Here is a 115,343-nt window from a genome sequence, read left to right on the forward strand (position 1 = left end):
TGAATGTTACCGCCGATCCGCTCGCGCATCTGGTCGCTGAAGAGGACATTCCGGTGCTGTGGCAAGGCGACAAGGGCGGCACGGCGCGTTTGCTGGCGGGAACCCAAGGGCCGGATATGATCGAGCTGTGGCGTTGGACGATGTTTCCCGGCGAACAGTTTGCCTCGCCGGGCCATCCGCAGCGCACTTACGAACTGATGCATGTCGAGCAGGGCGAACTCACGCTGAAGGTTGATGAACAGCAGTTGCAGGTGCCGCGCGGCAGTTCAGCGGTGGCGAAAACCGCTGCGCCGCACAGTTATGCGAACCTCGGCGAACTGCCGCTGATTTTCACCATGGCAGTCGCCGAAATTCACAGTTAACCCACCTCGTTCGCCAGCGCCACCGCATCTTCACCGGCGGGAATGCGCATCGGAGCATGCGGATCGGTCGCCGCGCGCCACACCGCTTCGGCCACATCCAGCGCTTTGGTGGTTGGTTGCGGCTGCTGCATCGCGCTGAACACGCCATCTAACAGCGGCTGATACGGCTCAAGCTGCGTATTCTCCATGCGCGGCATGGCATTCTTGCCAAAATCGGTGGTGGGCGCCAAACCTGGCAGCACCAGACGCACGTTGATGTTGAACGGTTGCAACTCCAAAGCCAGCGATTCGGTAAAGGCGTTCACCGCCGCTTTGCTTCCGGTGTAAACCGCCAGCAGCGGCAGAGATTTCAGCGTCACCGTTGAGGTGACGTTGATCACCGTGCCGCTTTGTTTCGCGCGGAACTGTGGCAGCACAGCCTGCGTCAGTGCGATGGTACCGAGCGTGTTAGTCTCAAACACGTCGCGCACCGTCGACATCGGCGTGCCTTCCAGAGATGACAGCACGCCAATCCCGGCGTTATTCACCAGCACATCGATATCGCCCGCCGCAGCGACGGCACTTTCGATGCTGGCGGCATCGCTAACGTCCAATGGCAGCAGACGCAGATTTTCCGACGCCGGGAATATGTCGGCACGGGGATTGCGCATGGTGGCGATCACTTTCCAGCCACGTTCCAGAAAATAGAGCGCGGTGGCGTGACCAAAGCCGGAAGAACAGCCGGTGATTAGAATCGTTTTCATCTTTCACTCCTGCATTGCATTGGGGTAGACGATCACTATAGAGTCAACCAACTGGACTCACTACAACGCAACGTCCACCTTTCATTCGCAGGAGTCCAAATGATCGATCCCTTAGCGGAAATGGTGTCGCTGCTGCAGCCGCAAGCGGCGTTTTCCAAACGCGCGCGTGCTAATGGCCGCTGGCGCGTGCAGCGCAGTGAAACCGGTCAGCCGTTCTATTGTCTGGTGCTGGAAGGTCGCAGCCAGTTGAAGATGAAAGGGCATGCGCCGATCACGCTGGAGCAGGGCGATTTTGTGTTGATCCCGGCGGCGTGGGAATTTTGCATGACCAGTGCCGAACCGCCCGCCGACGATGCACCCGAAACCACGCCACAGATGCTCGCGCCCGGCGAATTCTGGATTGGCAATCAACATCAGCCCGCCGACGTCCAAACACTGATTGGCTATTGCCAGTTCGGCGCGCCCGATGCCGGGTTGATTGTCTCGCTGCTGCCGCAGTTTATTCACGTGCGCGGCGAATCGCGCCTGACCACGCTGGTGGAATTAGTGATGGATGAATGCCGCGCGCAGCGTCCTGCGCGCCATGTGGTGCTGGAACGCTTGCTGGAGCTGCTTTTAATAGAAGCGCTGCGATCGATGCCGATCTGCAACGCGTGTCCGGGCGTGATGAGCGGCTTAGCCGACGAACGATTGGCGGCAGCAATCCGCGCTATCCATGCCAATCCTGCGCACAGCTGGACGGTGGCCGAACTGGCGAAAGCCGCCGCGCTGTCACGTTCATCATTCTTTGTGCGTTTCCGCGAAGCCGTTGGTGTGGCGCCGATGGTCTATCTGCTGACGTGGCGCATGGCGCTGGCGAAAAATCTGCTTCGCGGCAAAAGCATGGCGGTGGCAGAAGTGGCCGAGCGCGTCGGCTATCGCTCCGCCAGTGCTTTCAGCGTGGCATTCAGTCGCTACGTAGGCCAGCCGCCTGCGTGGTTCGCCGCCGAAGAGGATGTTTAGCGATAAAGCTTCAAATTGCCGGTTAAGCGGGTAATTTTTTTCTTTGGGCCGATCAAACCGATTGCCACCAACTCAATCTGATCGCTGTGCGCGTCAGTAATACGCTCGCTATATTCCTCGTAAGTTTTGCAGGATTGCGCCAGCGCGCTGAACGGCATTGCAAAGATCTCATTATCAGCGCTGCTAATATGCTGCAACTCGCGCAGGTAATTGCCGTCAGCCAATAACATCGGCAGCGGCGCGTAGATGACGCCGGGATAATTCACGCCATCCTGGCTTTGCTGATCCGGCCCCACCAAATTTCCTATCAATTTTCCAAAACTAATGCCGATAACGCTTGAAGCGTTCATCGCCAATCCGGCGGGCAGTTGCTGATCAATCACGATGGTGCAGCGATGGGTGTTTGCGTCGAAATCCATGATTCAGGCTTCACTTTAAGTGGGTTTAAGGTGCGCACGCCGTAGGGTCGCCATTCATGGCGACCTGGCCACATCCGCGCAATGACTCTGTCGGTAATCACCAGACAAAAAGTATGCCGCAACCCCAAAGGAAAGTGCTTTCTGAATACGTTGCAAAAGGAACTGATTAAGGATAAAAAATCCCTTAATCGCCAATCTATGGAAAGGATTATCCACTTATGAGCATAAGCAAGACAGATATCAAAATCCTTCAGCAGTTGCAGCAGGACGCACGCATCACCAACCAACATCTCGCCGACGAAATTGGCCTCTCCGCATCCCCAACCTGGCGCAAAGTGCGCAAGCTGGAAGAGGACGAAGTGATTCAGGGCTATCGCGCGGTACTTAATCGAAAAAAGATTGGCCTTAATGTGATGGTGTTTGTACGCGTCACCATTGATAGCCACAGCGAAGCCGAAGCGCGCAAATTCGAACAAGAAGTGATGGCGCTGGATAATGTGGTCTCCTGCTACAGCATTGGTGGCGATGCGGATTTCTTATTGCAGGTGGTTGCGGCGGATATGGATGCTTACGCGGAATTCGCCATGTCGGTTATTCGAAGATTGCCGGGGATAAAGGAGATGCAGAGTATGTTTGTGTTGAAGGAGATTAAGGGATTGGCGGCGTGGCCTTTGGAGAAATAAAAGCATCGAATAAATCATAACAAATAGATGAAGGTTTGATTAAATTCCACGCATTCTACTTTATGCATCAATATTATCCTCTGCAAGCAATATTAGATCCGAACAATAATAAATACATTCTGGTTTAATTCCTAAATCATCTCTCCCACCTCACAATTCCTTAACTCAAATTGGACGTTTTCCTGCGTTAGCGTAGATACTCATTTCATCCGATTTCAAATATTAAAAACCTGAAACAAAATAATTCAATCACTTAAATACCTCTGAAGCGTATTGGCATTCTGCCGTACGCGTTTTGTCTTTTCTCTGCATGAGGAAAACAACGTGTTTAAATTAAATCCGGTGTTACTAAGCCTTGTGGCTGCGCAAGGCGTGATGTTCCCTGTGTTGCCGACAACGGCTGCGATATTAAGACCTTACACGCCTGAAGTGAATGACAATAAAGTTGGCGCTTATTGTCTTTGCAATGGCAGCACGCAAACGCTGAACGGATTGCCGCAGTTCGCGCCCGGTGAAAGTGGCGTGGGCAGCGTTACGATTGGCGAGTTGCGATCGATTGGCCGTATTATCAATGACAATGTGATTGGTGCGGAACGATTACAAATTGGGCCGCAAAATCACACCATTGGCATTCTCGATCCTAATTATCATACCTATGTCAATTATCAGGTGTTTAATAGCGCGGAACTGGTTGATTTACCCTCGGTTAATCTCGAAACCGTCGTACCAGATTATTTTGATGTGAATGACAAACAATATATCGATGCGCGTGTTGCGTCAGTCAGCAACGGAACCTTGAACGTCGATATTGGTAAACACGATGCCGCAATCAATTCCTCCAGTAATAGCTGGTCGATGGCAGCGAAGCAAAGCCAGTTATTTACCGCCAGTAAGAAAGGGAATTTGAACTGGAATTCTAACAACCGCATCACCTTTACCGCGGGCACCACGCCGTCTGGTGGCGATCGTTTAGCTTACGATGTCGACAATGTGGTGGAATATGCCGGTGAATTTAGCGTCGGCACGTACGATGGTGGCACCACACAATTCAACGTCACTAATCTCTACGAATTGCGTAAATACAATGACTGGCTGATTGGTCAACTCTCCAACGGCAACATCATTACCGATAACTACAACACCGAATTTAATAAAGCTTTTAAACTGCGCGATGGCCGCGTGGTGTATCGCATGAGCACCAACAATTACGATGATGAAGTGGCGTTGCCGATATTCGATCAAGTGGTACTCAGCGCTGATGGGCCAAAAGCGACAGTCAAAATCAATCGTGGCAAAACGCTTGAAGTGGTCAACAGCGATAGCGCGGTGATGCATGCCAGCAACGGCGCGAAAGCGATTATCAACGGCAAGCTTTCCAGCACTGGTTCGGGTTTGGAATTACTAAAGGGCGCGCGTGGATTCAATAACGGCGTGATCAATAGCGGCTTCCTTAATAACGCTGATGGCAAAGGCGTGGATCTCAACACTATCGGCAACGGCGGAATCGCAGTGAGCGCCGAGTATGGCAGCAAATTTATCAATCGTGGCGTGATCAATCTGCAACCTGGTGCGGGATACAGTGCGGGCATCACAACCTACAACAGCAAGGTAGTCAATCACGGTAATATCAATGTCGGCGTCAGCGACGTTTCCAACGGTGGCTCAGCGTCTGGCGTGATGCCGAGTAGTGATGGGCAAGGTAGCTTTGTGAACGCCAAAGACGGCACGATTTACATCGGACGTTCACCGCAAAATCGCAAAAATGATGCCACGCAAGATGTCGCGGTCAACATGAGCGGCGGCGTTAACGGCATCTCGCAACTGCTTGATTCCAGCGCCATCAATAACGGCCATATTGTTATCGGATCCAAAGTGCAAAATGCCACAGGCATGCGCGTGGAACTGGCTCCGCACGCGACCACCATCAACAACGGCGTGATTGATATCAACGGCCAGGCGCAGCCCAATCCGGCAGAAAATGTTGGCATGTTGGTGCTTGATTCCGGCAGCCTTAGCAACAAAGTGATTAATGCTGGAGCCATCAATGTGAATGGCTTCAACAGCACCGGTCTTAAAGTCATCGCGCGTGATGGCAAAGATTCGGAGGCGTATTCCAGCGGTGCGATTAACGTTCTCGGCGATGGCGATCGCTACGGAACATCCTATAACACGGCGGTTTGGGTGAAGGGCGATCCCGGCGGCACCGCGTACGCCAATCTTACCGGGCCGATTCGCCTCGGCGGCACCAACGGCATTGGTATTCGCGCGGAAGGCAGTGCCGCCATTGATGTCAGCGCCAATTCAATTCCCGTTTCCGTTCCCAGCTCAAGTCTGTTCACCGGACGACAAATCAGTTTCTACGCCGTTGGTCCCAACGCCAGAATCAATTTACCCGCCAACGGCAGTTATCTCTCATCGGTTTACGGCGGCACGATTTTCCGCGTTGAGGATGGCGCAGACTTCGACGGCACAGGCCGCACGCTGTCGATGACCAACAGCTTCGCTACCGGCGTGTACGGCAGCGGTCAGTACACTGATGTGAATACTAATGGCGGCACGTTCAATATTTCTGGCATGTATGCGCGCGGTATTGAAATTACCGATGGTGCGCAAGCTACCATTGATGCCAACGCGCGCATCAAATTGCTTGGCATCGGCGCGACGGCCGCCATCGCCGACGGCAACAAATACACCTTACAAGGCGAAGCCATCAATCCGGCAACCCAGTTCAATCCCGATACGTTGTTGATCAACCATGCGCCACTGAGCGGTGAAGCTAACGATCAGGAAGCGCTGATCGTCAAAAATCAGGCGCAACTGATCAATACCGGCGACATCACTTTAGGCGGGAGAAACACCACCGGGATTCGGGCGGAATCTGGCGCGTTCGCCTTTAACCGTGGCGTAATTACCGTGACAGGCAACAGTACCGGCCTGTATGCCAATGGCGATCCGCAATACGGTGATGGGCAAACCTTGACGCAGATTTTCAACAACGGTTTGTTGAACGTGTATAGCGTTGATGGCATGAACTTGTTCACCAGCAAAGGCGTGGTGGCCTTTAATGAGCTGGCGCGGATCTACCAAAGCGGCACTATCAACCTTTACGGCACTAACGCGATGGCAGGATCGGTATTTGCTGGCGGCTTGTTGGAGTTGGGCGACGGCAATAGCGTGGAGTTTCACGATCCCAACCAATTCGGTTTTCGTGCCGCCGATCCCGGAACGCGCTTGATCACCCACGGCGGCGTTACTCAAGTCGGAGCCGACAATGCGCTGTTGTATGAGATCGTTAATGGTGCGAGGCTGGATGCCGCAACGCCGGGCAGCGTCTCGTTATATGGAAACAGCATCACCGGCATCGATGTCAGCGGGCCGGGCGCTTTGGTGTCCAGCACCGATAGTTACTTCACCACGGGCAAAAATGTCACCGTGCTGCGTGCCAGCGACACTGCAAAAGCGTTCATCACCAGTAACATTGCGATGCACGGTGAATTCAGCACGGCGGCAATCGCCAGTGGCGGCGGCACGCAAGTATCCGTCGCCGCACCCATCACCGGCAGCGCCGACAATGTTACCGCGTTTGACGTCAGTTCAGGCGCGCACCTCGTCAATCAGCAGCAAGGCTCGGTGAATTTCACCGGTTACAATAGCACCGGCGCGCGCATCTACAACGGCGGCCATTTGACCAATCGTGGCAGCATCTTCATTGCTTCCGGCATCGGTGTCGATGTCGGCAGCGGCTATAACCAATACGTGCCGATAAAAGGCCGTTTGCAGGTTGATGATGGCATCGCAGCGGTACGTGTCGGTAACGCTGGCTGGCTAAATATTGTTGGCGATGGGCAGGTCGCAAGCACCATTCAGGCGCGAGGCGGTGCGGATGGCGTGCGGCTGGAGCCGGGTGCACGCGGCTTTGAAGCCAGCGACATCACTATTCTCAGCTACAGCAGCGGCAGCGCGATCAACAATATTGCCGAAAGCACTAATATCTCCCTGAAAAACGTGGTGTTGGATGTTTACGGCGGCAACGGTGTGCGTTCAGTGACGTCGTTGGATCCCAACGGTAAAGTGCGCATCAATGTGGCTGGCAACGGCACAGGCTACCTTTTCGAAAATGTCGATGGTGTCAGCACCACCAACAGTCTGGTGCTGGGTAAAGATTACTCGATTGTGGTTTCGGGTGAAGGTACTGGCATTCGCGCTAACACCGACGGAAGAGTGATTTCTCGCGGTGTGATCGACATTCTCGATGCGGATGGCGGCTCGGCGATTGTCACCCGTAATGCCAGCCAGGTGATCAATCAGGGAACCATCAGTTCACAAAGTCGCGTGTCGCCGCTGATTGATCTGCGCGGCGGGCAAACGCTGTTCATCAATCAGGGAACCATCAACGCACCATTCCCGGATCAAGTGGTGGTGGCGGGCGGCGCTGGAAGTAATGTTATCGCATTGCTGGATGGTTCGGTGATCGGTGATGTAAATACCGGCGACGGCAGCGATGAACTGATCGTTACCGGCGGCACACTGAACGGAAGCCTGACAATGGGCAACGGCGAAGCCAATCAGGCTTCAGTGCAGAAAGTGAGTTTGGCGAATACCGCGCACATCACCACCGAAAACGGCGCAGGCAGCACGCTCAATCTGAGTGAACTGACGGCGCGCGGCGGCTCGTTTGTCAGCGATGATGCCAGCAAAGGCACCAATCTCGGGGCGGGCTGGAGCACGCTCAACTTCTACAACACCAAATGGACGCTAACCGACAATATTAAGCTGGCACACAGCACCATCAATATCGATGCCGGCAGTACGCTGTTCGCTGGCGATAACGTCAATCCGCTGCTGCAAGGCGCGACCAATGATTCGCTAGTGGTGAATAACGCCGGTACGCTGGATCTCACTAATGGCGGCAACGCGGCGGCGAATGTTTTAACCATTGATGGCGAACTGGCATCGGCGGGCGGCAGCCTGAAGCTCAACTCAACCGCCACGCAAAGTGACACCTTGCGCGTGAACGGCAATGTCTCTGGCACAACCTTAATTGAGGATACGCTGGTCGGCGGTCCGCTGCTGGATAGCAATAACGACGGCGTAATTGCCGCCAGTGAAGGTGTGTCGCTGGCGCAGGTCACCGGTAGCGCCAATGCCACCAGCTTTGCGCTGAAGGGCGGCTATGTGGTGTCCGGTCCGTGGCAATACGGCTTAGCCAGCTTCGCGCCGGGTAATTCCACAGCGGGCACATGGGATTATCGACTCGCTAACACCTTTGTCTGTGAAGACGGTTCGCTGTGCCAGCCGCAAGCGGGTAGCAATCAGCGTGCCGCACGGCTGGCGGTGACGCCGCAGGTGCCGTCTTACATCTCCGCGCCGGTTGGTTTGGCCTATTACTCGCTGGCGGTGACCGACGATCTGCATAAACGCCTCGGCGAACTGCGTCAGCAGCAAACCGCGCCCGATGATGTGGGCGGCGAGATGTTTATCCGTTATCTCGGTTCCAATCTGAAATATCAAAGCAATCGCGGTTTGGCCGATTACGGCTACGACTTCGATTTGGATTACAGCGCGGTTCAACTGGGCGGCAACGTGCTGCGCGCCGACGGCCCGCAAGACAGCCTGCGCGGCGGCGTGGCTTATACGCGCGGTAACACGCGCATTCGCCCTCACGCAGCCGACGGTTACAGCTCCACCAGCTTCGACAGCGACAGCATTTCGCTGTACGGCACCTGGCTGCGCGACAGCGGATTCTACCTCGATGGCTCGTTGAGTTGGGGTTGGTATCGCGGAGAAACCGACATTGCACGGCAGAAAGAGGTGGCATCACCGAAAGGCAATGGCTGGACGGCGTCTGTGGAATCGGGCTATCCGTTCACCTTCGCCAACGGCGTGCGCCTTGAACCGCAGGCGCAAATCACCTGGCTGCAGATGAAAATGGACAGCTTCACCGATCGCGATCGCACGCGCGTGTCGTACAACGATTACGATCAAACCATCGGCCGGATCGGCGCACGCCTCGATCGCACCTGGCTGGACGCCAGCCAGAATGCCTACACGCCGTACCTTCGTGCCAACTTCTACAAAGGCTGGGGCGGCACCGCGAAGACCAAAATTGGTTCGGCGGATGCGGAAGGCAGCCAAACCTTTGAGAGCGGGAAGTTTGGTCAAATGTGGGATGTTGGCTTAGGCGGCAGCGCCACGCTGAATAAGGACGTCGCGCTGTATGCCGAAGCGGATTACCGCAAAGAGATCGATGGCAACGGCGCCAGAGGCTGGCGCTATAATGCGGGCATGAGGTGGTCGTTTTAAAAGTTAGCGCATCCAGATGTTCTCTTCATATTGCCCATGCTGAACTCTTCAGCATGGGCAATATGCCATATACAGCCTCTATTATTGATTGTTTCATTCTGAAATAAACATTTATCGCTAACTTAATGCGGATTATGAATTTCATCCTTTTGACCTGATCTTGTATGGTGCGTTAAAGGGTATCAACTCCTTGCATTATAAGAATTAATTATTTCCATTTTATTTTTCACCTGGGGTAAATCATGCTTAATATTAAATCTCTCATAACGGGAGCGGTTCTATCGTCTGCATTATTAACGGCATCCGTTTATGCGCAGGAAGAGGCGGGCGTTGCGGCTAAATTTAATTTTCAGGTGAAACCTGATGCAAAATTACAGTCCTTATTACCGCCTGAGATCGTTCAGAAAGGTTATGTGATTGCCGGCACCAACCCTAATACGCCGCCCACCACGTTTTTCCTTGAAGATAATAAAACCTTATCTGGTCGCGACGTCGATATTATGAATGCGATTGGTCAGCGTCTGGGTTTAAAAGTTATCTGGAAAGATACCGGCGGCTTCGACAATATTATTCCAGGCTTAAAAACCGGCCGCTTTGATGCGGTACTGTCAAATATTCGACCCAGCCAAAAGCGTTTCGCGCAAATCGACTTCGTGAGTTATTTCGACAGTTCACGCCAGGCGGTGATTTCACGGAAAGATAAAAATGTGCCACCGTTTACCCGCTTAACCGCGCTCTGTGGTGAAACCGTTGGCGCAGGCGTGGGCACGGCGCAGATTGAGTTTCTCAACGAAGCCAGCAAAACCTGCCTCAGTGAAAATAAGCCGGCGATTCAGGTTGCGGTCTTCCCGAGCCGTCCTGATGGCGTGGTCGCGGTATTGAGCGGCAGAACATCGTTTTATTACGGCCCGTGGGAAGGGTTGGCGTATCAGGCCGCGCAGCTGAAAAATCTGGCGATTACCGGTGAAATTAGCGTGCAGGAACCACCGATGTCGATTGGATTACCGAAGGGATCGCCAATTGAGAAGGCGGTGCAGGCCGCGTTGAATTCATTAATTCAGGATGGCACTTACCAAAAAATCCTCGATCACTGGTTCATTGGTTACGGTGCGGTAAAAGAAGCCAAACTTAATGAAGACGTGTTCGCTAAACAGTCATAGGAAAAGGTATGAGCGGTTTCCGCATCGTTAAAAGAACACGTAAAGCCAGTGCGCAGCAGATTGCGGCCTATCAGTATTTACCGGTGGCGAATATCAGCGACGCCATGCAGCGCTTAACGGCGGGCGGGGCCAATCTGCGTCCTTATCACGCCGGTGGCTATATGGCAGGTGCCGCGCTCACTGTGAAGTGTCGGCCTGGCGATAATTTGCTGGTGCATTACGCACTAAATATTGCAGAACCCGGTGATGTGATTGTGGTGGACGCCGGTGGAGATGTGACCAACGCGATTGTCGGTGAGCTGATGCTGACCTATGCGGCGAAGAAGCGCATCGCTGGCGTGGTAATTAACGGCGCGGTGCGCGACAGCCACAGTATCCGTAACAACGCTTTGCCGGTCTATGCGGCGGGTGTTACCCATCGTGGTCCTTATAAAGACGGACCTGGCGAAGTGAATGTGCCGATTTCGATAAATGGCATGGTGATTGAAGCGGGGGACCTTATCGTGGGTGATGATGATGGCGTGCTGTGCGTGCCTTTTGATCACATCGATGAAATTCACGCGCTGGCCAGCGCGCGCCACAGCGGTGAAATCGCCAAACTGCAGGCTATCGCCGAAGGACGCAATAAGCGCGATTGGGTCGAAAAGAAATTGCGCGAGTTGGGGTGCGCGTTTCCATCGTAGGGCGATATTAATAGCAATCTGTATCTTTAAAGGGCAGCTTTCATTTCCATAAATAAGCCACGCACGGATGTATCCAGATAACTGAGATAACTTTCAACCGAAAGCGTTCTTTCTAGCGTGGAGGAGTCAATAAAACGGCTCATTTGCGCGTTAAATTCACGGCTCCTGATAATATCCGGAAGTTGCTTGATCGCATGCTCAACTAAGCCAAGATAATTCACCACACCATAATCTTTGATTTTTGCTGTAACGAGTTCAGGAACGAGCTTAGCACCACGTGTGATCAACCAAGCCAGATCCCAAATATCACGATGACGAATTTTTACCGAGTCTGTAGCTACAGCTCTTCCCTGGTTATCGAGTAGTGAAGTAGGAAAAGCCAATACTTTATCTGCCAGAATTTCATCAAGGGTTTCGGTGTTAACCAGTACTACTGGCATTCCGACTAAAAAATCATAGTTGATTCTAAGCGCGACTAATTCGCGGGTGTAGGCGGGAATGTTGGCGATTTCTAATTTTATTTTCTGGCGTGGCATGGCGGGATTTTCTGGGGCGGTTTCAATGGAGATCCACCATTTTTCCACGCGAACGTGATTTATGCCGTCTTCTCCTACTTTAGCGGGCTTATTGTTTACCACGACATTAAGCCCAAATCGCTCGCCGATTCGCTTCTCAACACAGGCCTTAATTTTTTGCATGCTATCTGCTGAGAAGTCGCTACCACCAGCAAAGTCGAGGTCCTCGCTAAAACGATCTGATCCTCGACATAGCCTTAGCGATGTTCCTCCCTGAAATACAATGTCTTTTAGCAACCCTTCAGCATCAAGCGCTTGAAAAATTTCATAATGAAGTAATTCCTTTTCAACGACCGGGCGCATCTTCGACAGTGAGGCATTAGCCATCGCTAAATCGACGAGTTGATTAAAATCGGTTTTATCAATGATCATGCAATTTCCCCTTCCTGGTATGCTTGCATTGCTTCTTCTTCCACCATATTGGTGTTTCGTCCAACGCGTAACAGATCACGAATTGCTGCAGTTTGGGTGGCGATGCGTAAAGGCCGGCCTTTAGCGACCAGGGTGTTTTTGACAATTTGCGCAACGTTACGTTTGGTATGGGTGAATTCAATTGTGCCAAAAGGCGTATCAATTAAACCACTGGCACCGGTTGTCATTAATGTCATACGATTAATAGGAATCTGAGAAATTACCCCATATTCCGATAACACAGATTCAAGGCTCACATAAGACATGCTTCCCGGACGAAGTGCTTTAGCAATTTCTTCCATCATCCAGCGGTTTCTGGATGAAGCGTTCGGATTCACATACAGGCCACGCGCGACTCGCTGCAGCAACTTATCATCGACCATCCGCTTTAACGATTGCTCCATCGATTTGTCGGATTCAAGTGGGAAGAGCTTCGCGAGATCCTTCTTTGGCAGCACATAAATACCTTTACGGTCCATCTCGGCAAGCTTACTCATCAGCTCGAGTCTTTTCATTAGTTAATCTCAACCCCTCATGTTTAATGGGTTAGCATTAACATAACAGTAGGATGTGAAATAGAGTGAGTCAAGATAAGTTGTTTTCAACCCCTCAAGAATGAGGGGTTAGAGGTGACTTAATTCATGGCGACCACTTCATCATCCATGCGCTTGCTGCGTGCGGCGATCCCTCACCGTGACATACAAAAACGCCAGCACGAACAGCGCCGCGTAGATCACTACAATAGTTGGACCCGGCGCGCTATCGAGGAAGAATGAGGCGTATACGCCGCTGAAACCTGTCACCATCGCAATGCCAATTGCCAGCAACATCACCTGCACGAAACGACGCGCCAGCAGCAAGGCGATAGCGCCGGGCGCGATCAGCATCGAAATCGAAAGAATCACGCCCACCGATTTTAGCGCGGCGACGATGGTTAGCGAGATCAAACACAGCAAGCCGTAATGCATTAATTTACCGTTAATGCCGCAAGCGCGTGCCTGATTGGGATCGAACGCGTGCAGCAATAAATCGCGCCACTTAATGCCAATCAGCAGGCTGACAATCACCGCGATGGCCGCGGTCTGGATGATATCCGCCAGGCTGATGCCCAACATATCGCCGAACAAAATGTGGTCGAGATGTACTTCAGGCTGCAGTTTCAAATACAGCACCAAACCGGCGCCAAACATACCGGAGAAGACGATGCCCATCACCGTGTCGGGTTTGATGCGGCTGTTTTCGCTAATGTAGCCAGTCGCGACGGCACACAGCATCCCGGCGACAAACGCGCCGATGGCGTACGGCAAGCCAATTAGCCAGGCGATGACCACGCCAGGAAACACCGCGTGGCTCATCGCATCACCGAGCAATGACCAACCTTTAAGCACCAGAAACGCCGACAGCATCGCGCACGGCAGCGACAGCACCAAAGTGGTGATCAGCGCCATGTTCATGAATTCGAACTGGAAAGGACTCAACAATAATTCAGCCATTTACGCCGTCCTCCAGAGTCTGACGCGCACGGCGGCGCGCCGCCAGCACGCCATGTTTTGGTGCGAAGACAAAGGCCACTAAAAATACCAGCGTTTGTGCCACCACAATCACGCCGCCGGTCGCGCCATCAAGGAAGTAGCTGCTCCAGGCACCGAGGAAGCTGGTGATGCTGCCAATGGCGACGGCGATCATTAACAGACGCGGGAAACGGTCGGTTAGCAGATAGGCGGTCGCGCCGGGCGTCACCACCAGACAAATCACCATAAACGCGCCGACGGTTTGCAGCGCGGCGACGGTGGACGCAGAGAGAAGGGTAAAGAACAGGATCTTCAGCCGCAGCGTATTCAAACCGAGGGAACGTGCGTGGCTCTCGTCGAAGAAGGTCACCATCAAATCTTTCCACTTCAATAGCAAAATGGTCAGGGTGATAAAGCCAATCGCGCCGAGCTGCCAGATATCGGCGGGCGCAACCGACAAAATATTGCCCAGCACGATGGTTTGAATATTCACAGACGTGGGATTGAGCGACACCAGAAACAGGCCGATGCCGAAAAACGACGAGAAGATCAGGCCGATGATGGCATCTTCTTTTAAGCGCGTGCGCTGATTGAGGAACAGCATGCTGCCCGCCGCCAGCCCGCCGGAAAGAAACGCGCCGAGCGAAAAGGGCAGTCCGAGCATATACGCGCCCGCCACGCCGGGCACAATCGAGTGCGACAGCGCATCGCCAATCAGTGACCAGCCTTTCAGCATCAGAAAGCAGGAGAGAAACGCGCAAATCGCGCCGACCAGCGCCGCGATCCACATCGCATTCAGCATGTATTGATAGCCAAACGGCTCAATAATCCACGACATGGTTCGCTCCCCGGTCCGGATTTTTGTCTTTCATCAGCTGCATCAGCACCGCGTTACGCTCATGCAGCGCGCCATCAAAAGTCTGCGCCAGATTATCGGCGGTGAAAGTGTCATGCAGCAGGCCGCTCGCCAGCACGGTGTTTTTCACCAGCACGCAGCGATCGCAGAAATCGGGGATGGCGTTGAGATCGTGAGTAGAAACCAGCATGGTGCGGCCTTCGTCGCGCAACTCTTTCAGCAGGGCGATAATCGCGGCTTCGGTTTTGACGTCAACGCCGGTAAACGGCTCGTCCAGCAGGATAATTTGCCCACTTTGCGCCAGCGCGCGTGCCAGAAACACGCGTTTCTTCTGCCCGCCTGACAATTCGCCAATCTGACGATGGCGATAGGCGCTCATTCCCACGCGTTCCAGCGCCTGATCAACGCTCAGTTTATCGGCGGCACGCGGAATACGCAGCATGCCCATATAGCCGTAGCGGCCCATCATCACCACATCTTCCACCAACACCGGGAAGCTCCAGTCCACTTCCTCCGCTTGCGGAACATAGGAAACGATGTTGTGTTTCAGCGCTTTATTGGCCGGCAAACCGGCCAGCGTTACCGCGCCTGAGGAGAGCGGCACAAATCCCATGATCGCTTTGAACAGCGTGGATTTGCCGGAACCGTTAACACCAATCAGCGCGGTGATGCTGCCCGCTGGCACGCTAAAAGAGGCTTTGCGCAGCGCCGTGTGGCCGTTGCGATAGGTGACACCGACATTCTCGACGAGTAAACCTGCGGCTGGGTTCATTTCTGGCTTCCTTCTGTGATGCCTTTCACCACGGTTTCAGTGGTGACGCGCAAGAGATCCAGATAGGTCGGCACCGGGCCATCGCTGTTGCTCAGCGAATCGACGTACAACACGCCGCCGTAATGAATGCCGGCTTCACGCGCCACTTGCTGCGCGGGTTTGGCAGAGATGGTGCTTTCACTAAAGATGGCAGGGATTTGATGATCGCGCACCGCATCGATCACTTTACGCACCTGCTGCGGCGTGCCTTGCTGATCGGCGTTTATCGGCCATAAATAGAGCTCTTTCAAACCAAAATCGCGCGCCAGATAAGAGAAGGCACCTTCACTGGTCACCAACCAGCGTTTATCGGCGGGCAGCTTGTCGATAGCGGCACGCATCGGCGCGATGGTTTGCTGAATCTGCGCTTTGTAACGCTCGGCGTTGGCCTGATAAATGGCGGCATTGGCGGGATCGTATTTTTGCAGCGCGTTACGGATGTTATCGACGTAGATCAGCGCGTTATCCGGGGACATCCACGCATGTGGGTTTGGTTTGCCGTTATACGGGCCTTCAGTAATACCCATCGGCTCAATGCCTTCTGTCACGGTAACCTGCGGCACATTTTTGAGACGCTGGTAAAAACGGCTGAACCACAATTCCAGGTTAAAGCCATTTACCAAAATCAGATTGGCACCCTGCGCGCGACGAATATCGCCTGGCGTGGGTTGGTATTCGTGGATTTCTGCGCCGGTTTTGGTAATCGACGTCACGTCCGCCGCATCGCCCGCGACGTTTTTCGCCATATCAGCGATCACCGTAAAAGTGGTCACCACTTTGAGTTTTTCAGCCGCTGACGCGGTAAACGCGCTGAGTGATAGCAGGACGGCGATCGCAGGCAAAAGGCGTTGAGTGAACATCATCATCTCCAGAGAAATATAGCCATTGCTATAATATATAGCTGATGCTATCTATATGAGTCATTTTTGTTCACAACGCCAGTATCTAGACGAAAATTTACGAAAGGGGAACGGTAAATAAAGGCAGGATTTTGTAGGGTGCGCATTCATGCGCACCTGGCAGCAATTCACTTTTAGATAGGCAGCGCATCAATCAGCTGGCGTCAAAAATCACATACAACTTGCGCATGGTGTTTTCAATTACCCAGGTGCCTTCGGTATTGGCTTCAAAGAACAACGAATCGCCGGGTTTGAAGTGCAGCGTCTCTTCACCATCCGGCGTGAAAGAGCCGTTGCCGTTGAGGAAGTGCATGATTTCGGCCTGTTTCACCGAGCGGCGATAGGAACCGACGCTACATTCGAAGATTCCCGTATCGATATCTTCTTTGCCGGGAATCACTTTCTGAATGCCGGATAACGCAATGCTGCCGGTGCCAGGCAAACCTTCTACGCTGCCCCAATCTTCCATCGATGCAATGGCGGCGGGTTGGGTGATTTTTTGGACTTTCATTATTTTCCTCTGAAGTAGGTGTTGTGCGGTTATTTATCCGTGGTCGCCATGAATGGCGACCCTACGGCAACAGTCGCAGGTGGTGGAGACCACGTTGCCCAGCACGCGGCGCAGAAAATCCTGGGTGCGGGGCTCCTGCGGTTTAAGCAGAATGTGGTCGGCGGGGCCTTGTTCGACAATCTGTCCGCTGTGCAGGAAACAGACACGATCGGCGACTTCGCGTGCGAACTGCATTTCATGCGTCACCACAATCATCGTCATCCCTTCACGCGCCAGATTGCGCATCACCTGCAGCACTTCGCCCACCAGTTCCGGATCGAGCGCCGATGTCGGTTCATCAAACAATATCGCTTTCGGTTGCAGCGCCAGCGTGCGGGCAATCGCTACTCGCTGCTGTTGACCGCCGGAAAGTTGCGTCGGCCACGCGTTGATCTTCTCCGCCAGACCAACCATCGCCAGCAGATCTTTAGCGCGCTTCTCCGCCACATGACGCGGTTCGCCATTGACGTGCATCGGGCCTTCCATCACGTTCTCTAACACGCTGCGATGCGGGAACAGGTTGAAGCGCTGGAACACCATGCCAATCTGCCGACGCAGATCGTTGATGCTTTTATGTTTGTTATTGACGCGCTGGCCCAGCACGTTGATGTCGCCGCCTTCATAAGTTTCCAGGCCATTGATGCAGCGCAAAATGGTTGATTTCCCGGAACCCGACGGGCCGATCAAACACACCACTTCGCCTTCTCTGACGTTGAAACTCACGCCTTTCAGCACTTCGACATGACCGAATTTTTTGTGCACATCACGAATCTCAATCATCTCAGGCTCCTTTAATCTGGCGTTTTTCCAGCTGCTTGGTCAGCGCCAGCAACGGCAGGCACAGCACCAGATAAAGCAGCGCCACCAGCGTATACACCGTGGTGTTGTCGAAGGTGGACGCGGCAATCAGCTGGCCCTGACGCGTCATCTCGGTGACGGCAATGGTGGAGGCCAGCGCGGAATCTTTCAGCATCATCACCAGCGTGTTGCTGTAAGGCGGCAGGGCGACATGAAACGCCTGCGGCAGCACCACGCGGCGCATCGCTTTCGGGAAACTCATGCCCATTGAGCGCGCGGCTTCGAGCTGGCCGCGATCCACCGATTCAATGCCGGCGCGGAAAATCTCAGCGATATAGGTCGAAAAGCAGAAGGCGATACCGATCACGCTGGCCTGAAATGACGACAGCGTTATGCCAATATCGGGGAAGACGAAATAGATATAAAACAGCACCACGATCATCGGCAGGCCGCGCGTAATATTTATTACGGTCGCAATCGGCCAGGAAATTATTTTCCACGGACACATCTTCGCCGCAGCAAAAATCAGTCCCAATGGCGTGCTGATTATCAGGGACAAAATGGTGATGTAAATCGTCATTTCAGCCCCTTGCAACAGGAAGGGCAGATAAACGTGAATACTACTCCAATCCATGATAATCCCCTGCAGATAAATTTCATTATAATGAATATCCCCGATGGCGAATCACTGTCAATCTTTACCCGCCGAACAGAGATAGCTTTTACTTATTGTCGTCATACGAATAGGCTATAGGTTAAATAACGCTTGTTATCAAAGGGGTTAATCCTGAATTGTGAATTAACGCAGGGTGATTAAATAAAACATTGACAGACACCTGACTAATTTCATTATAGTGAAAATGACGTTCGCCCTTTTCATTTGATTCAGGAGTGAGTTATGTCTGCTAATCGTTCCCGGTTATTATTCACGTGTCTGGCGGCTGCATTTAGCCTCAATGCTCAAGCGGCGGCGCTGACCGCCGGTTCACCGCCTTCCAGTGCGCCAACTACGTTTCTCGATACCCAAAGCGGCAAAATTGAAGGCTTTATGCCGGATGTGGCAGCCGAAGTGGCGAAGCGCCAGCACCTCGATATTAATTACACCGCCATCCCATTCTCCACGCTGATTCAATCGGTGATTGCCGGCAAAATCGACATGATTGTGGCCGGTATGACGCCCACCGAAGAGCGCGCGAAACGCATTACGTTTTCTCAGCCGGTGACCGCGTTTGGCGCGGGTTTGGTGGTGCGTGACGACAACAAAAAGACCTATAACTCGTGGCAGGATGTGAAAGGTGACATCGTCGGCACCATGGCGGGCACCGATTACACCCAAAGCCTGATGGCGAGCGGCATCGCCAAAGAGGTCAAGGTATATGACAGTCCGGCGGATATGACGCGCGATTTATCGCTCGGACGTATAGCGGCGGGCATGAATGATTATCCGATCCTGAAAGCGCAGGAAAAAGCCGGCGGCCTGAAAGGCATGCACGTTATCGACGGTTATAAACCCGAACATGTTTCGCCGATGGCGTTTGGCGTGAAAAAGGGCAATGACCAATTAATGGCGCAGATTAATAGCGCGCTGACCGCGATGAAAGAAGACGGCACTTTGCAAACCATTAAAACCAAATGGGGCATGCCATAACTTCGCTGCGGCATATTTTGCTGTCTCGCACCGGTAATTTCAGCGATAAACACAGTATCAGGGAAATAAACGCGGCGACTGCGCTGTGCGAAATTGGATAAAGTTATCCGCTGGAAGGGTAAAAACCGATGAAGAGAGTGAGTATCAGTGACGAAGCAACGGATGCGCAGGACGCGGATATTGGATCGCGCCTGAAACGGATTCGTAAGGCGCGCAATATGACCATCACTGATTTGGCGCAGCTGGCGAATGTGTCTGCTGGTGCCATCAGCCAGATCGAGCGCAACCTGACTAATCCCACCGTGCGCGTGTTAGAGCAGCTGAGATTAGTGTTGAAAGTGCCGCTTTCAGCGTTCCTGGAAGAGAATCAAACCAATCTGCGCGGCGCGGAACATTATGTGCGTCGCGCCATTGAGCGGCCGCATTTTAATGTCGGCAAGCGTGGGATCTCCAAGGAGATGCTGTCGCCGTCAGGCGATCACGATTTGCAGTTTATGTTCATCAATGTGCCGCCGGGCGTGCGTTCCGATGAGATGTTGATGGGCAAGGGCGAGAAGGCCGGTTTGGTGATGGAAGGTGAGCTGACGCTGGAGATCGATGGTGACAGTGCCATTTTAACCGCAGGCGACAGCTTCCAGTTCCAGAGCCATTTACCGCACAACATTTTTAACCATAGCGCGAGTGAAGCCAGAGTGTTGTGGATCATGCACATTCCCTCTGAACATCATTTGTGATTTCGTCACCGAAGTGGCGTGCAGGACTTGAGACGATGCGCATAAAAATCAATGCAGTAGCAGACAGTGAACGCTTTCCCGAATCCGTCGATGTGATTGTCATTGGCGGCGGCATTATTGGCACGTCGGTGAGTTACGAACTGGCAAAACAGGGCGTTTCCGTGGCGCTGTTTGAAAAGGGCGTGATCGGCGGCGAGCAATCCGGTCGTAACTGGGGCTGGGTGCGCCAGCAGAACCGCGACCTGTACGAGCTGCCGATGGCGATGCGCAGTTTGCAGCGCTGGGACGAGCTGAGCAGCGAAATCGGCCTCGATCTCGGCTTCTCGCGTCAGGGCATTACTTACGGCACGCAGAGCGAAAGCGACTTGGCGCGCTGGGAAGCGTGGGGCAAACAGGCGCAGCAAATTGGCTTCGTCAGCCATCTGATGACCGCGCAAGAGACGCGCGAACGCATCGGCAACAATTCGCCGTGGATTGGCGGCGTGTGGTCGCCCAGCGATGGTCGCGCGGAGCCGTCACTGGCGGCACCGGCAATTGCGACCGGCGCGAAAAACCTCGGCGCATCGATCCAGCAAAACTGCGCGGTACGCGGCCTCGATGTTTCCGGCGGACGCGTGACCGGTGTCTGGACCGAGCGCGGCCTGGTGAAAGCCAATCGCGTGATCTGCTGCGGCGGCGCGTGGAGTTCGCGCTTCTGCAAGCAGTACGGCATCGAACTGCCGAGCGCCAATATCCTGGGTACCGCGTTCAAAACCACGGCGGCACCTGAAGTGATCAAAGGTTGTCTCAGCACCGGCGGGTTGTGTATTCGTCGTCGTCAGGATGGCAGCTATACCGTGGCGCTCTCCGGGCGCGGGCAGATTGACCTCGCACCGCAAAACATCCGTTATGCCACCAAGTTCTATCCGATGTATCGCAGCAAGATCGCTAAGAAGCTGAAGATGCGCATTAATGGCTCGTTCTTCAATGGCCCGGAAGCCGCTGGTTCGTGGTCTAATCAAGGTGTGTCGCCGTTTGAGAAGATCCGCACCCTCGATCCGGCACCGGACAACGGCATTGTGCAGGAAGCGATGCAGGCGCTGGTGCAGCTTTATCCGGAGTTGAACGGCATTAAAGTGGATCACGCTTGGGGCGGCTGGATTGATACCACGCCGGATTTGGTGCCGGTGATTGATGAGATGACCAGCATGCCGGGCTTATTTATCGCCTCTGGCTTTAGCGGCCACGGTTTTGGTATCGGGCCGGGTGCAGGCTTGCTGTGCGCGCAGATGGTGAATAACAAACCGTTGTTCACCGATATGAAGCCGTACAGTCTGGCGCGTTTCGCCAAAGGTCAGGCGATCCGTGAACCGCAGATGATGTAATCACAACCCCGCGACCGTAGGGTCGTCATTTATGACGACCTTTCCGCTGACCGCACGATACTTTTTCCAGGTCGCCATAAATGGCGACCCTACAAAACCGTGTGATCATTCTGATGCGTATTCCGACCGTAGGGTCGTCATTCATGACGACCTTTCCGATAACCGCACGATACTTTCCAGGTCGCCATAAATGGCGACCCTACAAATCACACATCCAAACGATGAATCACGTTCACAAACTCATGTACGCCGCTGTTAATTTCCCGCAGGCTGCGTGACAGCACGCTAATTTTATCCTGCTCGGTCACCACAAACTGCTTCACCTCACTAAGCTGCTGCTCCATCTGCGCAATCAAACTGGCGTTGTGTTCCACCACTTGGGTGATCTGCTTGGTGGCGCTGGAGGTGGATGCCGCCAAACGTCTCACTTCGCCTGCCACCACGCTGAATCCGCGTCCCGCTTCACCCGCGCGTGCCGACTCAATCGCCGCATTCAGCGCCAGAATATTGGTTTGTGAGGCAATCAGGTTGATAGTCTCGACCACCTCGCTAATGCTTTTCGCCGAGGCGTTGAGCTCCGCACCAATTGCCGTCGCCGCATTCACCTGCACCGCCACCAATCCAGAGTTGCGGATGGTTTCATCCAGCACCTCATTGGCGTTGTCGGTGATTTGTGAGGTCTCTTCAGAGGTCGTCAGTGCGATGTCGGCCACGCGCTTGGCCGCTTCCACGCGCGCGGTGATATCCGAAGCGATTTTAATCACCTTATAGACCTTGCCATCCGCGTCATAAACCGGGTTGTAACTGGCTTCAAGCCAGATACGTTCGCCGCTGGCAGTTTTGCGTTCGAAGCGGCCAACAAAGTGTTCACCTTTGGCCATCTTGCGCCAGAAGTCCGGATTTTCGCGGTAGAAGTTATCGAAGCAGAAAATACGATGATGTTGCCCAACAACCGAATCCAACTCATATCCCATGTGCTTGAGGAAGTTATTGTTGGCCGTGAGGATTTGACCATCCGGCGTAAATTCGATTACCGCCATGGAAAGGTCCAGTGCGGTGATCACCGCTTCTTTGTGCTCCAGCTCCTGATGACGTTCTGTAATATCCGAAGCCACCTTGATCACTTTGTAAACATGGCCTTTGTCATCGCTCACCGGGAAATAGGTGGCGCTGAGATAGAAGCGCTGGCCTTGCTTATTGAAGCGCTCAAAAATGCCAGTTACCGATTCGCCCGACGCCAGCGTTTGCCAGAAGGCGAGGTAGTTGGAAGATTGGCTGTGTTGCGGGCTGCAGAAGATGCGGTGATGTTTTCCCTGAATCTCATTCAGCTGGTAGCCGGTGGTGGCAAGGAAGAGGTGATTGGCAGTAAGAATCTCGCCGTTGGGCGTAAATTCAATCCATGCCACATGCTGTTTGATCGCATTGATATCTTTAACCACATCGCCACTTTTATAAAAGGGCAAGGTAAGACTCGACTTTTTCACACCAAACATGGGAAGCCTCAGGCGATTATTGTGCTGTTGAACGTAAGGCGTGCAGCACCAATCTGCTCACGTTCAGGACGTGTCGCTTAGGCTGCCCGCAGATCCCCTTCGCCGTACACTTCAAAGTGTCTCTGTGCGCCGCAGCGCCGCATGGGGGTATTTAATTAACCGACCTGATGTTTTCAAAAGTACCGATCAGAGCGTAGTCGAACTCTGCATCGTTAGTTATCGGCGGCCTTATTTAAAGGTTTAATTTAAATACATGTAAAAGAGCTGTTCATAAACTTTGGTTAATTTGCCGCTGCAAACTGGCATAACGCCTCCTTCCTGACTAAACAGTTAAACGTCCTTGATATTTTCCTTACGCATTCCTGATGCGATGTTGCGGGTTCGCTTGATGCGCGGACCTAACCTTTTGCCGGTCAGACGACGTAACTCTGGCCCATCACGGAGTTGATGATGAACAACCACAAATCTGCGCTTTCCGCTGTCGCCATCGCCACACTTAGCGCGTTGCTGACGCCTGCTCCCGCGCTGGCATGGGATAGCCTGACCGTGTTTGGCGATAGCCTGAGTGATAGCGGCAACGTGGGCCGCTTTACCTTCGACGGTGCACAGCATCCTTTATATGACGAGATACTTGCCGCGCATTTAGGCGAGGACTTGCAGCGTTCTACACTGGGCGGCAGCAATTATGCGCAGGGCGGCGCGGTGTCGGTGCCGAAGCTCGATCCGGATTTAAACACTCAGGATCAACTCGCGGGTTATCTCGCCTCAACCGGCGGTCGCGCTGACAGCAACGGTCTGTATATTCATTGGGTCGGCGCCAACGATATTGCCGCTGCCGTCACCAATCCCTTAACCGCCAGCGAGACCATCAGCAACAGCGCCAATCAATCGGTTGCACAGATCAAAATGCTACTGGATGCCGGTGCGGGAGCGGTCATTGTGCCAACGGTTCCGCAACTCGGTTCAACGCCTTATATGATCCAAACGGTGTTGCGCGTATTAGGTACCGCAGCCACGCCAGCGATGGTGGCGGCATTTCAGTCGCTGGATAGCGTCACCACGCCAGATAAAGCCGCGCGGCAACAGGCGGTGCAGGATGCGTTTACGCAAGCCGCGGGCGAAGTCTCTTCTGTTCCGGCGGTGCGCGACGCGCTGGCGCAGCAGCTGTACACCGCCTGGCAGGAACTCAGCGAGCAAGTTACTGCGCTCTCCGACGGCTATAACCAGCAGGAAGAAGCGGGGCTGGCGACATTGAATGGCAATATCGTGCGCGTTGATATCGCTGGGCTGTTTGATGAAGTGATCGCCAATCCGACGCAATATGGCTTAACCAACACCATCGGCATCGCGTGTCCTATCGGGACGTCAGCGGATGAGTGTAAATCCAGCACGCCAGGTTTCTCCAGCGCGCAGGATTATCTGTTCGCCGATCGTCTTCATCCAAGCCCAGCGGTTCATGCGATGATCGCCGATTACATTCAGTCGATTCTGGATGCGCCAGCGCAAGTGGCGGCGCTGTCTCAATCGCCACTGATGATGGCGCGCGATACACAAAACACGTTGGATGGGCATTTGCAGCAACAGCGTCAGCAGCCTGCCAGCGCCGGACAGTTCACGGTGTTTGGCGGTTACGCTGGGCAACACGTCGATTATCAAGGCGACAGCTGGAGCAACGGCAGTGCCAACACGGCCAACTTAACGCTCGGTATCGGCTATCAGCTCACCGACAACTGGCAAACCGGTGTGCTGTTCTCCAACACCAATCAGCGCCAGGAGCCTTCTTCCAACTACGATTACAAACTGCGCGGCAATCTGGTGGCGCTTTACAGCCAACTGACGGTGTTCGATCAGGGCTGGATCAACGCCGATCTGCATTATGCCGACCTCGATTTCGACAGCATTGAGCGTGATATCCACATCGGCCCGGCCAAACGTACCGAGCAGGGCAGCACCAGCGGTAAACTGCTCGGCATGCGCGTGCAAACCGGCTGGACGCTGCCGCTAACCGAAAATCTCAGCACCGGACCGGTCGCCAGTTACGCGCTGGATTATGGACGCGTCGGTGGCTATAGCGAAAACAGCGACAGCAGCACCGCGATGCGCTACTCCGATCAAACCACCCATTCACAGATTGGCTTGGTGGGCTGGCGTATCGACAGCAAACAGTGGGTGGTCAATCCGTGGGCGCAGGTGAGTTACAACCATCAGTTTGGCGATACCGATTCCACGGTGCGCGCCGGGCTAAAATCGACCCGAACGTCGTTTGAACGCAGCATTGAGGCGCGTGATAAGAACTGGCTCGATCTGTCGGTAGGTGCCAACGTGCCGCTGGCTGAAACGGTGAATGCTTTTGCCGGTGTTTCAACGGTTGGCGGCAATAGCGATTACCATCAGGTGACGTGGAATGTCGGTGTGAACGCCACTTTCTAAGTATTAAGGCCAGTAACCCATCGTTACTGGCCAGTTAATTTATAATGACATCTGCATCATTTATTAAGTCGTGTTTAAGACATATTCCGCGCTTTTCGTACCGGCTATATCAATAAACTGTCTGCGATTAATCTGTAAATCATTTCCTTCCCGTTACGCTTTTTTTCATTAATCATCATGTTGCCTGGTATTTCCAAAAACGCATAATTAAATACCACCAGTATGACTGGCACGCATCAACACATTAATTTTCAATTACTTATACTCGATGGTGCAGTTACTTTCTCTTAATAATTAAGGGGTACACCATGGCGAATGCGTCCAGTAATACCAATCCACAAAATGCAGTAGCAGCGGCGGCTACCGTTTATCAATTTCGGGATGTTGCAGAATTAAAAGCAACAGAACCCACCGTCGGAGGCACGATCGGCACTGTGCTTGAGTACACTCGTGGCACAAAAAGTGGCGGAGGTGTTTTTGTTTACGATGCCACTGATACGACATCTATGGATGATGGCGGGCTGATTTTTGTAACTGCGGGGAAAAAGCGCTGGAAGCGCGTGGTGTTAGATTACAACTCAGTGACTGTTTTGGATTTTGGCGCAGTGCCAGATGGCAAGACTGACTGCATAGAAGCGGTGAAACGCATGTATACCTGGTCACAGCGCGTACTGCCATCGGCCGGGATTCGCTTTACGGCGGGCGTGTTTAGCATGTCGACATTCGACATCTCTGATAAAGAAATTAATCGTTTCAAAGTCGCAGGTGCGGCGGTCAACTTCGGCTATTTTCCAACCACAACATTGGTTTTCAATTGGGAAACTAAACCGCGTGGTCAACTCTTCTTTAAAGTGCAGGCGCGCTATGCGGAAATCTCAGGGATTGTTGTTAAAGGGATGAGTTCTGATAGCGGTGGTGATGGTGGTACCGCATTTAACACCGTCGGCTTTTACGCCAACACCATTATCGGTGGTCAGTTCTTGCGTGTGAGCAGTATGGAGTTCCGTTATCTCGGCGGCAGGGCGTTGGATCTCATCGATACGCTGGATTGTAAAATCGACCAGTTTTATTCCCGTGGCTGTCAGGACAGCATTGTCTACGCGCGCTGGTCCGATCGTGAGCAAGGCGCATGGGATCACTCCACGGCAATTGAACTCTCTAACTTCAACTTGCAAGGCAACACTAAAAAACCGGTGCTCGATTTGCCGCGCTGTACCCAATCCTTTATTCGTAACGGCTGGATTGAACATGCGGAGTTTGCTGGCGATCTCACCAATGGTCAATGGGTGATTGAAGGACTGGCGATTGAATCCACCGATAATCCGCTAAAACTGGGTTATTGCCGAGCCACCATTATTCAAAAAAGTATTCATAACCAAAGTGCAGGTTTTGATTACAGCACCGCAGGCATTGAACCCTGGACGCTAATTGGCGAGGGCGATCGTGGCGTGCTGGAATTTTCCGATTGGGGGATCATTGCGCAGGGCTCATTGAGTTACGATTATATTTCCTCGCAACACCACATGGATAATCGTACCGAAAATAATAAATGGTTTTATGTTGGCGAATTTAACTTCTCCGATGCGACCTCGCAGATTCACGTCCGTGTGGTGGGCAGTGCGCAATATAACTCCCAAAGCGAAACGCAAAAAACCCATAGCAATCGCACGCCAGAAGGCGCAACTAATATCTATTTGCAAGCGCGTGATGGTGCTAACACCATTGGCAGTTGGTACGGCGAAGGTTCCAGTCCGGTAGTGAAAGTTCATATTTCCGGCAATGGAGCGAGAACCAAACTCTATGTAAAAATCGCTGCCTATACTGGATTCTCCACCGCATTGGTCACCACCAACGGTAAAGATCGCTATCAAGCAGGATTATGTTTTATCTTCCGCAAAAGCTTTACCGCTTGCAGCGCTGAGGAGAGTGCAACGCTCGATGCGGCACCGACCGTGGCGTTTGAACAACATTGGATTGGCAATAAAGATGTGGGCTTTGGCTATAACAACAATAAAGAGTTGTTACTGCAGGGAACGTTAGTTTTAGGCCAACCAGAAGAGTATGAGCCTGGTAAGTGGCGCACACGCCGTTATTTAAAAGTACGCGTAAATGGCGAAGAGTGGAGTATTCCATTGAATTCAGCCACAGAACCTTATATCTAAATAATAGCCAGCAACTGCGGTTGCTGGCTTTATTAGCGATCAATTCACACCCGGAATATGCACCTCTGGCAATGTCTCCCGCACTTCCCAGCCGCGTAATTTGCCCGGATTTAATAAGTTATGCGGATCGCAGGCGCGTTTCATCGACACCACATCGGCACGCACCATGCCTTGTTTGCCGTCTTCAATATGAATTACATGCGGGTTATTTATTTTCACGCCGTTCGCGCGGTAAATATCCATAATCGCGTTAAGGCGCTCTTCGTCGTGATAACGTATCAGCGGCAAACCGCTACAGGTAATAGAGCCATTCATATCGCGCAGGAATTCAATGTGCGACATCACCTCATCAGATAATTGCGCTTCTAAGGCGACGGCCTGCTGCTGATAATTATCCGCCGCATAGGCGGTTTGCAGGTATGTCAGCGTCTTGTCGATTTTCAGCGCCTGCAGCGTGGTGTGGTTCCAGCAATATTCGATCAGCGAATGGCCGCTGTTTTCCCCGTCGGCAAAATGCAGCGTGTTGCGTCCCGCATGTTGGGTGAGAAGTGCAGGTAACAACCCATCGCTTTCGCTGCCAACCAGAGAAATCACGCCATGCTTACCCGCCACATCGGCATCGGCCAGATCGCTGAAGTAATCGAGCACTGGCGCAGCGAACACCGCGATTTGTCGTTTCACCATGCCTGGCGATCGCGCAATCCCATCGGCAAAGGCCATTGCCGCCGCGAAGTCGTTGAAAATATCAAGGCGTTCGATCCAGTCATGACGCGGTGCCAGCGCCAGTTCGATCTCCAGCACAATGCCGTTGCTGCCGTACGCGTGATGCAGTAACAGCGCATCTGGCGCCTGCAACGTGATAATGCGCGGCGTCTCTTCCATGGTCATCAGCCGCACCGACAACACGTTACCCGGCGCGGCCAGCGGACCGTAATTGATGGAGCCCACGCCGCCAAATCCGCCGCCAAATAGGCCGCCAAGCGTCGCCAATTTCCAGGTGGAGGGCATGCAGCGCAGCTCCCAGCCGAGTGGACGCGTATGCGCTTCCAGATCGCCGAGCCGGATGCCCGCCTGCGCGCGCACCGTGCCGTGGCCGACGGCGGTCACCGCGTTGAGGCGCGTCATATCGACCATCACGCCACCGTGCAGTGGAATCAGCTGACCGTAATTGCCGGTGCCGCCGCCACGCAGGTTGAGCGGCACGCGCTGTTTAGTGCAGGCCGCGACGATCAGCGCCAGTTCCTGCTCATCACGCGGACGTACCGCCAGTTCAGCAAACTTCTCTTCCAGCTGCGGTTTCAGCACCGGGCTGAACCAGTGGAAATCGCGCGACAGACGTTTGACCTTCGGCGCTTCTTTAATCCAGTCAAGTTCAGGCAACGCCGCGACCAGCGCCGCCAGTGCAGACTGGCGATCGGAATCAGACATGTTTATTTCCTGTGTTAAAAGAGGGTTCCGTAGGGTCGCCATTCATGGCGACCTTCTCACCAGGTCGCCATGAATGGCGACCCTACGATGTTAGTTAGGGCTCAATTCACTCTCATGCCATGCCGCCAGCACGCGGCGCGTCAGCCACGACATCAGCGCGAACAGCAGGAAGCCCGCCAGTGAAATCAGCAGCAGCGCGGCAAACATCAGCGGAATATTGAGCTGATAACCGGCCTGCAAAATCTGGTACGCCAGCCCGGTATCGGTGCCGCCGGTGCCGGCGACAAACTCGGCCACCACCGCGCCAATCAGTGACAAGCCACTTGAGATGCGCAGTGCCCCGAAGAAGTACGGCAGCGCCGAGGGAATTCGCAGGCGCAGCAGAATTTGCATGCGTGAGGCGTGATTGAGGCGGAAATAGCTCAGCAATCCCGGCGACACGCTGCGCAGTCCTTGTGTGGTATTGGAAATTATTGGAAACACCGCCATCAAGGTGGCACATACCACCAGCGACAGCGTGGTGTCTTTCACCCAGATGATGATCAGCGGCGCGATGGCGACAATCGGCGTTACCTGCAGGAACACGATGTAGGGAAAAAGGGCGGTTTCAATAAAGCGATTTTGCACCAGCAGAAACGCCACAATCGAGCCAATGACAATCGCCACGACGAATGAAATCACGGTAATTTTCAGAGTGTAGAGCAACGACATAAACAGCGTCGGGAAGTTTTGTACCAGGCTTTGCGCCACCACTAACGGCGAGGGCACCAGAAACACCGGCACCTTGAAGGTGGTGACCAGAAACTGCCACAACAGCAGCATGGCGACCGCGACGATGGCCGGGAACAGCCACTGCTGAAATTGCCGATGGCTCGCTAAAGGTTTCATTATTGACTCTCCTTGCTCGCCGCCAGCAGGCCGCGTTGCAGCTGTTGCGCATAGTGCGTGAAATCCTGGCTGACGCGGAACTCATCGTCGCGCGGCAACGTGGTTTCAATGCGAATGTCATCCACCACGCGTCCGGGACGCGCCGCCATCATGATCACCCGCTGCGACAGAAATACCGCTTCCTGAATCGAGTGGGTGACAAACACCACTGTCAGCTTCTGCTCCTGCCACAAATCCAGCAGATCGCTGTCCAGTTTGTTGCGGGTGATTTCATCCAGCGCGCCAAACGGCTCATCCATTAGCAGCACTTTCGGACGCGTGACCAGTCCGCGCGCAATGGATACGCGCATCTGCATACCGCCGGAAAGCTCGCGCGGCAACACGTGACCAAACTGGCCGAGGCCGACCAGTTCGAGGATCTCGCGCACGCGGGTGTCCGCTTCGGCACGCGGCACGCCCGCCAAATCAAGTGGCAGACGCACGTTTTTGTGCACGTTGCTCCACGGCATCAGCGTCGCTTCCTGAAACACAAACGACAGTGGCAGATCGCGTTGATTTTCCCGCCGATCGCGGCGAAACAGCATTAACTTGCCATCGGTAGGCTCAATCAGCCCGGCGATCATTTTCAGCAAGGTGCTTTTGCCGCAGCCGGACGGGCCGAGCAGCGAGACAAATTCGCCCTGACGAATAGTGAGATCGACCGGCAGCAGCGCGCGCGTGCCATTGGGATAGATTTTCTCCGCTGACAGCACCTCAATCGCCGGTGGTGCCGCAGAACGCGGCACCGCTTGCGCATCGGGATGCAGCAGCGTCAGATGGCTGGCTGTATTCATGGCAGAACCTTGACGTCTTGAATGAATTTAAGCGTGTAGCTGCCGTCAAACGGCACTTTCGTGGGATCGATCAGTTTGGTATCGACCAGCAGCTGCCAGGTTTGCTTGAGGCGCGCTTCGGTCATGATGCCGATGCCGCCGGTTTGTGCATCGCCGCCGGTCAGCATCTGGTATTTCTTCATCTGCGCGATGCCGAAAGCGATCTGTTCATCGCTCATCTGCGGGTTCTCTTTCTTGATCAGCACGTTGCCAGCGGCTGGATCCTGCAGATAGTTTTTCCAGCCCTGCATTGATGCCTTCACAAACGCCGCCACCGCCGCCGGACGTTTCTCAATGGTCGATTTCATGCAGACGATGCTGTTGCCGTACGGCGGATAGCCCCAATCGCTGATCGGATAGACATTGGCCTGCGCATTGGCTTTCTGCACCGCAAAAGGTTCGGAGGTGATATAGCCTTGCTGCACCAGATTTTTATCGGCGAGGAACGGCTGAATGCTGAAGGTGTAAGGCCGCACGCGCGCGTTTTTAAGGTTTAGCGCGCTCTGCGCCCACGGCCAATATGAGGTGTAGGCTTCCGCTGCCAGCAGGAAGGTTTTGCCCTGCAAATCGGCCTGATTTTTCACATCAGGATGAGTGAGAAAGGCAATCGCCGAGTGCTGGAAGGTGGTGGCAACCGGCATTGCTTCAACACCTTGCTGCCAGATTTCCAGCGCCTGCATGTTATCGCTGATGATGCAGTCGGCTTGGCCGGCCGCCATCAGCTGCATGGTATGCACCTGCGGACCGCCCATCTTGATTGTGACGTCGAGGCCAGCATCACGATAGAGATTCTGCGCCTGCGCCTGATAAAAGCCGCCGTGTTCGGCCTGCGCATACCAGTTGGTCATAAAGGTGAATTTCTCAGCCGCCATGCTCGGGGCCGAGAGTGCCAGCGCAAGCGCGGCAACAGTGCTCAATGTTTTTTTCATCGTTATTCCCTAGCGAGGTGTTAAAAAGGCGGCGGCGTCGTTGTGATCTAATACTTTGCCTTGCCACTGGCCGGTGCCCCACGCCGGTTCGGCGCGCATTACCCACGTCATTTGATGCACTTCGGTGATCACCTGCGCCCAGCTTTCTGCCAGCGAATCGAGGATCGCTGCGCCTTGCTCGGGCGTGGACGGCAAAGGATCGCCAATCACGCCGCTTGGGCCGAAATCGTAGGACGCCCACGCTGCCATCGGTTTGTTGGTCGAAAGCGTCGGGCAGGGGAATTCCGGCGGATAGTTGGCGACGGCTTTGTCCATTTGCACGGTATCGGGCGCCAGCGCCAGCATCAGCGCAGTTTCCGCGTGTCCGGCGTGCATCGCCATCTGGCGTTCTTTGTCATCCATAAAGCTTTCCGCGCAGTTCGGCACTTTGAAGGTGTCTTGCATGATGATGATCATGTCGCCGTGACGCAGACGTAGTTCGCGTGCCGCCATCTGCAACGGCTGCGGCTGGCCGCCGTGGCCGTTAACCATCAGGAATTTGCGGAAACCGGCGCGATAGAGTGATTCACCAATCTCCAGAATGGTGTGCAGCAAGGTTTCACCGGTCAGCGTCAGCGTGCCGGGAAAATGCAGGTGCTCATCCGATTTGCCGTAAGTGATCGGCGGGATGGCGTAAGCGGGGATCGCCGCTGGTAAGCGCGCCAGCGCATGGCCGACCACGCCAGAAGAGATCACGCTATCCACCGCGCACGGCAGATGCGGGCCGTGCTGCTCAATCGCGCCGGTCGGCAACACGATCACGGTGTTGGCTTTATTCTCCAGCGTGGCGATGTCAGTCCAGCTCAGGTACGGCAAAAAGCGGTTTGCCGGAATATAACCATGCAACATTTCAACTCCTCGTGTTATTGCGGCAACCACGCCGTGGCTTCAACTTCAATCAAGACGTCCGGACTCGGCAGCATTTCGCTCACCTGCACCACGGTCGAAACCGGCGGCGCATCGGGGAAAAATTGCTTACGCACCCGGCTGTAATGGGGGAAATGGTCCAGATTGCGGAAGTACTGCACCAGTTTGAAGACATCGCTCATCTGGCCGCCCGCGCTTTCGATGGTGGTGCGAATGCTCTCCAGCACGTACCAGCTCTGTGCCAGAATCGGCCCCTCTTTAATGTCGGTGGAGAACTCGCCGGTGCGGCCAAGCAGTTGTTGTGCAGCGGCGGGAATGTCGTCGTAGCCGCGCACAATGGTGGCGGTTTGCGGGTTCACCGGAATAATGCCGGAAAGGAAAATGAAGTCGCCCGCGCGTCGCCACGCGGCATATTTCGCCAGCGGTTGTCCCGCTCCTGCATCAAGCGCCATCTGTTGTTTCTCCATAACGCACACCCATTTTCAGCCGATAGCGCTGACGTTGCCGCAACGGCCAGCTCGCCACATCGGCATGCGGAAAGATCACTAAATCATTCGCCAGCAGCGCGCGGCGTTGGCAGATCAGCGCCGATGCCTCATCAAATGCCGCGCCCAGTTGCAGGCTTAGCAAAGCGCTAAACAGCGTATCGAGCGGGTCGTAACTGCCAAACGGGCAGAACGCGTCTTGCACGTTATCAGCGCCGAGCAGCAGCGCGACACCAAGTGCCTGCGCCTCTTTCACCAGCGTTAAACCGCGCAGCCGCGGCGTGCGGCCGGGCACCGCATCCTGCAGCAGCAGGTTGGTGAGCGGCAGCGCAATCAATGTCACATTGTGCTGCGCCAGCACGGCCAGAATTTGTTCTGCATCGTCCTGCTGCGACAGCGCGCAGCTGTGGCTGCAGGTAATCGCGCCGCTAAACGGATGCTGCTGCAAATAGTGCGCCAGCCAGCGTAATCCCTGCGCCTCGACGTTAAGTTCTTCATCAATATGCAGATCGATATCCAGCTGCCACAGTTCGGCGGCCTGCATCAGATGCTGAAACGCCTGCGCATCCCAGTTGCTGCTGTGAATAAAGCCGCCTAACAGCGCGCCGGGACCGCTGGTCGCGACCTGCGCGGCGATATGCTGCGCATCGCTGGCATCGGCGAAAAAGGTCAGTGGCGCGAGGGCGACACGTTCAATGCTGCACAGCGGATGGTGCAGATCGCCAATCACTTGCCACGCTAACGGTGCATCGACGGAGAACCAGTCGATGTGGGTACGCAGCAAACCAACACCGGCTTCCACCGCCCAGCGCAGCGCCTGGCTGGCGCGCTGCTGCAAATCTTCCGCGTTCCAGTGCGCGCGGTCCTGATGCATGGCGGCAATCGCTGCCAGCAAACCGGGCTGTTGCGCCGGGCTGCGCTGGATGGTGAAGGTTTTGTCCAGATGCGCGTGCGGCTCGATAAATGCGGGCAGCACCAGTGCGCCATTCAGCGGCAGATAATCAGCGGGTGCTGCTGCGCTGTCGGGTTCGAATTGCAGGCCAGCGGCGTGGAAATGTAAGGTCGCCAGCTGCGGTTGATTATTGGTTTCAGGCCAGTTCTCAGGCAGCAGCCAGCGGGGTAAACGTGCGCCGGTGGCACCCGGATAGCCGCTCATAGATCAAGCACCAGTAAAGGTGAGCGCGCACGCGAGCAGCACAGCACGATGCAATCATTGGCCGCACGTTCTTGCTTACTCAGTACCTCATCGCGGTGATCTGGTTCACCTGCCAATACGCCGGTGATACAGGCGCCGCACATGCCTTGTTCGCAGGAGAGTTCGATCTTAATCCCAGCCTCTTCAAGCACCTCGGCAATAGTTTGTTGCGCGCCCACGGCAAAGCGTGCGCCGGAGGAGGCGATCTCCACCTCGAACGCACCGCCTGCAATCACCGACTTTGTGGGTTGGAAGCGTTCGCTGTGCAGCTGTGTTTCGGTCCAGCCGTGTTGCAAAGCGAGCTGCTGCAGATGTTCCATAAAACCTGCAGGACCGCAGAACACCAATGCTGCGTTATCTGGCTTAGAGAGATCGTCGGGAACGCGCTGGCGCAGGCTGTCGCCTTCGCTGCTGTAGTGAATGACGACGCGAGCGCCGAGTTTGCTCAGGCGTTGGCTGAAAGCCAGCTCGTCGGCGCGCTTCAGGTAAAGGTGCAGGGTAAAATCCGCCTGACGCGCCGCCAGCGTTTCGGCCATCACCAACAGCGGCGTCAAACCGATACCGGCGGCAAACATCAGCGTGCGCGGCGCATGCGGCAGCGGGAAGTGGTTGCGTGGGGCGGAAATCTGTAGCTCATCGCCGACATTTAACTGCTGATGCAGCCAGCGCGATCCGCCGGTTGAACGCTCATCCAGACGCACGCAGATTTCATAATGGTCGGCTGCCGCAGAGCAGAGTGAATACTGGCGTTTACCGCATTCGGGAATGAGCAAATCGATATGCGCGCCGGGCGTGAAAGCCGGCAACGGCTGCCCGCTGCGACTCGCCAGCGTCAGTAATACATTGCCTGCACCGTTGAACTGCTTTGCGATGACGGTGACGGCGAGAGAATTGAATTTCATCATCTATCTGCCTGAGCAGGGATGTCGTCGGCTGGAAAGCCACGCAAACCCTTGTTTTTATCATGGCAGCGATTATTATTTTGCCGTTGTGTAAGCGTCCATCTGTTTAATTCGCATGATGCGTTGCAAAAAAGAGAGCACCCCTTATGTTCGCCTTCTCCCGATTTCTGCTCTATTTCACTGAGGTGGCCCGCCAGGGTTCGCTGCGCAAGGCTTCTGAGGTGCTGCATGTTTCTGCGTCGTCGATCGATCGGCAGATCCTACGCGTCGAGGAACAGCTGGATATGCCGCTGTTTGAGCGCCATCCATCAGGATTACGTATGACCGCAGCGGGTGAGATCCTGCTAAATGCGGCAAAAAACTGGCAGCGGGATTTTGGCCGCGTTTGTACGCAGCTGGATGATTTACGCGGATTGCGCCACGGCCATGTGCATATCGCCACCATTGATGCTATTAATCGCGGTTTCTTCTCTTCGATCCTGCAGCGTATTCGCAGCGACTATCCCGGCATCTCTTTCACGCTGACCACCATGAGCAATATCCATATCGCCAATGCGTTAACTTCGGGTGATGCGGATTTCGGCATCATGCTCAATCCGCAGAGTTCGCGCGAGCTGCTGGTGAAGTCGTTTGCTGATTTACGGCTAGGCATTGTGGTGAGCAGCCAGCATCCGCTGGCCCATCTGGAGTCGATCCGTTTCAGCCATTGCGAATCCTGGCCGTTTATCGTGCCCGCCGCGCCGCTGATGCTGGCCGACCCGCTAGAAGCGCTGATCAACAGTTCGGGCATTAAGATCAGCGAAGTGGCGCGCACCAATAACATTCACATGCTGCGTTCGCTGGTGCGCGATGACGTGGGCATTAGCCTGATGTGCTGGCTGGATATCGTCGATGAGTATCGGCGCGGCGAACTGAAGTTTATCCCGCTGATCGATACGGTGCTGAAGCCGTTTACCTTGTCGCTGTGTGTTGCGCCGCAGCGCCAGCTTTCGATTGCGGCTTCCATGATGCTGCGCGAGCTGGAGTCGTTTTTTGCGCTGATGCAGAGTGAGGAGCTGCTGGCGTAAACGGTCGCCATGAATGGCGACCCTACGATAATGTTAATCGCCCCAACGGCTGCGCAAATAATTCACCGCATCCTGGGTTTGTGGCTGATTCAGGTAATTCTCGCGGAACAATATCGTGCCGTTAATTTGCGGTACTGACTCGTTGAGATCGAGCTGCTTTTTCAGCTCTGGCACGCCGCCACTTACCGTCCAATCCGGTTCGCTTTTCGAGGCTTCGCCAATTTTATACAGCGCAACACCGATATAGAGCCGCGTATGCGTCGGTTTCACTACGTCCGCCCACCAGTTGGCTAACACGTCGTAGCGTGCGGCCTGGCGCGCAAACGGCCAGTAAAGCTGCGGCGCGATGTAATCCAATAATCCCATTTGCACCCAGCGACGCGTATCGGCATAGGCTTCGTCATAGGCTGCCGCGCCGCGCGTGTCGGAGCCTGCCGCATCATGCGACAGATTGCGCCATACGCCCGCCGGGCTGACGCCAAATTCTACGTTCGGGTTCAACTGCTTGATGGTGCGCGACACCTGCTCGATTAACAGCAGCGTATTGTTGCGGCGCCAGTCGGCTTTTGAGGCAAAACCCTGACCATATTGGCGGAACGTGGCGTTGTCGTTGAGGGTTGAGCCGGGCGTTTCGGTATAGAAATAGTCATCGAACTGCACGCCGTCGATTGGATAGTGCGACACCACTTCCGCAACGATGCTGGTGATCCAGTCACGCGCGGCGGGAATGCCGGGATCGAGCACAAAGCGATCGCTGGCGGTGCGAATCCAGTCGCGATGCAGCACAAACACGCTAGCCGGTTGCAGCGCAAGCGTATTATTCAGCGCGTTAACCGTGGACGGTTTGACGTTGGTCGAGACGCGATAAGGGTTGAACCATGCGTGCACCTTCATGCCGCGTTTGTGCGCCTCATCCAGCATGAACTTCAGCGGATCGTAGCCGGGATCTTCGCCAATTTTGCCGGTGAGCATATCTGACCAGGGCAAGATGCTGGAGCGCCACAGCGCGGTGCCATCAGGTTTCACCTGGAAAAACACGGTGTTGATGCCGAGGCTTTTCAGTTTATCCAGTTTGTCGGTCAGCGCTTGTTGCTGCTGGTGGATGCGGTTGGCCGGGTTGGCGTTGACTGAATTGATCGGCGGCCAGTCGAGGCGTGAAACGGTTGTCAGCCACACGCCGCGCACCGGCTCTTTACTCAGCGCAGGTTTGGTGGGCATCGGCGGTTTGGTCACCGTCGGCAACGGCGTGACCAACGATTTCGGCGGCGGCGAGGAGCAACTGGCAAGAGAGAGGGCGACGGCAACGGCAATCAGCGCAGCGGATTTTTTGTAGGTATTAACCCAGGGAAAACGATGTGAACAGGCTATGGTAAACTCCCTTTTTTGCAACTTTCTGTTCGAAGAGCCTCATTCTCTTATCATGCGAACTAAAGTCAATATAATCGCGTGGTCGCCATGAATGGCGACCCTACAAAAACATCCGCGTTCACGTAGGGTCGCCATTTATGGCGACCGCCACCAAACCCCATTGAGGAACCCAAAACCTATGCAATACGAAGACCTTTATCGCCGTATCGGCCAGATCATCTTTAGCTGTGGCCCCGAAGGTGCGCGGGAATTGATCGTTCAGGCTGAGCTGTTTGCGGACGATGATGGCGGGCAGTTTCAGTTCGATTACATCGATGAAAACGGTGAACCGGATTGGTTTGAACCCGATGCGCGCGCGATTGGCGATCTCTCGGAGGCGCTGAAGGATTTTCAGCAGTACTTCGTGGATAACAACATGACCAACGGTATGCCGGTGTGGCGCAAATGCGCGATTAACCTCAACGTGCTGGAAGAAGCCATCAGCATCGACGTGCAGTACGACTAAGTTCCGCGGCATCCTTGCCCGGAATCAATGCGTTACGAGCGTAACGCCACCATCTCCTCGTTTTTACGCGCCACGCGTTTGCGCTGCACAATACGGCTGGCGGCAACCACACCCAGCGTCAACAGGCCGGTGGCGATAATCTCTGGACGGTGTTGTTGGTTGAACAGCATGGCAATCAACACGCCGACAATGAACACCATCGTCGCCCACGTCAGGCCAGGGAACAGCCACATGCGATAGCTGAGGACTTCGCCGCGCGCTTCGCGCTTTTTGCGCAGCACCAGATGAGACGCGGCGATCACCAGATACACCAGCAACGCAATGGCACCGGAACTGGCGAGCAAGAACTCAAACACTGCGCTTGGCGCCAGATAGTTGGCGATCACCGCGAGGAAGGCCGCCGCCGTGGACAGCAGCACCGCTACCCACGGCGTTCCGCTGCGGGTGGTGCGCGATGCGATGGCAGGCGCATCTTCACGGCGTGATAGCGAATAGATCATGCGCGATGCGGTATACAGCGCAGAGTTGAGGCAGCTACACACCGCAATCAACACAACTACATCAACAATCTGCTTCGCGTACGGCACGTTCATCATCTGCATCGCCGTCTGGTAAGAACCCGCTTTCATCAGCGACGGCGTATTCCACGGCACCAGCGCCACCACAATGAAAATCGACAGCAGATAGAACAGCGCGATGCGCCAGATCACCGAATTGGTCGCCTGAGTGATTTGCTTCTTCGGCTCGCGCGATTCGGCGGCGGCAATGGTGACGATCTCGGTACCCATAAACGAGAACATGGTGGTGAGGATCGCCGCCAGCACTGCGCCGATGCCGTTCGGCATAAAGCCTTTGGTATCATAGAGATGTGAAATTCCTTGCGTGCTGCTGCCCGGCATCAAACCGAACACCGCCAAACTACCCGCGCAGAGGAATGCCACAATCGCCACCACTTTCAGCAGGGCGAACCAGAATTCAAACTCGCCATAATTCTTCACGCTGAACAGGTTGCTGATGGTCAGAAATGAAGTGATCGCCAGCGTGTATTCCCACACTGGAACCTGCGGAAACCACGAATGCAGGATGGTGCCAGCGGCGTTGGCTTCCAGCGGGATCACTAACACCCAGAACCACCAATACAGCCAGCCGATGGTGAATCCGGCCCAGCGACCGAGCGATTTGTCGGCGTAAGTCGAGAAAGAGCCGGAATCCGGTGACGCCACCGCCATTTCAGCCAGCATGCGCATAATCAGCACCACTAACGCGCCCGCAGCGATGTAGGCCAGCAATACCGCCGGACCGGCTTCGGCGATCGCATGACCTGAACCAACAAACAATCCGGCACCAATCACGCCACCAATCGATAACATCCGCACATGGCGCGGCTTCAGGCCTTGCGCCAGTACATCGGCATTCTGTGAACTCATCAATATTTCTCCAAAGCGTCTCTCAGGCCGCGCCATGCGCAACCGGGTTACAACAGGTGAGAAGCCCAGCCCGTCGCGCGAGCTGGGTAGCGTGTTACGAATCGGCGTGTTGACTCAGCACGCTGCTGAGAATGTCGAGCGCCTGACTGAACTGCGCATCAGGAATGGTGAGCGGATAGAGGAAGCGGATGACGTTGCCCTGCGGGCCGCAGGTGAGTAGCAACAACCCACGCGCCATCGCTTGTTGCTGGATAGTTTGCGCAGTTTGCGCGCTGGCAAACTCCACCGCGATCATCGAGCCAAGGCCACGAATATCGGTGATGGAGGAGCACTGGCTGCGCGCGCTGTGCAGGAAGTCGGTTAACTGCGCGCCGAGTTGTTGAGAGCGTTCACAGAGTTTCTCGTCGGCGATCACGTCCAGCACCGCATGCGCAGAGGCAATCGCCAGCGGATTACCGGCGTAAGTGCCGCCCAATCCGCCCGGACCAGGCGCATCCATGATCTCGGCGCGGCCGCTGACCGCCGATAACGGCATGCCGCCTGCGAGGCTTTTCGCCATGGTGATGAGATCCGGTTTCACCGCATAGTGATCCATCGCAAACAGCTTGCCGGTGCGCGCAAAGCCGGTTTGCACTTCATCGGCAATCAGCAGAATGCCGTGCTCATCGGCCAGCGCACGCAGACGGTTGAAGAATTCAGGCGGCGCGACGTGGAATCCGCCTTCGCCCTGAATCGGCTCCAGCACGATAGCGGCAACATCCTGTGGCGCGATGTCCTGAGTGAAGATGTCCTGCAAGCTGGATAGCGCATCATCAACGCTGATGCCGGTCACGCTGTTGGGATAGCGCGCATGCCAAACTGATGCGGGCATCGGGCCGAAGTCGCGTTTGTAAGGTGCCACTTTGCCGGTCATTGCCATGGTCATAAAAGTACGACCGTGGAAAGAGTTGCCGAAGGTGATAATGCCGTGACGACGCGTCGCCGCCCGCGCCACTTTCACCGCGTTTTCGACCGCTTCTGCGCCGGTGGAGAAGAAAGCGGTTTTGGCTTTACCGGCAATTGGCACCACGCGATTGAGGCGTTCAGCCAGCGCCACGTAGCTCTCATACGGCGTCACCTGGAATGCGGTATGGGTAAATTTTTCTAACTGATCGGCAATCGCTTGCACGATGCGCGGATGGCGGTGACCGGTGTTCAGCACCGCGATGCCGCCGGCGAAATCGATCCAGCTGTTGCCTTCACCATCGCGCAGCGTGGCGTTCTCCGCGTGCTCTACATACCACTGACAAAGATTGCCGGTGCCGCGTGGCAGGGCATCATCTTTACGTTGCTGCAACTTGCTGTTTTTACCTTCCATAACCTTTCCTTAGCGATAAGCGTCTTTACAAATCACGATAAACACGCTTATTTATGCCTGCGCTGAGCTATCTTGCCAGAGCCACTTTCAGTGAAAAGAGGGGAGCCAATTGCGAAGTTTGTACGCCGATCATGTATTAGAGCGCATGCAGTTTATGCCCGAGGGAACATTGCAGCAGCGTTTGCTGAGCTGCATGCAAGCCGCTATCGCAGAAGGTATTTTTCCGCGCGCCACGCGCTTGCCCGCCACGCGTGATTTGGCGCGCGAGCTGTCGGTGTCGCGCAATACGGTATTGAACGTGTATGAGAATTTGATGGCGCAAGGCTACGTCACGGCGCGCACCGGCAGCGGCACCTGGATTGCAGAAAACTTACCGGAAGGATCGCTGAACACGCCACGCAATGTGGCAACTGTCGAACCGTTAACTGCGAAACCGGCGGCGATTTCTAAACGCGGTGCGTCGCTGCTCGGCCATGCCAATGCGTCGCCGTATCAGTGGGGCGCTTTTGTGCCTGGCGCGCCGGATGTCACGCAGTTTCCTCACAAACTTTTCAGCCAGATTCAGGCGCGTTTAAACCGTGAACCGGATATCGAACGACTGATCTACAGCAGCAATGGCGGCTGTCCGCAGCTGCGCGCCGCGCTGGCGGAATACCTCAGCGTGGCGCGTTCGGTGCGCGCCGATGCCGACCAAATCATCATCACCGAAGGGATTCATCAGGCGGTGGATTTGGTTTCACGCGTGCTGTGCGATCCTGGCGATCAGGTGTGGATCGAAGAACCCGGTTATTGGGGGACGCGCAATCTGTTGCGCATTAATGGGCTGAAAATCAATGCGATTGCGGTGGATGAGCAGGGATTAATTCCCGATTTGCCGCCGCGCAGTCGCGCACCGAAGATGATATTCGTGACACCGTCATACCAATATCCGCTGGGCGTGCATCTGAGTCTGGAACGCCGCAAGCAATTGCTTGATCTGGCGCGCAAACATAAAACCTGGCTTGTGGAAGATGACTACGACAGCGAGTTTCGCTTCTCCGGTCAGCCGTTTCCGTCTCTACAAGGCTTTGAGCCGGATGCGCCGGTTATCTATATGGGCACTTTTAGTAAGACGCTCTATCCGGCGCTGCGCCTCGGTTATCTGGTGGTACCAAAAGCGCTGGCGCAGCCGCTGCGCGTGGCGGCGGCGGAACTGTATCGCGGCGGCCATTTGCTGGTGCAGCGTGCGCTGGCGGAGTTCATCCAGAAAGGGCATTACATGTCGCACATTCGCCGCATGCGTAAGCTCTACAGCCAGCGGCGGCGCTTTATGGTTAGCTTGATTGAGCGTTATCTGGGCGCTGCTTTTTTGCCGTTGGTGAATCACGAGGCGGGATTACATCTGGTGATGAATCTGCCAACCGGCTGCGATGATGTGGCGGTCGCCGCACTGGCGCTGCGACGCGGCGTGAAGGTGCGGCCGTTGTCGCAATATTATATGCATCCGCAGGAACGGCGCGGCTTGCTGCTGGGTTTTGCCTGCGTCGATGAGCGGCAGTGTCAGGATGCGTTTGGTACCTTGAAAGGGTGTTTGGCGGAGATGGGGATTATTTGAAGCGGAGGTCGCCATAAATGGCGACCCTACAACGGCCGCATCGTCTTCGTAGGGTCGCCATTTATGGCGACCTGGTCAACTTATGGCTGCGCAATGCTATCCAAACGCTGCACAATTTCAGGCGTAAGTTTCACCTCAGCACTCGCCAGGTTCTGCTTCAGGTGCTCCGGTGACGACGTCCCCGGAATCAGCAGAATATTAGGCGAACGCTGCAGCAGCCAGGCCAGCGCAACCTGCAATGGTGTAGCGCCCAGTTCATTTGCCACCTCGCTCAACTGATCCGATTGCAGCGGTGAAAAGCCGCCGAGCGGGAAGAACGGTACGTAAGGAATGCCTTGTGCTGCCAGCTGGTCGAGCAGCGCCTCATCCTGGCGATTGGCCAGATTGTAGAGGTTCTGCACGCAGGCGATCGGCGTCATCGCCTGGGCATCGGCCACCTGTTTGGCGGTAACGTTGCTCAGACCAATATGACGAATTAGCCCGCGCTCTTTCAGCTTAATCATCGCTTCAACCTGCGGCTCCAGCGAACCTTCCTTTGGTCCATGCACGTCCAACATCGAACGCAGATTCACCACTTCCATCACATCAAGCCCAAGATTGCGCAGATTATCCTCCACCGCTTGCGTCAGCGCTTCCGGCGTAAACGCCGGTAACCAACCGCCTTTCTCGTCGCGGCGCGCGCCCAGTTTGGTGACGATCACCAGATCGTCGGCGTAAGGGTGTAACGCTTTCTTGATCAGCTGATTGGTGATGTGAGGACCATAGAAGTCGCTGGTATCAATGTGATTTACGCCTGCGGCGACGGCATCCCGCAGCACCTGCAAGGCACGCGCTTCATCTTTCGGCGGACCAAACACGCCGGGACCGGCTAACTGCATGGCACCGTAACCGAGTCGTGCAACCTGGCGATCGCCAAGGGTGTAAGTCAATGCTGGATGAGACATGGAAAGCTCCTTCGTCAGTGTGTGGTTAGATTGTAATCGCCAATGTGCTGTGCAACTATCCGTACAAATCGGGACACACTGTACGAGATGGCGAACAATGGCATTGGATATCGCATTGCTACATGCGGTGGTGGCGGTGGCAAAAGCGGGTGGTTTTCGTGAGGCGGCGCGCATCACCGGCAGCAATCCGTCGCGTTTAAGTGATGCGGTGCGGCGCGCCGAAGAGCAACTTGGCGTGCGGCTGTTCAATCGCACCACGCGCACCGTAGCGTTAACCGAAGCTGGCAGGGCGCTGATGTCGCGCTTGATTCCGGCGATGAATGAAGTGGATGCCGCGCTGGATGCGCTGAATACGTTCCGCGATACGCCGGGCGGCACCTTGCGCTTAAACGTGCCGGTGAGTGCCGCGCGCATCGTGTTACCGGCGATTGTGCCGGGATTTCTGCAGCGCTATCCCGATATCCAGCTCGAAGTGGTGGCGGAAAGTAATGTGCAGGATGTGTTCCGCGATAGCTGTGATGCCGGCATTCGTTACGACGATCATCTGGAGCAAGATATGGTGGCGCTGCCGATTGGTCCGCGCACCCAGCGCTTTGCGTTAGCCGCGTCTCCCGCGTATCTGGCGCAGTTCGGTACGCCGCCGCATCCGCGCGACCTGGTACAGCATCGCTGTTTACACGGACGCTATGCGACGGGCGTGATTGCCGAATGGGAATTCACCTGCGGCGATGAAACCGTGCGTTTGCAGCCGAAAGGTCCGCTGATTTGCAGTATCGGCGCGGCGATGGATCTCACGGTGGAAGCCGCGATTGCTGGCTGCGGCGTGGTTTATCTTTTCGAGGATTGGATCAAAACGCCGCTGAGTGATGGCAGTCTGCAACCGATTCTGCCGGATTGGTGGCAAAGCTTCTCCGGCCTGTGGCTCTATTACAACGATCGCCGGTTGATTCCGGCACCGCTGCAGGCGTTTCTGGATTATGTGCGTGAGCTGAATGCGCACGCTGTCATGTAGGGTCGCCATTTATGGTGACCGGATTCAATTTGACGCTGGCGGGATAGCTGCAACGGCTTTCAACAGATTCAGCCACGGCTGGCTATCGCTCAACAGCTCACAGCTGAGATTTTCAATCGTCATATGCTGCGCCATCGCGGCGCGGCGCAACAGGTTGTAGGCATCATCTTCCTCCAACTGCAATTCGCGCATCACGCGTAGCTGAGCGGAAAACAGAAACTTGCGCGCGCGCAGGCGCTCTTCCTGACGCTTCAATTGGGCTTCCAACTGATTGATACGCCCCGCGCTGTCGAGCGCGAGGGTAAAAGCGGTCATTACGCCATCAAAGCGCACCGGTTTGCGCATATAGCTGTCTATCTTTTGCTCGGTGATCCACTGCAGACGCGACGGCGTTTCCATCGCGGTGAGCACCACCTTCGGCAGCGCGGGCCACGGCAATTTATGCGTCGGATGAAACAGCGCCGGATTGTCGCCATCAAACACCAGTAACTGCTGCTGCGCAAAGATGCTTTCGTTGGGAAACTCAGCGCAAAATTCACCCTGAATGCCCATGCGCGTAAACTGCTGCGCCAGATGTTGATTATCGCGCTCTGAGCAGCCAATCACGCACACCTTCAGTCCGCGCATCTGCACGTTTCTTCGACTCATGCGTTTGCTCCACCTTTGCCGAGATGGTCGAGGTCTGTCCATGCCAGCCAGGGATCGGGCTTTACCGGCGCGTCGGCCTGCCAGAAACTTTCCAGCTTACCTGCATGGCAGCGCGCCAGATGCGGCGTCAGCCAGCAGTGATTGTTGTCGGCATCGATGCGAATTGGCCCGGCGGGCGAATCCATCTCATCCTGTAACACCGCCTGGCGTACACCGTCGACTTCGGCGTTGCCATGCCGCGCAATCGCTCGCGCCAGCAAATGGCCCGCCAGCCACGCGCTTTGGCTATCGACGGACGGCGAAACCTGATCGCCAAAACGCTGACGATAGCAGCGCAAAAAATCGCGGTTGGCGGCGTTGTCGATCGACTGGAACCAGCTGGCTGAAACCAGATAACCTTCCAGCGCCGCAGCGCCAATTAACTGCACTTCGGGTTCGCACAGTGTCATGCTCATTTTCAGTGGCTGATTGAGCCACGGCTGATGTTGGCTGGCCTGATGCCAGGCGCGATAAAAGCTGTAGGCGCTTTTGCCGACCATGGTATTGAGGATCACTTTTGGTCGTCGCGTGATGATATCGGCGATCAGCTCACTGACATCTTCCTCACCGAGCGGCAGCAGTTTGCTTTCCACCACGCTGCCGCCGGCTGCCGTCACCGCTTCACGCGTGATGCGATCCATCTCCCACGACCACACGTAATTGGAACCAACGTGGTAAATCTCGGCATCGTGCTCCTGCAGCAGCCAGCGCAGCAGGGGAATCACATGCTGGTTGGGCGTAGCACCGAGATAAATCACGCTGTTGCTGCTTTCGAAACCTTCATAGCGTGCCGGATGCCAAAGCAGCGCGTTGGCCGCTTCCACCAGCGGCAAAATGGTTTTGCGCGCTGCCGAGGTGTAGCAACCGATCAGATGACGCACGCCGTGGCGATGCAGCAGGTCGTGGCAATATTCGTGGTATTTGTCCAGAGAACCGCCAGGATCGCGCACCACTGGCGCCAGGGTAAAGTCATAGTTTGGGTTGGCGTTGATCTCTTCAATCGCCAGCAGAATGCCGTTGAGCATTTCACGGCCAATCACCGCGTAATCGCCGGAAACTGAATAGAGAATGCCAACCGGGATAACGTTCTTGCTGGGTGATGTGGGCATAAATGACTCCGTGGGAAATAGTGCGGGTGGTGAAACGGTCGCCATAAATGGCGACCCTACAGGTTTTCGTAGGGTGCGCATTTATGCGCACCTGGTTTAATTCGAACGCGCCACTAATGGGACATAAAAATGCGGCTGACGCATCAGCACCAGATCTTTACGTCTTACCACATGATTCGGATAAGTTGTATCTGGCGAGCCGGTGGTGATGGCCAGTTGCGCCAACCCGTTGCTGCTAAGCACTTTGCTCTCCTGACGCGGGAAGGCAAATGTATCCGGGCCAAACACGCCGCTGATGCCAAAACTTTCACCGGCCGCTTCAGGCCAGTTGGCAAACGCCAGCCAGACATTGTTTTCTCCGGCGCGCACACGCGGCAATAGCCAGTGATAAGGATCGGCTCCGCGTGGAATCGGCCAGACATGTGGGATCGCGGTGCCTTGATGCGCCAGCGGCGCAGGCGTATCCAGCGCTGCCGGGCAGGCGATGATATCGCATCCTTCCAGCGCCAGAATGCGCGCCGCTTCCGGCACCAGCAGATCTTCTCCCAGCAGCAAACCGACGCGCCCGCAGGGCAGATCGCATGTCACCCATTTATCCCCGGCGCTGGCCCATTGCTGGTCAGCTTCGCTGAGGTGAATCTGGCGATAATGCGCGTTCATTCCGGCGCTGCTCGCCAGCAAACAACTGTTATAGCAATGCGAGCCGTCGCGCTCGGCAAAACCGACTAACAGAGCAATATCCAGCTCCATCGCCAGCCTGATCACCGCCTGAATCGGCGCATCATCCAGCGTCAGCGCGTTCATTTTACCGGCGTAACCGGTCAACGCACGTTCTGGCAGCACCAGCAATTCCACGTCACGCGCCTTAGCCTGCTCGGCCCAATCGCGAATCTGCTGCAAATTCGCGTTCACATCGTTCTCTGGACGGAACTGCGCGACGGCGATGTTTGAATCTTTAGCGGGCGGCAGCGGATCGGTGCCGTACAAGCCAAAGAAGTCCTGCGGATTCCACATAAAGGTATTGGTCATCAGGCGCTGATACAGTTCAGGTCGGCGTTTTTTCAGCGCAGGATTGTCCAGCGGCAACGTTAGTTCGGCGCTCAGTACCTGATCGCCGCTATCACAGCTTGCCAGCAGTTGGCCCTGGCTATCGGTGATACAACTGCCGCCGCTGAACTGCACGCCGCGCTCCCAACCCCAACGATTACTTTCGATTAACGCGCAGCCATTTTCCCAGCCGCGCGTCAGCCAGTAAGGCGCAGGCGTGCGTTCAGCCAGCCAGTTACTGATGTGGCAGATAATCTGCGCGCCGCCCACTGCAGCTAGTCGCGCGGTTTCAATAAAGTGAATATCCATACAAATCAGCAAGGCGATATTGCCAATCTCGGTTTTGAATACCTGATGGCCGGCATCGCCATTGGCCGCCCATTTAGGCTCCGAGATATAGGGATGGGTTTTGCGATGTACGCCAATCAGCCCTTGCGGGCCGACTAACAGCGCGCTGTTATAATAGATATCGGTGACCGCGTCACGTTCCGGCATGCCAAACACCAGATAACAGTTGAACTCGCGTGCCAGCGCGGCAAAGGCCTGGCTGGTTGGGCCATCGGCGGTTTCCACAAAGGGCGCGACTTCGGCGCGATCCTGCCAGCAATAGCCGGTGGTGGCCATCTCCGGCATCACAATCAGGCGTGCGCCGTCGCGCGCGGCCTGGCTGGCAAGCGCCAGCAGGCGGGCAACGTTCTCTTCTTTGCGAAACAGCGTCGGTTCAAACTGGATGGTTGCGACTTTGATGCTCATTATTCAGCCTCCTTGCTCAGCTGCGGGTTAAAAGCCGGTTTCGGGCCTTGATAGGCGTCTGACGGTTTCCAGCTGGTCTGCATATCTTGCGGGAAAGTTTTGAAGTAGTAGCGGCCTCGCGTCGCAACGCTAATGGCAACGTGCAGTACCGGGCCAACCAGCATGGCGATAAACGAGGCGTAAACCATCGGATATGCACCCAATACGCCCGCCGCACCAATGGCAACCGCCACGCACAGCGCAATCACGCCAGAAGGGTTCCACATCCGCAGATACTCTTTGCGGAACTCGACGAAATCCGACGGCGCGAGATGCAGCACTTTGCGGCATACAAAGTAGTCGGCAAGGATGATGAAGACCCAGGTATTGGTGAGAATGCCGGTGATCGACAGGAAAGTGCCGGTGTACTGCAGAATATTGCAGACATAGAACACCACGCCGAGCAGCCATACCAGCAGCATCCACCATTGGCGGCCTGGACGATAGTTGAACGCCATATCCATGGTGTTAGACAGCGCAATCGAGCCGGAATAGAGGTTGAGGACGTTGATGCGAATTTGCGTGATCACCGCGAACAATACGCCGGTGAGGCCAATGATTAATGGGAAGACAAATCCAGGATCGAGCGCCAGCGACCAGACGTCCGCGCCCGCAATGTGCGGCATCAGCGTGTAGGCCATAAAGGCACCGAACAGCATCACCACCACAATCGGCAACAGCATGCCGAGCATAATGGTAGCTGTGCCTTTGTGACTGATATTGGGGCGCGCGAAGCGGCCATAATCGGTCGCCATCAAGCCCTGAAACACAATCTGCCCGTTCGCCATGTTCATCACCAGCCACAGCGCGTTGCTATCCACTTCACCTTTTGGCTGCCAGCCGCTAAAGCCGACTGACGGATAATGATGCGTCAGCTGATAAATACAAAAACCAAACAGCAGAATGAAGATCGGCACGCCCCAGGTTTGCAGGAACTGCATCGATGACATGCCTTTCCAGACAAACCAGATGGCCGCCAATCCCATCAGGGCAAATATCGCGATGCCCGCCACCGAGTTGACCGGCACGCCCGCATAGTTAGCGATGGCGTGCGACACGATGGTGCCTTCAAACAGGAAGTAAAAGATAAAGTTGATGGCGTAGATCAGCGAGGTGAACGCAGATCCCATGTAGCCAAAGCCCAGCCCGCGCGTCATCAGGTTAAGCGACAAGCCTTCTTTACTCGCCATCTTCATGATGCAGGAGCCAATCAGCGTAGCGAACACCACCATATAGCCAATAGGCAACAGCAGCAGCGGCCAGCCGACCTGATAACTCATATCCGCGCCCAGGCTGAACCAGAACATCGCCGTCGAGTTGCCCAGCAGCACCAGAATGATGGCGGGGATCGGCCAGCGATAATGGGTGGGCACCCGGCCCACGGCGTAATCTTCTACCGCTTCCGCTTCGGTAATGTCTTGCGGTCCCTGAAACCACGTTTTCAACTTGCTCATAGTTTTACTCCAAATAAAAAAGCCCCGCCGACAGCATTGCCGGTGGGGCTTCTTCGCCTGAATTCGATGTATTGGAGTGACATGCAGCCACAAACCGCTTACCAGACTACGGCGCCTGTTCCTGCAAGGCAGGATGCGGTAATCAGTCAGAAGCAATTGGCGTGCCAGATAGCGGAAGGTACTGATGACGGGGATTCAGCCTTAAGTACTGACAGCTAAGTGCCTTAAGGTAGTGCGTGATGCACTGAAATGATGCTGACGATATAAGCGTTGGAAAACTTTCGTGAAGTAAAGAGGAAAAGGGTACTAATGCTTTTTTTAATTGGGATTTTCCAGGTGGATATACTCATTAATATCAGATGGATACGATTTTTCGGCTAATAAATAATGGATAATATAATTTGCTCACATTTAATCTTTCAAAACAATTGCAGAATTATCCATATTTTAAATCTTGTTAAATGTGGGGAGCTTTACTAATACTTAAAGCGAAATATTAATTATTACCCATCCAGTTCACGATTCTTATCTTATTTATTTTTAATGAAGCCGATGAAATTTAGTCGGTTTTCGACACAGCATAAACTTTTTTTGCTGCCAAATGACGGAAGGGTGAACTATGTCCAATAAATGGGTAATCAGTGGATTTTTATTATTAGCCTGCGAATCAATTTTCGCAGCATCCCCGTATGGAAATCTTGCTTTTGCGCTCAAACAACAGCAGATCATCCAAAGCCTGCGTGAGCATTGCGCGGTGGATAAAAACATCTCCGATGAAAAAGTCCGCAACGCATTCCTGAATGACAAAAATAACCATGACGCGATCCTTATAGCCGCTAAAGCGTTCGACCATAAAGATACGCAGGGTTATTCACGCGCCATTAATGCGGTGCGCTGTCCAGAGCTGAATAAATGAATGTTTACCGACATCCTTCGCTCTATTTCTTCGCGCTGAGCGACAACCGTAACGTCTAACCCGTAACCGAGGAGGTGATCCGATCATGAGCCTGTAAGCATCATTTACTGGCGGACAACATTCGTCTTGCCGTTCAAGGGCCTATCATTTAGTGGAGTGCAAAATGTCTCGAATGCCTTTTTGCAAAACGATGTTAGCCTCAATGCTCTCTGTCGCCTGCTGTTCGTTCAGTGCACAAGCCGCGCCGGACAGCAATCAACCCTCTACCGCGCCCGAGCAAAACAAGGGCAAGCCCAACATTGTGGTCATCTTTGGTGATGATATCGGCTACTGGAACCTTAGTACGTACAATCAGGGCATGCTGGGTTATCAAACGCCGAATATCGACAGCATCGCTGCCGAAGGCGCGAAATTCACCTCCTATTACGCAGAGCAAAGTTCCACCGCCGGTCGATCATCCTTTATTACCGGTCAGATGCCATTCCGTACCGGGATGAGCAAAGTTGGCATGCCGGGAGCACCGCAAGGATTGCAGAAAGAAGATCCCACCATTGCCAATATCCTCAAGCAACTCGGTTATGCCACCGGCCAGTTTGGTAAAAACCATCTTGGCGACCGCAATGAGTTTCTGCCCACCGCGCATGGCTTTGACGAATTCATGGGCAACCTTTATCACCTGAATGCCGAAGAGGAACCAGAGAACCCGGATTATCCGCAAGATCCGGAGTACAAGAAACAGTTCGGCCCGCGCGGCGTCATCAAATCCACTGCTGACGGGAAAATTGAGGATACCGGTCCACTCAACATCAAACGCATGGAAACCGTGGATGAAGAGACGTTGGCAGCTAACAACGACTTCATGGAGCGGCAGGTCAAAGCCAACAAGCCGTTCTTTACCTGGTACAACACCACGCGCATGCATAACAAAACCCATATCAAACCGGCCGACAAAGGCGTGACCGGTTTGGGGGATTACGCCGATGGCATGGTGGAACATGACAAAATCATCGGTGAAGTGCTGAAGAAAATTAAAGATCTCGGCATCGAAGACAACACCATTGTGGTTTACACCACCGATAACGGCCCGATGACGGCGACCTGGCCGGATGCCGGTATCACGCCATTCCGCGGCGAGAAAAACACCGGCTGGGAAGGCGGTTTCCGCGTACCTGCGATGATTAAATGGCCGGGGCATATCAAACCTGGCACCTTAGTCAACGACATAGTCGGCAGTAATGACTGGTTCCCAACGCTGGTGGCGGCAGCGGGCGTGCCGGATATCAAACAGCAGTTGCTGAAAGGTTATAAAACCAGCGCCATGAACTACAAAGTGCATCTTGATGGTTATAACCAACTCGATTACATCACCGGTAAAACCCAGGAGGATCCGCGTAAAGAGTTCTTCTACTGGAGTGATGACGGCGATCTGCTGGCGATGCGTTACGGGCGCTGGAAAGCCCACTTCATGATTCAGGAACATACCGGGATGGATGTGTGGAAATACCCGTTCGTCACACTGCGCGTGCCTTTGCTGTTCGATCTGAAAATCGATCCACTGGAAAAAGGCACCGATGGCATGGATTACAACCATTGGTTCTATGAACGCCTGTTCCTGCTCGGCGGTGCGCAGAAATATGCCACTGAAATGCTGCAAAGCTTTAAAGATTTTCCTCCACGGCAGAAACCGGGCTCATTCACCGTTTCTGATGTGTCGAAACTCATTGAGGAAGGCAGTCCGGCTACCAACTGATGCTCTGACCACAATGCCGGGTGAAATACTTCACCCGGTACTCAGGAGGCGTTCATGAAATACAGCACAACGTTGCCGGTTAAACCTCTTCCTACGGCGGAAAAATTCAGTGGCAAAGGGCCGGCTTATACGCGCCGTTTTCACGTGATGGCGAAACCCACCGGATCGCGTTGCAATATTGACTGCAACTACTGTTTTTACCTGCACAAAGAACAGCTGCTGGAGCAGGATCGCCACAGCGGCATGAGCGATGAGGTGCTGGAAACCTTCATTAAGCAATATATCGACAGCCAGGATGGCGAGCAGGTGGTGTTCTCCTGGCAAGGCGGCGAGCCCACGCTAATGGGGCTGGAGTACTTCGAAAAAATTGTGGTATTGCAAAAGAAATATCAGAAGCCGGGACAGCGCATTGAAAACGATCTGCAGACCAACGGCATTCTGCTGAATGACAACTGGGCGCGCTTTCTGCGTCAGCATAACTTTTTAGTCGGCATTTCAATCGATGGCCCGGCGGAACTGCACGATCGCTACCGCGTGACGCGCAGCGGTAAGCCCACTTTTGAAAAAGTGATGGCGGGCGTTGCGGCGCTGAAACGCCATAGCGTACCGTTCAATGCTTTAGTCACCGTCAACCGCACCAACGCCCGCTTCCCGCTTGAGGTTTACCGTTTTCTGACCCGCGAATTGGGTGCCACTTATATCCAGTTCAATCCGTGCGTTGAGCCGGTGGATTTCAAACACACCGCACCGCAGTTCTGGCGTGACGACACCATTCCAATTACCGGCTCACGCCGCGCGCGTCCCGGCGATCTCGACTCCATCGTCACCGACTGGTCTGTCGATCCAGATGATTGGGGCCGCTTCCTGATTGCGGTATTTGAAGAGTGGGTGAACAACGATTTAGGTCGCGTACAGGTCAACCTGTTTGAAACCGCCGTGGCGCAAACCATGGGCATGCCAGCGCAGATTTGCATCACCTCAGAGTTTTGCGGCAAAGGTCTGGCGATTGAGAAAAATGGCGACATCTTCTCCTGCGATCACTACGTCTATCCCGAATACAAGTTAGGCAATGTGCAGAGCACCAAACTGGCGCACATGGCCTTTTCCGAACGACAAAAAGCCTTTGGTTTAGGTAAGCGCGATACGCTACCAGCGGCCTGCAAACGCTGTCCCTATCTGAAACTCTGTTATGGCGAATGCCCGAAAAACCGCATTGTCAGAAGCGAAGAAGGGGAACTGGGCATGAATTACCTCTGTCCCGGCATCAAGGCGTTTTTAGATTATGCGCAGCCGATTCTGGTGGGCATCGCCACGCTGTTGCAACCTAAGACGGTGGAACCTGCATGATGAAACGCACCTTATTTGCCCTGTTAATTGCAATTCATTGCGGGTCGGCTATAGCTGCTGAGGATCCGCTGAGCAGCTGGAATGACGGTCAATCTAAGCAGGCGATTGAAAGCTGGGTTCAGGGCGCCACGCAAGCGGGAGGCAAGGCTTTCATTCCTGCTGATCAACGTTATGTGGTGTTTGATAACGACGGCACGCTCTGGCCCGAAGCGCCGCTGACCTTTCAATTACAGTTTGTGCTGGATGAGATAAAGCGCCTGGCACCCGAGCATCCTGAATGGAAGCAGGATGCTTTAGTACAAGCTGTAATCAACAACGAAACGAAAACCCTGATTCAGGCGGGGAAGAAAGGGCTGATCCAGCTGATGACGCTAACCCACAGCGGCATGACCACCGACGATTATGCTCAGCGCGTCAGCCATTGGGTTGAGACCCATCGCCATGCACGTTTCGGCTGTCGTTACGATCAGCTGGGCTATCAGCCAATGCGCCAGCTGCTGGATTATCTGCGCGCCAACGGCTTCAAAACCTGGATCATCTCTGGCGGCGGTATCGATTTTATGCGCGTGCTGGCGGAGAAGATGTATGGCATTCCGCCGGAACAGGTGGTGGGTTCATTTTCACTCAGTGAGTTTTCTCTCACGGACAACGGTACGCAACTGCGCAAAACGCTAAACGGCGCTTTTTATGATGACGAAGCGATGAAGCCGGTTGCTATCCATCTGTTTATGGGACGACATCCGGTTGGCGCTTTCGGTAACAGCGATGGCGATGTGCCGATGCTGCAATACTCCTCCGCGAATCCCGCCTACAAAACCTTTGGTTTGCTGGTTCATCACACCGATGGGGCGCGTGAATACGCTTACGATGCGCATCCTTCGGCCAGCGGAAAACTGGTTAACGGACTCACGCTGGCCGCAAAAAATGGCTGGACGGTTGTCGATATGAAGCAGGACTGGAAAACGGTATTTGACCCTGCGCAATGCGCAGTTGGGCAAAGCAGGGAATAGAGCGGGAATAAAAAAGGGTGCTTTAACAAGCACCCTTATTCGATCACTGCATTTGTTGCTGAACGAGATTACGCGCTCAGCAGCTGATTGGCGGTTTTCTCAACCAGCGCCAGCAGGACTTCAACATCTTCCAGCGTCACGGTTGGGTTCAGCAAGGTCAGCTTCAGGCAAGTCACGCCCTGATTCTCGGTCACGCCAACGTTGGCGCGGCCAGAATCCAGCAGTGCATCGCCGATACGCTGGTTGAACAGGGCAATCTGCGCGGTATCGGTCAGTTGCTCTGGACGATAGCGGAACAGCACGCTAGCCAGCTGAGGCTGCATCACCAGCTCCAGACGCGGTTCAGAGGTGACATATTTCGCCACTTGCTGCGCCAGTGTTACACCGTGATCGATGATCGCCGCGTACTGTTTCTGACCCAGCGCCTCCAGGCCCATCCACAGTTTCAGCGCATCAAAACGACGCGTGGTCTGCAGTGATTTGGATACCAGATTCGGTACGCCGGCTTCTTCGTCAAACTCTGAGTTCAGATAAGCCGCCTGATAGCGCATCAGCTCGTAATGACGCTCATCTTTCAGCAGGAACGCACCGCAGCTGATGGTCTGGAAATACTGCTTGTGGAAGTCCAACGTGACGGAATCCACCAGCTCCAGGCCATCAAGGTAGTCGCGATACTTCTCGGACAGCAACAGCGCGCCGCCCCATGCTGCATCAACGTGTACCCAGATGTTGCGCTCGGCAGCAATGCCAGCAATTTCACGCAGCGGATCGATAGCACCGGCATCGGTGGTACCGGCGGTCGCGACGATCGCCAGGATCTGTTCGCCGCTGGCTTCGGCCTGTGCCAGTTTGGCTTTCAGGTCTGACACATCCATACGGGCGAATTCATCAGACTTCACCTGCACCACAGACTGATAGCCGTGACCCAGCAGCGCCATGTTCTTCTGTACAGAGAAGTGCGCGTTTTCAGAGCACAGCACTTTGATCTTACGCAGATCGCCGGTGATACCGTGCTGCTGCACCGAGTGGCCCTGGCGCTGATAGAAGGCATCTCGCGCCAGCATCAGACCCATCAGGTTGCTCTGGGTGCCGCCGCTGGTGAACACACCTGCGTCGCCAGCCGGATAACCCACTTGCGCACGCAGCCATTCGATCAGCTTGATCTCAATGATGGTGGCAGAAGGGCTTTGATCCCACGAATCCATACTCTGGTTGGTGGCGTTGATCAGCACTTCTGCCGCCTGGCTTACCACCAGGCTAGGGCAGTGCAGATGCGCCACACATTGTGGGTGATGCACTGAAAGACTGTCTTTCAGGAAATATTCAATCGCGCGTTCAATCGCGGCCTGGTTACCCAGGCCGTTTGGATTGAAGTCGAGCGTGATACGCTCGCGCAGTTCGGCAACAGTTTTGCCTTGATACATCTCAGGCTGTTGCAGCCACTGCACAACCGCGGCGCTGCTCTGGGCAATCGCCTGCTGGTACGCCTCAATGCTCTGTGCAGAGGCGGCCAGAATCGGGTTTACTTCAGACATTTACTCTTCCAATCAAACAGGTTTGACGCCAGCGCCAATCAGCGCCTGCTCAAATTTATCCAGGAAAATCGCCAGCTCATCGTTGGTGATCAGCAGTGAAGGCAGCAGACGCAACACTGCGCCATGACGGCCACCGCGCTCCAGAATCAGACCTGCTTCGAAGCACTTCTTCTGCAGCAGCGCAGAGAGCTCGCCGTCAGCCGGGAAGCTGCCCATGTGATCGGCCGCTTCGTTCGGTTTAACGATCTCAATACCGATCATCATGCCGAGACCACGAATGTGGCCAATTACCGGGAAGCGTTTCTGCATCGCAGCCAGCTGCTGTTTCAGCCATTCACCCTGCGCGGCAACTTTGCCCGCAATATCCTGCTCTTTGAGGATTTTGAGCGTGGTCAGGCCGGTAGCCATCGCCAGCTGGTTGCCACGGAAGGTGCCGGTGTGATGACCCGGTGACCAAACGTCGAACTGCTTTTTGATGCCCAGCACGGCCAGTGGCAGACCGCCGCCCACCGCTTTAGACATCACGATGATGTCTGGCTCGATGCCTGCGTGTTCAAAGGCGAAGAATTTGCCGGTACGGGCAAAGCCAGCCTGCACTTCGTCGAGGATCAGCAGAATGCCGTGTTCCTGGGTCACTTTACGGATGCGTTGCAGCCACTCAGCCGGAGCTGGGTTTACGCCGCCTTCGCCCTGAACGGCTTCGAGGATGACTGCAGCAGGCTTACGCACGCCGCTTTCCACGTCGTTGATCAGGTTGTCGAAGTAGTAGGTCAGCGCTTTCACGCCAGCTTCACCACCGATACCCAGCGGGCAACGGTACTGATGCGGGTAAGGCATGAACTGCACTTCAGGCATCATGCCATCAACCGCTTCTTTCGGTGCCAGGTTGCCGGTGACGGACAGCGCGCCGTGCGTCATACCGTGGTAACCGCCAGAGAAGCTGATCACGCCGCTACGGCCAGTGGCTTTCTTCGCCAGCTTCAGCGCAGCTTCAACCGCATCAGCACCGGAAGGACCGGTGAACTGCAGGCAATAATCTTTACCCTGGCCTGGCAGCAGCGAGAGCAAAGACTCAGAGAATTGATCTTTCAGTGGTGTAGTCAGATCAAGAGTATGTAACGGCAAGCCGCTGGTAATGACATTTTGTATGCTCTGGAGAACATCAGGATGGTTGTGACCCAGTGCCAGCGTCCCTGCGCCAGCCAGACAGTCAAGATATTGTTTATTCTCAACATCTGTGATCCACACGCCATGGGCTTTAGCGATGGCTAAAGGCAGTTTGCGCGGGTAACTCCTGACGTTAGATTCAAACTCGGCCTGACGGGCTAAGAAAGCATCGTTGTTTCCATTGAATGCATTGGCACCAAAACTATCAATACGGACTTTATCCGTCATCATATCTCTCCTTCAACCGGGGCACGTGAGGCTCGCCAATTGACTAATTGAACAAAAAAGTAACAGCTGTGAAAAAACGCGGCCAATATAGAGCCTTTTGACCTACATCACAATGATTAATTTTGTTTAGATTTGTTTACTCTTTCCATATATGAATCAGGGCGTTGGCCAGAAATTGGCCGCTTAATTTCGCACCGCAGTGGGGGTGGTTAATAAATAATCGAATGAATAAAGTGACTTATAGCCGCTAAGGCGATCCACGGACCAAAGGCAATGGCCTGATTGATATCTCGCTGCCAGCCAATTCTGGAAATCAAAACACATAAAATAGCACCGCCCGATGCCAGCAAAAGCACTGATGGTATAAGAGGCCAGCCCAACCAGGCGCCCATCGCCGCCAGCAGTTTTGCATCCCCCATTCCCAGCGCCTCAATACCTTTAATCCACTGATATAAAAAAGATAGTGCCCACAATAAGCTGTATCCCGCGATTGCACCGAATACCGCTTCATGCAATGAACCAGGTAGCCACTCCATCGCTTTGAAAAACAGCCCAGTCCAAAGTAATGGCAATGTGATCGCGTCGGGTAAAAGGAAATGGTCGAGGTCGATAAAAGCTAATGCCGTTAATGCCCAGAACAGAATAAGCGCACCCAACAAATGCAGATTTACCGGTATAAGCCACATCAGCAACAAGGTGAAAAGTGCAGAAATTATCTCCACCTGTGGATAACGCCTGCTGATGGCGCATTGGCAATATCGACATTTACCGCGTAGCAACAGCCAACTTAGGACGGGAATATTGTCGCGCCAACGCACTCTTTTATTACATCGTGGACAGTGAGAAGAGGGATAGAACAGATTTTGGGATGATTCAGGATGTATTAATTGCAGCGGCAATCGATAGATCACCACATTGATAAAGCTGCCCATCATCAAGCCGATTAATCCACCACTTAACCAATATATGCATGCCATTGCCAATACCTCGCACCTTCCTGGTTTGTCATGGCGAGACAATATGCCGAAGCGAATATCAGTGCGAGAGGAAAGAGGTCATTACAGCGGGTTACATCAAAAGTGCAGAGCGGGATCCAGAATTAAGGAGAGTGGGAATTAAGACTGCTGCTTAAACATCTGAATCGCTTCCTGCACATTGCTGGTCGCCAGAGACATAACGTGGTCGTTATTCAGGTAGACATCATATTGCCCGGCATTAAATCGAAACACATAGAGATCGCCGCGATAGCGCAGCCCTTTGGTTTTAATACCAATGTGATGACGGCGCAAAGCAGCCTGTGACAGTCGGTCATTATCAGTTCTCATTGCCACTCCTCCACTTAGCGTTTATTAGCCAAAACCGGACATAGTCTCGGGTCTGAACCTTAACATAACCTTAAGAAGAGTATAGTTAATAATCCACAGCTTTTTCATGCCTACTTTCTTCTACCAAACTTCAACATTTAAGAAAAAAGCCAGCTTGTGTTTCAGCCATTTAATGTTGGGTTAAGTTTTCCTGCGTATCTTGTTTCCTCAGGCGATAAAAAAGCCTAACTAATGTGTTTTAAGGAGCCCGAGAAAGTTAACAGTTTGTGCTGTCAATTTTATACGGTTTAACCTACGTTTAAACAGCAAGTTACTTAATGTTGTTGTGGTATCAATCGATTGCACATTTTTACATGGTCCTGATGCAGGAAACTCAAGGTGTTAAACGTTAAGGTAAACTTATGACTTTCCTTCCATTTTCGCGCCCATCTTTGGGCGAGGAAGAGTTAGCTGCGGTAAAAGCAGTATTTGAATCAGGCTGGATTACGACGGGTCCAAAGAATGCTGAACTGGAAGAGGCTTTTTGCCAGCTCACCGGTAATCAGCATGCGATTGCCGTTAGTTCCGCTACGGCAGGAATGCATGTCACGCTGCTGGCACTGAATATTCAGCCCGGCGATGAAGTGATCACGCCGTCTCTGACCTGGGTTTCCACCATTAACATCATCACACTGCTCGGTGCGACGCCGGTGATGATCGATATCGATCGCGACACCTTGATGGTGACGCCGGAGCAGATTGAAGCGGCGATCACGCCGCGCACGCGCGCCATCATTCCGGTGCATTACGCGGGCGCACCCGCCGATTTGGATGCCATCCGCGCCATCGGTGAGCGTCATGGCATTCCGGTGATTGAAGACGCCGCCCACGCTGCGGGCTGTTACTACAAAGGCAAGCACGTTGGTCAACAGGGCACGGCGATATTCTCCTTCCACGCCATCAAAAACATGACCTGCGCCGAAGGTGGCTTGATTGTGACCGATGATGCTGCGCTGGCCGACCGCATGCGCAGCCTGAAATTCCACGGCCTCGGCGTCGATGCTTACGATCGCCACACCCATGGCCGCAAGCCGCAGGCGGAAGTGATCATGCCGGGCTTCAAATACAACTTGCCGGATATCAGCGCCGCCATTGCATTGGTGCAGCTGAAAAAACTGCCCGCCATCAATGAGCGCCGCGCGGCGATTGCGCAACGTTATCTCACCGAACTGGCGGATACGCCGTTTCTGCCGCTGACGCAGCCAGAATGGGCGCATCAGCACGCGTGGCATCTGTTCATCATTCGTGTTGATGAGTCGCAATGTGGCACTACCCGCGATGCATTAATGGAAACACTTAAAGCGCAGGATATCGGCACCGGCCTGCATTTCCGTGCTGCACACACCCACAAATATTACCGCGAACGCTATCCGCAGCTCTCACTGCCGCACACCGAATGGAATAGCGATCGCATTTGCTCAATCCCGTTGTTCCCTGATATGCGCGACGAAGATGTCACGCGCGTGATTAGTGCATTGCGTCAGATCGCTGGAGTTTGACATGTTGGAAGAAAAAGCCATTCGTAAAGTCTCCGTGGTGATCCCGGTGTACAACGAAGAGGAGAGCCTGCCGGAATTGGTACGTCGTACTGATGCGGCCTGCGCGGAATTAGGTCTGGAGTACGAGATTCTGCTGGTTGATGACGGTAGCAGCGATCGCTCAGGTGAGATGATTGCTGACGCTGCGGATATGCCGGGCAGCCATGTGGTTGGCGTGTTACTCAATCGTAATTACGGCCAGCACTCGGCGATCATGGCGGGCTTTAGCCACGTGAGCGGCGACTTGATCATCACGCTGGACGCCGATCTGCAAAACCCGCCGGAAGAGATCCCGAACCTGGTGAAAGCGGCACAGCAGGGTTATGACGTAGTAGGCACCGTGCGTCAAAACCGGCAGGACAGCTGGTTCCGTCGTCGCGCCTCACGCACCATTAATCACCTGATTCAGCGCGTCACCGGCAAAGCGATGGGCGATTACGGCTGCATGTTACGCGCTTATCGCCGCCATATTGTCGATGCGATGCTGAACTGCCACGAGCGCAGCACCTTTATTCCAATCCTCGCTAACACCTTTGCTCGCCGCACTATTGAGCTGCCGGTGGCGCATGCCGAGCGCGAGTTTGGCGATTCGAAATACAGCTTTATGCGGCTGATTAACCTGATGTATGACCTGGTGACTTGCCTCACCACCACGCCGCTGCGTCTGCTGAGTATCGTCGGCAGCCTGATTGCGCTGGCCGGTTTTGCCTTCTCGCTGATTCTGATTGTGCTACGTCTGTTCCTCGGCGCCGCCTGGGCCGGCGATGGCGTGTTCCTGCTGTTCGCCGTGCTGTTTATTTTTGTCGGTGCGCAGTTTATCGGTATGGGATTACTCGGCGAATACATCGGCCGCATTTACAACGACGTACGCGCCCGTCCGCGCTACTTCATCCAACGTGTGATTCACCCACAGCAAAAAGCCTCATCTGTACAGGAAATTGAGCAATGAAAACTGTCGTCTTCGCCTACGCCGAAATGGGCTGTGCGGGTATTTCTGCACTTCTGAACGCTGGCTATGATATCAGCGCTATTTTTACCCACTCAGACACAGGAACTGAGAGCCACTTTTTTGACTCCGTTGCGCGTTTAGCCGCTGAGCAGGGCATTCCGGTCTATGCACCGGAAGATGTGAATCATCCGCTGTGGGTCGATCGCATCAAAACCATGGCACCGGATTACATCTTCTCCTTCTACTATCGTGCTTTGCTGAACGAGAGCATCCTCAACTGCGCAAAACTGGGTGCCTTTAACCTGCACGGTTCGCTGCTGCCTAAATACCGTGGCCGCGCACCGCTGAATTGGGTGCTGGTCAATGGCGAAACCGAAACCGGCGTAACCTTGCACCGCATGGTGAAACGCGCCGATGCCGGTGACATCGTGGCGCAACAGCGCGTCGCGATTGATGAGCAGGACAACGCATTAACGCTGCATCGCAAACTGGTGGCCTGCGCCACAGAAGTACTAAATGGCGCGTTACCGGCGGTAAAACGGGGTGATATCGTCACCACGCCACAAAACGAAAGTGAAGCCACTGTTGTCGGTCGTCGCACACCGGAAGATGGCCGCATCAAATGGGAAGCCCCGGCGCAGACGGTCAACAACCTGGTGCGTGCTGTGACTTATCCGTGGCCGGGCGCGTTTGCCTTCGCCGGAACGGTAAAATTTGTGGTGTGGAAAAGCCGCGTGCATAACGTTGATCACCACGCCAAACCGGGCACCGTATTGTCTGTTGAGCCGTTCCTGATTGCCTGCGGTGAAGGTGCGCTGGAAGTGATGACCGGTCAAAGCGATAACGGCGTCTTCATGAACGGCAGCCAGCTGGCGCAAAACCTCGGCATGGTGAAGGGCGCATTGCTCTATTCTCAGCCGGTGGCAGCGGTAAAACGTCGTACGCGCGTACTGATCCTCGGCGTGAACGGCTTTATCGGTAACCACCTCACTGAGCGTCTGCTGCAGGATGATAACTTCGAAGTGTACGGTTTAGACATCGGTTCTGATGCCATCAGCCGTTTCCTCGATCAGCCGCGCTTCCACTTTGTCGAAGGCGACATCAGCATTCACTCAGAATGGATCGAGTATCACATTAAGAAGTGCGATGTGGTGCTGCCATTGGTGGCGATCGCTACGCCGATTGAGTACACCCGCAATCCGCTGCGCGTGTTCGAACTCGATTTTGAAGAGAACCTCAAAATCATTCGTGACTGCGTGAAGTACAAAAAACGCATTATCTTCCCATCGACCTCCGAAGTGTACGGCATGTGTACTGACAAACATTTCGATGAAGATCACTCGAATCTGGTTGTTGGGCCGATCAATAAACAGCGCTGGATCTACTCCGTTTCTAAGCAGTTGCTGGACCGCGTGATTTGGGCATACGGTGAGAAAGAAGGGTTGCGCTTTACCTTGTTCCGTCCGTTTAACTGGATGGGACCACGCCTCGATAACCTGAACGCCGCACGTATCGGCAGTTCGCGTGCTATCACACAGCTGATCCTAAATCTGGTAGAAGGCTCACCGATTAAGCTGATCGATGGCGGTGCACAGAAGCGTTGCTTCACCGATATTCGTGACGGCATTGAAGCGCTGTTCCGCATCATCGAGAACAAGCAGAACAACTGCGATGGTCAGATCGTCAACATCGGTAACCCGGATAACGAAGCCAGCATCAAAGAGTTGGCCGAGCGTCTGCTGGCGAGTTTTGAACGTCATCCGCTGCGCAGCAACTTCCCGCCATTTGCTGGATTCCGTGAGGTAGAAAGCAGCAGCTATTACGGTAAAGGTTATCAGGACGTGGAACACCGCAAGCCGTCGATCAAAAATGCGCGTCGTCTGCTGGACTGGACGCCAACCGTCGAGATGGATACCACCATTGATAACACGCTGGACTTCTTCCTGCGCACCGTTGAGCTGCAGGATAAGCCATGAAAAAAGTAGGTTTGCGCGTCGATGTAGATACCTGGCGCGGCACCCAATTCGGGGTGCCGGCGCTACTGGAGCAATTCAGTCTGCATCAGCTGCAGGCCAGTTTTTTCTTCAGTGTTGGACCGGACAATATGGGGCGCCACTTGTGGCGCCTGTTAAAACCTCGCTTCCTGTGGAAAATGCTGCGTTCGCGCGCAGCATCTCTTTACGGCTGGGACATCTTGCTGGCCGGCACCGCCTGGCCGGGACGGGAAATTGGTCGCGGTCTGGAGGAGATCATCAGCGCCACCGCCGATCATCACGAAGTCGGTTTGCATGCATGGGATCACTTTGCCTGGCAAACCTTGGCGGGCGTGTGGCCGCAAGAGAAACTGGTTGAGCAGATAGCACGTGGGAAACAGGCGTTAGAAGCGATCATTGGTCACAATGTCTCTTGTTCAGCCGTGGCGGGTTGGCGGGCAGACGGTCGCGTAATGGCAGCTAAGCAACAGTTTGGCTTCAGCTACAACAGCGACTGCCGTGGAACGGGCCCATTTCTGCCCATTCTTAGCGATGGCAGTATCGGCACGGTACAAATTCCGGTGACCTTGCCTACCTGGGATGAAGTGGTGGGACAATCGGTAAGCGCGGAAGGTTTTAACGACTTCATTCTCGAGCAGATTCATGCTGCAACGGGTTCGCCGGTCTACACCATTCATGCCGAAGTGGAAGGGATTGTCGGACTGAAGGCGTTCGCCGATTTGCTTAGACGTGCAGAAGAGCAGGACATTGAGTTTTGTCCACTCAGCGCCTTGTTACCCGACGATCTCTCTACGCTGCCACAGGGCAACATCGTGCGCGGGCATATTCCCGGACGCGAAGGCTGGCTAGGCTGCCAGCGTTAATATCTACAGGAACCACGGATGCGTACAGGCACTAAAACCGCATTACTCATCGCGCTCTTCGCGCTTTTTTACCTGATCCCGATTGAGTTTCGCGCCTTATGGCAGCCGGACGAAACCCGCTACGCTGAAATCAGCCGTGAAATGCTGTTCAGCGGCAATTGGGTGGTGCCGCATTTCTTCGATCTCCGCTACTTCGAAAAACCAATTGCCGGATATTGGGTCAATAACATCGGCCAATGGCTGTTTGGTCACACTAATTTTGGCGTGCGCGCCGGATCGATTTTCAGCACCACCTTGAGCGCGGTATTGGTCTACTGGCTCGGCAGGCAGATGTTCGCCAGCCGCAAAGTCGCGTTGACCGGCAGCGTTATTTTCCTGACTTCGCTACTGGTGTACGGCGTGGGCACTTACGCGGTGCTCGATCCGATCCTGATGCTGTGGCTGGTCGCCGCGATGTGCAGTTACTGGCTGGCGTCGCAGGCCAGCACCACGCGGCAACGCTTATGTGGCTATGTTTTGCTGGGCGCGGCCTGCGCGATGGGCTTCATGACCAAAGGCTTTCTCGCGCTGGCAGTGCCGGTGTTGGCGATTCTGCCGTGGGCCATATGGCTACGCCGCTTCGTTGAACTGCTGCGCTGGGGGCCGCTGACGATTGTGGTTGCTGTGCTGCTCAGCACGCCGTGGGCGCTGGCGATTAATCAGCAGGAAGGGGATTTCTGGCACTACTTCTTCTGGGTCGAGCATATTCAGCGTTTCGCCGAGTCGGATGCACAGCATAAAGCGCCATTCTGGTACTACATTCCGGTGCTACTGGCGGGCTGTTTGCCGTGGCTGGCGCTGCTGCCGGGATCGCTGGTTGGCGCGTGGCGTCAGCGCAGTCAGCAAGCCGGGCCGATCTATTTGCTGAGCTGGGTGCTGCTGCCGCTGCTGTTTTTCAGCATCGCTAAGGGCAAATTGCCGACCTACATTTTGCCGTGCTTCGCGCCGCTGGCGCTGCTGATGGCGCATTACGCACACAGCGGTTCGGCGCAGGTGATCAAAGCGCTGAAAGTGAATGGCTGGATCAACCTGCTGTTCGGTGCGATTGCCGCAATCGTGTTACTGGTGGTGCTAGCTCCGTGGGGCATTTCGCATCGTCCGGCTTATAGTAGCGAAGAGATTGTTGGCGTGATCTGCGCGGCGCTCTCCTTTATCGGATGGGGTGTGATGGGGTGGCTGAGCCGCAAGCCGGAGAACGGCCGCTGGCAGTTAGCCGCGCTTTGTCCGCTGGCGCTGGCGTTACTGGTGGGCTTTGCCATTCCGCAAAAAGTGCGGGATTCCAAGCAGCCGCAGAGTTTTGTCAGCGCGGTGCACGATCAGCTGGCGGATAGTCGTTATCTGCTGGCCAACAATCCTGGCGTGGCATCGGCGGTGGCCTGGGAACTGCAGCGCAGCGACATCAATTTCTATGATGCTAAAGGCGAGTTGCAATACGGCCTGAGCTATCCGGATGCGCAGTCACACTATATTGATGCGGATAACTTTGCCGACTGGCTGCGCGTGCATCGCCGTCAGGGCAAGGTTTCATTGGTGTTGATGATGAATTCCAGCGACAAAACGCCGGATAAAAACCTGCCGGAACCGGATGACGTCTATCGTCAGGGCCGCCTGGTTTATTACGGCTACGATGCTAAACCATGAATCTGTTGCTGATTTTACTGGTTAGCGTGTTGAGCTGTGCCGCCCAGCTGTGTCAGAAGCAGGCGGCTCATCTCGGCATCAAAAAGGGAATTTTTTGGCTGGCGCTCAGCATTCTGCTGCTGGGTATCGGCATGCTGCTGTGGCTGGCGGTATTGCGCGTGGTGCCGGTGAGCGTGGCGTATCCGATGCTGAGTCTTAACTTTGTGTTGGTGGCCATCGCCGCACGGCTGATCTGGCGCGAAACCTACAGCCTACAGCAGTGGATTGGCACGCTGGCGATTGTTGCCGGTGTGGCGTTAATGGGAAGTCATCTATGAAAGGCGTGATGCTGGCGCTGTGCAGCGTGCTGCTGGTATCGCTGGCGCAATTGGTTTTGCGAATGGCGATGCTCGATTTCCCGCCGTTGAGCGCGTTGCTCAGTTTGCAGCACATCAAACCACTGCTGCTTTTGGCGATTGGCCTTGGCGCTTACGCGCTGTCGATGTTGTGCTGGATGCTGGCGCTGCGTCATTTGCCGCTTAATCGACTCTATCCGCTGCTCAGTTTGAGTTATGTGCTGGTGTGGCTGGCGGCGATTTCCTTGCCAATATTGGGGGAAACCTTCCGCTGGAGCAGCTTTGCCGGCGTGGTGCTGATTGTGTTTGGCTTGCTGCTGGTTTCGCTGCCGCGCAAGCAATGATTGTCCGTAGGGTCGCCATTCATGGCGACCATCAACCAACCAACCGCAGATGCTTCTCCCCTAAATCCGCCAGTGGTGCCGCGCCTAACATGCCTAAATCGCGGCTAACCTCGCTGGTAATCAATTCGATGGCCAAATTAACGCCCGCTAAACCGCCCACCGCGCAAGCATAATTAAACGGCCGCCCGACAAAGCAGGCTTTTGCGCCCAGCGCGATAGCTTTAATGGCATCGGTGCCGCGTCGAATTCCGCTATCAAACATCACCGTCATTTCACCCGCTGCTGCAACGATTTCCGGCAGCACATAAAGCGGCGGAATCACCGTATCCAGCTGTCGTCCACCATGATTCGATACAACAATGCCGTCGATGCCGATGGTTTTACAGCGCAGCGCATCGTTACGGCTGAGAATGCCTTTGATCACCATCGCGCCTGGCCAGCGTGCGCGGATATATTCGATATGCTGCCAGGTTAAGTGGCTGCGGCCGCTGAAATCCCGCACCGCATTTTTCGAGAACAGCGGCGCGCCACGCTGCGCATTATTGTTCTCAAAATAGGGCATGCCGCTTTTCAGCAGCGTCTTTAGCAGTGTTCCGGTCAACCAGCGCGGATGCGTGATGCCTTGTGATGCCTTGCCACGCCAACCTCAAACTGGGACGGAACGGCGTAGCGAATCCGGCACGCACGTTGTTTTCCCGGTTGGCCTTAACCGGCGTGTCCACGGTAATCACCAGCACCGGAATCGCGGCCTGCTTAACGCGATCGATCAGCGCATCAATCTCCTCCAGCGTTTTCGGCAGATAGGCCTGAAACCACATATCGGGATTCACTTGCGCCACATCTTCCAGCCGCGTCAGCGAGGAGCCGCTCATGATAAACGGCACATTCTTCTCTTTCGCCGCGCGTGCCAGCGTGCAATCGCCATCAAAACCGGTTAACGCCGAGATGCCCATCGGCGCGATGCCAACCGGCGCCGCGTAGCTTTGCCCAAACAGCTCAACCCCGATGTTGCGCTGCGACACATCCACCATGTTTTCCGGGATCAGGCTGTAGCGCGCATAAGATGCCAGCGTGTTGCGCAGCGCGATATTGTCCTCGACGCCGCCAGAAACGTAGGCGAACAGCGGATGCGGCAGATGACGTTTGGCATACTTCTCGAAGTCGTTCAGGGATAGGCAACGCGACTGCATATTGCGCATGAAGGTGATGATCCAGTTGGCGAGACGGCAGGGGAAAAGCAAAGAAATCAATGCTATTGCACGAGCGGGATTTTACAAATCTATAATTCGGCAATGTTAATGCGCGAAATGCATATAGACGGTCGCCATAAATGGCGACCCTACGGATTTAATATCACCTTACACGTAGGGTCGCCATTCATGGCGACCTTTTAAATTACCGTTATAAATCTTTCTAAATAAAATCCCCCCCTGATGCAATTCCATCAAAATAAAAACAACAAAATGCTTGAACTCACATTTCGCAAAACAAATTCCAAATAAAAATTAACATGAAATAAAAATGTCGTTAGCGTGAGCATTCTGTTTTGTTCTGCCGTATTTCCTTATGTATTTTTTACCAGGAGGTATTATGGAAAGAGAACTTTATATATCCACCAACACGGCTTCCGGCCCGAATAGCACCACACGCACCGAGCCCTTTGTTAAAATAATCGCGCTGGTCGCCACACTGGGTGGATTACTGTTTGGCTACGATACTGGCGTGGTATCGGGCGCTTTGCTGTTTATGCGTGACGATTTGCAACTCACGCCATTCACCACCGGATTAGTCACCAGTTCACTGCTATTTGGCGCCGCTTTTGGCGCGCTGCTTGCCGGTCATTTTGCGGACGCGCTGGGACGTCGCAAGATCATTATTTCCCTCGCCTTTATTTTTGCCCTTGGCGCCATCGGTTCGGCATTTGCGCCGGATGTCATCTCAATGATCGCTTCACGTCTGTTCCTTGGTGTCGCCGTCGGTGGCGCGGCGGCTACGGTGCCGGTGTATATCGCGGAAATCGCACCAGCCAATAAGCGCGGCCAACTGGTCACCTTGCAGGAGCTGATGATTGTTTCGGGCCAACTGCTGGCGTACGTTTCCAACGCCACTTTCAACGAAATCTGGGGCGGGGAGCACACCTGGCGCTGGATGATCGCCATCTCGACTGTACCCGCCGTTTTGCTATGGTTTGGCATGATCTTTATGCCAGAAAGCCCGCGCTGGCACGTGATGCGCGGTAACAACAACGAAGCGCGCAAAGTGCTGGAGAAAACCCGCGCGGCGGATGACGTCGATTGGGAGCTAGAAGAGATTGAAGAAACCATCGAAGAGAACCGGCAACAGGGCAAAGGCCGCCTGCGCGATCTGCGTACGCCGTGGCTGCGCAAAGTGTTCCTTCTTGGCATCGGCATTGCGGCTATTCAGCAGCTTACCGGCGTCAACACCATCATGTATTACGCGCCGACCATGCTGACAGCAACCGGTTTAAGCAACGATGCCGCGCTGTTCGCCACCATCGCTAACGGCGTGATTTCAGTGCTGATGACGCTGGTCGGGATCTGGATGATCGGCAAAATTGGCCGTCGTCCGCTGGTGTTGGTTGGACAGATGGGTTGCACCGCGTGCCTGTTCTTTATCGCGGCGGTGTGCTTCTTTATGCCGGAATATCATTCGGCAGGCGACGTTAATCTGCTGCGCGCCTATCTGGTGCTGGCGGGGATGTTGATGTTCCTGTGCTTCCAGCAAGGCGCGCTGTCGCCGGTTACCTGGCTGTTGCTTTCTGAGATCTTCCCGGCGCGTATGCGCGGCATTTGTATGGGTGGCGCGGTTTTTGCGCTGTGGATGGCGAACTTCGCCATTTCGATGGCGTTCCCGCTACTGCTGGCGGCGTTTGGCCTCGCCGGAGCCTTCTTAACCTTTGCGGTGATTGGTATTGGTGGATCGATGTTCGTGTTGCGCACCATCCCGGAAACCAAAGGGCGCAGCCTGGAGCAGGTCGAGCACTACTTCCATGAGTTGTATAAATGATGTTGCGTTGATGTAAATCAATCAAGGTTCTGGCAGAGCAGCAAAACGACATCGCTTACTATCGCAAGATATCGACGCGTCACAACAAAACAGAAAGTAAATAATATTACTCTTTCAGGATAGAACACACCATGACCTACAAAATAAGCCATGACCGACTCTGCGTTAATCGTAAAATTGCGCCCAACCTCAGCCTCGATCGTTTTTTCTCGCTGGTTGAAAAGTTAGGGTTAAATAAAGTCGAAATCCGCAATGATATGAAAAGTGGCAGCGTAACTGATCATTTATCCGGTGAAGAAGTTCGTGAGCTGGCTAAACAACATGCGTTCACAATCGAAACCATTAATGCGGTTTATCCGTTTAACCAATTAACCGATGAGGTGCTGGAAAAAACGCACGCTTTATTAAACGCTGCGCGTGAAACCGGCGCTAAAGCGTTAGTGCTTTGCCCACTGAATGACGGCACGGTTATTTCCCAGCAGCAAACCGTCGATGCGTTAAAAACACTGGTACCGCTATTCGCTGAATATGGCATCGCCGGTCTGGTTGAGCCGCTCGGGTTCCCGCAAAGCTCACTGCGTTCTGCTGCTCTGGCACAACAGCTGATCAAGCAAGCGGGCGCGCCGTTCAAAATCGTACTGGATACTTTTCACCACCACTTGTACGAAGGCGCTGAGCAAGACTTTGCTGGCGGCGTTGACGTCAATAACATCGGGCTGGTGCATCTCTCTGGCGTCACCGATGCGCGCCCAACGCATCAGCTAACTGACGAAGAGCGCATCATGCTGAGCGCCGACGATCTGCTGAAATCGAAACAGCAAGTGCAACGTCTGGAAGAGATGGGTTATCGCGGCATCTACGCCTTTGAACCGTTTTCTTCCGTAATGGATGGCTGGAGCGAAGAACAGATCGCCCAGGAAATCCAATCCAGCATTGCTTACCTGAATAATTAAGGAACACTTCATGACGCTCAATATTGGTGTAATCGGCACGGGTGCGATCGGTCGCGAACACATTCGTCGTTGTAGCCAGGTGCTGCAACATTCCCGCGTAGTGGCGCTGAATGACATTAACCGCAGCAACTGCGAACAGATTGTTAAAGATCTGGGGATTCAGGCGGAGATTTATGACAACGCGCATGATCTGATTAACGCGCCAGAAGTGCAGGCGATTCTGGTCACTTCGTGGGGCCCAACCCATGAAGAGTTCGTGCTGGCGGCAATTAAAGCGGGTAAAGCAGTGTTCTGCGAAAAACCGCTGGCGGTCACCGCGCAGGGTTGCATGAACATCGTTGAGGCGGAAATCGCCGCCGGTAAGAAGCTGGTGCAGGTTGGTTTTATGCGTCCTTACGACAGCGGCTATCGCGCGCTGAGAGCGGTGATTGAGAACGGTGATATCGGCGAACCGCTGATGTTGCACTGCGCGCACCGCAATCCCGAAGTCGGCGATTCTTACACCACCGATATGGCCATCACCGATACGCTGATTCATGAGCTCGATGTGCTGCGCTGGTTGCTAAAAGATGATTACGTCAGCGCGCAGGTAATCTATCCACGCTCAACGAGTAAAGCGGCTGCGCATCTGAAAGATCCGCAAATCGTGCTGCTGGAAACTGCCAAAGGCGTGCGCATCGACGTGGAAATCTTCGTTAACTGCGCTTACGGCTACGATATTCAGTGCGAAGTGGTGGGCGAAAGCGGTATCGCACGTTTGCCTGAGCCGATGTCGGTGCAGACGCGCAGCGCGGCCAAACTTTCCACCAGTATTCTTACCGACTGGAAAAAGCGTTTCATTGATGCCTATGACGTGGAGTTGCAGGATTTTATCAACAGCGTGTTATCAGGTGAGATGACCGGTCCATCGGCGTGGGATGGTTATGCGGCGGCGGTCGCGGCCGATGCCTGCGTTGCGGCGCAAAACTCTGGTGACATCGTGCCGATCACCATGCCGGCGAAACCGGCGTTCTATAACTAAGTTCTTTTTCCTTCCTTAAACGCGCGTTCTGATGGCGTAATGCTCGTCAGTTAAGCGTCTTTCGGTCACCATAAATGGCGACCCTACAACGGATTGGCGCTTTTTTCGTAGGGTGCGCATTCATGCGCACCTGCATAATGGCGCGCGTTTTATCTCGTATCACACTCTCATCTCAGCGTTTTCCCGTGTATCATCGCCGGCTTTAAGCAGTTTTGTAGGGAATAAGTGATGACGGAGATGACATTGTCCCGCCGCCAGCCTTCCGTTTGGTGGGGCGCGATGATTATTTGCGGCACCGTGGTGGGCGCAGGGATGTTTACGCTGCCGGTGGTGATGGCGGGCGCGTGGTTTGGCTGGGCGATGGTGTTACTGCTGATCAGCTGGGGCGGCATGTTGCTGTCCGGCTTGTTGTTTATGCGCGTCAGCCTCAAGTATCCGCCTGGCGCGGGTTACGACACCTTAACCAAAGATTTGCTCGGACGCGGCTGGGCGGCGCTTAATGGACTCAGCATCTTATTTGTCCTCGGCATCCTCACTTACGCCTACATTTCGGCCAGCGGCCCGGTGTATCAGCACTCAATCAGTCAGCTAGGATTACCGATCTCAACCGCAGAAGCCAAAATATTGCTGACGCTGTGCGTTGCTTTGGTGGTGTGGCTCGGCACTACTGGCGTCAGCCGTTTGATGACCTTCTGCGTGCTGGCGAAAATTCTGCTGCTGATCGTACTGTTTGGCGGCTTACTAACGCAGGTGAACGTGCCGTCGTTAATGAGCGGACCCGCAGCAGGCGAACATTACTGGCCTTATGCACTTGGCGTGCTGCCGTTTTGTCTCGCGTCGTTTGGTTACCACGGCAACATCACTGGTCTGGTGAGTTATTATGGCGGTAATAAGCGGAACATCACGCGCGCGTTGGTATTGGGTACCTTGCTGTCGCTGGCGCTGTATCTGTTTTGGCTGACCAGCACCATGGGCAATCTTCCGCGCTACGCGTTTCCCGAGATTGTGAAGCAGGGCGGTGATATCGCGGCACTGATGGCAGCGCTGCGTGATCATCTGCACGTTAATGCGCTGGCGCTGATGATGTCGATCTTCTCGCATTTCGCGGTGATCGCTTCATTCCTCGGCGTTACCGCTGGTCTGTTTGATTTCATCGCCGATCGTCTGGGATTCGGGAATTCACCCGGCGCGCGTCTGAAAACCGCCAGCCTGACTTTCCTGCCGCCGTTACTCGCCTCGATTTGCTGGCCGAATGGTTTTGTTGCCGCGATTGGTTTTGCCGGACTGTTTGCCACTTTGTGGGCGGTGATCATCCCGGCTATGCTGGCGTGGAAATCTCAGCAACGCTGTTCAGTGGCGGTGGTTTTACTGTTTGTGTTTGGCGCGATGAATATACTGGCCTGGCTGCTGAGCTGGTTTGGGGTGTTGCCGGAATTTGGCGGTCGTTAAAGAGAGAAGAAGACAACGTCTTGCAGACGTTGTCTTGAATTTAATCCGTAGAACCGGCTAATACTTTAAGTGCATGCGAGAAGAAGTCGCGCCGACCAAAATTACCCGATTTAAGTGCCAGCGCTAGCGGCTGCTCGCTCATAGCAAAGAGGGCGGGCACGCCTGGATCGATTTCGCGGCCAACCTGCAGTGAACCCAAATTCAGCGCGCTGACCACGGCGCCCGAGGTTTCTCCGCCGCCAACCACTAAACGCTGTATGCCCGCCTCGCGCACTAACTTACGTGCCGTATCACCAAACAGCCGGTCAAGGCGTTGCGAGATATTGTGCTGGCCAAACTGCTGCTGCATTTGCTTTACGGTTGCGGGATCGCCTGAGGAATAGATCAGCGGGCAACTGTCCTGATGTGTGAGGATAAAATCCACGAGATCATCAGCATTAATGCGTTCCGCCATTACATCCTCAATCTCTATCGCCAGCACCGCATGCTGTTTTTGGTGCTCTTCGATTTGTCCACGCGTCGCGCCTGAACAACTGCCAACCAAAATAGCGCTGGAACCTTTAATGGCAGGAAACTCACTGTTATTACCTTGTGCTTTACCGGCGCTGATGAAGTTGTGCGGTAGGGCAAGCGCGATGCCCGATCCACCACTGATTAGCTTCTCACCCGCAGCGGCGATGCCAATAAGCGTTAAATCGTGATCGCTTATGGCATCCACGACCACCAATTGCGCTTCCTCATCTGCACGGGCATTTAGAATCTCGCGCAGTGCTTCACTACCTTGCACCACTTGCTGCCAGCCAATATGACTAACGCGTGTTTTCGCCTGACGCGCCAGCAAACGGCGGATGTCCGCATCCTTCATGGGCGTCAAAGGATGATGCTCCATTCCGGATTCATTTAGCGGCCGGTCGTGTACAAACAAATTGCCCTGATAAACCGTACGGCCCATAGTGGGAAACGCCGGGCAGACAATCACATTGTGCGCGGCTAATCGCTGAGCCAGCGCGTCGAGTACCGGACCAATGTTGCCAGAGTCGGTCGAGTCAAAGGTCGAGCAATATTTAAATACGATCTGCGCACAGCCTTGCTGCAATAGCCATTCACAGGCAGCCAGCGATTGTTGAACAGCTTCCTCCGCTGGCAGAGAGCGAGATTTCAAGGCAATAACGCCAGCTTGCACCTGTTCATCTGCAGATTGATGCGGTACGCCAAGATATTGCGTCGTGCGCAAACCGCCTTCGCCCACCAATCCTTTCGACAGAGTGACGGCGATATCGCTGGCACCAGTAAAATCATCGGCGATGACCCCAATCAGCATGATGAACCTCCAATCGCTGACTGCATTTTTTTCACCGCCGCATGCGGGGCCGTTAACACTGGAATCGAAACTTTCTCCCGCACGGCGTAGGCGGCGCGCGAGGTAGAGAAGTGCGCCAGCATAATTACATCGCAGTGACTCAACTGCGGCGCGAACTCTGCGACCAGACGATTGTGGTTGCCGACATCGCCTTTACGCAGCAGGTCTATGGCATCCGGAACCAGCACGGTTTCCAGTGTCGCGGATGAACCAATTTGTTCGGCATAGTGATAAAACTCATCGCACATCGTCACGAGTGACGGACCAAAGGTGGCCAGCATGCCGATGCGTTTGCCTTGCTGCAGTGCAGCCTCGAACATCGCTTCGTTCGGTTTCAACACCGGCACCGGCAAGGCCGCAGAGAGCTCATCAATCGCTGGACCAAAGGCTGAGCAGGTCACCAGAATACCTTGCGCATTCATTGCATAACCGTAGCGGCCAAAAGTAACGAAGCGATCAATCAACTGCCGCGAAAGCTGTTCTTCTTTTGCGCGATCCACTGTCAAACCATCATCCAGCAAATTCACCACTTCAGCCTCTGGCCAAAGATCGTTAAAAGCTTCCTGAATAGGAGACATCGCCACCGGCGTGGCATGCAGTAAAACTATGCGTTGGCTCATCATTTTCTCCGACACCAGCGATACATAAGTGAATTACAGCACACCATATCTGAGGTAGAATGAAAATGTAAGGGCTTACATTTGTCTTCATATGGTGATGTCCGTCACATAAAAAAACTGCGCATCTGTCAGGATGTAAGTGAATGCATTCGTCTGAATGCTTAATTTGAAATCGCTTACTTTTGGCTAACCCTGAGAACGCACTATGACCATTCGTGGAGAAACCACCGCTATTAACGTTAACGTGACACCCGAAGCGCAGGTGCGCCCTGCGAATACGGTGCCACGCCATTTTCGTGATTTGCTGGCGCTGGAAGATTTTGAACGCTATGCGCGTAAGCGGTTGCCGAATATGATTTATCAGTATGTGAAAGGCGGCGTGGAAACCGGCAGAGGACTTGCTGCCGCGCATGAGGCTTATCAGCAATATGTATTTGTGCCGCGTATGTTCCGCGATGTTTCTGGCCGGGATCAGCGTGTGAATTTATTGGGCCATGATTGGGCGCATCCATTCGGTGTTGCTCCGCTTGGCGGCGCGTCGTTTGTCAGTTACCGGGCTGACTTAATGCTGGCGAAGGCCGCACGGGAAATGAATGTGCCAATGATCCTCAGCGCCTCGTCGCTGATTCCGTTAGAAGAGGTGATCGCCGCTAATCCCGACGCCTGGTTTCAGGCCTATCTGGCGGGCGACCAACCGCGTATCGATCGCCTGGTCGACCGCGTTGAACACGCCGGTTATAAAACGCTGGTGGTGACCGGTGATACACCGATGCTGGGTAACCGGGAACACAACACCCGCAGTGGCTTCAGCATGCCGATAAAAATTACCCCGAAAGTGATGTGGCAAAGTGCCATGAGTCCGCGCTGGCTGCTGGGCACGGTGGCGCAAACCTTTCTGCGTCATGGTGCGCCGCACTTCGAAAATACCGATGCTGAACGCGGCCCGCCGATGATGTCGAGCAAAGTGCGTAACACCAATGCACGCGACAAACTGAGCTGGAAACACGTTGAAGCGATTCGTAAAAAATGGAAGGGCAATCTGGTGATTAAAGGGCTGATGTCGCCGGATGATGCTTTCATTGCGCGTGATCTCGGCGCGGATGCGGTGATTCTCTCCAATCACGGTGGCCGTCAGCTGGATCACACGGTGCCACCGCTGCATACACTCGCTGAAATAGCGGCGGCGAAGGGCAATATGAAGGTGATTATTGATAGCGGCATCCGTCGCGGCACCGATGTGATGAAAGCGATGGCGCTGGGCGCGGACTTCGTGTTTCTTGGTCGTCCATTCCTGTATGGCGCGGTGATTGGCGCACAGGCGGGTGTAGAACATGCCATGCATATCCTGCGGGATGAAATCGATCGCGATTTAGCACTGATAGGCGTGACGCGACCTGAGCAACTCAATGCTGCGCTGCTACGTCGAGCACCCTTTTTCGCCCGCGAGGATTAATCATGGAATTAACGATTTATAGCGCGCTCGCACTGAGTGCGCCGTTTAACTCGCTGGTTGCGCAATGGCAGTCGCAAAACCCCGATATACCGCTGGCGATACGCTGGCATCCCAGCACCATCATCGAAAAAGAGCTCAACGCCGGCGCCGAAGTGGATGTGGTGATCGCTACGGTTGAGACGCTGGACCGCCTGTCACAATCGGGTTTGGCGGATGCGGGCACGCGTATCGAACTGGTTGATTCTCCCATCGGAATTGCGGTGCGGGCGGGCGCTGCACAGCCTGATATCAGCAATCGCGAAACGTTGATTCAGACTTTGTTAGCTGCGCGTTCGGTGGCCTGGTCAGAAGCCGGAGCCAGCGGTGTCTGGTTCTCGCAATTGTTGAAACAACTCAACATTGATACGGAGCTGCGCGCACGTGGCACGGTAATTCCTGCTGGTTTCACCGCCGAGCAACTGGTGAAGGGCAATGCTGATCTGGCCGTACAGCAGATCAGCGAACTGCTAATGGTGGAGGGCATTGAGGTCGTCGGACCGCTGCCAGCGGGCACACAGCAGGCGATTTCACTCTCGGCTGCTGTGTTAAGCCACGCCCGACAACCGGAGCAGGCGCAGAGTTTCCTGGCATGGTTGAAAACGCCGTCAGTCACGGACGTGTTCAACCGTTTCGGCATGGATAGACGCGATTAGCGTTCCTGACGGGGCACCGAGCCGCTGCTGCCCCGGACAATCAACTCGGTACTTATCTGCGTCTGCATTGGTGCGGGTAAGTTATTCAGCGAGTTCAACAAATAGTGCGCTGCGTGTTCACCAATCGACGCTAAATCCACACGCATGGTGGTCAGCGGATGCTCCAGATGTTCAGCGTATTCATAGTCGTTGAAGCCAACGATGGAGATATCATTCGGAATGCGCAGATAACGCTCGCTCGCCGCACGCATGGCACCAAACGCCAGCAGATCGTTACCGCAGATGATGGCGGTTGGCGGCTGCGGCGCATCGAGTAAACGAAACACTGCTCTGCGCGCATCATTCATGGTGAAGGCATTATCAATCAGATGCGTATCCGGCAGCGTCAATCCATGCTGCTGCAGGGCGCGGCGTGTACCATTCAGACGTTCTGAAATACGATCGTTCGAAGGCGGCGTGCCGACAATCACCGCAAAACGCTGATGCCCTAATCCCAGCAAATGCTGCGCCAGGGTTTCAGCCGCACCTTCGCTGTCATAACCGACACAGGGTCTTTCGCTGTCTTGCGAAAAGGTCTGCACGCAGGCGATATCTTGCTGAACGATGCGCTCCCAAAGTTTAGGATGATGAGTATTGCCCACCAGCATCAAACCGTCGATACCGTACTCAATCAGCTTGTTAACTTCTTTCAGCTCGGTTTCAGGATCGAAGTTGGAGTTGGCTAATAGCAGCGTGTAGCCGGCTTCATGAATCAGTTGCTGAAAGGCCGCCAGCGGGCGCGAAAAGGTTTCCGTCGCCAGCGTGGGTACTACCGCGCCAATCGTCATGCTGCGGCGTGAGGCGAGGGTGCGCGCGGCGCGGTTAATCACATACCCCAATTCCTCACAGGCCTTTTCCACCGCTTCACGGCGTGACGCTTTGACCGTGGTGCTGCCGTTTAATACGCGTGAAACCGTCGCCGTTGAAACGCCAGAGAGACGCGCAACATCATCCAGTGATACGCGGCCAGATCCATTTTGCTTCTCACTCATCAAGTCACTCCTGCAGAAAGAGTGAGCTTGTCCACAAAAATTGCAGACACCTCACAGGTAATTTTGAAAGCGCTTACTTTTGGCTTGACTGAATTTTGTAATCGCTTACTTTTGACATCATGTTATCAGGTTGGGTGTGCCTGCTCACGTTTTTTAACACGATCGTGAATTGTCACCCCCAAATTTAACCACAACGCTGACTGCCGCCGCCCTAAGGCCGCAGAACCTGTGTTAACCCTATATAAATCATAAAGGAATTCACCATGCGCAGATATCCACGAATTCGCTGGCTGATGATCGTGTTCTGCTTTTTCGCCATCGCAATCAATTACATCGATCGTATCAACCTCGCGATCGCCGCACCGCACATCAAAGCAGATTTAGGCCTCGATGACACCAGCATGGGGCTGATTCTGGGCGCCTTCTTCTGGACGTATGCGCTGATGCAAATTCCGGCTGGACGCCTACTCGATCGTCTCGGTGCGCGTGCTGGACTGGCCATCGCCGTCGGCTGGTGGTCGTTGTTTACGGTGTTTACTTCGTTTGGTAAAGGATTCACTTCTCTTTTTGCGGCGCGCTTAGCATTAGGTCTGGGTGAGGCGGGGGGAAATCCTGGCTGTGTCAAAGTGGTTTACAGTTGGTTCCCGAAAAAGCAGCGTGCAACGGCAAGCGGGATCTTTGATGCCGGTCCGCGTGCCGGTAGCGCGCTGGCGCTACCTCTGGTTGCCTGGCTGATCAGCGTATGGGATTGGGAAACGTCCTTCATCGTGACTGGCGCGTTAGGGCTGATTTGGGTGGTGATCTGGTTAGTCTTCTATCGTGAGCCTGAAGAGATGAAAGGCCTCGATGAAACAGAGCGTCAGAATCTGCTGGAAGATCGTGCTTTGCCCACTACGCAGGCTGACGCAAAAGTTGAATTGTGGTCACTGTTCCGTCATCGCAACGTGTGGGGAATGATGATTGGCTTCTTCTGCATGAACTTCGCCACCTATTTCTTTGTGACCTGGTTCCCAACTTATCTGACAGTGGCACATGGTTTTTCATTGAAAGAGCTGGGGACGCTCGGTGCGATCCCTGCACTGATGGGGATTCCGGGAAGTCTGCTCGGCGGGATTGTGTCAGATACCCTTTACCGCAAAGGATTCAGCCTGACGGCTGCACGTAAAACCTGTCTTATCAGCGGGATGTTGCTCTCCAGCGTGATTGCTTTCGCCGCATTCACCGACAGCATTACGGTGATCCTGACACTGTTCTCCATCACTTACGCCGGTTTAGCTTTCACCGCCGCCAATATCTGGACGCTGCCAGCCGATGTTGCGCCTGCCAGTAATTACGTGGCCACGCTGGGCGGCATCCAGAACTTTGCGGGCAACCTGGCCGGGATTGTTACTGCCTCGTTTACCGGCCTGATGCTGAGTCTTAGCCACGGTTCATTTGTGGTGCCGTTGCTGGTGGCGGGCGGAATCTGTGTGCTGGGTGCGCTGACCTTTATGTTTGTGCTCGGCAAACTGGAGCCATTACCGATCAGCCCTAAACCTGATGCCAACGTCATAGCTACCGCCAATCAATAAGAGGAGAAACTACATGCAAAACGAACAGTTCTTACGCGAAGAGATTTGTCAGGTGGGAGCCGATCTGTTTAACCGCGGCTATACCACCGGCACCGCAGGAAACATTAGCGCTCGGCTAGAGGATGGCTGGCTGATTACGCCAACCGATGCTTGTCTCGGACATCTCGAGCCAGGCCGGATTGCCAAGGTCAATCGCGAGGGTAAATGGGTTTCGGGCGACAAACCGTCGAAGACTTTGCTGTTGCATCGCCAGATTTACGATCGCAACCCGGAGGCGCACGGTGTGGTGCACACCCATTCCACACATCTGGTGCAACTTACGCTGGCAGGCGTATGGCAGCGCGACAGTATTTTGCCGCCGCTTACGCCGTATCAGGTGATGAAAGTCGGGCGAATTCCATTAATCGACTATCGCCGCCCTGGCCATGTCGACGTCGCTGCACAGGTGGCTGAGCTGGCCAATGATGTTCGTGGCGTGATGCTGGAGAGACTTGGCCCGGTGATGTGGGGTAAATCCGTTTCAACGGTGAGCTTTGCGTTGGAAGAGCTGGAAGAAACTGCGCGACTTTGGCTGAACTGCGTGGATAAGCCCGCCACGCTGCCAGAACAAGCCGTATTGGAGCTGTGCGAACACTTCAATACGCGCTGGTAAACCCCTCACTGTTCCTTACAATAAACGAGACCCAAAGATGAAAAAGACGGTAATAGCCGCAGGCATGATGCTCTTTGCTTCCACGGTTTTGGCGCAGGAAAAATCCTTTGTCTACGTATCCAATGGCGATAGCGGTACGGTGACGGCCTACGAGCTGCAAAAGGCGCAGCGCCAGCTGAAACCGATTGGTGAATACCCCAGCGGCCTGAAAAGTATGCCGATGGTGGTATCGCAGGATAACAAGACACTTTATGTCTCCGTCCGCAGTCAGCCTTACCATGTTTCGGCCTGGCATATTCAAACTGATGGATCGCTGCAGCATTTTGCGGATACACCGCTGCCAGAAGCGATGGCGTATGTCGCGCTGGATAAGAGCGGTAAATTCCTGCTTTCATCTTCTTATGGTGGCGATCTGTTTAGCATCAATCGCATTGCCGCGGATGGCAAAGTTGAGAGCGCGCCGGTGCAGATGGTGCATACCGGCAAGCGTGCGCATTCAATTCAGACCGATCCCAGCAACCAGTTTCTCTATGTACCGCTGCTGGGTGCCGATCAACTGCTGCAGTACCGTTTCGATAGCCACAGCGGAACCGTCACGGCGAACACGCCAGCGTTTGTGAATATCCAACGCGAGTCGGCAACCGGACCGCGTCATTTCACCTTTGCACCGCAGCGGGATGAGAAGGGTGAGCAGAATCTCTATGTGCTGACCGAAATGGCCGGCAACATCTCCCGCCTGACTTTGAACAAAGATGGCACCCTGACGGAACATGAAGCGACACCGTCACTCGATCCGGCCATTGCCGCCAACATGCAGCGTGGTGAAGCGCGACCACTGACCGGCGATGATGATTTGCCAAAATCCGCCAAGCCGCGGTTATGGCAAGCTGATATTCATATCACGCCGAATGGACGTTTCCTTTATTCTACCGAACGCACCAGCAGTCATATTACTGCATTTCATGTTTCACCGAGCGATGGTCGATTGACGTTGATTAATAGCACGCCAACAGAAGCTCAGCCGCGTGGATTTGCTATTGATAATTCCGGGCGCTATTTAATTGAATCGGGTCAGAAGTCGACACAAATTTCGCTCTATTCCATAGATCAAACCACTGGCAAACTGACATTAATTGAGCGCGTCCCCACCGGCAAGGGCGCTAATTGGGTCACCATCGTTGAGTAAATTTCTGCTCTACTTAATTAATTGGTAAGAAAAGGAGTCTTCATGTCGACTATTCGCAAAGCATTATTAAGCACATTATTATGCTCAACGCTTTTAAGCGCAGGATTACCGACACAAGCGGCTGAGCAAGGTGTTGCCACCGATCTGGAACCGCTGCACCACGTCATTCTGGAAAATAAATACGTCACGGTGATGCGCGTATTAATTCAACCCGGACAATCCACGCTATTTCATGAGCAGCATCTGGATTATGTTAATACGCACATTGAAGGCAGTCCGGTTAAAATAGAGTATCCCGACAAGCCGGTAAACATGACCGAAATGAAAAGCGGCAATGTTAAATTCGGTGAGCATCAAGGGAAATCGGATACGGATAAGGTCACCAATACCGGAAATAACGTCAATCATCAGGTGGCGTTCGAAATTAACATCCCAGGCCCACAACATTTTGGTAACGCTTCGCGGCCTGACAATGCCGCATTTAGTCAGGTGCTGGATAAGAAAACAGTGAGAGGCTGGAAGGTCACGCTGAAGCCTGGCGCCAGTACCGGCGAATATACGCAACACGGGCCTGGCGTGCGCGTGTTCTTTACCGAAGGGCGGGTACTGATTGCCGATCAAACTCATACCAATCGGGTAAAAGAAGTTTGGGTACATCCCGGCGATGCCTTTTTAACCGAGCCAGGTAAAGTCGATATAACGGCGGCAAGTGGCGAAAATATCATCTTCAATGATTATGAGTTGTTATAGCACTGTTTGTATTTTGTGAATTGACGTTGTCTGATAATGTGCACTTCTGTGGGTTGCCACAGAAGTGCATTATTGTTTTTACCATACTAATAATTATTTACCGGAAGCAATTACAATGAAAGCAAGAAAGGTGAGACAGTGTTGTCTGCCTTTCGCGTTGAGCATTCTGATGTCAGCCACATTTTCAGCTCACGCTGAAGATGCGGCTGAGTCTGCGGCTCTTATTGCGAAAGGCAAGTATCTGGCTATTGCTGCGGACTGTGGAGCTTGCCACACCGCACCGAATCAGGGCAAGGAAATGTCGGGTGGCTATATTATCTCCTCGCCGTTGGGGAATATTGTTGCCAGTAATATCACGCCATCAAAAACCGCCGGCATTGGCGATTATAGCGAACAAGATTTTGTTAAAGCCGTGCGAAGTGGCATTAATAAACAGGGGCAGCATCTTTATCCGGCGATGCCTTACACCTCATACGCAAAAATTTCTGATGCCGATATGCACGCGCTGTATGTTTATTTTATGCACGATGTAAAAGCAGACGAGAATGTACCGCCAGCAACGGATTTGCCTTTCCCATTTAATATTCGTTCAAGTATGTTCTTCTGGAATATGCTGTTTTCCGATAATAAGCCGTTTATTCCGGTAAAAGATAAATCGGATGTTGTTAATCGCGGTGATTATCTGGTCAATGCATTGGCGCACTGCGATACCTGCCATACGCCACGTAACGCGCTGATGGGGCAAAACAACGATCAGGCTCTCAGCGGCGGCAGCCTGGGCAGTTGGTACGCGCCGAATATCACTCCCGATCAACAAGCCGGCATTGGCAACTGGAGCGATGCGGAGATCGCGCAATATCTTAAAACTGGCCATGTTGCAGGCAAAGCGCAGGCAGCAGGCCCGATGGCGGAAGCGGTCGAGCACAGCTTACAGCATCTGTCTGATGACGATATCAATGCGATAGTGGCTTATCTGCGGCAGATCCCCGCGGTGACTCAGGCTACGAACTCGCCGCGCGACGCGCTTGGCAAACCCGCAACAGATGAAGCGGCGCTGCGAGCGGTTAAAAATCCCGATGCAGGCTGGCAGGTTTACGCCAGTTCTTGCGCTAACTGCCATCAGGCGGATGGTGCTGGCAATCACTTCTATCCTTCGCTGTTCCACAACACCGCCACCGGCGCACCACAGGCCGATAACCTCATTGCCACTGTTGTCTACGGCGTACATCGTCAGGTTGATGGAAAAGATGTCGTCATGCCAGCTTTTGGCCCGGATGGGTTATTTACCGATCGATTAAGCGACCAGCAAATTTCCGACGTCAGCAACTACGTGCTGAAAAACTTTGGTAATGCTCAGCTGAACGTAACGCCTGAACAGGTGAAAACCGTGCGTGAAGGCGGCGAGCGTCCACTGATTGCACGCCTGGCGCAGCCTGCTGCGTGGGGCGGAGGCGCGATAGCTGTCATTATTTTACTGGTGCTGCTGATTTCAATTTCGCGCAAGGGGAAAAAACATGGCGCATAACCTTTCCCGGCGTCGTTTGCTGCAAGGCATGGGCATTTTGTCACTCGGCGCGATGTGTAATTCCCTGTTCCCGGCGCGCGCTCTGGCTGCAGAGCAGATGGCTGAAAATGGTTTTCTGATCGTTTCGCAGTTCCTGGTCAGTCGCCCGGTCGGCCCGATGCTGGGACAGCGCTACTACGATGCCTTGAATCGCCATAATGCCGAATTCACGCACCAGCTCAGCAGCCTGCAGGCATTGTTGCAGCAGCATAATTTTGCCCATGTCGACGATTTCCTTGCCGCATTTGGTGCAGATAATCCTGACTGGCAAACGGCAAAACGCATCATTTCAGCGTGGTACACCGGCGTTGTCGGCGACGGCAGCGATCTGGAGTTGATCGCTTATGCCGATGCGATGATGTACCTGCCCACCAAAGATATTCTGGTGGTCCCAACCTATGGCGGCGGGCCGTTCTACTGGGCAGTAACGCAAGATGGCAAAGTGGCAACCACAGGAGAAGGCGCATGAGTGCACAAAAAGTCGATGCCGATGTGATCATCATTGGCTCGGGCGTGATGGGCGGGTTGATCGCCTGCCAGATGGCAAAAGCCGGTAAATCAGTCATCATCCTTGAGGCAGGCCCGCGTGTCTCTCGCCAGGAAATCGTCGAACGTTTCCGTAATTCCCCGTTCAAGATGTCGTTAACCAATATCAAATTACAGGGCGTGGGTTCGCCTTATCCCAATCCGCCACATATTCCTTCTACCTACGGTGACTATTTGCAGCAGGTTGGGCCGGTTAAATATCCCACCAAATACCTGCGCGTTGTCGGTGGTACAACCTGGCACTTTGGCTCCGCACTGTGGCGTATGATCCCCAACGATTTCAAACTCAACACCCTTTATGGTCGGGGCCGCGACTGGCCCTTTGGCTACGAAGAACTGGAGTCGTGGTATGGCAAAGCCGAGTATGAGCTGGGCGTTTCAGGTGTCGATGGACAAGACGAAAGTGGGCAGGGCGGCAAAGCCTGGCCACCGCGATCTACGTCATTCCCGATGCCGGGTTTGCCAACCAGTTATCTGTTTGATCGCCTAACTGAGATGCTGGGTAAAGGCGGTTATAACCCGGTGCTGGAACCGAACGGTCGCGCGACTAAGCCGTGGGGCAAGCGCCCAATGTGTGGCGGAAATAATAACTGCAATCCGGTTTGCCCGATCGCCGCCAAATATGATGGCTCGATGCATATCGATGAAGCGGAGCGTTTGGGAGCAAAACTGCTGGATAACGCGGTGGTGTACCGCATAGAGGCAGCGGATGATGGCACAATTACCGGCATTTGGTATAAAAAGCCGGATGGTTCCGAGCACCATTTAACCGCCAACTACTTTGTGCTGGCGGCCTACGGTATTGAATCGCCGAAGCTGCTGTTGATGTCGACGTCTGAGAAATATCCCAATGGCATCGCAAACTCTTCCGATCAGGTTGGCCGCAATTTGATGGGCCACACCGGCATCAGTATGAACGTGATGATGTCGGAAGATGTGTGGCCAGGTCAGGGGCCGACCGAATTGCTGGTGTATCTGAACAACCGCGATGGCGTATTCCGCAAGGATTTCCCCAGCTACAAGATCAAAGTGCGTAACACTGTGCCAACCGCCGATTATGCTGCATCGCTGATTGAGAAAGGCGTGCTGGGCTCCAAACTGGATGCTGAGATCCGCCGCCAGTCGGCACGCTCGCTGAACTTTGCTATCGATTTTGAAACCTTGCCGCTGGCGGAAAACCGCGTTACGCCGAGCAAGACGAAAAAAGATGCGATTGGTATTCCGTTGCCGGAGATTTACTACAGCGTGACGGATTACTGGCATGCCGGAAAAGAAGCGGGGCTCAAAGATTTTCACAAGTTTGCAGAACTGCTGAATGCGGAAATATTGTCGATTGATACCAAGTTTCAGGATCGCCAGCACATCATGGGCACCACCATTATGGGCGATGACCCGCATAATTCGGTAGTAGATCGTGATTGCCGCACGCATGATCATCCCAATATGTGGATTGCCGGAACCAGCGTGATGCCGTCAGCATCTTGTATGAACCCGACCTTAACCGGCGCCGCGTTGAGCTTGCGCCTGGCTGAGCATATGTTGCAAACCATGAAGACGGAAGTAGCAGGTTAAGAGTGAATCGGTCGCCATAGATGGCGACCCTATGTTCACCCGGTGCGCACCGGGTGAAACAATCACTTTTTATTCGAAATCAGCGTGCCTTTCAGACCGTGCGGCTCAGAACGCAGATACTGCGGTGGTGCTTTGGCCTGCGCACCCAATTCAGCGGCGGCATGCCACGGCCAGCGTGGGTCGTAAAGCACCGCGCGCGCCAGCGCGATCAAATCCGCATCACCTTCCTGCAAGGCTTGTTCTGCCTGCTTCGGCTCCGTAATCAAGCCAACGCCAATCACCGGAATCTTCACCTGTTTACGGATGTCGCGGGCAAAAGGCAGCTGATAGCCGGGACCAACAGTAATTTTCTGCTGCGGTGACAGGCCGCCGCTGGAAACGTGCACGTAATCGCTGCCCGCCGCTTCGAGTTGCTGGCTGAAGACAATCGACTGCTCGACATCCCAGCCACCGTCAACCCAATCCGTTGCCGAGAGGCGCACGCCAACCGCCACCGAATCCGGCAGGGCGCTGCGCACCGCCTGAAACACTTCCAGCGGGAAACGCAGACGATTTTCCAGCGAACCACCGTATTCATCCTCACGCTGATTACTCAGCGGCGACAGGAACTGATGCAGCAAATAGCCGTGCGCGGCGTGCAGTTCAATTAATTGAATACCGAGTTTGGCGGCACGCTGCGCGCTGTCAACAAAGGCTTGTTTCAGGCGCTCAAGGTCCTGTTTCGTCAGCCCCACCGGCGCGCGATCTTCAGAATTAAAGGCTTGCGCGGAAGGCGCAACAGTTTGCCAGCCGCCTTGTTCCAGTGACAGCTGATTGCCACCGAGCCACGGTGCGGCGCAGGACGCTTTACGTCCGGCGTGACCAAGTTGAATACCAAATGGAATGTCCGAATATTGACGGAGATCGTGCAGAACGCTGGCCAGCGCCGCTTCCGTTGCATCGTCCCACAAGCCTAAATCGCCGGGAGAAATACGTCCGGCCGCTTCAACTGCCGTCGCCTCGATGATCAGCAAACCGGCGCCGGAAAGCGCCAGTTGCCCGAGATGAATGCGGTGCCAGGCGCTGGCTTTGCCATTCTCAGCGGAGTATTGGCACATCGGCGCGATCACGATGCGATTATCGAGCGTTAACTTACCCAGTTGCGTCGCACTAAACAGTAAACTCATTGAAACCTCATCATCAGTGGCTGAAAGGCTTTAAGCTTAGGGCCAAAAGCGCATTTTGCAGAGGGCTATGAGTTTGAATGTTGTAGCAAAAAGTAAGTTAAGCGGAATGTGCCCAGCAGATTAAAAACTACTGGGCGAAAATTACAGAATAAATTCGCTGAACTTAGCCTGATTATTCACCAGATAGGCGGGAAAGTGTTCGGTGGTCAGCGCTTGTTTACACATTTTCCTCTCTCTGCCCCAGATATCTTTGCCATTTTTTAGCGCATCAAGAATATGGTCGCAGTTATTAAATTGCGGCAAATCATATTCGGTGTGGGAAATTGACGACATTTTTTCCGATATGCGTTCTGGTCGCATAATCCACGAGAAATGCCAGCCTGCGGATGCCATATTTTTATTGCGCAGCTTGAACAAATTCCATTTTATAAAGCTGGATTTGATCGGGCTTTTTTTAACGTTGCGGAAGTCTTCTGGCTTACCGCCAAAGAAACCGTTGAGATGCTTAAAGGTTGTCGCCCGTGGGAATGACCAAATTCTCGGTGTACCATCGGCGTTGAATACCTGCAGATTGAACTGATAATTATAGAAATTCATATGTAGCGTGGTACACAGGCTGTGCTTGTTCAGTTTTAATACTGCCTGTGGATCAGGTATTTCATCCACGTCTGATACGATGATAATGTCGTCATTAACCGCAGAACTCAGCCCCTTCATAATGGCATTTCGCGTGTGGGCTTCATTCTTCCAGGCATCGACGATGTCATTATTAAAGAAGGGTGTTTCGTCAAAGACGATATAAATAATCTTATTTTTGAATTCTGCAAATTTATTAATATCGAAATGCAGGTTTCTTGGCTTGCCGGTGAAAGTATGGGTGGATTCAACGATGACGAAGCGGTCGACAACGTTGTTCAGAGTATGCAAACGAACGTCGAGCAACATATCTTCGTCATAGTATAAAAAACAATCATAAATCATAGGTTTTCCGCGTTACTTTGTGTTCAAAATAGCTTGCCCTCTAATGTAAGTATTGTGTCATGCTTTTAACAATTAATGCGGATAACCGATAAAATTTTGTCGCTTTTGTATGTAAATATTATCGCTTTTAAAACGCCGCCGATCGCCAGCCGCGCGCTTTATCATTGCCGGTGCGTACCGCCAGCGAATGCGCTGCACGTTGCGAACGCGCCATCACCTCTTTTTGATTGAGCTGGGTAAACTCACCGGCGCGCAGCAGATAAGCGCCATCGACAAACACATCGCTGACTTCATGGCCCAGCGCTGAGTAGACCAGCGACGAAACCGGATGATGGATCGGCGTCATCGCCGGATGCGAAGTATCGACAATTACCACATCAGCGCGTTTGCCAACTTCCAGCGAACCCACCAAATGTTCGAGGCCAATGGCACCCGCACCATCGATGGTAGCCATCTCCAGCACTTTCTCCGCCGTCATAATGGTGGGATCGCGATGCACGCCTTTTTGCAGCAGCGCCGCCACTTTCATCGCCTGGAAAAGATTGTGATTGTTGCTGCTGGCTGGGCCATCTGAGCCTAAACCCACGGTTAAGCCGGCGGCCAGCATCTCCGGGATCGGCGGCACGCCGGAGGCGAGATAGAGATTGCTGCAGGGATTATGCGACACGCGCGTGTCGTGATGTTTGAGCGCGCGGATGTCGCGCGAGTTGCACTGCACGCAATGCACCGCCAGCACATCAGGGCCGAGGAAGCCGATATCGCTGAGGAATTCGGTATCGCTGGCCTGAAAACGCAGCTGCGCCTGTTCAATCTCAAAATCGGTTTCCGCCACGTGCGTGGTGATCAGCACGCCGGTTTCATTCGCCAGCTGGCGCGTGCCGCGCAGCACTTTTTCATCCAGCGCCCAAATCATGCTCGGTGCCAGACCGACTTTTACCCGGCCATCGACTCTGTGATAACGATTAATCACTTCGCGCGCATCGGCCAGCGCCTGTTCCGGCGTTTCAATCAGTTCAGCAGGAATGCCGTGCTCAGCGCCGCTGGTGAGGAAGCCGCGACACACATGACCACGAATGCCGCTGACTTCAAAGGCCTCGATCACTTTGGCAGTTAATCCTGGCCGTGGATGCGCATACATAAAATCGACCAGCGAGGTGACGCCCGAACGCAATGATTCCATGCAGCCGTGCAGCGCGGCGGCGTAGACATCTTCTTCGGTCAACGCCACGGCGCTGGGGCCGGTCATGCAGGTGAACCACTTTTTCAGCACCATGTCATCGCCAAGACCTTTCAGCAACGTCTGAAAGAGATGCGTATGGGTGTTCACCATGCCCGGCATGATAATACGTTCGCGGCAGTCGATGATTTCCGCTTCCGGGTAACGCTGCTGCAATGCATCGCGCGTGCCAATGGCGCGAATGATCTTATCTTCAATCAGCAAACTGGCCTGTTCCAGAATCTCGCGCTGCGGATTCATGGTGATAATCCAGCCGTCAGCCAGCAGGTAACTCATTATTGGCGCTCCAGTTGCTGCTGTAATTCGGCGGCATTGACCACAAAACCAAAGCATTGCTGCACGTTATACAGCGTGGCATCGCGGCAATAATCGGGCGAGGTGGTGGCGCTGCAATCTTCCAGCAGCAGGCAGTCGTAACCACGGAAATTAGCGTCTTGCAGCGTACACAGCACGCATTGATCGACATTAACGCCAGCAAACAGCAGGGTGGTGACGTTAAGATTTCGCAGGATGCTATCGAGCTCGCTATCCTGAAAACCGGACATACGGTATTTGTTGACGCGAATGTCTTCGGCATCTGGCGTCAGTTCGTCCACCACCTCCGCCGCCCAGCTGCCGGCCTGCAACACCGGCGCGCCGGAAACCGGCAGCGGATCGCCTAATCCCACGCCATCACCGTTCGGGTTATAGACGTGCAGCAAGGCGGGACTGAGATTGAGCTTATCGGCGCGGTTGCCCCAGTTGAGCCAAATCACCGGCACTTCAGCGGCGCGCAATGTCGGCAGCAAGGCTTGCAGCGGTGCAATTGGTGCACGCGCGGGTGTGACATCAACGCCGATATGCCCGAGCCAGCCTTCGGGATGACAGAAGTCGTTCTGCATATCAATCACCACGATAGCCGTACGCTGCAGATCAAAAATCACCGAGCGGTCGCGCGTGGTGAGCTGCACGGTACGCGATGCCTGCGCCGGTCGACGCGTATCAACCACTTGCGGTGAGACACGCCACTGATTATGTCGACTGCTGCCTAAAACGTTCTCCGGCATATCAGGCTCCCGTTAACACGCGCAAATCTTCTTCATCCAGCGTGACAGGGTCACCGCTGCGAATCAGCTCCGAGAAGCCTTCATTCGGCGTCATCACCGTTAGCGTGTAGAGTTTGCTGTTGCCGGTGTTACGAATCGCGTGATCGTTACCCGGATACAGCAGCAACGAATCGCCTTTGCCAATCACCAGTTCTTCGTCGTTACAGCGCGCCACGCCTTCGCCGTGTAATACATAGAAGAACTCGTGCGCGGTGGCGTGCTCATTCGGGGGCGTGGCGCCGCCGACGTTGAAAATCTCCACCACGAAGATGTTCTCAATGCCGTCTAACGGCTTATCGAACAAGATGGCGAAATAGTTGCTGCTATCCGGACTGATACGGAACGCCTTCACATCCGCAAGATTGTTGAAACGAAACGATTTCATACGTTATTCCTTTCGATAAGGCTGCGTTAACGCGCCAGGTTGCAATGTGCGTCCCACCACGCCGGACATCGCCAGAATGGTGAGCAAGTAAGGCAGCGCCAGCAGCACCTGCGGCGGCAGCGTGTTTTCAAACAGCTGCAGCGACAGTTGCAGGGCATCTGCGGCGCCAAAGATAAAGGCGGCGACCAGCGCTTTCAGCGGGCTCCAGCGGCCAAAGATGACAATCGCCAGCGCGATAAAACCTTGTCCGCTGACGATGTTGTCGCGGAACAGGCCGATCTGCGCAGTGACCAGATAGCTGCCCGCCAAACCGGCACCAACGCAGGAGAACAGCACGCCCCACGTGCGGATCTTTAACACGTTGAGTCCGGCGGCATGCGCCGCGCGCGGGTTTTCGCCCACCGCGCGCAGCGACAGGCCAAAGCGGGTGTGAAACAGACCAAAGTGCGCCAGCACCGCGAGCAGCAAAGTGAGATAGAGCGGCAGCGGCTGCTGGAACAGAATCGGGCCAATAAACGGCAGCGAAGAGAGCAGCGGCACATGCCAGGGTTCGAGCATGGGGATGGTGGGCGAGGAATCGTTACCCATTACCAGCGCGTAAATCCAGGTGGCTAATCCGGCGGCCAAAATATTGAAGACGATGCCCACCACAATCTGGCTGGCATGGGCGCGCAGGTAGAGCGCCGCCAGCACGCAGCCAACCAGCAACCCGCCAACGCCTCCGGCAATTAAGCCCAGCGCGGTCGATCCACTCTCCACCGCCATCATGTAGCTTGAAAGCGCGCCGAGCAGAATGGTGCCTTCAATGCCGATATTCAGCACGCCAGAACGTTCGGCATAGATTTCGCCCAGCGCCGCCAGTAATACCGGACCGGCAAGGCGCACGGCGGCGGCCAACCAGCTGACGAAAAAGGCGGTATCGAGATTCATCCACAGATTCATGATTGTTCCTCCGCCAGTTGGCTGCGCGATTTACGCTCGCCGGGCAGGTTGATGCGGTAATAGCGCAGCAGATCGCCGGCCAGAATCAGTAACACCACCAGACTTTGCAGAATCAGCACCACCGAAGTGGGCAAGCCGGTTTGGCGCTGCATCGCGCTGCCGCCGACTTCCAGCCCGCCGTAGAGAATGGCGGTTGGGATCACCAGCAGCGGATTGAGGCGCGCCAGTAAGGCCACCACCACGCCGATAAAGCCGACGCCGCCGGAAATCCCCTCCATCAGGCGATGTTGCACACCCAATACCGCGCACAATCCTGCCAGCGCCGCCAATCCACCGCCGAGTAAAACCGCACCCATTTGACGGCGATTGACATCCACGCCGCTGTAGCGCGCCGCACGCGGATTCAGTCCGGCGATTTTGATTTCGAAACCAGCGGGCGTGGCGCGCATCAGCCAGAAGACGAACAGCGTGGCGACCAGCGCAATGGCGATGCCCCAATGTGCGCGCATGCCGTTCATCACGAACGGCAACCAGCTCTCCACCGGCAAACGTGGTGTTTGCGGCAGATCGCCCGGCGCACGCATCGGACCGGAAACCAGATATTGCACCATGAACAGCGCGACATAGTTGGCCATCAGCGAGATCAGCACATCATTGCCGCCGAACTTCACCCGTAACGCGCCAACCCAACCGGCCCAAATCGCGCCCGCCAGGAAGGCGGTAATCAGCACCATCGGCCAATAGAGCAGCGCGGGAATCGCCCACGGAAAACCCTGCGGCATGCCGGAAAGGGCGATCCAGCTGGCCGCTGCGGCACCGAGTAGAAAACAGCCTTCAAAGCCGATATAACCGAGCCCGGCGCGCCACACCACGATGGTAGCCAACGCAATCAGCATCAATGGCGTGGCTTGTACCAGGCTGAGACCGAAGCTGCGTAGCGAGCCAAACGCAGCGTCAAACAGGAAGCCGTAAGCGGAGAGCGGATTGCCGCCAAACGGGATAAACAGCAAACCGGCAATAACGAAAGCGGCCAGAATGCCGCATAAACTGGTCAGCATCAGCGCGCCGCTGGATTCGGCGGGCGCCAGACGTCGCTCAAGCAGCTTCTTCATGATCGCCTCCGGTTTTTTTCAGGTGCGCACCTGCCATCAGTTCGCCGAGGCGTTCTGGCGTGGCGTCGGCGGCATCCATTTCACCGGCAATCTGGCCGCTGTACATCACCGCGATGCGATCGGAGAGATTGATAATTTCCTCCAGCTCGGCGGAGATCATCAGAATGGCGCAGCCGCGATCGCGTGCTGCCATCAAACCTTGCCACACGCTCTCAATCGCGCCGACATCCAGCCCGCGCGTTGGTTGTTCAACCACCAGTAAGCAGGGATTGCTGGCGACTTCGCGGCCGAGAATCAACTTTTGCAGGTTGCCGCCGGAGAGTTTGCCGGCTTCAAAATCGGCATCTGGCGTGCGTACCGCAAAGCGGGCGATGATGTCGCTCGCATGCTGGCTAATGCGCTGACGGTCCAGCAGCCAGCCGCCCGCGCGGGTAAAGGTGCGCTGGCAGCCGAGCATGGCGTTATCGCTAATCGATAAATCGGTGACCGAACCGACGCCGCGCCGATCCGCCGGGATAAAGCTGATGCCTTTATGGCGGCGCGTAGCGGGGGAATCGTCGCTGATATCTTCGCCATTCAGCAGAATGCGACCGGCTTCAAGTTCGCGCAGGTTGAGCAACGCTTCCGCCAGCTCCGATTGGCCGTTACCTTCGACACCGGCAATGCCAAGGATTTCTCCGGCGGCGACATTGAGCGAAACGCGCCAGATTTTTTGCTGGCCGCTGGCATCACGCACCGCAATGCTATCCACCTGCAACACGGTTTTGCCCGGCTGACACGGCGTTTTTTCGACGCGCAGCACCACTTCGCGCCCAACCATGCGGCGTGCCAGATCGCGTTCCGAGGTGTCTTTAATGTCCACCGAATCAACCATTTTGCCGCCGCGCATCACTGAAACATGATGCGCAATCGCCATGATCTCATACAGTTTGTGAGTGACGATCACCACCGATCGGCCTTCTGCGCACAGTGATTTCAAAGTAGCGAACAGGCCAGCTTTCTCCTGCGGCGTCAGCACCGCCGTCGGTTCGTCGAGAATCAGCACCTGCGCATCACGGTACAACAGCTTGAGGATCTCCACGCGCTGCTGCACGCCAATTGGCAGATGCTGCACTTTCGCCCAGGGATCGATCGCTAACCCATGTTTATCCGACAGCGCCTGCAAACGCGCCGCCGCTGCGGGCAAATTGAGCACGCCGCTGGCGCTCTCTTTCAGACCCAGCACCACGTTTTCCACCACGCTCATTGGCTGCACCAGCATAAATTCCTGATGCACCATGCCAATGCCGCAGGCGATGGCATCGCTGGGATCGCGAAAACGCTGCGCTTGGCCATCCACCACAATGCTGCCTTCATCGGCCTGATACAGGCCGTAAAGGATTTGCATCAGCGTGCTTTTTCCCGCGCCGTTTTCACCCAGCAGCGCGTGGATTTCACCGGCTTTGATGCTGAGCGACACGTCGTCATTGGCCACCACGCGCGCAAAGCGTTTGGTGATGTTGTTTAGCGCGACGCGGATGTTTACTGTTGCTGTCATGATGATTAAACCGTTGGCTTCAGCGCGCCGCTGTCAAGCTGCTGCCAGATCTGCTGGAAGCTCGCCCACGCGCTGGCGCTGACCAGTTTGGCGTTGTAGTGCTCGCTACCATTGACCACCGACCAGGCTTTGCCGACGGTGGGATGCCATTCGTCGCCGCCTTTGAAGGTTTTATTCGCCACTGATTCGCCAACCTGTTCCACCATCCAGTCGAGGTTCTGGCGGAAGCTGCAGGCAACGTAATCGGGCGAAACATCGCGCTGATCGACATAGCAGCCGATGGCTTTGACTTTTGCCGCTGCCGCGCCTTGCATCGCGCCGAGGCCGGTGACGTCAGCCGCATGCCAAATCACATCCGCGCCGTTACCAATCATGGTGGTGGCGGCTTCACGGCCTTTGGCGGCGTTGTCGTAATCGCCGGTGACAACGCCCATGCCTTTAATGCCCGGACGGGTTTTCTCTGCGGCCTGAATAAAAGCACGCATCATCGCCTGCTGCGTAGGGTTATCGCCGCCGCCGACAAAGCCAACCGCTTTGCCTTTTTCTGAGATCAGCGCCGCCAGCGCACCGGCGGCATACGCGCCTTGCAGATAGGCGAGGTTGACGTATTCGACGTTGCCCGGTGATTTCTCGCCTGGCTTGAAGGTGGAGGCGAAGAAGTAAGTGTCAGGATATTCCGGCGCGATTTCGGCAAACGCCGAGCCGTATTCAAAGCTGTGGCCGATGATCAGCGTGTAACCATCATCGGCGTAGCCACGAATGGTTTGGTCCATCTGCGCCTGCGAAACACTTTCGCTGTGCGCGACGGTGAAACCGGCTTTTTGCAGGCTCTGTAATCCGGCATACGCCAGCGAACTCCAGCCGCCATCGGCAACCGAGCCGGGCAACAGCAAGGCGATTTTTATGGTGTTATTCGCCGCCATCGCTTTGCGCGACAACATCGGTGCCAGCGCGGGTAACAACAGCGCGCCAGCCACTAACTTCGCAAACTTTCTGCGGGATACGTCTGCCATCATGTGTTCTCCTGGTGTGGTTTTGATGTATTAATCACCGGAAGAGCATTATCTTAAAAGCATCATTTTTAGCACTTACCGATGCCTAAAAGGCAACGCAGGGGGAATATGCTGCAACATCGTTTGTTTGTGTATATCGATCAGGTAGCGCGCAGCGGTTCGATTCGCAAAGCGGCTGAACGTCTGCACATCTCCGCTTCGGCGATTAACCGCCAGTTGATTGCGCTGGAGGAGGAGCTGGGCACGCCGCTGTTTCAGCGCTTGCCGCGCAAAATGATCCTTACCGCCGCCGGTGAAGCGCTGATTCATCATGTGCGCCAAAGCTTTAAAGAGATTGAAATTGCGCAGATGAAAATCGAGGAGCTGAAAGGGCTGCGGCGCGGTGAAGTGACGGTGGCGATGATGAGTGGATTAGCGGCGAACCTGATTCCGCGTGTGGCCTCGGAGTTTCGCCGCGCCAATCCGCGCGTGAAATTACTGCTGCAACAGCTCACCACCGGCGAGAACATCACTAACGCGGTGGCAAGCGGCGACGCCGATTTAGGGATTGGTTTTGATTTCGAGCTGCAGCCAGTGCATCGCAACATTGCCAGCGTGCCGGTGCGATTGGGCGCGGTTGTAGGCGCGGGGCATCCGCTGGCGGAGAAATCCAGCTTACGCTTGAGTGATTGCTTGCCGTATCCGGTGGTGATTGCCGACAAATCGATGGTGATTCGGCCGTACCTGAATGAAGTGTTCGCACGTGCCTCGATCAATCTGCAACCGGTGATTGAAACCAACTCTATCGAGGTGATGCGCCAGTCGGCGATGATGGATCAAACCCTGACGTTTCTCACACCGATTGATATTGAGTCCGACCAGCGCAGCGGCCGCTTGATCTATATTCCGGTACGCGAACTGGCGCAGCACACGCAAACGCTGATGTTGATCGGCCACGATCGCGGCACCAGCGCGATTGGTAGCGTGTTCGCCGAAACCATTAAAGGGATGATGTCGGCGTTGCGTTAATCGTTTGCGCAATAAATTGCAACGTTGCGGGTTTTGTAGGGTGCGCATTAATGCGCACCTGGTCGCCATAAATGGCGACCCTACGAAAATGTGGTACGATCGGTGAGGAATTGAATATCGAAGTTATGCACCTCGCGCGCCAGCTTCAGCAGCGCCTGCGCGGCACGATCGGTGGCAATCGCCCCGCGTTCAGCATCAGCTGCTGCGGCATTGCCGGTGGTGCCCGAAAGGTGCAGATCCTGCGCCATCCAGCCAAAACCAATGCCGCCTTCCGGGGTTAAAATCCCACCAGTCGCTTCAAGCGCCACCGAAGTGGAAACGAAATCAGCAGCGTGCTGCATCTGCACCAATTCAGGGTGCAAATGCAGCATCATGCTGGTTTCCGATTCACCACCGTGAATGCCGTGATTGAGTTCATGCGCGCTGTAAAGGTCGGAGGCATCAATGGTGCGGAACCAGCTGGCGCTAACGGCAAACATGCCCAGTTCGATGCGTAGCTGGCGACAAACGATTTCCATCAGCTGCGGCTGCCCGCCATGCGAGTTCCAGAAAATCAGCTTACGAATTCCGGCGCGCCAGGCGCTTTTCGCCACCTCGAACCACACTTTGCCCAACACGTCATACGGTAGTGAAAGGGTGCCTGGATAGGCGAGATGTTCATCCGATTTACCAATCGGCAGCGCAGGTAACACCAGCAGCGGGAGATCGTCGGGCAACAATTCCACCGCACGTTGAATAATCCCGGCGTTGATGGCGGCATCCACACGCACCGGCAGATGTGGCCCATGTTGTTCAACTGCGCCAATCGGTAGCACGGCGACGATGTTCGCCATATCCAGTTCACTGAATTCCCGGGTAGAGAGATCCCACCACCAGGGCGAAGACGGTTTGAGCATGTTTACCTCCATTTTTTACTCCAACATAGCGGGTTGGCAGTGCAATGGAAGCAACAAAATTCGCGCTTTGCGTTGCTTTTTAGGCATTGGTCAGAAGGAGGTCGCCATGAATGGCGACCCTACGAAGCGGTGTTACTTCTGATTCTTACTGGTGAATTCCTGGTAATTCTCTTTGGTCACCGTTTGATATGGCACCCAGTTAAAGGCTTCGGTCTTTTTACCGCTCAGCATGTCGTAAGCCACATCGACTGCACCGGTTGCTTGACCTTTCGCATCCTGGAAAATCGTCACCGCCATTTTGCCGTTCTTTATAAACTGCAAACCATCCGGCGTGCCGTCGATACCGGCGACTAACACATTGCTTTTCTTCAGCTGATCGAGCGCCATAATTGCCCCGATCGCCATTTCATCGTTATTGGCGATGATGGCATTGATGTCATTACCATCCTGCAACCATGACAAGGTTTTATCGACCGCTTCGTTGCGCTGCCAGTTGGCGCTCTGTTTCTGGATCACTTTCAGGCCGGGATGATCCTTCACATAATCTTCAACCGCTTTGGTGCGCTGACGCGCTTCTTCAGTGGAAAGGGCGCCCATCAGAATCGCGATATTGCCTTTGTTATCCATCCGCTTGGCTAACGCTTCGATTTCCATCTTGCCGCTTAATGCCGAGTCGGAACCGACGTAGGCCATTTTGCCCGTTAGTTTTACTTCGGGTTTACGGTTCACGAAGATCAGCGGGATATTGGCTTTCTGCGCAGCGGCGATCACTGGCATCACGCCTTGCGTATCCACCGGGTTGATGATGATCGCGTCCGCACCCTGATTGATGAAATCATCCACCTGCTGAATTTGCAGGGACACATCACCTTTGGCATCGGCAAACTGGCTGTTAAGCCCTTTGTCTTTGAGCTGCTTTTCCATCTGACTACGCAGGATGGAAACGAAATTGAGATCGAGATTAGCCAGAGCGACGCCAACCATATAGGTTTTCGCCTGGGCAGTGAACACACTGAGCAAACCGCAGATAAGCATTACTACCTTGAATAATTTCATTTTTTTATCTCTGTAGGGGAGGTTTCTATTATTTTGCATCCGGGTGCAAAATCAGCGAGATTGCTGCCACTGATTGACATCATGTTCACAAGGACAACGCGATGTGCTGTCTTCACTCTCTGGTACGGTTGAAAAATAGTCAACGCAGCAAAAGTCGATTTCATCACCACGATCACAAAATCATCACCATTTGCACCCGAGTGCATAACAAAAATGCAACCGGGTGCAAAGTTTGCGAAAGTCGCCTCTTGCTAACGTGGGAAATCGCTCTATGCTCACTTTTTGCCAGGTAAATTACGGAAGGAAGCCGATGACGAGAACAGTGAAAAAGGCCACGGCCAGCGATGTGGCCATTCTTGCGGGCGTGTCGAAATGGACGGTATCGCGTGCGTTTATGCCTGGCGCTTCGATTTCCGAAAAGGCGCGCGAGAAGGTGATGCGCATCGCTAAAGAGCTGGGATATCGCCCCAATTTGCTGGCGCGCAGCCTGGTGAAGAAGAAGACGCATATCATTGGCGTGGTGATCGATGAACTGAAGAATCCGCATACGCTGATGATTCTGAATGAAGCCACGCAGCAGCTGCAACGCCGTGGTTACATGGCGCTGATCCTCAACATCACCGATGGCGAACCGTATCGATCGGTGATGACGCAGGCGGATCAATTGCAGATCGACGGCGTTCTGTTTCTCGGTACGGTGCTTTCGGCGCAGCTGATTAATCTGGTGGAGGATATGTACAACATTCCGCTGGTGCAGCTGTGCCGCAATACGCATGCGCAGGGCATTGATGTGGTGGCGATTGATGGTTATGCCGCCGGTAAACAGATCGCCGAACTTTTGCTAGCGCAGGGCGCGCAGCGTTTTGGCTTTATGCAAGGTCCGGATACGCCGACGTCTCATCTGCTGCGCAAAGAAGGCTTTGAAGCGACGATTCAACAAGCGGGCTGCCAGATTGATGTGCTGCTAAAAGCAGGCTGTTACGATCGCGCGCGCAGCTGGCAAGCGATGAGCGATTATCTGCAACGGCCGGACCCTGTGATTGATGCGCTGTTCTGTGAAAACGATGTGCTGGCGCTCGGTGCGATGGAAGCAATGCGCGCCGCGCCGAATATGCCTAAGATTGCGGTGGTGGGATTTGATGATATCGAAGAAGCCAGCGCGCCAGGCTGCCAGCTCACCACCTTTAGTCAGCGTATTGATTTGCTGATCGCCGAAGCGTTGAACCGCTTGATTGATGGTCGCGAGAGTGCGGATGAGCGTTGGCGCCACGGTGAAATGCGTGTGCGCCGTTCGCATTTGAGGTCGCCATGAATGGCGACCCTACGGCGTAAACTTACTGTTCTATGCTGGTCAGCAGCGCATTCTGGATAATTCTTTGCGCTTTCAGTGGGTTTTGCTCGCGCTGTGCTTCCTGTAATGCGGCGATATCCAGCTTATCCAGCGCGCGATAGATATGCTTGAGGAAACGAATCGAGAGATTGGCGGCTTCTACATGATCTTCGCGGAACGGGAATTGATCGAGCTGCCACACGCCGTCCCAGTTGTTGATCTTCAGTACATAGAAGAACTCAAAAATCTCGGTCATGTGCACGGTGCCGACGACCAGATCGTCATCCCAGCCGCGCAGGTTGTCGTTGACGTCCATACCAAACAGGCGGCCGCGATCGATAATCAGCTGGGCGGAATCCGCTGGCGACTCCCCAGCAAACAGCGCATGCCCGAAATCCAGCAATACGCCGACGTTATCCAGGCCAATATCCTCGATGCCAAGCAGAGTACGCGCGGCCGAATCCCAGGTCATTTTCACGCGCGGTTCACGCGGCTTGTACTCAATAGCAAATTTGACGTCCGGATTGGCGCTCGCCAGTTCGCGCATGCCATCCACCGCCATCTTCCACAAGTTTTTATGATCGACCTGGAACGGATAATCCCAACCGTCCTGACCTGGCCAGACTTTCACGTAGTTAGCGCCCAACTCACGCACCACGGTGGCCGCTTCATGCATCAAATCAAACGCCTGTTTACGAATGGCGGCATCTGGATTGGTGAAGGCACCGCGTGAGAAGCGGCGCAGATAGATTTCCGGGGTCACGCCAATCGCTTTCAGTCCGGCATCGGCCAGCGCTTGTTTCACCTGCGCGACCGTTACGCCTTCGGTAAACGGATAGGGCACATCAACGTAGGAAAGGTCTTCAACGCTGCCAGCGAGTTTGATCTGATCAAGGGTGCTAAGTGCCGGTCCGTAACCATCTACGGCGTAACGATCGATATAGTTGGCAAAGTGCCACAAGCCGGCACCGAATTTCGGATACGTGTAGGAACTCATTCGACCTTCTCCTCAGATGATTGCATTCGTGAATATATATTCGCATTGGATTATATATTCCATTCTGCGCCTCGATGTGCGCACTTAACCAGCAATCAATGGAGGAAATGCAACCACAATCACACAAATTTTGCTCGCAACCGTAGGGTCGCCATTAATGACGACCTGGATTTGTGCGCAATTTGAAAGCAAAGGGGAAATCAAAAAAGAAAGGACTAACCAATAAACGAAAATACCGAATAACTCTTTCCCGAGAAATCAAACTCAGCAACCACGCTCATGCCCATATTCACATGCGCTTTAAGTGAGGCGACATTATCATTGCGAATGAACAACACACCTTCTTTTCCTGCCACACGTGGACGTAGTGCAGCGAACATCTGTTTAGCTAATCCCTGATTTCGTGCCTCACTACTGACGCAAATAGGGCCATATAAAAATGCGTTATCGCTGCCGGAATAACTGGCGAGCATAGCTTTAATAATCGGCATGTCAGCGTTTTTGGTTAATGTCGAGGTCATTAAAAATCCCAGCACCTTATCGCCAGAACGTGCAACGATCACCGGCATTTCAGCCATCATCTCAGCAATTACCGATTCTGGAAGAGCAGCGGAGAGCGTGCCGTTATTGGCAGCGAGATTCTGTTCCTGTAAGTACGAAATTCCCTGGATATCTCGGCTTGTCCCGACACTTATTTCAATTGCATTAGTGTTCATATCAATCCTTTAAAGGCGTTCATTTTTTAAGAATCGTCCGATCGGAAATGTCCTACAAATCTATAGGACGCGTCAGACTAATCCTTCCAGTGCGACTTCCTTATAGTCCTCTTCAACAAAATCCTGCATGCCTCATACCGTTGCGAGGCGCTAGAAAATAGAGAAGAGAAACTGGAATGAATAAAGTTTATCGCGTTATCTGGAATAGTTCACAGCGTTGCATGGTGGTGGTTTCTGAACTCGCGAATAGTCGCGGCAAAAGCAACAATACTGCCGGTATTATTCCCGCAGTCGTTCGATGCCCAAAAATGCTGCAGCTGATAACGGCTGGCGGATTATTGGCAGTCAGCACCGCAGGCTATGCATCCAATCCACAGGTTGTTGATAACACAACGGCAACTTTCGAAGGTGAAACCGTCATGACGGCGCGTGCCGAGTCGGCGATGATCGTTAAGGGCTCAGCCGCTAACGCTATTTTTGATAATGGATTTATCAGTGCATCTGCACCTACCGCGAACGCAGTGCAAGTGCAGGATGGCGCGACTTTTGATGTTCGTAACAGCACCATGCAAACGTTCCAGACGCCTACGATGACGGTTTTGGGTGGCTCAACAGCGAAAATAGCCAATAGTGAGCTATCAACTATCTCAGGATCTGCGGCTTTAATTGTCGGAGAAAATAGTACGGTAACTGGCAATGACGTGCGCATCACCAGTAGCAAAGATGGCATGTTAGTTGACAATGCCAGTGTGAAAATCAGTGGACTTAATATTCACGCAACGGGTACCGGCGGCGGTACAAACACAGCAATCACGGCCACCAACGGCAGCTACATCGATCTTAATACGGCGACGTTGTTGACTGAAGGTGTTGGCGGGCATGGCATCTATGCCAGTGCTAGCGATATTAGTGCCACCAATATTGATATTACGACGACCAATGCCAGCGCACGTGGCGTACTGGCAACAGGTAATGAGACTCACGTTACGTTGAACGGGGGTTCCATCAACACGCAGGGTGCCAATGCTCATGCTATTCAGGCAACTCTGGGCGCGTCCGTTGATGTCAGCAATATGGATCTTACGACAACCGCAATGCGACAGGCTGGCGACAATGGCGCTGCAGCTATTTATGCCGATCGCGGTGCTTCTGTAAAAGCCGATTCCCTCAATCTAACCAGCGCAGGCAATGCCATCTGGATTAACAACGCGCGCGTCGATGCTAACAATCTGCACATCACGCAGAAATATGACGCATACGGTCCGATGATTTGGGGCCTGGCGAGCTCGCAACTGAATCTGACGAATAGCGTGTTAACGCTGGGTGAAGGTATGTCAAAGTCGCAGGGTATCTATGTTGATGCTGGCACGGCAAACCTTGACGGTGTAACTATCACCGGTAACAGCGGCGGCACCGGCATTACCACCCGTTACAATGGCACCTTGCATGCCAACAATCTTGATATCGCCATCAATAACGCTGACAACGACTATGCTGCAGGACTTTATCTCAGCCGTGGTTCAAGCCAGACCGCTGCAAATGTTAGCAACTCTAAAGTAGTCGTAAACGGAAGCAATGCGGCTGGTATTCGCTCTGACGTTGGCGCGGTGCAAACGGTGAATCTCACCAACACCTTGATTGCCTCGGATAACGTGGCAGCCAAAGCCGATGCGAGCTCCGCGCTGCTCATCAATGCCGATGCGTCGACACTGACGGGCAAAACGCTGATTCAAGGCGGCACAGCCAACAGCACCAATGCTGTTGTTGGTTTTATTCGGCTGAATGCCACCAATGGTTCACAACTGTTGGGCGATGCGGCAATCGACAAGCTTTACACCCGCGATAGCCTGATTGCGCTGGACAATGCCTCAGCATGGCAAGGTGCGGCAAAAGGCTTGCATCAACTGACGCTGGATAACGGCAGCCAATGGGCAATGACTGAGGATTCTGATGTCGGCAGCATCAATCTGAAGAACAGCCAAATCGTCTTTATGCACAACGATAGCGGTTTCAGGGAGCTAACCGTAGACGGTGATTTTAATAGTGACAACGGTACGCTGGTAATGAACAACGTGCTGGCTGGCGATGAGTCGCCGCACGACCAGTTGGTGGTAAACGGCAATACATCTGGCAACACGCAGGTTGTGATTAACAAAGCGGGCGGCAACGGTGCGCAGACCTTGCAAGGTATCGAACTGATTTCTGTTGCCGGTGAATCAAATGGCGAATTTAACCAGCAAGGGCGTATCGTCGCAGGTGCCTATGATTACCATCTGCAACGTGGAATCGACAGCAACAGTAAGAACTGGTATCTGGTGAGCGGCGAAACGCCGGTTACTGCACCCAATCCCGATCCGGTAGGCGGCGATGGCGACATTGGCGGCCCAGTAATTACGCCTCCGCCAGCAGGGAAAATGGCGCTACGTCCTGAGGCCGGCAACTATATTGCTAACATCGCAGCCTCCAATACGCTGTTTAACCTGCGCCTGCACGATCGCGGCGGTGAAACACAGTATGTTGATGCCCTGAGCGGCGAGAAAAAAGTCACCAGTCTGTGGATGCGTAATCTGGGCGGCCATCAGCAGGTGCGTGACAGCTCCGGGCAGCTGAAAACCGAAACCAATCGTTATGTCCTGCAACTGGGCGGCGATCTGTTAACCACGGACAATCTGCACCTTGGCGCTATGGCGGGATATGGCAACGCGCGCAGCAACACCGATTCGAACGTGACCGGTTATCGTTCTCAGGGCCATACCACCGGTTATAACCTCGGCGTTTACGGTACCTGGTATCAGCAGCCTGAACAGCAAACCGGTGCCTATGTGGATAGCTGGTTGCAGTACAGCTGGTTTAATAACAGCGTCAATGGCGATCATTTAAGCGCCGAGCGCTATCAGTCACGTGGTTTCACCGCCTCGCTGGAAAGCGGTTATAGCTGGAAACTGGGTCAGGACAGCTATAACAACAGCTACTTTATCGAGCCTAACGCGCAGTTTATCTGGATGGGCGTGAAAACTGATGATGTGACTGAAGCCAATGGTACGCGCGTCACTAGTCAGGGCGATGGCAACGTGCAGTCACGTTTAGGCGTCCGCGCCTCAATGAAAACAGCGGGCGAAAACGGTCAGACGGTGTTCAAACCTTATCTGGAAGCCAACTGGATCAATAACAGCAAGAACTTTGCCACCTCGCTGGATGGCGTGAAAGTAAGCGCGCAGGGCGAGAAGAATGTTGCTGAGCTGCGTGTCGGTGTTGATAGCCAACTGCGTTCCAACCTCAATTTGTGGGGCAGCGTTGGTCAGCAGGCAGGTAATAATCACTATCGTGATACCAGCGCGGCGATTGGTGTGAAATTGAGCTTCTAATCGCAATAATGCTCAGTAACGTACCGGGTGAATTTCACCCGGTTTTATCGCTGACAGTAATAGTTGTGAAAACCAGGTTAATCTTAACGGTAATAGATACGGTTAATGTTTGATTGCAAAGGGGCTAATGATGGCCGTACAGGATAGGCTGGGCATGTCGGGAACCAGCAAAATAGTGACGGCGCTCATTGTCGACGATCATCCGGTGGTACGAACAGCGGTGGAAATGTTACTCACGCGAGAGAACATTGAGGTGATTGGCAAAGTTGCAGATGGCGCTGAAGCACTGCAGATGATGCGAAATTTACAGCCGGATTTGGTGATTCTGGATATAGCTATTCCTACCATCAATGGACTTGAAGTGATTACCCGTGCTCGGGCCGCCAGTATGGCAGTTAAAATCCTGGTGTTTACTTCTCAGAGTGCCGCTTCGTTTGCTGGCCGCTGTCGCCGAGCCGGCGCGTCGGGTTTTGTGGAAAAAACGGAAACCTTAGAAGACTTACTGGATGCCATTCGCGCCGTGCGAGCGGGCTACACCTTTTTCCCGGCTGAAGATTTCCTGCAGGTTGAGACGTTGCAAGCTTCATCGCATACGGAGAGTGAAAAACTCGCCACGCTTACCGATCGCGAAATGATGGTGCTGATCTACCTCGCCAAAGGTTATAGCAACATCGAAATCGCCAATGAACTGACGTTGAGCAATAAAACCATCAGTACCTACAAAACCCGATTGCTGACGAAACTCGGAGTCAAAACTCTGGTAGATCTGATTGTTATCGCCAACCGCAATAATCTGGTGGGCTAATCGCGCGTTATGGCTAACTCCCTGAAAAAAATCGGTCTTGCTCTGCTGCTGTTTACTTCATGCTATGTGCTGAATGAAGCGATGGTCTCAGCCGCCGAGCAGGTATTAAACCTTAAACTGCTGAGCCGTTCTCCCCAGCTCAATCATCTTCCGTCACAAGGTTTTAATGCAGAACAGCAGCAGTGGCTGGCGACCAAACCGCAACTCACCGTTGGCATTGCCAGGCCTTCATATCCACCTTTTACCATTATCAACAATCATGCGGAGCTGGAAGGGATTACGGCAGACTATGTGGGACTTCTGGCGGCCATCATCAATAAACCGGTAAAAATCCGTCTGTTTTCCAGTCAAAAAGCGGCGGAAGAAGCCCTGAACGCTGGCACGGTGGATTTGCTGGGTTCCGTCACCCAATTTGATAATGATGGCAACAAGGTCGTGCGCACTGAACCTTACGCCAGCGAACAGGCTATTCTGGCGATGCGCAGCAATAACAGCCGCACGCTAAGCAGTGATTTGGCAGGCGAACATATCGCGATGGCCAGCGGTTATCTGCCACTGGAATGGGTTCAGCGACAATATCCGCTGGCCAGTATCCAAACCTATCCTAGTTATCAGCAAGCCATTGGCGCGGTGGCGTTTGGTGATGCCGACGTATTCCTTGGCGATCTTTATCCGATCAGCCGAAATTTTATTAATAATATTCGCGTGGTTAACTTCGCCGATTTCCCGGCCAAAGATCTCGCGTTTGGCGTGCGATCGACTCATCCGCTTTTACAGCAAATCGTTAATATTGCGCTGCAGGAGATTAACAATGAAGAGCGATTAAATATTCTGCAGCGATGGCATGTAGGTCGTAGCGCCAGTGTATTAAATCAGCAGATATTCCAACTGAGTGATGCAGAAAAACAGTGGATCAAACAACACAACAAAGTGCGTGTCGTCGCCATTGATGGTTTTGCGCCGCTGACCTTCACCGATGACGAGGGTAATTATCGCGGCATCACCGTCGATATGCTGGCGCAAATTCGTCTGCGCACCGGACTCGATTTCGAAATGGTGAGCGCGCGTGATGTCAGCGAAATGCAGGCCATGTTGAAAAATAATCAGGCCGATATGATTGGTGCATTAACGCCAAGCACAACTCGCAAAAATGACCTGATGTTCAGTCGCGCCTATTTTACCAGCGCCTTCGTGATGGTGGTGCGTCAGCAGCCCAATGCCGCGCGTAACCTGAATGAGCTCAATGGTAAAAAGCTGGCAGTAATCAATGGCACCGGCATGGCGACCTATATTCGCAGTCGCTATCCGTTGGTGAAACTGGTTGATGCCGCCAGCGCCAGTGATGCGCTGGCGATGTTGAATCGTGGCGATGTCGATGCCGCAGCCAATACGCTCGCTAATTCGGAATATCAAATCGCGCGTTATTATCGTAATCGCATGCGCATCAGCGCCACGCTGAATGAATCGCCGGCGTTTCTCTCGTTTGCCGTGCCGCCGCAATCACCAGAACTGCTGAGCATTATCGATAAAGTAATGCTCAGCATTCCGCCAGATGAAATGGATGTCATCGGCAATCTGTGGCGTCCAAATAACATGGTGTCGTCAGATAATTTCTGGCGCGAGAATCGCATCTTTATTTACAGCGCTGTAGCATTTGCCACGGCGCTGATCTTAGTGTCATTGCTTTGGGCTATTTGGCTGCGCCGGCAGATTCGTATCAAAATACGCGTGCAGCGCGAGTTGAACGATCAGCTGGAATTCATGAACGACATGATTAACGGCACGCCGAATGCGACCTATATCCGCGATGCCAGCGGCACATTAACCCAATGTAATGACAGTTATCTGCAATTTCTCAATGCCACGCGTGAACAGGTGATTAATCAGTCGCTGTTTAAACGCGATGTTTTTCACGATAAGCAGCAGAACAGCCAATATATTCAGGACTTTTATCAGGTGCTGAGCAGCGGCACGCCCATCTTTAAAGATCGTACCTTTGTGCATGCTTCCGGTGCGGAGAAAACGATTTTTCACTGGCTGCTGCCTTACCGCGATGCCAGCGGCAATGTGAAGGGCGTTATTGGCGGCTGGCTGGATGTCAGTGAGCGGCGCGTATTACTTGAAGCGCTGAACGAGGCCAAAGAGCAAGCCGAGGACGCTAACCGCGCCAAAACTCAGTTCCTCTCAACCATGAGTCATGAGATTCGTACGCCGCTCAATGCGGTAATCGGCATGCTGGAAATGGCGCGGAAATCAGCAGATAAAAATCGGGTGGATCATCAGGCGTTAGACGTCGCTTTTAGTTCGGCGAATGAGCTGGTGGAGCTGCTCGGCGATATTCTCGACATCGCGCGCATTGAAGCCGGCAAATTAACGCTGCAGCCAGAGCGTTGCAACGTGCAGGCACTTTGTCAGTCGGTGGTGCGCGTGTTTTCCGGCATGGCGGCGCAGAAAAACCTCGATCTGCATCTGTCCGTTGATCCGCAAACCGGGCCCGCGCTGTGGCTCGATCCGCTGCGCTTTAAACAGATCCTCTCCAATCTGATTGGCAACGCGATCAAGTTCACCGCCAGCGGCAGCGTGAGTGTGGATGTCAGGCTGACACATCATGAACGTTGGCAGATTACCGCCACCGTACGCGACACCGGAAAAGGCATTTCTCTCGCCGATCAGCAAAAACTGTTTACGCCGTTTAGTCAGGTGGGACAAAACGGCGAGCAGATAAAACGTGGCACCGGTTTGGGTTTGACCATCTGTAAAACACTCTGTGAAAAGATGGATGGCGATATTCAGCTGCACAGCGAACTGGGTAAAGGCAGCGAAATTGTGGTGCGCGTGATGGCGGATGCGCTACCGGATGACATCGCTGAGGCCACGACAATTGCTGAGCTGCCCGCCGAGCATAGCAGCGTTCCGCTACGCATCCTTATTGTTGATGATTCCAGCGTTAACCGTCTGCTGTTAACTCGTCAGCTGCATTTCCTCGGTCATCAGGTAATTGAGGCGGAAGAGGGCGCGCAGGCGCTGGCAGCATGGCATCAGCAACCCTTTGACGTGGTGATCACCGATTGCCGCATGCCGGTGATGGATGGTTATCGACTCGCACAGGCGATTCGTCGTGAAGAGCAGCAGCGGGATCGGTCACGCTGTATGGTTTTAGGTTTTACCGCCAACGCCTTGCCGGAAGAGCGCGATCGCTGCCGTGAAGCCGGCATGGATGGCTGCCTGTTTAAACCCAGCACCTTGCAGGATCTGCAAAACTGGCTCGGTAAGGGCGTGCTGCAAAGCGCGAATGAGGGAGTATTACAGCTGGCGGCGGGCGATGAACAGTGGAGCGCGCAATTACGGGCAGAATTAATTGAAAGCTATCAGCAGGATATCGTGGCATTGACGGTCGCGCTGAGTAGCGACGATCGCGAGCAACTGCGTGAACTGGCGCATAAGATTAAAGGCAGCGCTGGCATTACCGGTGCGAGCGCGCTGGTAGCGAAATGTGTTGCGCTGGAAGAGAACTGCGAGGATGAATCGATTTCACGTGCGGTTTTGTCCGCATCAGGGCGTGAGCTGCTGGCGGAGATTCGGCTGGAGATCGCGAAGAACGGTGGTCGCCATTAATGGCGACCCTACGTTGATTACATCTTTGCTTGATAACCCATACGGCTTAACCGGCTAAATAACTCTTTATTATTGGCGCAGTTGAGTTTGCGAATAATACTTTGCCGATGATGGCTAATGGTTTTACAGCTGAGATGCAGTTTATGCCCGATATCGGTGAGATTGCTGGTTTGTCCTAGCATGCGCAATAAGCCAAATTCACGCGGTGAAAGGGTTTGTTTGGTGCGGCGAACACCAACAGCAAACTCCGCAGACGACGGCAAACCTAATACAGCATCTGAAAGCTGTTTCAGGCTGCATGTTTTCGACAGAAAGGTAATGCCAGGCAGCACGCCAACCACATAGCTGATTACCGCTTTCTCATGCAGATCGGTCAGCACAATAATTCGCGTTGCCGGAGATGAACGCTGCACTTTGAGTAGCAACTCGGTGAAGTACTGCACATCGCGGCCATAAGCGGTTAATTCGCTGATAAGCACATCGGTTCCTGCTACTTTGCTTAACGCTACGTCCACATCGTCACTATCAATATTTTTAATCTGAATGAATTTCCCGGCAAAATAACGTGAAATCCCTTCAGTAATCCATTTGTTATTGTCTATCAGCGTTAATGACAACATAGTTATCCCCATCCTTATTATGTTGTCATTAAAGCGCGATTGAGTTGCGATAAATATCGGACAGGGGAAGGGAGGTTTGTATGAAATTTCCTAAATTCATTTTTGCGCATTTTTAGGGCAGATGCTGCACCAACAGCTCACCTTTTACTCTTTTTCCTACGTACTTGACCCCGCAAGTCTCAGCCCAAAGAAAGAAAATTCCGATGAAAAACCCACGAATTCCTCGCGTTAAGAAATATTGCTAGCAATAAAGCTAGAGTGGCATATCCCTTGCTTTACTCCTTACATCGCAAGATGTGTTCAATCAGGAGGCCGTTATGTCATCGCCGCAGGTTATGTGGGATATCGCCAGCCATCAGCGTTACGCCTACAGCTCAATCGAACATCAGGTATTGCCCGTCTGGCCAAAAGGCAAAGGTCTGGCGCTGTATATCGCCATGAATCTGGAGCATTTCGCGTTTGGCTTGCCGGAAGGCGCCAAGCTGTCGCAAGGGGCGAATCGTCTCGACGTACTGAACTATGCGTGGCGCGACTACGGAAATCGGGTGGGCGGTTGGTATCTGGCCGATCTGTTTGCCGAACTGGCTATTCCGCCAGCGGTGATCGCCAACACAGCGATCATCGATTATTGCCCGCAGCTACTGGATCGCTGGATAAGCCTGCCCGGCAGCGAACTGATCGGCCACGGTCATACTAACTCGCAGCGTCAGGGCGAACTGAGTCGTGAAGATGAGTTTGCGCTGATCGCCCGCTGCCAGCAGCGACTTACCGAGTATCAGCAACGTCCGGTGGCGGGTTGGCTGTCGCCGTGGATCTCCGAAAGCCACGACACGCCCGACTTACTGCGCCAAAACGGCTTCAGCTACACGTTGAACTGGGCGCATGACGATCGTCCGGTCGCGCTGCAAACTTCGCACGGCGATCTGCTGTCGGTGCCGTATCCACAGGAGATCAACGACATTCCCACCATCATTCCTAACGGCACCTCGATTGAAACCTTCTGCAGCATGATCGAAAGCCAGTTCGCCGAGATGAAACTGCGCGCCGAACAGCGCCCGCAGGTGATGGGCATCGCGTTGCATCCTTACATCGTCGGTCAGCCGTTCCGGCTTCATCATTTACGGCAGACGCTAAAGAACATTATCGCGCAGTGCGAAGACGTATGGATTACCACGCCAGGCGAGATCGCCGCGCATTCACTGAACGTAACCAACAACGTCGCCTGATATCACTGGAGAACAGCATGACCGCAGCATTAACAGCAGTAGAGATCGTGAAAGAGTTTCTGGCGGCGTCGATGGCGCCGGATCCAGACCGAGCCGCAGCGCTGATGGCAGCGGATGTGGTCATCACTTTTACCGGCAAGCGCGTAATGCCCACCGTGCATGGCGTCACCGCGTTTAACGCTGGGCGCTATCAATGGGTGAAAAAGCAGTTGGGCGATTTTGACTGGATGGAGAAAAGTCCCGGTCATGTGGTGGTTTACTGCACCGGCTTTCTTTATGGCGTTTGGCCGGATGGACGTGAATTCGCCGGTAATCGCTACCTCGATCGCTATGAAGTGATTGCAGGGCGCATTACAAAAATGGATGTGTGGAACGACAGCGCCGAGTGGATTCTGACGCCAGAGCTGAATCAGTCACCACGTTAATAACAAACAAATCAACTGGCATTGGCTTTGCATGCATTGCTAGCAATAACCTTAGCAAACTAATGAGAGATCAATGATGAAGCAACTTTTTCTATCGTTGTTAGTAGCAGGTTCGTTAGGTGTGGTCAGTCACGCGGCGCTGGCGGAGAACGTGGTGCGCTGGGCAACCGATGCCGATATCCCGACGCTGGATCCGGATGCCTACGCATCCACCAAAGCGCTGACCTTTCAGAATCACATTTATGAATCGCTGGTGCAGCGCGATAACGATCTGAAAATCCAGCCGTGGCTGGCGCTGAGCTGGCAGCAGATCGATGACACCACGCTGCGCTTCAAACTGCGCGAAGGGGTGAAGTTTCATAATGGCGACGAGCTAACGTCAGAAGATGTGGTGGCGTCAGTGGCAAGGGTTACAGATCCGGCTTCGGGTATTCGCGCAAACGCCTCAATCATTAAAGATGCAGTGGCGGTCGACAAATACACCGTGGATATTCATCTGGTGAAGAAAACCGGCATCGCCATCAATGAGCTGACCGGCGTGATGATCATGGATAAGAAGTGGCTCAGCGAGCATAACGCGCTGAAGCCTACCGATATCAGCCAGGGCACGGAAGGTTACGCCACCAACAATACCAACGGTACCGGGCCGTTCATTTTGCAGAGCCGCCAGCGTGATACGCAGATGGTGCTGGTACGCAATCCCAACTGGTGGAATGCCGCTGCCGGCACCACCAATATCGATAAAATCATTTTCAAACCGATCTCGTCTGATGCCACGCGCCTCTCTGGCCTGCTGGCGGGTGAATACGATTTGGTGACCTCGGTACCGTTGCAGGATATTCAGCGTCTGCAAAACAATCCTGCCGTGCAGCTGCAGGTGAGCCCGTCGTTACGCGTTGATTATCTGGCGCTTAATATGCGCGACACCCTGAATGCCAAAAACGCCAAAGCGGAGAATCCGCTAAAAGATATTCGTGTGCGTCAGGCGCTGTACATGGCGATCAATCGCGAGGCGATCACGCAAAAAGTGATGCGCGGTCTGACCAAGCCGACCAACAACTATCTGGCGCCGGATATTCCGGGTTATGACGCTAAAGCGGGCGTGGATTTTCCTTACGATCCGGCGAAGGCAAAAGCGCTGCTGGCGGAAGCCGGTTATCCGCAAGGCTTCAACCTCAACTTTGATTGCCCGGAAGGCACTTACATCAACGCCGCGCAATGGTGCCAGGCGGTGCAGAGTTACTGGTCGAAGATTGGCGTGAAAGCGGCGCTGAATGTGCATCCGGCCAGCGTCTATGACCCGATTCTGGTTAATGGCCGCACGGATGTCGGCGTACTCGGCTGGGCCAACCTGCCAATCATGGATCCCTACAGCGTGGCGGTGCAGTTGCTGCACACCAGTAACGGAAAAAGCCTCGGCACCTTTAACATCCCGCGCTACAGCAATCCGGCGGCAGACAAGCTGATCGACGACTCGGTCGGCGAGCTGGATAACACCAAGCGCATTGCCATGCTGAGCCAGGCCGTCGCGCTGGCGAATAAAGATCTGCCTTATCTGCCGATGCACTTTGAACCCACCGTTTGGGCGATGAGCAAAAAACTGACGCTGAAACAGACGCCAGATAATGTCCAGCGCCTGTGGTACGGCAAGGTTAGCAACTAAATCTACGAGGTCGCCATGAATGGCGACCCTACGGGAGGCCGTTATGGTGTTTTTTGTGCGCAAGTTACTGCAGGCATTTATGTTGCTGGCGGGTGTGGCGCTGCTCTCTTTTATTCTGTTTCAGTATCTTGGCGATCCGGTGGCCAGCATGCTGCCGGAAAGCGCCACAGAGGTGGAGCGTGCCGCGCTGCGCACCAGCCTTGGCCTCAACGATCCGGTGATTGTGCAGTTTTGGCACTACATCACGCGCCTGCTGCACGGCAACTTTGGCATCTCCTATTACAACCAGGTTTCGGTGTTTCAGCTGATCATGGAGCGCCTGCCGGCCACGCTGGAACTGGTATTTGTATCAGTGGTGATGGCGATGGCCATCGGCTTTCCGCTCGGGGTTTGGTCGGCCATTAGCCGCAACAAACTGCTGAAAGAGGGCGTGCAAATCCTGTCGCTGATTGGCGTTTCGCTGCCGTGGTTTCTCACCGGCATCATCCTGATTATCGTGTTTTCGGTGTGGCTCGGCTGGTTTCCCTCCAGCGGTCGCGGTGAAGTGGTGAAAATCGGCTTCTGGAGCACCGGCTTTCTTACCGCATCCGGATGGCATTCGATCGTGCTGCCGGCACTTTCGCTCGGTTTGTCGATGGTGACCATCATCATGCGTCTGATTCGCACCGAGATGCTGGAAGTAATGAAGTCCGATTACGTCAAATTTGCCCGCGCGCGCGGCATCGAAAACTATCGCATCTGGTTTCGTCATGCGCTGAAGAACGCGCTGCTGCCGGTGGTAACGGTAATTGGTTTACAGATTGGCGGTTTGATTGCCTTCGCCATTGTGATTGAAACCGTCTTCCAGTGGCCGGGCATGGGCTTGCTGCTGATTCAGTCGATCAACTTCGTCGATGTACCGGTTCTTTCCGGCTATCTGCTGTTTACCGCCCTGATTTTTATCGTGATCAACACGCTGGTTGATCTGTTGTATTACCTGATCGACCCGCGCATGCGGGTTCAGTAAGGAGTTGCCATGATTAACGATAATGTCCCGTTACGCCGTCGTACTCGCCTGGCTCAGCAGTGGCGCGCCTTTACCGATAGCGATCTGCTGTGGCTGTTCTGGCGCAGCAAAAGCACGGTGGTGGCCTTCACTTGCTGCCTGCTGATTTTGCTCTGCTCGCTGACCAGCCACTGGATTGCGCCACACAACGTGTTCGATACCACCACGTTTGACCTGATGGATTCGGAATTGCCGCCATCGTGGATGAGCGGTGGCGACGCGCGTTTCTGGCTGGGAACCGATGTGCAGGGGCGCGATATTTTGTCGCTGATGCTCTACGGCCTGAATATCTCGCTGATTATTGGCGGGATCAGCGTGCTGTTATCGGTGCTGCTCGGCGTGGCGCTGGGCGTGTTAAGCGGCTATTTCGGCGGCTTAGTGGACACGCTGATCATGCGTTTTGCCGATGCGATGCTGAGCATTCCCACCATTATGTTCACGCTGCTGGTCAGCGGTGTGGCGCGCGTGGTGATCCCAAAAGAGCTGATGGGGCACTTTGCACCGGCTATTCTCACCGGCGCGATTGCGCTAACCGGCTGGATGCAATACGCCCGCACGGTGCGCGGCTTGACCATGCTGGAGAAAGGGCGCGAATACGTGATGGCTTCCCGCATCAGCGGCGCCAATCATCTGCATATTATGCTGCGCCATATCGTGCCGAACGTGCTGCGTCCGGTGCTTGTGATGGCAACGCTGCATCTGGGCGTGGCGATTCTGACCGAAGCGACGCTCTCGTTTCTTGGCGTCGGCATGCCGCCAGATCAGCCTTCGCTAGGCACCTTAATCAATGAAGGTAACCAGTATTTGTTCTCCGGACAGTGGTGGATTGTGGCTTTCCCTGCCGCGCTGCTGGTGATCCTGTCTCTCTCATTCAACATGCTGGGCGATTGGTTGCTGGACGCCCTTAACCCGAAATTACGATAGGAGCCTCAGAATGCAGCCAGCCAACGAGACGTTATTGGACGTCAGAGATCTCAGCATTGAGTTTCTCCATCGCAAGGGCAATTTGCAGGCGATACACCATCTGTCGCTCAGCATGCAGCCGGGAGAAGTGCTCGGCATGGTCGGCGAATCCGGCGCGGGGAA

The 115,343-nt window shown here is 54.2% G+C and carries 101 protein-coding genes (2 of these 101 running past the window's edge); 50 read left to right on the top strand and 51 right to left on the bottom strand.

The features are described from left to right. On the top strand, positions 1–362 hold the 3' portion of the coding sequence (locus tag FHW71_RS19115; protein WP_179452678.1) for a helix-turn-helix domain-containing protein. It extends 241 nt beyond the left edge of the window; only the last 362 of its 603 coding nucleotides appear in the window; the start codon falls outside the window, past its left edge; its stop codon occupies positions 360–362. Here the strand turns inward: FHW71_RS19115 and FHW71_RS19120 are convergent. Further along, positions 359–1,105 (bottom strand): SDR family oxidoreductase, encoded by a 747-nt coding sequence (locus tag FHW71_RS19120; RefSeq protein ID WP_179452677.1) that lies wholly within the window; start codon positions 1,103–1,105, stop codon positions 359–361. The two genes, FHW71_RS19115 and FHW71_RS19120, sit on opposite strands and share 4 nt — an antisense overlap. 99 nt (positions 1,106–1,204) lie before the next feature. Between FHW71_RS19120 and FHW71_RS19125 the strand changes: the two genes are divergently transcribed. Further along, complete coding sequence (locus FHW71_RS19125; RefSeq protein ID WP_179452676.1) at positions 1,205–2,107, top strand: AraC family transcriptional regulator; 903 nt, start codon at positions 1,205–1,207, stop codon at positions 2,105–2,107. Here FHW71_RS19125 and FHW71_RS19130 read toward each other — a convergent pair. Beyond that, positions 2,104–2,526: a DUF2000 domain-containing protein gene (locus FHW71_RS19130; protein WP_179452675.1), complete on the bottom strand. Its 423-nt coding sequence runs from the start codon at positions 2,524–2,526 to the stop codon at positions 2,104–2,106. The genes FHW71_RS19125 and FHW71_RS19130 overlap by 4 nt on opposite strands. Before the next feature lie 218 nt (positions 2,527–2,744). Between FHW71_RS19130 and FHW71_RS19135 the strand changes: the two genes are divergently transcribed. From FHW71_RS19135 to FHW71_RS19150, 4 genes are all read left to right on the top strand, one after another. Continuing rightward, on the top strand, positions 2,745–3,209 hold the full coding sequence (locus FHW71_RS19135; RefSeq protein WP_179452674.1) for an Lrp/AsnC family transcriptional regulator: 465 nt from the start codon (positions 2,745–2,747) through the stop codon (positions 3,207–3,209). 324 nt (positions 3,210–3,533) lie between these two features. Continuing rightward, a complete protein-coding gene (locus tag FHW71_RS19140; protein ID WP_179452673.1) occupies positions 3,534–9,512 on the top strand; it encodes an autotransporter outer membrane beta-barrel domain-containing protein in 5,979 nt (1,992 codons plus the stop codon). A 242-nt stretch (positions 9,513–9,754) separates the two neighbouring features. Beyond that, positions 9,755–10,672 carry an ABC transporter substrate-binding protein gene (locus tag FHW71_RS19145; RefSeq protein ID WP_179452672.1) on the top strand — a complete coding sequence of 306 codons (918 nt, stop codon included), beginning with the start codon at positions 9,755–9,757 and terminating at the stop codon, positions 10,670–10,672. Between the two features lie 8 nt (positions 10,673–10,680). Then, positions 10,681–11,355 (top strand): RraA family protein, encoded by a 675-nt coding sequence (locus tag FHW71_RS19150; protein ID WP_179452671.1) that lies wholly within the window; start codon positions 10,681–10,683, stop codon positions 11,353–11,355. A 26-nt stretch (positions 11,356–11,381) separates the two neighbouring features. Here FHW71_RS19150 and FHW71_RS19155 read toward each other — a convergent pair whose 3' ends face one another. From FHW71_RS19155 to FHW71_RS19195, 9 genes are all read right to left on the bottom strand, one after another. Next, positions 11,382–12,302, bottom strand: coding sequence for a nucleotidyl transferase AbiEii/AbiGii toxin family protein (locus FHW71_RS19155; RefSeq protein WP_179452670.1), 921 nt, complete (start codon positions 12,300–12,302; stop codon positions 11,382–11,384). Next, complete coding sequence (locus FHW71_RS19160) at positions 12,299–12,838, bottom strand: DUF6088 family protein (protein WP_231103513.1); 540 nt, start codon at positions 12,836–12,838, stop codon at positions 12,299–12,301. The genes FHW71_RS19155 and FHW71_RS19160 overlap by 4 nt, the downstream gene beginning before the upstream one ends. Positions 12,839–12,997: 159 nt before the next feature. Continuing rightward, entirely contained in the window at positions 12,998–13,834 is an 837-nt protein-coding gene (locus tag FHW71_RS19165) for a metal ABC transporter permease (protein WP_061719518.1), read from the bottom strand. Continuing rightward, a complete protein-coding gene (gene sitC / locus FHW71_RS19170; protein ID WP_154157176.1) occupies positions 13,827–14,690 on the bottom strand; it encodes an iron/manganese ABC transporter permease subunit SitC in 864 nt (287 codons plus the stop codon). The genes FHW71_RS19165 and sitC overlap by 8 nt, the downstream gene beginning before the upstream one ends. Further along, complete coding sequence (locus tag FHW71_RS19175; protein WP_179452669.1) at positions 14,674–15,480, bottom strand: manganese/iron ABC transporter ATP-binding protein; 807 nt, start codon at positions 15,478–15,480, stop codon at positions 14,674–14,676. The genes sitC and FHW71_RS19175 overlap by 17 nt, the downstream gene beginning before the upstream one ends. Then, positions 15,477–16,379: a metal ABC transporter substrate-binding protein gene (locus FHW71_RS19180; protein WP_179452668.1), complete on the bottom strand. Its 903-nt coding sequence runs from the start codon at positions 16,377–16,379 to the stop codon at positions 15,477–15,479. Before FHW71_RS19180 ends, FHW71_RS19175 begins: the two co-directional genes overlap by 4 nt. 193 nt (positions 16,380–16,572) lie before the next feature. Further along, positions 16,573–16,929: a cupin domain-containing protein gene (locus FHW71_RS19185; RefSeq protein WP_179452667.1), complete on the bottom strand. Its 357-nt coding sequence runs from the start codon at positions 16,927–16,929 to the stop codon at positions 16,573–16,575. Positions 16,930–16,962: 33 nt separating this feature from the next. Then, positions 16,963–17,748 carry an amino acid ABC transporter ATP-binding protein gene (locus FHW71_RS19190; protein ID WP_179452666.1) on the bottom strand — a complete coding sequence of 262 codons (786 nt, stop codon included), beginning with the start codon at positions 17,746–17,748 and terminating at the stop codon, positions 16,963–16,965. A gap of 1 nt (position 17,749) precedes the next feature. Next, positions 17,750–18,400: an amino acid ABC transporter permease gene (locus FHW71_RS19195; protein WP_061719512.1), complete on the bottom strand. Its 651-nt coding sequence runs from the start codon at positions 18,398–18,400 to the stop codon at positions 17,750–17,752. A 264-nt stretch (positions 18,401–18,664) separates the two neighbouring features. Here FHW71_RS19195 and FHW71_RS19200 point away from each other — a divergent pair, with 264 nt between their 5' ends. The 3 genes from FHW71_RS19200 (at position 18,665) to FHW71_RS19210 (ending at position 21,512) form a co-directional block, all read left to right on the top strand. Beyond that, positions 18,665–19,414 (top strand): ABC transporter substrate-binding protein, encoded by a 750-nt coding sequence (locus FHW71_RS19200; RefSeq protein ID WP_061719511.1) that lies wholly within the window; start codon positions 18,665–18,667, stop codon positions 19,412–19,414. 128 nt (positions 19,415–19,542) lie between these two features. Beyond that, complete coding sequence (locus FHW71_RS19205; RefSeq protein WP_179452665.1) at positions 19,543–20,148, top strand: cupin domain-containing protein; 606 nt, start codon at positions 19,543–19,545, stop codon at positions 20,146–20,148. 35 nt (positions 20,149–20,183) lie between these two features. Next, positions 20,184–21,512 carry an FAD-binding oxidoreductase gene (locus FHW71_RS19210; RefSeq protein WP_179452664.1) on the top strand — a complete coding sequence of 443 codons (1,329 nt, stop codon included), beginning with the start codon at positions 20,184–20,186 and terminating at the stop codon, positions 21,510–21,512. A gap of 206 nt (positions 21,513–21,718) precedes the next feature. On the opposite strand, the gene FHW71_RS19215 is transcribed toward FHW71_RS19210, so the two are convergent. Beyond that, positions 21,719–23,005 carry a PAS domain-containing methyl-accepting chemotaxis protein gene (locus FHW71_RS19215; protein ID WP_179452663.1) on the bottom strand — a complete coding sequence of 429 codons (1,287 nt, stop codon included), beginning with the start codon at positions 23,003–23,005 and terminating at the stop codon, positions 21,719–21,721. 450 nt (positions 23,006–23,455) lie between these two features. Here FHW71_RS19215 and FHW71_RS19220 point away from each other — a divergent pair, with 450 nt between their 5' ends. Then, positions 23,456–25,435: an autotransporter domain-containing protein gene (locus tag FHW71_RS19220; protein WP_179452662.1), complete on the top strand. Its 1,980-nt coding sequence runs from the start codon at positions 23,456–23,458 to the stop codon at positions 25,433–25,435. A 308-nt stretch (positions 25,436–25,743) separates the two neighbouring features. Next, positions 25,744–27,597, top strand: a complete 1,854-nt coding sequence (locus FHW71_RS19225; protein ID WP_179452661.1) for a hypothetical protein — start codon at positions 25,744–25,746, stop codon at positions 27,595–27,597. A 39-nt stretch (positions 27,598–27,636) separates the two neighbouring features. On the opposite strand, the gene FHW71_RS19230 is transcribed toward FHW71_RS19225, so the two are convergent. From FHW71_RS19230 to FHW71_RS19265, 8 genes are all read right to left on the bottom strand, one after another. Further along, the gene (locus tag FHW71_RS19230; protein WP_179452660.1) at positions 27,637–29,025 is read right to left on the bottom strand and encodes an FAD-binding oxidoreductase; all 1,389 of its coding nucleotides are present in this window, start codon (positions 29,023–29,025) and stop codon (positions 27,637–27,639) included. A gap of 90 nt (positions 29,026–29,115) precedes the next feature. Beyond that, the gene (locus FHW71_RS19235) at positions 29,116–29,913 is read right to left on the bottom strand and encodes an ABC transporter permease (protein ID WP_179452659.1); all 798 of its coding nucleotides are present in this window, start codon (positions 29,911–29,913) and stop codon (positions 29,116–29,118) included. Beyond that, the gene (locus tag FHW71_RS19240) at positions 29,913–30,746 is read right to left on the bottom strand and encodes an ABC transporter ATP-binding protein (RefSeq protein ID WP_179452658.1); all 834 of its coding nucleotides are present in this window, start codon (positions 30,744–30,746) and stop codon (positions 29,913–29,915) included. Before FHW71_RS19240 ends, FHW71_RS19235 begins: the two co-directional genes overlap by 1 nt. Continuing rightward, on the bottom strand, positions 30,743–31,714 hold the full coding sequence (locus FHW71_RS19245) for an ABC transporter substrate-binding protein (RefSeq protein ID WP_179452657.1): 972 nt from the start codon (positions 31,712–31,714) through the stop codon (positions 30,743–30,745). Before FHW71_RS19245 ends, FHW71_RS19240 begins: the two co-directional genes overlap by 4 nt. A 9-nt stretch (positions 31,715–31,723) precedes the next feature. Then, positions 31,724–32,602, bottom strand: a complete 879-nt coding sequence (locus FHW71_RS19250) for a creatininase family protein (protein WP_179452656.1) — start codon at positions 32,600–32,602, stop codon at positions 31,724–31,726. A gap of 14 nt (positions 32,603–32,616) precedes the next feature. Next, entirely contained in the window at positions 32,617–33,072 is a 456-nt protein-coding gene (locus FHW71_RS19255) for a RidA family protein (RefSeq protein WP_061719502.1), read from the bottom strand. Then, complete coding sequence (locus FHW71_RS19260) at positions 33,062–34,261, bottom strand: amidohydrolase family protein (protein ID WP_179452655.1); 1,200 nt, start codon at positions 34,259–34,261, stop codon at positions 33,062–33,064. The genes FHW71_RS19255 and FHW71_RS19260 overlap by 11 nt, the downstream gene beginning before the upstream one ends. Continuing rightward, on the bottom strand, positions 34,258–35,205 hold the full coding sequence (locus FHW71_RS19265) for a PDR/VanB family oxidoreductase (protein WP_179452654.1): 948 nt from the start codon (positions 35,203–35,205) through the stop codon (positions 34,258–34,260). Before FHW71_RS19265 ends, FHW71_RS19260 begins: the two co-directional genes overlap by 4 nt. 143 nt (positions 35,206–35,348) lie before the next feature. Between FHW71_RS19265 and FHW71_RS19270 the strand changes: the two genes are divergently transcribed. Further along, positions 35,349–36,269: a LysR substrate-binding domain-containing protein gene (locus FHW71_RS19270; protein ID WP_008109635.1), complete on the top strand. Its 921-nt coding sequence runs from the start codon at positions 35,349–35,351 to the stop codon at positions 36,267–36,269. Between the two features lie 33 nt (positions 36,270–36,302). Here the strand turns inward: FHW71_RS19270 and FHW71_RS19275 are convergent, their stop codons facing one another. Beyond that, positions 36,303–37,637, bottom strand: a complete 1,335-nt coding sequence (locus FHW71_RS19275; protein ID WP_179452796.1) for a glycoside hydrolase family 10 protein — start codon at positions 37,635–37,637, stop codon at positions 36,303–36,305. Between the two features lie 178 nt (positions 37,638–37,815). Between FHW71_RS19275 and FHW71_RS19280 the strand changes: the two genes are divergently transcribed. Beyond that, positions 37,816–38,142 (top strand): hypothetical protein, encoded by a 327-nt coding sequence (locus FHW71_RS19280; RefSeq protein ID WP_008107499.1) that lies wholly within the window; start codon positions 37,816–37,818, stop codon positions 38,140–38,142. Between the two features lie 32 nt (positions 38,143–38,174). Here FHW71_RS19280 and gabP read toward each other — a convergent pair whose 3' ends face one another. Then, on the bottom strand, positions 38,175–39,569 hold the full coding sequence (gene gabP / locus FHW71_RS19285; protein WP_154157158.1) for a GABA permease: 1,395 nt from the start codon (positions 39,567–39,569) through the stop codon (positions 38,175–38,177). A 94-nt stretch (positions 39,570–39,663) separates the two neighbouring features. Beyond that, a complete protein-coding gene (gabT, locus tag FHW71_RS19290; RefSeq protein WP_179452652.1) occupies positions 39,664–40,926 on the bottom strand; it encodes a 4-aminobutyrate--2-oxoglutarate transaminase in 1,263 nt (420 codons plus the stop codon). A 109-nt stretch (positions 40,927–41,035) separates the two neighbouring features. Here gabT and FHW71_RS19295 point away from each other — a divergent pair, with 109 nt between their 5' ends. Continuing rightward, complete coding sequence (locus tag FHW71_RS19295; RefSeq protein ID WP_179452651.1) at positions 41,036–42,520, top strand: PLP-dependent aminotransferase family protein; 1,485 nt, start codon at positions 41,036–41,038, stop codon at positions 42,518–42,520. Positions 42,521–42,600: 80 nt separating this feature from the next. Here the strand turns inward: FHW71_RS19295 and FHW71_RS19300 are convergent, their stop codons facing one another. After that, the gene (locus FHW71_RS19300; protein ID WP_179452650.1) at positions 42,601–43,464 is read right to left on the bottom strand and encodes an aldo/keto reductase family oxidoreductase; all 864 of its coding nucleotides are present in this window, start codon (positions 43,462–43,464) and stop codon (positions 42,601–42,603) included. 97 nt (positions 43,465–43,561) lie between these two features. Between FHW71_RS19300 and FHW71_RS19305 the strand changes: the two genes are divergently transcribed. After that, positions 43,562–44,476 (top strand): LysR family transcriptional regulator, encoded by a 915-nt coding sequence (locus FHW71_RS19305; protein WP_179452649.1) that lies wholly within the window; start codon positions 43,562–43,564, stop codon positions 44,474–44,476. A 24-nt stretch (positions 44,477–44,500) separates the two neighbouring features. Here the strand turns inward: FHW71_RS19305 and FHW71_RS19310 are convergent, their stop codons facing one another. The 4 genes from FHW71_RS19310 to FHW71_RS19325 form a co-directional block, all read right to left on the bottom strand. After that, the gene (locus FHW71_RS19310; protein WP_179452648.1) at positions 44,501–45,124 is read right to left on the bottom strand and encodes an ANTAR domain-containing protein; all 624 of its coding nucleotides are present in this window, start codon (positions 45,122–45,124) and stop codon (positions 44,501–44,503) included. Then, positions 45,121–46,272 carry a transporter substrate-binding domain-containing protein gene (locus FHW71_RS19315; protein ID WP_179452647.1) on the bottom strand — a complete coding sequence of 384 codons (1,152 nt, stop codon included), beginning with the start codon at positions 46,270–46,272 and terminating at the stop codon, positions 45,121–45,123. The genes FHW71_RS19310 and FHW71_RS19315 overlap by 4 nt, the downstream gene beginning before the upstream one ends. Before the next feature lie 96 nt (positions 46,273–46,368). Beyond that, positions 46,369–48,072 carry a nitrilase-related carbon-nitrogen hydrolase gene (locus tag FHW71_RS19320; protein WP_179452646.1) on the bottom strand — a complete coding sequence of 568 codons (1,704 nt, stop codon included), beginning with the start codon at positions 48,070–48,072 and terminating at the stop codon, positions 46,369–46,371. Next, positions 48,072–49,565, bottom strand: coding sequence for a cytosine permease (locus FHW71_RS19325; protein WP_179452645.1), 1,494 nt, complete (start codon positions 49,563–49,565; stop codon positions 48,072–48,074). The genes FHW71_RS19320 and FHW71_RS19325 overlap by 1 nt, the downstream gene beginning before the upstream one ends. Before the next feature lie 619 nt (positions 49,566–50,184). Here FHW71_RS19325 and FHW71_RS19330 point away from each other — a divergent pair. The 4 genes from FHW71_RS19330 (at position 50,185) to FHW71_RS19345 (ending at position 54,588) form a co-directional block, all read left to right on the top strand. After that, entirely contained in the window at positions 50,185–50,481 is a 297-nt protein-coding gene (locus tag FHW71_RS19330) for a YicS family protein (protein ID WP_179452644.1), read from the top strand. 163 nt (positions 50,482–50,644) lie between these two features. Next, positions 50,645–52,231 carry an arylsulfatase gene (locus FHW71_RS19335; protein WP_218889444.1) on the top strand — a complete coding sequence of 529 codons (1,587 nt, stop codon included), beginning with the start codon at positions 50,645–50,647 and terminating at the stop codon, positions 52,229–52,231. 54 nt (positions 52,232–52,285) lie between these two features. Continuing rightward, positions 52,286–53,578: an anaerobic sulfatase maturase gene (locus FHW71_RS19340; RefSeq protein WP_179452643.1), complete on the top strand. Its 1,293-nt coding sequence runs from the start codon at positions 52,286–52,288 to the stop codon at positions 53,576–53,578. Beyond that, on the top strand, positions 53,578–54,588 hold the full coding sequence (locus FHW71_RS19345; RefSeq protein ID WP_179452794.1) for an HAD family hydrolase: 1,011 nt from the start codon (positions 53,578–53,580) through the stop codon (positions 54,586–54,588). Before FHW71_RS19340 ends, FHW71_RS19345 begins: the two co-directional genes overlap by 1 nt. A 68-nt stretch (positions 54,589–54,656) precedes the next feature. Here FHW71_RS19345 and FHW71_RS19350 read toward each other — a convergent pair whose 3' ends face one another. The 4 genes from FHW71_RS19350 to FHW71_RS19365 form a co-directional block, all read right to left on the bottom strand. Beyond that, positions 54,657–56,123: an aspartate aminotransferase family protein gene (locus tag FHW71_RS19350; protein ID WP_179452642.1), complete on the bottom strand. Its 1,467-nt coding sequence runs from the start codon at positions 56,121–56,123 to the stop codon at positions 54,657–54,659. Between the two features lie 12 nt (positions 56,124–56,135). Next, positions 56,136–57,521: a diaminobutyrate--2-oxoglutarate transaminase gene (locus tag FHW71_RS19355; protein ID WP_036649212.1), complete on the bottom strand. Its 1,386-nt coding sequence runs from the start codon at positions 57,519–57,521 to the stop codon at positions 56,136–56,138. Positions 57,522–57,727: 206 nt separating this feature from the next. Further along, the gene (locus FHW71_RS19360; protein ID WP_179452793.1) at positions 57,728–58,495 is read right to left on the bottom strand and encodes an A24 family peptidase; all 768 of its coding nucleotides are present in this window, start codon (positions 58,493–58,495) and stop codon (positions 57,728–57,730) included. Positions 58,496–58,633: 138 nt separating this feature from the next. Beyond that, positions 58,634–58,843, bottom strand: a complete 210-nt coding sequence (locus FHW71_RS19365) for a hypothetical protein (protein WP_008107438.1) — start codon at positions 58,841–58,843, stop codon at positions 58,634–58,636. Between the two features lie 401 nt (positions 58,844–59,244). On the opposite strand from FHW71_RS19365, the gene arnB reads away from it, so the two are divergent. Genes arnB through arnF form a run of 7 tightly spaced genes read left to right on the top strand, consistent with a single transcriptional unit; the run spans position 59,245 to position 66,585 of the window. Then, positions 59,245–60,381, top strand: coding sequence for a UDP-4-amino-4-deoxy-L-arabinose aminotransferase (gene arnB, locus FHW71_RS19370; RefSeq protein ID WP_179452641.1), 1,137 nt, complete (start codon positions 59,245–59,247; stop codon positions 60,379–60,381). Position 60,382: 1 nt separating this feature from the next. Next, the gene (arnC, locus tag FHW71_RS19375) at positions 60,383–61,369 is read left to right on the top strand and encodes an undecaprenyl-phosphate 4-deoxy-4-formamido-L-arabinose transferase (protein WP_008107434.1); all 987 of its coding nucleotides are present in this window, start codon (positions 60,383–60,385) and stop codon (positions 61,367–61,369) included. Then, positions 61,366–63,345: a bifunctional UDP-4-amino-4-deoxy-L-arabinose formyltransferase/UDP-glucuronic acid oxidase ArnA gene (arnA, locus tag FHW71_RS19380; RefSeq protein ID WP_179452640.1), complete on the top strand. Its 1,980-nt coding sequence runs from the start codon at positions 61,366–61,368 to the stop codon at positions 63,343–63,345. Before arnC ends, arnA begins: the two co-directional genes overlap by 4 nt. Continuing rightward, complete coding sequence (gene arnD / locus FHW71_RS19385; protein ID WP_179452639.1) at positions 63,342–64,226, top strand: 4-deoxy-4-formamido-L-arabinose-phosphoundecaprenol deformylase; 885 nt, start codon at positions 63,342–63,344, stop codon at positions 64,224–64,226. Before arnA ends, arnD begins: the two co-directional genes overlap by 4 nt. A gap of 18 nt (positions 64,227–64,244) precedes the next feature. Next, positions 64,245–65,906, top strand: a complete 1,662-nt coding sequence (arnT, locus tag FHW71_RS19390) for a lipid IV(A) 4-amino-4-deoxy-L-arabinosyltransferase (RefSeq protein ID WP_179452638.1) — start codon at positions 64,245–64,247, stop codon at positions 65,904–65,906. Continuing rightward, complete coding sequence (gene arnE / locus FHW71_RS19395; RefSeq protein ID WP_008107425.1) at positions 65,903–66,223, top strand: 4-amino-4-deoxy-L-arabinose-phosphoundecaprenol flippase subunit ArnE; 321 nt, start codon at positions 65,903–65,905, stop codon at positions 66,221–66,223. Before arnT ends, arnE begins: the two co-directional genes overlap by 4 nt. Further along, complete coding sequence (arnF, locus tag FHW71_RS19400) at positions 66,220–66,585, top strand: 4-amino-4-deoxy-L-arabinose-phosphoundecaprenol flippase subunit ArnF (protein WP_154183554.1); 366 nt, start codon at positions 66,220–66,222, stop codon at positions 66,583–66,585. The genes arnE and arnF overlap by 4 nt, the downstream gene beginning before the upstream one ends. A gap of 31 nt (positions 66,586–66,616) precedes the next feature. On the opposite strand, the gene FHW71_RS24080 is transcribed toward arnF, so the two are convergent. Both FHW71_RS24080 and FHW71_RS24085 read right to left on the bottom strand, forming a co-directional pair. Continuing rightward, a complete protein-coding gene (locus FHW71_RS24080) occupies positions 66,617–67,147 on the bottom strand; it encodes an alpha-hydroxy acid oxidase (RefSeq protein ID WP_353621001.1) in 531 nt (176 codons plus the stop codon). After that, the gene (locus FHW71_RS24085; RefSeq protein WP_286176362.1) at positions 67,134–67,784 is read right to left on the bottom strand and encodes an alpha-hydroxy acid oxidase; all 651 of its coding nucleotides are present in this window, start codon (positions 67,782–67,784) and stop codon (positions 67,134–67,136) included. The genes FHW71_RS24080 and FHW71_RS24085 overlap by 14 nt, the downstream gene beginning before the upstream one ends. Before the next feature lie 391 nt (positions 67,785–68,175). On the opposite strand from FHW71_RS24085, the gene FHW71_RS19410 reads away from it, so the two are divergent. From FHW71_RS19410 to FHW71_RS19425, 4 genes are all read left to right on the top strand, one after another. Next, positions 68,176–69,612, top strand: coding sequence for a sugar porter family MFS transporter (locus FHW71_RS19410; protein WP_179452637.1), 1,437 nt, complete (start codon positions 68,176–68,178; stop codon positions 69,610–69,612). A 131-nt stretch (positions 69,613–69,743) separates the two neighbouring features. After that, the gene (locus tag FHW71_RS19415) at positions 69,744–70,565 is read left to right on the top strand and encodes a TIM barrel protein (RefSeq protein WP_179452636.1); all 822 of its coding nucleotides are present in this window, start codon (positions 69,744–69,746) and stop codon (positions 70,563–70,565) included. 10 nt (positions 70,566–70,575) lie between these two features. Continuing rightward, on the top strand, positions 70,576–71,586 hold the full coding sequence (locus FHW71_RS19420; RefSeq protein ID WP_179452635.1) for a Gfo/Idh/MocA family oxidoreductase: 1,011 nt from the start codon (positions 70,576–70,578) through the stop codon (positions 71,584–71,586). Positions 71,587–71,814: 228 nt separating this feature from the next. Beyond that, complete coding sequence (locus FHW71_RS19425; protein WP_179452634.1) at positions 71,815–73,035, top strand: aromatic amino acid transporter; 1,221 nt, start codon at positions 71,815–71,817, stop codon at positions 73,033–73,035. A 40-nt stretch (positions 73,036–73,075) separates the two neighbouring features. Here FHW71_RS19425 and otnK read toward each other — a convergent pair whose 3' ends face one another. Together otnK and FHW71_RS19435 are read right to left on the bottom strand one after the other, a co-directional pair. After that, positions 73,076–74,356, bottom strand: a complete 1,281-nt coding sequence (gene otnK, locus FHW71_RS19430) for a 3-oxo-tetronate kinase (RefSeq protein WP_179452633.1) — start codon at positions 74,354–74,356, stop codon at positions 73,076–73,078. After that, positions 74,350–75,015 (bottom strand): aspartate/glutamate racemase family protein, encoded by a 666-nt coding sequence (locus FHW71_RS19435; protein WP_179452632.1) that lies wholly within the window; start codon positions 75,013–75,015, stop codon positions 74,350–74,352. The genes otnK and FHW71_RS19435 overlap by 7 nt, the downstream gene beginning before the upstream one ends. Before the next feature lie 205 nt (positions 75,016–75,220). Between FHW71_RS19435 and FHW71_RS19440 the strand changes: the two genes are divergently transcribed. Together FHW71_RS19440 and FHW71_RS19445 are read left to right on the top strand one after the other, a co-directional pair. Continuing rightward, positions 75,221–76,468 (top strand): alpha-hydroxy acid oxidase, encoded by a 1,248-nt coding sequence (locus tag FHW71_RS19440; RefSeq protein WP_179452631.1) that lies wholly within the window; start codon positions 75,221–75,223, stop codon positions 76,466–76,468. A 2-nt stretch (positions 76,469–76,470) separates the two neighbouring features. Beyond that, a complete protein-coding gene (locus FHW71_RS19445) occupies positions 76,471–77,160 on the top strand; it encodes a substrate-binding domain-containing protein (RefSeq protein WP_179452630.1) in 690 nt (229 codons plus the stop codon). Here FHW71_RS19445 and FHW71_RS19450 read toward each other — a convergent pair. Further along, positions 77,157–78,191 carry a LacI family DNA-binding transcriptional regulator gene (locus FHW71_RS19450; protein WP_008106269.1) on the bottom strand — a complete coding sequence of 345 codons (1,035 nt, stop codon included), beginning with the start codon at positions 78,189–78,191 and terminating at the stop codon, positions 77,157–77,159. The genes FHW71_RS19445 and FHW71_RS19450 overlap by 4 nt on opposite strands. Before the next feature lie 263 nt (positions 78,192–78,454). Between FHW71_RS19450 and FHW71_RS19455 the strand changes: the two genes are divergently transcribed. From FHW71_RS19455 to FHW71_RS19485, 7 genes are all read left to right on the top strand, one after another. Next, positions 78,455–79,762, top strand: a complete 1,308-nt coding sequence (locus tag FHW71_RS19455) for an MFS transporter (protein ID WP_008106267.1) — start codon at positions 78,455–78,457, stop codon at positions 79,760–79,762. Between the two features lie 13 nt (positions 79,763–79,775). Next, entirely contained in the window at positions 79,776–80,414 is a 639-nt protein-coding gene (locus FHW71_RS19460; protein ID WP_179452629.1) for an aldolase, read from the top strand. A 37-nt stretch (positions 80,415–80,451) separates the two neighbouring features. Then, positions 80,452–81,600: a beta-propeller fold lactonase family protein gene (locus FHW71_RS19465; protein WP_179452628.1), complete on the top strand. Its 1,149-nt coding sequence runs from the start codon at positions 80,452–80,454 to the stop codon at positions 81,598–81,600. A gap of 42 nt (positions 81,601–81,642) precedes the next feature. Then, positions 81,643–82,350 (top strand): hypothetical protein, encoded by a 708-nt coding sequence (locus FHW71_RS19470; protein ID WP_179452627.1) that lies wholly within the window; start codon positions 81,643–81,645, stop codon positions 82,348–82,350. A 115-nt stretch (positions 82,351–82,465) separates the two neighbouring features. Further along, positions 82,466–83,875, top strand: coding sequence for a c-type cytochrome (locus tag FHW71_RS19475; RefSeq protein ID WP_179452626.1), 1,410 nt, complete (start codon positions 82,466–82,468; stop codon positions 83,873–83,875). Next, positions 83,865–84,383, top strand: coding sequence for a sorbitol dehydrogenase family protein (locus tag FHW71_RS19480; RefSeq protein ID WP_179452625.1), 519 nt, complete (start codon positions 83,865–83,867; stop codon positions 84,381–84,383). Before FHW71_RS19475 ends, FHW71_RS19480 begins: the two co-directional genes overlap by 11 nt. Then, the gene (locus tag FHW71_RS19485) at positions 84,380–86,032 is read left to right on the top strand and encodes a GMC family oxidoreductase (RefSeq protein ID WP_179452624.1); all 1,653 of its coding nucleotides are present in this window, start codon (positions 84,380–84,382) and stop codon (positions 86,030–86,032) included. Before FHW71_RS19480 ends, FHW71_RS19485 begins: the two co-directional genes overlap by 4 nt. Positions 86,033–86,094: 62 nt before the next feature. Here FHW71_RS19485 and FHW71_RS19490 read toward each other — a convergent pair whose 3' ends face one another. The 9 genes from FHW71_RS19490 to FHW71_RS19530 form a co-directional block, all read right to left on the bottom strand. After that, on the bottom strand, positions 86,095–87,198 hold the full coding sequence (locus FHW71_RS19490) for an NADH:flavin oxidoreductase/NADH oxidase (RefSeq protein ID WP_179452623.1): 1,104 nt from the start codon (positions 87,196–87,198) through the stop codon (positions 86,095–86,097). 141 nt (positions 87,199–87,339) lie between these two features. Then, on the bottom strand, positions 87,340–88,179 hold the full coding sequence (locus tag FHW71_RS19495) for a benzoate transporter (protein ID WP_179452622.1): 840 nt from the start codon (positions 88,177–88,179) through the stop codon (positions 87,340–87,342). 127 nt (positions 88,180–88,306) lie between these two features. Continuing rightward, entirely contained in the window at positions 88,307–89,692 is a 1,386-nt protein-coding gene (locus FHW71_RS19500; protein WP_179452621.1) for an amidohydrolase, read from the bottom strand. Then, on the bottom strand, positions 89,692–90,462 hold the full coding sequence (locus FHW71_RS19505) for a cysteine hydrolase family protein (RefSeq protein ID WP_179452620.1): 771 nt from the start codon (positions 90,460–90,462) through the stop codon (positions 89,692–89,694). The genes FHW71_RS19500 and FHW71_RS19505 overlap by 1 nt, the downstream gene beginning before the upstream one ends. 1 nt (position 90,463) lies before the next feature. Then, a complete protein-coding gene (locus FHW71_RS19510) occupies positions 90,464–90,886 on the bottom strand; it encodes a cupin domain-containing protein (protein ID WP_179452619.1) in 423 nt (140 codons plus the stop codon). A 3-nt stretch (positions 90,887–90,889) separates the two neighbouring features. Next, positions 90,890–91,828, bottom strand: a complete 939-nt coding sequence (locus FHW71_RS19515; protein ID WP_179452618.1) for an ABC transporter permease — start codon at positions 91,826–91,828, stop codon at positions 90,890–90,892. Further along, on the bottom strand, positions 91,825–92,940 hold the full coding sequence (locus FHW71_RS19520) for an ABC transporter permease (RefSeq protein ID WP_179452617.1): 1,116 nt from the start codon (positions 92,938–92,940) through the stop codon (positions 91,825–91,827). The genes FHW71_RS19515 and FHW71_RS19520 overlap by 4 nt, the downstream gene beginning before the upstream one ends. Beyond that, a complete protein-coding gene (locus FHW71_RS19525) occupies positions 92,924–94,477 on the bottom strand; it encodes an ABC transporter ATP-binding protein (protein ID WP_179452616.1) in 1,554 nt (517 codons plus the stop codon). The genes FHW71_RS19520 and FHW71_RS19525 overlap by 17 nt, the downstream gene beginning before the upstream one ends. A gap of 5 nt (positions 94,478–94,482) precedes the next feature. Continuing rightward, a complete protein-coding gene (locus tag FHW71_RS19530; RefSeq protein ID WP_179452615.1) occupies positions 94,483–95,493 on the bottom strand; it encodes a BMP family protein in 1,011 nt (336 codons plus the stop codon). Positions 95,494–95,598: 105 nt separating this feature from the next. On the opposite strand from FHW71_RS19530, the gene FHW71_RS19535 reads away from it, so the two are divergent. Further along, positions 95,599–96,498 carry a LysR family transcriptional regulator gene (locus tag FHW71_RS19535; RefSeq protein ID WP_179452614.1) on the top strand — a complete coding sequence of 300 codons (900 nt, stop codon included), beginning with the start codon at positions 95,599–95,601 and terminating at the stop codon, positions 96,496–96,498. Between the two features lie 80 nt (positions 96,499–96,578). Here the strand turns inward: FHW71_RS19535 and FHW71_RS19540 are convergent, their stop codons facing one another. Further along, on the bottom strand, positions 96,579–97,394 hold the full coding sequence (locus tag FHW71_RS19540; protein ID WP_179452613.1) for a creatininase family protein: 816 nt from the start codon (positions 97,392–97,394) through the stop codon (positions 96,579–96,581). A gap of 132 nt (positions 97,395–97,526) precedes the next feature. Further along, complete coding sequence (locus FHW71_RS19545; protein ID WP_179452612.1) at positions 97,527–98,450, bottom strand: substrate-binding domain-containing protein; 924 nt, start codon at positions 98,448–98,450, stop codon at positions 97,527–97,529. A 310-nt stretch (positions 98,451–98,760) separates the two neighbouring features. Here FHW71_RS19545 and FHW71_RS19550 point away from each other — a divergent pair, with 310 nt between their 5' ends. Further along, positions 98,761–99,762, top strand: coding sequence for a LacI family DNA-binding transcriptional regulator (locus FHW71_RS19550; protein WP_179452611.1), 1,002 nt, complete (start codon positions 98,761–98,763; stop codon positions 99,760–99,762). A 22-nt stretch (positions 99,763–99,784) separates the two neighbouring features. Here the strand turns inward: FHW71_RS19550 and FHW71_RS19555 are convergent, their stop codons facing one another. Together FHW71_RS19555 and FHW71_RS19560 are read right to left on the bottom strand one after the other, a co-directional pair. After that, positions 99,785–100,777, bottom strand: a complete 993-nt coding sequence (locus FHW71_RS19555; RefSeq protein WP_179452610.1) for a sugar phosphate isomerase/epimerase family protein — start codon at positions 100,775–100,777, stop codon at positions 99,785–99,787. Between the two features lie 215 nt (positions 100,778–100,992). Next, positions 100,993–101,493, bottom strand: a complete 501-nt coding sequence (locus FHW71_RS19560) for a GNAT family N-acetyltransferase (RefSeq protein ID WP_179452609.1) — start codon at positions 101,491–101,493, stop codon at positions 100,993–100,995. A gap of 176 nt (positions 101,494–101,669) precedes the next feature. Here FHW71_RS19560 and FHW71_RS19565 point away from each other — a divergent pair, with 176 nt between their 5' ends. From FHW71_RS19565 to FHW71_RS19575, 3 genes are all read left to right on the top strand, one after another. After that, positions 101,670–104,858, top strand: coding sequence for an autotransporter outer membrane beta-barrel domain-containing protein (locus FHW71_RS19565; RefSeq protein ID WP_179452792.1), 3,189 nt, complete (start codon positions 101,670–101,672; stop codon positions 104,856–104,858). 154 nt (positions 104,859–105,012) lie between these two features. Then, positions 105,013–105,663 (top strand): response regulator transcription factor, encoded by a 651-nt coding sequence (locus FHW71_RS19570; protein ID WP_154157119.1) that lies wholly within the window; start codon positions 105,013–105,015, stop codon positions 105,661–105,663. 9 nt (positions 105,664–105,672) lie between these two features. Next, a complete protein-coding gene (locus tag FHW71_RS19575; protein ID WP_179452608.1) occupies positions 105,673–109,278 on the top strand; it encodes a transporter substrate-binding domain-containing protein in 3,606 nt (1,201 codons plus the stop codon). Positions 109,279–109,295: 17 nt separating this feature from the next. On the opposite strand, the gene FHW71_RS19580 is transcribed toward FHW71_RS19575, so the two are convergent. After that, positions 109,296–109,898 carry a LuxR C-terminal-related transcriptional regulator gene (locus FHW71_RS19580; RefSeq protein ID WP_179452607.1) on the bottom strand — a complete coding sequence of 201 codons (603 nt, stop codon included), beginning with the start codon at positions 109,896–109,898 and terminating at the stop codon, positions 109,296–109,298. Positions 109,899–110,215: 317 nt separating this feature from the next. Between FHW71_RS19580 and FHW71_RS19585 the strand changes: the two genes are divergently transcribed. The 6 genes from FHW71_RS19585 to FHW71_RS19610 all read left to right on the top strand — a co-directional run. Continuing rightward, positions 110,216–111,124 carry a polysaccharide deacetylase gene (locus tag FHW71_RS19585; RefSeq protein WP_154157116.1) on the top strand — a complete coding sequence of 303 codons (909 nt, stop codon included), beginning with the start codon at positions 110,216–110,218 and terminating at the stop codon, positions 111,122–111,124. Between the two features lie 17 nt (positions 111,125–111,141). Continuing rightward, positions 111,142–111,549, top strand: a complete 408-nt coding sequence (locus FHW71_RS19590) for a nuclear transport factor 2 family protein (RefSeq protein WP_179452606.1) — start codon at positions 111,142–111,144, stop codon at positions 111,547–111,549. Positions 111,550–111,625: 76 nt separating this feature from the next. Next, complete coding sequence (locus tag FHW71_RS19595; RefSeq protein ID WP_179452791.1) at positions 111,626–113,212, top strand: ABC transporter substrate-binding protein; 1,587 nt, start codon at positions 111,626–111,628, stop codon at positions 113,210–113,212. 43 nt (positions 113,213–113,255) lie between these two features. Continuing rightward, the gene (locus FHW71_RS19600; RefSeq protein WP_179452605.1) at positions 113,256–114,218 is read left to right on the top strand and encodes an ABC transporter permease; all 963 of its coding nucleotides are present in this window, start codon (positions 113,256–113,258) and stop codon (positions 114,216–114,218) included. A 9-nt stretch (positions 114,219–114,227) separates the two neighbouring features. Then, positions 114,228–115,181, top strand: coding sequence for an ABC transporter permease (locus tag FHW71_RS19605; protein WP_154191324.1), 954 nt, complete (start codon positions 114,228–114,230; stop codon positions 115,179–115,181). A 10-nt stretch (positions 115,182–115,191) separates the two neighbouring features. Next, positions 115,192–115,343, top strand: the 5' portion of a protein-coding gene (locus tag FHW71_RS19610; RefSeq protein ID WP_179452604.1) for an ABC transporter ATP-binding protein. Its footprint extends 832 nt past the window's final position; 152 of the gene's 984 nt are visible here — the first part of the coding sequence; its start codon is at positions 115,192–115,194; its stop codon lies beyond the right edge, outside the window.

It is taken from the genome of Enterobacter sp. Sphag1F, from assembly GCF_014193275.1.
In the GTDB taxonomy this organism is placed as follows: Bacteria; Pseudomonadota; Gammaproteobacteria; order Enterobacterales; family Enterobacteriaceae; genus Pantoea; species Pantoea symbiotica.

What these genes read in the sequence shown, in the direction of transcription:
- FHW71_RS19120 (WP_179452677.1), bottom strand. Translation starts at nt 1,105, where the DNA reads ATGAAAACGATTCTAATCACCGGCTGTTCTTCCGGCTTTGGTCACGCC.
- FHW71_RS19125 (WP_179452676.1), top strand. Translation starts at nt 1,205, where the DNA reads ATGATCGATCCCTTAGCGGAAATGGTGTCGCTGCTGCAGCCGCAAGCG.
- FHW71_RS19130 (WP_179452675.1), bottom strand. Translation starts at nt 2,526, where the DNA reads ATGGATTTCGACGCAAACACCCATCGCTGCACCATCGTGATTGATCAG.
- FHW71_RS19135 (WP_179452674.1), top strand. Translation starts at nt 2,745, where the DNA reads ATGAGCATAAGCAAGACAGATATCAAAATCCTTCAGCAGTTGCAGCAG.
- FHW71_RS19145 (WP_179452672.1), top strand. Translation starts at nt 9,755, where the DNA reads ATGCTTAATATTAAATCTCTCATAACGGGAGCGGTTCTATCGTCTGCA.
- FHW71_RS19150 (WP_179452671.1), top strand. Translation starts at nt 10,681, where the DNA reads ATGAGCGGTTTCCGCATCGTTAAAAGAACACGTAAAGCCAGTGCGCAG.
- FHW71_RS19155 (WP_179452670.1), bottom strand. Translation starts at nt 12,302, where the DNA reads ATGATCATTGATAAAACCGATTTTAATCAACTCGTCGATTTAGCGATG.
- FHW71_RS19160 (WP_231103513.1), bottom strand. Translation starts at nt 12,838, where the DNA reads ATGAGTAAGCTTGCCGAGATGGACCGTAAAGGTATTTATGTGCTGCCA.
- FHW71_RS19165 (WP_061719518.1), bottom strand. Translation starts at nt 13,834, where the DNA reads ATGGCTGAATTATTGTTGAGTCCTTTCCAGTTCGAATTCATGAACATG.
- sitC (WP_154157176.1), bottom strand. Translation starts at nt 14,690, where the DNA reads ATGTCGTGGATTATTGAGCCGTTTGGCTATCAATACATGCTGAATGCG.
- FHW71_RS19175 (WP_179452669.1), bottom strand. Translation starts at nt 15,480, where the DNA reads ATGAACCCAGCCGCAGGTTTACTCGTCGAGAATGTCGGTGTCACCTAT.
- FHW71_RS19180 (WP_179452668.1), bottom strand. Translation starts at nt 16,379, where the DNA reads ATGTTCACTCAACGCCTTTTGCCTGCGATCGCCGTCCTGCTATCACTC.
- FHW71_RS19185 (WP_179452667.1), bottom strand. Translation starts at nt 16,929, where the DNA reads ATGAAAGTCCAAAAAATCACCCAACCCGCCGCCATTGCATCGATGGAA.
- FHW71_RS19190 (WP_179452666.1), bottom strand. Translation starts at nt 17,748, where the DNA reads ATGATTGAGATTCGTGATGTGCACAAAAAATTCGGTCATGTCGAAGTG.
- FHW71_RS19195 (WP_061719512.1), bottom strand. Translation starts at nt 18,400, where the DNA reads ATGGATTGGAGTAGTATTCACGTTTATCTGCCCTTCCTGTTGCAAGGG.
- FHW71_RS19200 (WP_061719511.1), top strand. Translation starts at nt 18,665, where the DNA reads ATGTCTGCTAATCGTTCCCGGTTATTATTCACGTGTCTGGCGGCTGCA.
- FHW71_RS19205 (WP_179452665.1), top strand. Translation starts at nt 19,543, where the DNA reads ATGAAGAGAGTGAGTATCAGTGACGAAGCAACGGATGCGCAGGACGCG.
- FHW71_RS19210 (WP_179452664.1), top strand. Translation starts at nt 20,184, where the DNA reads ATGCGCATAAAAATCAATGCAGTAGCAGACAGTGAACGCTTTCCCGAA.
- FHW71_RS19215 (WP_179452663.1), bottom strand. Translation starts at nt 23,005, where the DNA reads ATGTTTGGTGTGAAAAAGTCGAGTCTTACCTTGCCCTTTTATAAAAGT.
- FHW71_RS19220 (WP_179452662.1), top strand. Translation starts at nt 23,456, where the DNA reads ATGAACAACCACAAATCTGCGCTTTCCGCTGTCGCCATCGCCACACTT.
- FHW71_RS19225 (WP_179452661.1), top strand. Translation starts at nt 25,744, where the DNA reads ATGGCGAATGCGTCCAGTAATACCAATCCACAAAATGCAGTAGCAGCG.
- FHW71_RS19230 (WP_179452660.1), bottom strand. Translation starts at nt 29,025, where the DNA reads ATGTCTGATTCCGATCGCCAGTCTGCACTGGCGGCGCTGGTCGCGGCG.
- FHW71_RS19235 (WP_179452659.1), bottom strand. Translation starts at nt 29,913, where the DNA reads ATGAAACCTTTAGCGAGCCATCGGCAATTTCAGCAGTGGCTGTTCCCG.
- FHW71_RS19240 (WP_179452658.1), bottom strand. Translation starts at nt 30,746, where the DNA reads ATGAATACAGCCAGCCATCTGACGCTGCTGCATCCCGATGCGCAAGCG.
- FHW71_RS19245 (WP_179452657.1), bottom strand. Translation starts at nt 31,714, where the DNA reads ATGAAAAAAACATTGAGCACTGTTGCCGCGCTTGCGCTGGCACTCTCG.
- FHW71_RS19250 (WP_179452656.1), bottom strand. Translation starts at nt 32,602, where the DNA reads ATGTTGCATGGTTATATTCCGGCAAACCGCTTTTTGCCGTACCTGAGC.
- FHW71_RS19255 (WP_061719502.1), bottom strand. Translation starts at nt 33,072, where the DNA reads ATGGCGCTTGATGCAGGAGCGGGACAACCGCTGGCGAAATATGCCGCG.
- FHW71_RS19260 (WP_179452655.1), bottom strand. Translation starts at nt 34,261, where the DNA reads ATGAGCGGCTATCCGGGTGCCACCGGCGCACGTTTACCCCGCTGGCTG.
- FHW71_RS19265 (WP_179452654.1), bottom strand. Translation starts at nt 35,205, where the DNA reads ATGATGAAATTCAATTCTCTCGCCGTCACCGTCATCGCAAAGCAGTTC.
- FHW71_RS19270 (WP_008109635.1), top strand. Translation starts at nt 35,349, where the DNA reads ATGTTCGCCTTCTCCCGATTTCTGCTCTATTTCACTGAGGTGGCCCGC.
- FHW71_RS19280 (WP_008107499.1), top strand. Translation starts at nt 37,816, where the DNA reads ATGCAATACGAAGACCTTTATCGCCGTATCGGCCAGATCATCTTTAGC.
- gabP (WP_154157158.1), bottom strand. Translation starts at nt 39,569, where the DNA reads ATGAGTTCACAGAATGCCGATGTACTGGCGCAAGGCCTGAAGCCGCGC.
- gabT (WP_179452652.1), bottom strand. Translation starts at nt 40,926, where the DNA reads ATGGAAGGTAAAAACAGCAAGTTGCAGCAACGTAAAGATGATGCCCTG.
- FHW71_RS19300 (WP_179452650.1), bottom strand. Translation starts at nt 43,464, where the DNA reads ATGTCTCATCCAGCATTGACTTACACCCTTGGCGATCGCCAGGTTGCA.
- FHW71_RS19305 (WP_179452649.1), top strand. Translation starts at nt 43,562, where the DNA reads ATGGCATTGGATATCGCATTGCTACATGCGGTGGTGGCGGTGGCAAAA.
- FHW71_RS19310 (WP_179452648.1), bottom strand. Translation starts at nt 45,124, where the DNA reads ATGAGTCGAAGAAACGTGCAGATGCGCGGACTGAAGGTGTGCGTGATT.
- FHW71_RS19315 (WP_179452647.1), bottom strand. Translation starts at nt 46,272, where the DNA reads ATGCCCACATCACCCAGCAAGAACGTTATCCCGGTTGGCATTCTCTAT.
- FHW71_RS19320 (WP_179452646.1), bottom strand. Translation starts at nt 48,072, where the DNA reads ATGAGCATCAAAGTCGCAACCATCCAGTTTGAACCGACGCTGTTTCGC.
- FHW71_RS19325 (WP_179452645.1), bottom strand. Translation starts at nt 49,565, where the DNA reads ATGAGCAAGTTGAAAACGTGGTTTCAGGGACCGCAAGACATTACCGAA.
- FHW71_RS19330 (WP_179452644.1), top strand. Translation starts at nt 50,185, where the DNA reads ATGTCCAATAAATGGGTAATCAGTGGATTTTTATTATTAGCCTGCGAA.
- FHW71_RS19335 (WP_218889444.1), top strand. Translation starts at nt 50,645, where the DNA reads ATGTCTCGAATGCCTTTTTGCAAAACGATGTTAGCCTCAATGCTCTCT.
- FHW71_RS19340 (WP_179452643.1), top strand. Translation starts at nt 52,286, where the DNA reads ATGAAATACAGCACAACGTTGCCGGTTAAACCTCTTCCTACGGCGGAA.
- FHW71_RS19345 (WP_179452794.1), top strand. Translation starts at nt 53,578, where the DNA reads ATGAAACGCACCTTATTTGCCCTGTTAATTGCAATTCATTGCGGGTCG.
- FHW71_RS19350 (WP_179452642.1), bottom strand. Translation starts at nt 56,123, where the DNA reads ATGTCTGAAGTAAACCCGATTCTGGCCGCCTCTGCACAGAGCATTGAG.
- FHW71_RS19355 (WP_036649212.1), bottom strand. Translation starts at nt 57,521, where the DNA reads ATGATGACGGATAAAGTCCGTATTGATAGTTTTGGTGCCAATGCATTC.
- FHW71_RS19360 (WP_179452793.1), bottom strand. Translation starts at nt 58,495, where the DNA reads ATGGCATGCATATATTGGTTAAGTGGTGGATTAATCGGCTTGATGATG.
- FHW71_RS19365 (WP_008107438.1), bottom strand. Translation starts at nt 58,843, where the DNA reads ATGAGAACTGATAATGACCGACTGTCACAGGCTGCTTTGCGCCGTCAT.
- arnB (WP_179452641.1), top strand. Translation starts at nt 59,245, where the DNA reads ATGACTTTCCTTCCATTTTCGCGCCCATCTTTGGGCGAGGAAGAGTTA.
- arnC (WP_008107434.1), top strand. Translation starts at nt 60,383, where the DNA reads ATGTTGGAAGAAAAAGCCATTCGTAAAGTCTCCGTGGTGATCCCGGTG.
- arnA (WP_179452640.1), top strand. Translation starts at nt 61,366, where the DNA reads ATGAAAACTGTCGTCTTCGCCTACGCCGAAATGGGCTGTGCGGGTATT.
- arnD (WP_179452639.1), top strand. Translation starts at nt 63,342, where the DNA reads ATGAAAAAAGTAGGTTTGCGCGTCGATGTAGATACCTGGCGCGGCACC.
- arnT (WP_179452638.1), top strand. Translation starts at nt 64,245, where the DNA reads ATGCGTACAGGCACTAAAACCGCATTACTCATCGCGCTCTTCGCGCTT.
- arnE (WP_008107425.1), top strand. Translation starts at nt 65,903, where the DNA reads ATGAATCTGTTGCTGATTTTACTGGTTAGCGTGTTGAGCTGTGCCGCC.
- arnF (WP_154183554.1), top strand. Translation starts at nt 66,220, where the DNA reads ATGAAAGGCGTGATGCTGGCGCTGTGCAGCGTGCTGCTGGTATCGCTG.
- FHW71_RS24080 (WP_353621001.1), bottom strand. Translation starts at nt 67,147, where the DNA reads ATGCCCTATTTTGAGAACAATAATGCGCAGCGTGGCGCGCCGCTGTTC.
- FHW71_RS24085 (WP_286176362.1), bottom strand. Translation starts at nt 67,784, where the DNA reads ATGCGCAATATGCAGTCGCGTTGCCTATCCCTGAACGACTTCGAGAAG.
- FHW71_RS19410 (WP_179452637.1), top strand. Translation starts at nt 68,176, where the DNA reads ATGGAAAGAGAACTTTATATATCCACCAACACGGCTTCCGGCCCGAAT.
- FHW71_RS19415 (WP_179452636.1), top strand. Translation starts at nt 69,744, where the DNA reads ATGACCTACAAAATAAGCCATGACCGACTCTGCGTTAATCGTAAAATT.
- FHW71_RS19420 (WP_179452635.1), top strand. Translation starts at nt 70,576, where the DNA reads ATGACGCTCAATATTGGTGTAATCGGCACGGGTGCGATCGGTCGCGAA.
- FHW71_RS19425 (WP_179452634.1), top strand. Translation starts at nt 71,815, where the DNA reads ATGACGGAGATGACATTGTCCCGCCGCCAGCCTTCCGTTTGGTGGGGC.
- otnK (WP_179452633.1), bottom strand. Translation starts at nt 74,356, where the DNA reads ATGCTGATTGGGGTCATCGCCGATGATTTTACTGGTGCCAGCGATATC.
- FHW71_RS19435 (WP_179452632.1), bottom strand. Translation starts at nt 75,015, where the DNA reads ATGAGCCAACGCATAGTTTTACTGCATGCCACGCCGGTGGCGATGTCT.
- FHW71_RS19440 (WP_179452631.1), top strand. Translation starts at nt 75,221, where the DNA reads ATGACCATTCGTGGAGAAACCACCGCTATTAACGTTAACGTGACACCC.
- FHW71_RS19445 (WP_179452630.1), top strand. Translation starts at nt 76,471, where the DNA reads ATGGAATTAACGATTTATAGCGCGCTCGCACTGAGTGCGCCGTTTAAC.
- FHW71_RS19450 (WP_008106269.1), bottom strand. Translation starts at nt 78,191, where the DNA reads ATGAGTGAGAAGCAAAATGGATCTGGCCGCGTATCACTGGATGATGTT.
- FHW71_RS19455 (WP_008106267.1), top strand. Translation starts at nt 78,455, where the DNA reads ATGCGCAGATATCCACGAATTCGCTGGCTGATGATCGTGTTCTGCTTT.
- FHW71_RS19460 (WP_179452629.1), top strand. Translation starts at nt 79,776, where the DNA reads ATGCAAAACGAACAGTTCTTACGCGAAGAGATTTGTCAGGTGGGAGCC.
- FHW71_RS19465 (WP_179452628.1), top strand. Translation starts at nt 80,452, where the DNA reads ATGAAAAAGACGGTAATAGCCGCAGGCATGATGCTCTTTGCTTCCACG.
- FHW71_RS19470 (WP_179452627.1), top strand. Translation starts at nt 81,643, where the DNA reads ATGTCGACTATTCGCAAAGCATTATTAAGCACATTATTATGCTCAACG.
- FHW71_RS19475 (WP_179452626.1), top strand. Translation starts at nt 82,466, where the DNA reads ATGAAAGCAAGAAAGGTGAGACAGTGTTGTCTGCCTTTCGCGTTGAGC.
- FHW71_RS19480 (WP_179452625.1), top strand. Translation starts at nt 83,865, where the DNA reads ATGGCGCATAACCTTTCCCGGCGTCGTTTGCTGCAAGGCATGGGCATT.
- FHW71_RS19485 (WP_179452624.1), top strand. Translation starts at nt 84,380, where the DNA reads ATGAGTGCACAAAAAGTCGATGCCGATGTGATCATCATTGGCTCGGGC.
- FHW71_RS19490 (WP_179452623.1), bottom strand. Translation starts at nt 87,198, where the DNA reads ATGAGTTTACTGTTTAGTGCGACGCAACTGGGTAAGTTAACGCTCGAT.
- FHW71_RS19495 (WP_179452622.1), bottom strand. Translation starts at nt 88,179, where the DNA reads ATGATTTATGATTGTTTTTTATACTATGACGAAGATATGTTGCTCGAC.
- FHW71_RS19500 (WP_179452621.1), bottom strand. Translation starts at nt 89,692, where the DNA reads ATGAGTTACCTGCTGGCTGACGGCTGGATTATCACCATGAATCCGCAG.
- FHW71_RS19505 (WP_179452620.1), bottom strand. Translation starts at nt 90,462, where the DNA reads ATGCCGGAGAACGTTTTAGGCAGCAGTCGACATAATCAGTGGCGTGTC.
- FHW71_RS19510 (WP_179452619.1), bottom strand. Translation starts at nt 90,886, where the DNA reads ATGAAATCGTTTCGTTTCAACAATCTTGCGGATGTGAAGGCGTTCCGT.
- FHW71_RS19515 (WP_179452618.1), bottom strand. Translation starts at nt 91,828, where the DNA reads ATGAATCTGTGGATGAATCTCGATACCGCCTTTTTCGTCAGCTGGTTG.
- FHW71_RS19520 (WP_179452617.1), bottom strand. Translation starts at nt 92,940, where the DNA reads ATGAAGAAGCTGCTTGAGCGACGTCTGGCGCCCGCCGAATCCAGCGGC.
- FHW71_RS19525 (WP_179452616.1), bottom strand. Translation starts at nt 94,477, where the DNA reads ATGACAGCAACAGTAAACATCCGCGTCGCGCTAAACAACATCACCAAA.
- FHW71_RS19530 (WP_179452615.1), bottom strand. Translation starts at nt 95,493, where the DNA reads ATGATGGCAGACGTATCCCGCAGAAAGTTTGCGAAGTTAGTGGCTGGC.
- FHW71_RS19535 (WP_179452614.1), top strand. Translation starts at nt 95,599, where the DNA reads ATGCTGCAACATCGTTTGTTTGTGTATATCGATCAGGTAGCGCGCAGC.
- FHW71_RS19540 (WP_179452613.1), bottom strand. Translation starts at nt 97,394, where the DNA reads ATGCTCAAACCGTCTTCGCCCTGGTGGTGGGATCTCTCTACCCGGGAA.
- FHW71_RS19545 (WP_179452612.1), bottom strand. Translation starts at nt 98,450, where the DNA reads ATGAAATTATTCAAGGTAGTAATGCTTATCTGCGGTTTGCTCAGTGTG.
- FHW71_RS19550 (WP_179452611.1), top strand. Translation starts at nt 98,761, where the DNA reads ATGACGAGAACAGTGAAAAAGGCCACGGCCAGCGATGTGGCCATTCTT.
- FHW71_RS19555 (WP_179452610.1), bottom strand. Translation starts at nt 100,777, where the DNA reads ATGAGTTCCTACACGTATCCGAAATTCGGTGCCGGCTTGTGGCACTTT.
- FHW71_RS19560 (WP_179452609.1), bottom strand. Translation starts at nt 101,493, where the DNA reads ATGAACACTAATGCAATTGAAATAAGTGTCGGGACAAGCCGAGATATC.
- FHW71_RS19565 (WP_179452792.1), top strand. Translation starts at nt 101,670, where the DNA reads ATGAATAAAGTTTATCGCGTTATCTGGAATAGTTCACAGCGTTGCATG.
- FHW71_RS19570 (WP_154157119.1), top strand. Translation starts at nt 105,013, where the DNA reads ATGTCGGGAACCAGCAAAATAGTGACGGCGCTCATTGTCGACGATCAT.
- FHW71_RS19575 (WP_179452608.1), top strand. Translation starts at nt 105,673, where the DNA reads ATGGCTAACTCCCTGAAAAAAATCGGTCTTGCTCTGCTGCTGTTTACT.
- FHW71_RS19580 (WP_179452607.1), bottom strand. Translation starts at nt 109,898, where the DNA reads ATGTTGTCATTAACGCTGATAGACAATAACAAATGGATTACTGAAGGG.
- FHW71_RS19585 (WP_154157116.1), top strand. Translation starts at nt 110,216, where the DNA reads ATGTCATCGCCGCAGGTTATGTGGGATATCGCCAGCCATCAGCGTTAC.
- FHW71_RS19590 (WP_179452606.1), top strand. Translation starts at nt 111,142, where the DNA reads ATGACCGCAGCATTAACAGCAGTAGAGATCGTGAAAGAGTTTCTGGCG.
- FHW71_RS19595 (WP_179452791.1), top strand. Translation starts at nt 111,626, where the DNA reads ATGAAGCAACTTTTTCTATCGTTGTTAGTAGCAGGTTCGTTAGGTGTG.
- FHW71_RS19600 (WP_179452605.1), top strand. Translation starts at nt 113,256, where the DNA reads ATGGTGTTTTTTGTGCGCAAGTTACTGCAGGCATTTATGTTGCTGGCG.
- FHW71_RS19605 (WP_154191324.1), top strand. Translation starts at nt 114,228, where the DNA reads ATGATTAACGATAATGTCCCGTTACGCCGTCGTACTCGCCTGGCTCAG.